Source organism: Kribbella pittospori, assembly GCF_004331465.1.
GTDB classification, from domain to species: domain Bacteria; phylum Actinomycetota; class Actinomycetes; order Propionibacteriales; family Kribbellaceae; genus Kribbella; species Kribbella pittospori.
On the sequence record NZ_SJKB01000001.1, the window covers coordinates 970801 to 1086143 of the forward strand.

General features: G+C 68.5%; 109 protein-coding genes and 1 riboswitch (2 of these 110 only partly in view). Of the genes, 79 read left to right on the forward strand and 30 right to left on the reverse strand.

The features are described from left to right. Positions 1-54, reverse strand: the 5' end (the start) of a protein-coding gene (locus tag E0H73_RS04440) for an SGNH/GDSL hydrolase family protein (protein ID WP_131351569.1). 951 nt of this gene lie to the left of the window's left edge; 54 of the gene's 1005 nt are visible here — the first part of the coding sequence; it begins with the start codon at positions 52-54; the stop codon falls past the left edge of the window. Between the two features lie 121 nt (positions 55-175). Here E0H73_RS04440 and E0H73_RS04445 point away from each other — a divergent pair, with 121 nt between their 5' ends. The 16 genes from E0H73_RS04445 (at position 176) to E0H73_RS04520 (ending at position 20525) form a co-directional block, all read left to right on the forward strand. Continuing rightward, complete coding sequence (locus E0H73_RS04445) at positions 176-1138, forward strand: bifunctional riboflavin kinase/FAD synthetase (protein ID WP_131351572.1); 963 nt, start codon at positions 176-178, stop codon at positions 1136-1138. A gap of 116 nt (positions 1139-1254) precedes the next feature. After that, on the forward strand, positions 1255-1527 hold the full coding sequence (rpsO, locus tag E0H73_RS04450; RefSeq protein WP_131351575.1) for a 30S ribosomal protein S15: 273 nt from the start codon (positions 1255-1257) through the stop codon (positions 1525-1527). 271 nt (positions 1528-1798) lie between these two features. Continuing rightward, complete coding sequence (locus E0H73_RS04455) at positions 1799-4024, forward strand: polyribonucleotide nucleotidyltransferase (RefSeq protein WP_131352528.1); 2226 nt, start codon at positions 1799-1801, stop codon at positions 4022-4024. After that, positions 4021-5334 (forward strand): M16 family metallopeptidase, encoded by a 1314-nt coding sequence (locus E0H73_RS04460; RefSeq protein WP_131351578.1) that lies wholly within the window; start codon positions 4021-4023, stop codon positions 5332-5334. Before E0H73_RS04455 ends, E0H73_RS04460 begins: the two co-directional genes overlap by 4 nt. Positions 5335-5396: 62 nt before the next feature. Then, positions 5397-6782 carry an FAD-binding oxidoreductase gene (locus E0H73_RS04465; RefSeq protein WP_131351581.1) on the forward strand — a complete coding sequence of 462 codons (1386 nt, stop codon included), beginning with the start codon at positions 5397-5399 and terminating at the stop codon, positions 6780-6782. Positions 6783-6925: 143 nt separating this feature from the next. Beyond that, on the forward strand, positions 6926-8638 hold the full coding sequence (locus tag E0H73_RS04470; RefSeq protein ID WP_131351584.1) for an ATP-binding cassette domain-containing protein: 1713 nt from the start codon (positions 6926-6928) through the stop codon (positions 8636-8638). 254 nt (positions 8639-8892) lie between these two features. After that, the gene (locus tag E0H73_RS04475; RefSeq protein WP_131352529.1) at positions 8893-10500 is read left to right on the forward strand and encodes a peptide ABC transporter substrate-binding protein; all 1608 of its coding nucleotides are present in this window, start codon (positions 8893-8895) and stop codon (positions 10498-10500) included. Beyond that, positions 10497-11423 carry an ABC transporter permease gene (locus tag E0H73_RS04480; RefSeq protein ID WP_131351586.1) on the forward strand — a complete coding sequence of 309 codons (927 nt, stop codon included), beginning with the start codon at positions 10497-10499 and terminating at the stop codon, positions 11421-11423. Before E0H73_RS04475 ends, E0H73_RS04480 begins: the two co-directional genes overlap by 4 nt. Continuing rightward, positions 11416-12309 carry an ABC transporter permease gene (locus E0H73_RS04485; RefSeq protein ID WP_131351589.1) on the forward strand — a complete coding sequence of 298 codons (894 nt, stop codon included), beginning with the start codon at positions 11416-11418 and terminating at the stop codon, positions 12307-12309. The genes E0H73_RS04480 and E0H73_RS04485 overlap by 8 nt, the downstream gene beginning before the upstream one ends. Beyond that, positions 12306-13307, forward strand: coding sequence for an ABC transporter ATP-binding protein (locus E0H73_RS04490; RefSeq protein WP_131351592.1), 1002 nt, complete (start codon positions 12306-12308; stop codon positions 13305-13307). The genes E0H73_RS04485 and E0H73_RS04490 overlap by 4 nt, the downstream gene beginning before the upstream one ends. Beyond that, positions 13307-14311: an ABC transporter ATP-binding protein gene (locus E0H73_RS04495; protein WP_131351595.1), complete on the forward strand. Its 1005-nt coding sequence runs from the start codon at positions 13307-13309 to the stop codon at positions 14309-14311. The genes E0H73_RS04490 and E0H73_RS04495 overlap by 1 nt, the downstream gene beginning before the upstream one ends. Further along, entirely contained in the window at positions 14311-14748 is a 438-nt protein-coding gene (locus tag E0H73_RS04500; RefSeq protein ID WP_131351598.1) for a GNAT family N-acetyltransferase, read from the forward strand. Before E0H73_RS04495 ends, E0H73_RS04500 begins: the two co-directional genes overlap by 1 nt. Positions 14749-14772: 24 nt before the next feature. Continuing rightward, positions 14773-16614, forward strand: a complete 1842-nt coding sequence (locus E0H73_RS04505; protein ID WP_131351601.1) for a hypothetical protein — start codon at positions 14773-14775, stop codon at positions 16612-16614. A 62-nt stretch (positions 16615-16676) separates the two neighbouring features. Then, positions 16677-17423 carry a 4-hydroxy-tetrahydrodipicolinate reductase gene (gene dapB / locus E0H73_RS04510; RefSeq protein ID WP_131351604.1) on the forward strand — a complete coding sequence of 249 codons (747 nt, stop codon included), beginning with the start codon at positions 16677-16679 and terminating at the stop codon, positions 17421-17423. Next, positions 17424-17879, forward strand: a complete 456-nt coding sequence (locus tag E0H73_RS04515) for a tetratricopeptide repeat protein (protein WP_131351607.1) — start codon at positions 17424-17426, stop codon at positions 17877-17879. Between the two features lie 132 nt (positions 17880-18011). Continuing rightward, on the forward strand, positions 18012-20525 hold the full coding sequence (locus E0H73_RS04520) for an ATP-binding protein (protein ID WP_238163798.1): 2514 nt from the start codon (positions 18012-18014) through the stop codon (positions 20523-20525). A 465-nt stretch (positions 20526-20990) separates the two neighbouring features. On the opposite strand, the gene E0H73_RS04525 is transcribed toward E0H73_RS04520, so the two are convergent. Next, entirely contained in the window at positions 20991-22721 is a 1731-nt protein-coding gene (locus E0H73_RS04525) for an alpha/beta hydrolase (RefSeq protein WP_131351614.1), read from the reverse strand. Positions 22722-22883: 162 nt separating this feature from the next. Between E0H73_RS04525 and E0H73_RS04530 the strand changes: the two genes are divergently transcribed. Beyond that, on the forward strand, positions 22884-23453 hold the full coding sequence (locus tag E0H73_RS04530; RefSeq protein ID WP_131351617.1) for a DinB family protein: 570 nt from the start codon (positions 22884-22886) through the stop codon (positions 23451-23453). Positions 23454-23456: 3 nt separating this feature from the next. On the opposite strand, the gene E0H73_RS04535 is transcribed toward E0H73_RS04530, so the two are convergent. Further along, positions 23457-24062, reverse strand: a complete 606-nt coding sequence (locus E0H73_RS04535; protein ID WP_131351620.1) for a GNAT family N-acetyltransferase — start codon at positions 24060-24062, stop codon at positions 23457-23459. A 66-nt stretch (positions 24063-24128) separates the two neighbouring features. Next, complete coding sequence (locus E0H73_RS04540) at positions 24129-25319, reverse strand: DUF418 domain-containing protein (protein WP_238163799.1); 1191 nt, start codon at positions 25317-25319, stop codon at positions 24129-24131. A 187-nt stretch (positions 25320-25506) separates the two neighbouring features. On the opposite strand from E0H73_RS04540, the gene paaA reads away from it, so the two are divergent. Genes paaA through paaE form a run of 5 tightly spaced genes read left to right on the forward strand, consistent with a single transcriptional unit; the run spans position 25507 to position 28994 of the window. Continuing rightward, a complete protein-coding gene (gene paaA / locus E0H73_RS04545) occupies positions 25507-26424 on the forward strand; it encodes a 1,2-phenylacetyl-CoA epoxidase subunit PaaA (protein WP_238163800.1) in 918 nt (305 codons plus the stop codon). Continuing rightward, complete coding sequence (gene paaB / locus E0H73_RS04550) at positions 26421-26699, forward strand: 1,2-phenylacetyl-CoA epoxidase subunit PaaB (protein WP_131351625.1); 279 nt, start codon at positions 26421-26423, stop codon at positions 26697-26699. The genes paaA and paaB overlap by 4 nt, the downstream gene beginning before the upstream one ends. After that, positions 26696-27436: a 1,2-phenylacetyl-CoA epoxidase subunit PaaC gene (paaC, locus tag E0H73_RS04555; protein WP_131351627.1), complete on the forward strand. Its 741-nt coding sequence runs from the start codon at positions 26696-26698 to the stop codon at positions 27434-27436. Before paaB ends, paaC begins: the two co-directional genes overlap by 4 nt. After that, complete coding sequence (paaD, locus tag E0H73_RS04560; RefSeq protein ID WP_131351630.1) at positions 27430-27909, forward strand: 1,2-phenylacetyl-CoA epoxidase subunit PaaD; 480 nt, start codon at positions 27430-27432, stop codon at positions 27907-27909. Before paaC ends, paaD begins: the two co-directional genes overlap by 7 nt. Further along, complete coding sequence (gene paaE, locus E0H73_RS04565) at positions 27909-28994, forward strand: 1,2-phenylacetyl-CoA epoxidase subunit PaaE (RefSeq protein WP_131351633.1); 1086 nt, start codon at positions 27909-27911, stop codon at positions 28992-28994. The genes paaD and paaE overlap by 1 nt, the downstream gene beginning before the upstream one ends. 314 nt (positions 28995-29308) lie before the next feature. On the opposite strand, the gene argG is transcribed toward paaE, so the two are convergent. Continuing rightward, complete coding sequence (gene argG, locus E0H73_RS04570) at positions 29309-30742, reverse strand: argininosuccinate synthase (RefSeq protein ID WP_131351636.1); 1434 nt, start codon at positions 30740-30742, stop codon at positions 29309-29311. Between the two features lie 126 nt (positions 30743-30868). Between argG and E0H73_RS04575 the strand changes: the two genes are divergently transcribed. The 4 genes from E0H73_RS04575 to E0H73_RS04590 all read left to right on the forward strand — a co-directional run bounded on the left by E0H73_RS04575 (position 30869) and on the right by E0H73_RS04590 (position 35521). Next, positions 30869-31660: a metal-dependent hydrolase gene (locus tag E0H73_RS04575; protein WP_131351639.1), complete on the forward strand. Its 792-nt coding sequence runs from the start codon at positions 30869-30871 to the stop codon at positions 31658-31660. A 199-nt stretch (positions 31661-31859) separates the two neighbouring features. After that, positions 31860-32774 carry a 4-hydroxy-tetrahydrodipicolinate synthase gene (gene dapA, locus E0H73_RS04580; RefSeq protein ID WP_131351642.1) on the forward strand — a complete coding sequence of 305 codons (915 nt, stop codon included), beginning with the start codon at positions 31860-31862 and terminating at the stop codon, positions 32772-32774. Continuing rightward, positions 32771-34465, forward strand: coding sequence for a ribonuclease J (locus tag E0H73_RS04585; RefSeq protein WP_131351645.1), 1695 nt, complete (start codon positions 32771-32773; stop codon positions 34463-34465). The genes dapA and E0H73_RS04585 overlap by 4 nt, the downstream gene beginning before the upstream one ends. Positions 34466-34489: 24 nt before the next feature. Next, a complete protein-coding gene (locus E0H73_RS04590) occupies positions 34490-35521 on the forward strand; it encodes a LacI family DNA-binding transcriptional regulator (RefSeq protein WP_238163801.1) in 1032 nt (343 codons plus the stop codon). Here the strand turns inward: E0H73_RS04590 and E0H73_RS04595 are convergent. Both E0H73_RS04595 and E0H73_RS04600 read right to left on the reverse strand, forming a co-directional pair. After that, positions 35495-36409 (reverse strand): fatty acid desaturase family protein, encoded by a 915-nt coding sequence (locus tag E0H73_RS04595; RefSeq protein ID WP_131351648.1) that lies wholly within the window; start codon positions 36407-36409, stop codon positions 35495-35497. The two genes, E0H73_RS04590 and E0H73_RS04595, sit on opposite strands and share 27 nt — an antisense overlap. A 61-nt stretch (positions 36410-36470) precedes the next feature. Next, on the reverse strand, positions 36471-37538 hold the full coding sequence (locus E0H73_RS04600) for a fatty acid desaturase family protein (protein ID WP_131351651.1): 1068 nt from the start codon (positions 37536-37538) through the stop codon (positions 36471-36473). A 195-nt stretch (positions 37539-37733) separates the two neighbouring features. On the opposite strand from E0H73_RS04600, the gene E0H73_RS04605 reads away from it, so the two are divergent. The 5 genes from E0H73_RS04605 (at position 37734) to E0H73_RS04625 (ending at position 44836) form a co-directional block, all read left to right on the forward strand. Next, positions 37734-39260: an alkaline phosphatase D family protein gene (locus tag E0H73_RS04605; RefSeq protein ID WP_131351654.1), complete on the forward strand. Its 1527-nt coding sequence runs from the start codon at positions 37734-37736 to the stop codon at positions 39258-39260. A gap of 117 nt (positions 39261-39377) precedes the next feature. Continuing rightward, entirely contained in the window at positions 39378-41435 is a 2058-nt protein-coding gene (locus tag E0H73_RS04610) for a prolyl oligopeptidase family serine peptidase (protein WP_131351657.1), read from the forward strand. Between the two features lie 86 nt (positions 41436-41521). Beyond that, positions 41522-42502: an alpha/beta hydrolase gene (locus E0H73_RS04615; RefSeq protein WP_131351660.1), complete on the forward strand. Its 981-nt coding sequence runs from the start codon at positions 41522-41524 to the stop codon at positions 42500-42502. 112 nt (positions 42503-42614) lie between these two features. Next, positions 42615-44480: an ATP-binding protein gene (locus E0H73_RS04620; protein ID WP_131351663.1), complete on the forward strand. Its 1866-nt coding sequence runs from the start codon at positions 42615-42617 to the stop codon at positions 44478-44480. Then, the gene (locus E0H73_RS04625) at positions 44471-44836 is read left to right on the forward strand and encodes a helix-turn-helix domain-containing protein (protein WP_165555482.1); all 366 of its coding nucleotides are present in this window, start codon (positions 44471-44473) and stop codon (positions 44834-44836) included. The genes E0H73_RS04620 and E0H73_RS04625 overlap by 10 nt, the downstream gene beginning before the upstream one ends. Before the next feature lie 13 nt (positions 44837-44849). Here E0H73_RS04625 and E0H73_RS04630 read toward each other — a convergent pair whose 3' ends face one another. Then, complete coding sequence (locus tag E0H73_RS04630) at positions 44850-46214, reverse strand: aminotransferase class V-fold PLP-dependent enzyme (RefSeq protein WP_131351669.1); 1365 nt, start codon at positions 46212-46214, stop codon at positions 44850-44852. 16 nt (positions 46215-46230) lie between these two features. Continuing rightward, positions 46231-46344: riboswitch (SAM riboswitch) on the reverse strand. A gap of 143 nt (positions 46345-46487) precedes the next feature. On the opposite strand from E0H73_RS04630, the gene E0H73_RS04635 reads away from it, so the two are divergent. The 11 genes from E0H73_RS04635 to E0H73_RS04685 all read left to right on the forward strand — a co-directional run bounded on the left by E0H73_RS04635 (position 46488) and on the right by E0H73_RS04685 (position 58510). Next, on the forward strand, positions 46488-47207 hold the full coding sequence (locus E0H73_RS04635; protein WP_131351672.1) for a hypothetical protein: 720 nt from the start codon (positions 46488-46490) through the stop codon (positions 47205-47207). A gap of 5 nt (positions 47208-47212) precedes the next feature. Then, positions 47213-47737: a DinB family protein gene (locus E0H73_RS04640; RefSeq protein WP_131351675.1), complete on the forward strand. Its 525-nt coding sequence runs from the start codon at positions 47213-47215 to the stop codon at positions 47735-47737. A 73-nt stretch (positions 47738-47810) separates the two neighbouring features. After that, on the forward strand, positions 47811-49901 hold the full coding sequence (locus E0H73_RS04645) for a DUF6351 family protein (RefSeq protein WP_131351678.1): 2091 nt from the start codon (positions 47811-47813) through the stop codon (positions 49899-49901). A 26-nt stretch (positions 49902-49927) separates the two neighbouring features. Beyond that, positions 49928-50716 carry a DUF4184 family protein gene (locus E0H73_RS04650; RefSeq protein ID WP_165555483.1) on the forward strand — a complete coding sequence of 263 codons (789 nt, stop codon included), beginning with the start codon at positions 49928-49930 and terminating at the stop codon, positions 50714-50716. A 271-nt stretch (positions 50717-50987) separates the two neighbouring features. Further along, positions 50988-53417 carry an FtsK/SpoIIIE family DNA translocase gene (locus tag E0H73_RS04655; protein ID WP_131352532.1) on the forward strand — a complete coding sequence of 810 codons (2430 nt, stop codon included), beginning with the start codon at positions 50988-50990 and terminating at the stop codon, positions 53415-53417. A gap of 1 nt (position 53418) precedes the next feature. Next, positions 53419-53985 carry a hypothetical protein gene (locus E0H73_RS04660; RefSeq protein WP_131351683.1) on the forward strand — a complete coding sequence of 189 codons (567 nt, stop codon included), beginning with the start codon at positions 53419-53421 and terminating at the stop codon, positions 53983-53985. Positions 53986-54100: 115 nt separating this feature from the next. Next, a complete protein-coding gene (locus tag E0H73_RS04665) occupies positions 54101-54853 on the forward strand; it encodes a helix-turn-helix domain-containing protein (protein WP_131351686.1) in 753 nt (250 codons plus the stop codon). A 277-nt stretch (positions 54854-55130) separates the two neighbouring features. Then, entirely contained in the window at positions 55131-56837 is a 1707-nt protein-coding gene (locus E0H73_RS04670) for a MiaB/RimO family radical SAM methylthiotransferase (protein WP_131351689.1), read from the forward strand. Continuing rightward, positions 56834-57451: a CDP-diacylglycerol--glycerol-3-phosphate 3-phosphatidyltransferase gene (gene pgsA, locus E0H73_RS04675; protein WP_131351692.1), complete on the forward strand. Its 618-nt coding sequence runs from the start codon at positions 56834-56836 to the stop codon at positions 57449-57451. Before E0H73_RS04670 ends, pgsA begins: the two co-directional genes overlap by 4 nt. A 71-nt stretch (positions 57452-57522) precedes the next feature. Continuing rightward, positions 57523-58056, forward strand: coding sequence for a CinA family protein (locus E0H73_RS04680; protein WP_131351695.1), 534 nt, complete (start codon positions 57523-57525; stop codon positions 58054-58056). Between the two features lie 163 nt (positions 58057-58219). After that, positions 58220-58510: a helix-turn-helix domain-containing protein gene (locus E0H73_RS04685; protein WP_131351698.1), complete on the forward strand. Its 291-nt coding sequence runs from the start codon at positions 58220-58222 to the stop codon at positions 58508-58510. Positions 58511-58530: 20 nt separating this feature from the next. Here the strand turns inward: E0H73_RS04685 and E0H73_RS04690 are convergent, their stop codons facing one another. The 3 genes from E0H73_RS04690 to E0H73_RS04700 all read right to left on the reverse strand — a co-directional run bounded on the left by E0H73_RS04690 (position 58531) and on the right by E0H73_RS04700 (position 64491). Beyond that, a complete protein-coding gene (locus E0H73_RS04690) occupies positions 58531-58977 on the reverse strand; it encodes a DUF4262 domain-containing protein (RefSeq protein ID WP_131351701.1) in 447 nt (148 codons plus the stop codon). Between the two features lie 84 nt (positions 58978-59061). Continuing rightward, positions 59062-59868, reverse strand: coding sequence for an Fpg/Nei family DNA glycosylase (locus E0H73_RS04695; protein WP_131351704.1), 807 nt, complete (start codon positions 59866-59868; stop codon positions 59062-59064). Between the two features lie 3 nt (positions 59869-59871). Further along, positions 59872-64491, reverse strand: coding sequence for an ATP-dependent helicase (locus E0H73_RS04700; protein WP_131351707.1), 4620 nt, complete (start codon positions 64489-64491; stop codon positions 59872-59874). 88 nt (positions 64492-64579) lie between these two features. Here E0H73_RS04700 and E0H73_RS04705 point away from each other — a divergent pair, with 88 nt between their 5' ends. Further along, positions 64580-65701 carry an LppM family (lipo)protein gene (locus tag E0H73_RS04705; RefSeq protein ID WP_131351710.1) on the forward strand — a complete coding sequence of 374 codons (1122 nt, stop codon included), beginning with the start codon at positions 64580-64582 and terminating at the stop codon, positions 65699-65701. Further along, positions 65698-65892 (forward strand): DUF3046 domain-containing protein, encoded by a 195-nt coding sequence (locus E0H73_RS04710; protein ID WP_131351713.1) that lies wholly within the window; start codon positions 65698-65700, stop codon positions 65890-65892. The genes E0H73_RS04705 and E0H73_RS04710 overlap by 4 nt, the downstream gene beginning before the upstream one ends. Before the next feature lie 3 nt (positions 65893-65895). On the opposite strand, the gene E0H73_RS04715 is transcribed toward E0H73_RS04710, so the two are convergent. The 3 genes from E0H73_RS04715 to E0H73_RS04725 all read right to left on the reverse strand — a co-directional run bounded on the left by E0H73_RS04715 (position 65896) and on the right by E0H73_RS04725 (position 69553). Then, a complete protein-coding gene (locus E0H73_RS04715; protein ID WP_131351715.1) occupies positions 65896-68010 on the reverse strand; it encodes an MMPL family transporter in 2115 nt (704 codons plus the stop codon). 111 nt (positions 68011-68121) lie between these two features. Then, positions 68122-68685: a GrpB family protein gene (locus E0H73_RS04720; RefSeq protein WP_131351717.1), complete on the reverse strand. Its 564-nt coding sequence runs from the start codon at positions 68683-68685 to the stop codon at positions 68122-68124. A gap of 76 nt (positions 68686-68761) precedes the next feature. Beyond that, positions 68762-69553 (reverse strand): hypothetical protein, encoded by a 792-nt coding sequence (locus E0H73_RS04725; RefSeq protein WP_131351720.1) that lies wholly within the window; start codon positions 69551-69553, stop codon positions 68762-68764. A gap of 250 nt (positions 69554-69803) precedes the next feature. Here E0H73_RS04725 and recA point away from each other — a divergent pair, with 250 nt between their 5' ends. From recA to rny, 7 genes are all read left to right on the forward strand, one after another. Next, on the forward strand, positions 69804-70880 hold the full coding sequence (recA, locus tag E0H73_RS04730) for a recombinase RecA (protein ID WP_131351723.1): 1077 nt from the start codon (positions 69804-69806) through the stop codon (positions 70878-70880). A gap of 1357 nt (positions 70881-72237) precedes the next feature. After that, positions 72238-72732, forward strand: a complete 495-nt coding sequence (locus E0H73_RS04735; protein ID WP_238163069.1) for a regulatory protein RecX — start codon at positions 72238-72240, stop codon at positions 72730-72732. Between the two features lie 170 nt (positions 72733-72902). Then, complete coding sequence (locus tag E0H73_RS45740) at positions 72903-73061, forward strand: hypothetical protein (RefSeq protein WP_165555484.1); 159 nt, start codon at positions 72903-72905, stop codon at positions 73059-73061. Between the two features lie 136 nt (positions 73062-73197). Then, positions 73198-73596: an MmcQ/YjbR family DNA-binding protein gene (locus E0H73_RS04740; RefSeq protein WP_131351726.1), complete on the forward strand. Its 399-nt coding sequence runs from the start codon at positions 73198-73200 to the stop codon at positions 73594-73596. A 174-nt stretch (positions 73597-73770) separates the two neighbouring features. Further along, positions 73771-74250, forward strand: a complete 480-nt coding sequence (locus E0H73_RS04745; RefSeq protein ID WP_131351729.1) for an antitoxin — start codon at positions 73771-73773, stop codon at positions 74248-74250. Between the two features lie 423 nt (positions 74251-74673). Next, entirely contained in the window at positions 74674-74883 is a 210-nt protein-coding gene (locus tag E0H73_RS04750) for a hypothetical protein (protein WP_131351732.1), read from the forward strand. Between the two features lie 505 nt (positions 74884-75388). Further along, positions 75389-77080, forward strand: coding sequence for a ribonuclease Y (rny, locus tag E0H73_RS04755; RefSeq protein WP_238163802.1), 1692 nt, complete (start codon positions 75389-75391; stop codon positions 77078-77080). Here rny and E0H73_RS04760 read toward each other — a convergent pair whose 3' ends face one another. Beyond that, entirely contained in the window at positions 77081-77452 is a 372-nt protein-coding gene (locus E0H73_RS04760; protein ID WP_238163803.1) for a nuclear transport factor 2 family protein, read from the reverse strand. Between the two features lie 45 nt (positions 77453-77497). On the opposite strand from E0H73_RS04760, the gene E0H73_RS04765 reads away from it, so the two are divergent. Continuing rightward, the gene (locus tag E0H73_RS04765) at positions 77498-77989 is read left to right on the forward strand and encodes a GNAT family N-acetyltransferase (RefSeq protein WP_131351738.1); all 492 of its coding nucleotides are present in this window, start codon (positions 77498-77500) and stop codon (positions 77987-77989) included. Between the two features lie 58 nt (positions 77990-78047). Here the strand turns inward: E0H73_RS04765 and E0H73_RS04770 are convergent, their stop codons facing one another. From E0H73_RS04770 to E0H73_RS04795, 6 genes are all read right to left on the reverse strand, one after another. Continuing rightward, on the reverse strand, positions 78048-78974 hold the full coding sequence (locus tag E0H73_RS04770) for a neutral zinc metallopeptidase (RefSeq protein ID WP_131351741.1): 927 nt from the start codon (positions 78972-78974) through the stop codon (positions 78048-78050). A 26-nt stretch (positions 78975-79000) separates the two neighbouring features. Then, positions 79001-79312, reverse strand: a complete 312-nt coding sequence (locus E0H73_RS04775; protein WP_202867195.1) for a DUF6458 family protein — start codon at positions 79310-79312, stop codon at positions 79001-79003. 83 nt (positions 79313-79395) lie between these two features. Then, positions 79396-80559, reverse strand: coding sequence for an acyl-CoA dehydrogenase family protein (locus tag E0H73_RS04780; protein WP_131351744.1), 1164 nt, complete (start codon positions 80557-80559; stop codon positions 79396-79398). Positions 80560-80612: 53 nt separating this feature from the next. Continuing rightward, positions 80613-80840 carry an NUDIX hydrolase gene (locus E0H73_RS04785; RefSeq protein WP_131351747.1) on the reverse strand — a complete coding sequence of 76 codons (228 nt, stop codon included), beginning with the start codon at positions 80838-80840 and terminating at the stop codon, positions 80613-80615. Between the two features lie 111 nt (positions 80841-80951). Beyond that, positions 80952-81527 (reverse strand): DUF1707 SHOCT-like domain-containing protein, encoded by a 576-nt coding sequence (locus E0H73_RS04790; protein ID WP_131351750.1) that lies wholly within the window; start codon positions 81525-81527, stop codon positions 80952-80954. A gap of 38 nt (positions 81528-81565) precedes the next feature. Then, positions 81566-82288: a type 1 glutamine amidotransferase gene (locus tag E0H73_RS04795; RefSeq protein ID WP_131351755.1), complete on the reverse strand. Its 723-nt coding sequence runs from the start codon at positions 82286-82288 to the stop codon at positions 81566-81568. Positions 82289-82377: 89 nt separating this feature from the next. Here E0H73_RS04795 and E0H73_RS47895 point away from each other — a divergent pair, with 89 nt between their 5' ends. The 7 genes from E0H73_RS47895 (at position 82378) to E0H73_RS04830 (ending at position 88284) form a co-directional block, all read left to right on the forward strand. Then, positions 82378-83232, forward strand: a complete 855-nt coding sequence (locus tag E0H73_RS47895) for an FHA domain-containing protein (protein ID WP_131351758.1) — start codon at positions 82378-82380, stop codon at positions 83230-83232. Positions 83233-83278: 46 nt separating this feature from the next. Then, positions 83279-84490 carry a 1-deoxy-D-xylulose-5-phosphate reductoisomerase gene (gene dxr, locus E0H73_RS04805; RefSeq protein ID WP_131351761.1) on the forward strand — a complete coding sequence of 404 codons (1212 nt, stop codon included), beginning with the start codon at positions 83279-83281 and terminating at the stop codon, positions 84488-84490. After that, positions 84487-85797, forward strand: a complete 1311-nt coding sequence (locus tag E0H73_RS04810; protein WP_131351764.1) for a M50 family metallopeptidase — start codon at positions 84487-84489, stop codon at positions 85795-85797. Before dxr ends, E0H73_RS04810 begins: the two co-directional genes overlap by 4 nt. A 24-nt stretch (positions 85798-85821) precedes the next feature. Next, complete coding sequence (gene ispG, locus E0H73_RS04815; protein ID WP_131351767.1) at positions 85822-86973, forward strand: flavodoxin-dependent (E)-4-hydroxy-3-methylbut-2-enyl-diphosphate synthase; 1152 nt, start codon at positions 85822-85824, stop codon at positions 86971-86973. An 87-nt stretch (positions 86974-87060) separates the two neighbouring features. Continuing rightward, entirely contained in the window at positions 87061-87315 is a 255-nt protein-coding gene (locus tag E0H73_RS04820; protein ID WP_131351769.1) for a DUF2191 domain-containing protein, read from the forward strand. Next, complete coding sequence (locus tag E0H73_RS04825; RefSeq protein ID WP_131351772.1) at positions 87312-87734, forward strand: PIN domain nuclease; 423 nt, start codon at positions 87312-87314, stop codon at positions 87732-87734. The genes E0H73_RS04820 and E0H73_RS04825 overlap by 4 nt, the downstream gene beginning before the upstream one ends. 61 nt (positions 87735-87795) lie before the next feature. After that, a complete protein-coding gene (locus E0H73_RS04830) occupies positions 87796-88284 on the forward strand; it encodes a nucleosidase (protein ID WP_238163852.1) in 489 nt (162 codons plus the stop codon). On the opposite strand, the gene E0H73_RS04835 is transcribed toward E0H73_RS04830, so the two are convergent. Then, complete coding sequence (locus tag E0H73_RS04835; RefSeq protein WP_131351777.1) at positions 88265-88771, reverse strand: NUDIX domain-containing protein; 507 nt, start codon at positions 88769-88771, stop codon at positions 88265-88267. The two genes, E0H73_RS04830 and E0H73_RS04835, sit on opposite strands and share 20 nt — an antisense overlap. Positions 88772-88836: 65 nt before the next feature. Here E0H73_RS04835 and E0H73_RS04840 point away from each other — a divergent pair, with 65 nt between their 5' ends. Together E0H73_RS04840 and trxA are read left to right on the forward strand one after the other, a co-directional pair. After that, positions 88837-89205 (forward strand): MerR family transcriptional regulator, encoded by a 369-nt coding sequence (locus E0H73_RS04840; protein WP_131351780.1) that lies wholly within the window; start codon positions 88837-88839, stop codon positions 89203-89205. Further along, positions 89202-89549: a thioredoxin gene (gene trxA / locus E0H73_RS04845; protein WP_131351782.1), complete on the forward strand. Its 348-nt coding sequence runs from the start codon at positions 89202-89204 to the stop codon at positions 89547-89549. The genes E0H73_RS04840 and trxA overlap by 4 nt, the downstream gene beginning before the upstream one ends. Here trxA and E0H73_RS04850 read toward each other — a convergent pair. Beyond that, positions 89534-89899, reverse strand: coding sequence for a VOC family protein (locus E0H73_RS04850; RefSeq protein WP_131351785.1), 366 nt, complete (start codon positions 89897-89899; stop codon positions 89534-89536). The two genes, trxA and E0H73_RS04850, sit on opposite strands and share 16 nt — an antisense overlap. A 52-nt stretch (positions 89900-89951) precedes the next feature. Between E0H73_RS04850 and E0H73_RS04855 the strand changes: the two genes are divergently transcribed. The 9 genes from E0H73_RS04855 (at position 89952) to E0H73_RS04895 (ending at position 98696) form a co-directional block, all read left to right on the forward strand. Next, positions 89952-90116 (forward strand): ribbon-helix-helix domain-containing protein, encoded by a 165-nt coding sequence (locus tag E0H73_RS04855; protein ID WP_131351787.1) that lies wholly within the window; start codon positions 89952-89954, stop codon positions 90114-90116. Continuing rightward, entirely contained in the window at positions 90113-90760 is a 648-nt protein-coding gene (locus tag E0H73_RS04860; RefSeq protein ID WP_131351789.1) for a VOC family protein, read from the forward strand. Before E0H73_RS04855 ends, E0H73_RS04860 begins: the two co-directional genes overlap by 4 nt. Beyond that, entirely contained in the window at positions 90757-91239 is a 483-nt protein-coding gene (locus E0H73_RS04865; RefSeq protein WP_131351791.1) for a GNAT family N-acetyltransferase, read from the forward strand. Before E0H73_RS04860 ends, E0H73_RS04865 begins: the two co-directional genes overlap by 4 nt. Positions 91240-91257: 18 nt before the next feature. Continuing rightward, positions 91258-92514, forward strand: coding sequence for an MFS transporter (locus E0H73_RS04870; RefSeq protein ID WP_131351793.1), 1257 nt, complete (start codon positions 91258-91260; stop codon positions 92512-92514). Between the two features lie 59 nt (positions 92515-92573). Further along, positions 92574-93398: a GNAT family N-acetyltransferase gene (locus E0H73_RS04875; protein WP_131351795.1), complete on the forward strand. Its 825-nt coding sequence runs from the start codon at positions 92574-92576 to the stop codon at positions 93396-93398. Positions 93399-93488: 90 nt separating this feature from the next. Then, positions 93489-94799 (forward strand): M14 family zinc carboxypeptidase, encoded by a 1311-nt coding sequence (locus tag E0H73_RS04880; protein ID WP_165555485.1) that lies wholly within the window; start codon positions 93489-93491, stop codon positions 94797-94799. A 183-nt stretch (positions 94800-94982) separates the two neighbouring features. Beyond that, positions 94983-96746 (forward strand): proline--tRNA ligase, encoded by a 1764-nt coding sequence (locus E0H73_RS04885; protein WP_131351798.1) that lies wholly within the window; start codon positions 94983-94985, stop codon positions 96744-96746. 55 nt (positions 96747-96801) lie between these two features. Then, a complete protein-coding gene (locus E0H73_RS04890) occupies positions 96802-97221 on the forward strand; it encodes an HIT family protein (protein ID WP_131351801.1) in 420 nt (139 codons plus the stop codon). Between the two features lie 107 nt (positions 97222-97328). Continuing rightward, positions 97329-98696: an FAD-binding oxidoreductase gene (locus E0H73_RS04895; protein ID WP_131351804.1), complete on the forward strand. Its 1368-nt coding sequence runs from the start codon at positions 97329-97331 to the stop codon at positions 98694-98696. Here the strand turns inward: E0H73_RS04895 and E0H73_RS04900 are convergent. From E0H73_RS04900 to E0H73_RS04910, 3 genes are read right to left on the reverse strand one after another with little or no spacing between them, the layout of a single operon-like run. Next, positions 98686-99924, reverse strand: a complete 1239-nt coding sequence (locus E0H73_RS04900; RefSeq protein WP_131351807.1) for an RNA polymerase sigma factor — start codon at positions 99922-99924, stop codon at positions 98686-98688. The two genes, E0H73_RS04895 and E0H73_RS04900, sit on opposite strands and share 11 nt — an antisense overlap. Then, on the reverse strand, positions 99921-100313 hold the full coding sequence (locus E0H73_RS04905; protein ID WP_131351809.1) for a YciI family protein: 393 nt from the start codon (positions 100311-100313) through the stop codon (positions 99921-99923). Before E0H73_RS04905 ends, E0H73_RS04900 begins: the two co-directional genes overlap by 4 nt. A gap of 25 nt (positions 100314-100338) precedes the next feature. Then, positions 100339-101136: a DUF126 domain-containing protein gene (locus E0H73_RS04910; RefSeq protein WP_131351812.1), complete on the reverse strand. Its 798-nt coding sequence runs from the start codon at positions 101134-101136 to the stop codon at positions 100339-100341. Positions 101137-101254: 118 nt separating this feature from the next. Between E0H73_RS04910 and E0H73_RS04915 the strand changes: the two genes are divergently transcribed. Further along, on the forward strand, positions 101255-102031 hold the full coding sequence (locus E0H73_RS04915) for a sulfite exporter TauE/SafE family protein (protein ID WP_131351815.1): 777 nt from the start codon (positions 101255-101257) through the stop codon (positions 102029-102031). Positions 102032-102039: 8 nt separating this feature from the next. Here the strand turns inward: E0H73_RS04915 and E0H73_RS04920 are convergent, their stop codons facing one another. Then, on the reverse strand, positions 102040-102528 hold the full coding sequence (locus E0H73_RS04920) for a GAF domain-containing protein (RefSeq protein ID WP_131351818.1): 489 nt from the start codon (positions 102526-102528) through the stop codon (positions 102040-102042). Positions 102529-102593: 65 nt separating this feature from the next. Between E0H73_RS04920 and E0H73_RS04925 the strand changes: the two genes are divergently transcribed. Beyond that, a complete protein-coding gene (locus E0H73_RS04925) occupies positions 102594-103361 on the forward strand; it encodes a class I SAM-dependent methyltransferase (RefSeq protein ID WP_131351821.1) in 768 nt (255 codons plus the stop codon). Here E0H73_RS04925 and E0H73_RS04930 read toward each other — a convergent pair. After that, positions 103339-104454 carry a cytochrome P450 gene (locus tag E0H73_RS04930; RefSeq protein ID WP_131351824.1) on the reverse strand — a complete coding sequence of 372 codons (1116 nt, stop codon included), beginning with the start codon at positions 104452-104454 and terminating at the stop codon, positions 103339-103341. The genes E0H73_RS04925 and E0H73_RS04930 overlap by 23 nt on opposite strands. A gap of 122 nt (positions 104455-104576) precedes the next feature. On the opposite strand from E0H73_RS04930, the gene priA reads away from it, so the two are divergent. From priA to E0H73_RS04965, 7 genes are read left to right on the forward strand one after another with little or no spacing between them, the layout of a single operon-like run. Next, positions 104577-105314, forward strand: coding sequence for a bifunctional 1-(5-phosphoribosyl)-5-((5-phosphoribosylamino)methylideneamino)imidazole-4-carboxamide isomerase/phosphoribosylanthranilate isomerase PriA (gene priA / locus E0H73_RS04935; RefSeq protein ID WP_131351827.1), 738 nt, complete (start codon positions 104577-104579; stop codon positions 105312-105314). Then, a complete protein-coding gene (locus tag E0H73_RS04940; RefSeq protein ID WP_131351830.1) occupies positions 105311-107602 on the forward strand; it encodes an HAD-IB family hydrolase in 2292 nt (763 codons plus the stop codon). The genes priA and E0H73_RS04940 overlap by 4 nt, the downstream gene beginning before the upstream one ends. Next, positions 107599-108795: a zinc-dependent alcohol dehydrogenase gene (locus tag E0H73_RS04945; RefSeq protein ID WP_131351833.1), complete on the forward strand. Its 1197-nt coding sequence runs from the start codon at positions 107599-107601 to the stop codon at positions 108793-108795. The genes E0H73_RS04940 and E0H73_RS04945 overlap by 4 nt, the downstream gene beginning before the upstream one ends. Before the next feature lie 42 nt (positions 108796-108837). After that, the gene (gene larAH / locus E0H73_RS04950; protein ID WP_131351836.1) at positions 108838-110418 is read left to right on the forward strand and encodes an NPN-dependent hydroxyacid isomerase, LarAH14/15/16 family; all 1581 of its coding nucleotides are present in this window, start codon (positions 108838-108840) and stop codon (positions 110416-110418) included. After that, positions 110418-111350, forward strand: a complete 933-nt coding sequence (locus E0H73_RS04955) for a lysophospholipid acyltransferase family protein (RefSeq protein ID WP_131351839.1) — start codon at positions 110418-110420, stop codon at positions 111348-111350. The genes larAH and E0H73_RS04955 overlap by 1 nt, the downstream gene beginning before the upstream one ends. 28 nt (positions 111351-111378) lie before the next feature. Continuing rightward, positions 111379-112140, forward strand: coding sequence for an imidazole glycerol phosphate synthase subunit HisF (gene hisF / locus E0H73_RS04960; protein WP_131351842.1), 762 nt, complete (start codon positions 111379-111381; stop codon positions 112138-112140). Further along, positions 112137-112616 carry a MarR family winged helix-turn-helix transcriptional regulator gene (locus E0H73_RS04965; RefSeq protein WP_238163804.1) on the forward strand — a complete coding sequence of 160 codons (480 nt, stop codon included), beginning with the start codon at positions 112137-112139 and terminating at the stop codon, positions 112614-112616. Before hisF ends, E0H73_RS04965 begins: the two co-directional genes overlap by 4 nt. Positions 112617-112657: 41 nt before the next feature. On the opposite strand, the gene E0H73_RS04970 is transcribed toward E0H73_RS04965, so the two are convergent. Further along, positions 112658-114154: a right-handed parallel beta-helix repeat-containing protein gene (locus tag E0H73_RS04970; RefSeq protein WP_131351845.1), complete on the reverse strand. Its 1497-nt coding sequence runs from the start codon at positions 114152-114154 to the stop codon at positions 112658-112660. A 20-nt stretch (positions 114155-114174) separates the two neighbouring features. Beyond that, positions 114175-115343: the 3' portion of an O-antigen ligase family protein gene (locus tag E0H73_RS04975; RefSeq protein ID WP_131351848.1), read on the reverse strand. The gene runs 214 nt beyond the window's last position; only the last 1169 of its 1383 coding nucleotides appear in the window; its start codon lies off the right edge, out of view — the gene reads right to left on this strand; the stop codon is at positions 114175-114177.

Below are 115343 nucleotides of genomic sequence, written 5' to 3' on the forward strand. Positions count from 1 at the left end.
CGCGGCGACCAGAACCAGCGACGCGCAGGCGGCGACCAGGCGGCGTAGCTTCACAGGACCCTCCCCAGGCTCGGCAGTGCGGCGGCCCCACCCTAAGTTGAGTCACCGCCTGATCACAAGGGGTGATCGCGGACCTGCCGCACGGAACGCGCTCGGGACATGGAATCCTGCTGTCATGCGTGTCTGGCACGGTTTGGACGAGGTGGGTGCGGATTTCGGCCCGTCGGTCGTCACCATCGGCAACTTCGACGGCGTGCACCGGGGTCACCAGGAGGTGCTCGCGCATGCCAAGGCGCGGGCGGCCGAGCTGGGCGGACTACCGGTGGTCGCGCTCACCTTCGACCCGCACCCGATGATGGTGCTGCGGCCGGATCGGGCGCCGCTGATGCTCAGCGAGCCCGAGGAGCGGGCCGCGCTGCTGGGCAAGCACGGCGCCGACGCCGTGCTGATCCTCCCGTTCAACAAGGAGGTGTCCAGCTGGCCGCCGGAGGAGTTCATCGAGCGGGTGCTGGTTCGCACGCTGCACGCCAAGGCGGTCGTGGTCGGGGAGAACTTCCGGTTCGGTCACAAGGCGGCCGGGCACGTGGACACGCTCGTTGCCGCCGGTGCCGAGGCCGGTTTCCAGGTGGAGGGTCTGAGCCTGGCCGGCGGCGAGCAGCCCTGGTCGTCGACGTACACGCGGGAGCGGATCGCCGAGGGTGACGTGGAGGCGGCGGCCGAGGCGCTCGGGCGCCCGCTGCGCGTCACCGGCGTGGTCGTCGAGGGCGACAAGCGCGGTCGCGAGCTGGGCTACCCGACGGCGAACATCCCCGCCGACCCGCGGGCCGCGGTCCCGCTGGACGGTGTGTACGCCGGGTGGCTGACCGTCCTCGAGCCCGCTCCCGGAGCTCCGGCGTACGACGAACCGCTGCCGGCGGCGATCAGCGTCGGCAGCAACCCGACGTTCGACGGTGTGGACCGGCGGGTGGAGTCCTACGTCCTCGACCGGGACGATCTGGAGCTGTACGGCGCCCGGATCGCCGTGGATTTCGTGGCCCGGCTACGCGGCAGCCAGATCCGGTTCGACTCGATCGACGAGCTCCTCGTGCAGATGAAGGCCGATGTCGACGGCGCGCGCCGGATCCTTACCTCGAATTAGGGTGACGCGTCCACGGACTGATACGCTGGCTGCTGCCGTCTGAACGGCCGCGGACAGAGAGTGCTCGGGTGAAGAATGCCCCGGTGCGCCGCGCAACGGAAATCGAGAGGAACTCTGTGTCATCTGTTGATGCTGCAACGAAGAAGAAGATCATCGGTGAGTACGCCCTGACCGAGGGTGACACCGGGTCTCCTGAGGTCCAGGTCGCGCTGCTGACGCACCGCATCGCCGACCTGACCGAGCACCTGAAGGAGCACAAGCACGACCACCACAGCCGTCGTGGCCTGCTGCTGCTCGTCGGCCAGCGCCGCCGGCTGCTGAACTACCTGGCGAAGAAGGACATCAACCGCTACCGGTCCCTGATCGAGCGGCTCGGCCTTCGCCGATGACCTCGCGAGGAGCGGCCCCCGAGTCCCGGGTGGCCGCTCCTGGCGTATTCGTGCCCAGGCACGAGCTCAACAACTGAATAACAGCAAGAAAGACGAACGAGGCGACGCGAAGCGCGTGGCGGGAGGACGACCGGTCCTCGGTAGTGGCTTTCGGGAGAACTCACAGTTCACCCGCGGGCCTCGATCGAAGACCGGCACCCCGGTAGCTCGCGCCTCGCTGTCGTCCACAGTGAGAGAGGGGTATCCCGTGACGGGATCCACCGGTACGCCCATGGAGGGCACCGAATTCGCCGAGGCCGTGCTGGACAACGGCAGCTTCGGCACCCGCACCATCCGCTTCGAGACGGGCCGTCTGGCCCAGCAGGCCGCCGGCTCCGCCGCCGCCTACCTCGACGGCGACACGATGGTGCTGTCGGCCACCACGGCCAGCAAGAAGCCCAAGGACCAGTTCGACTTCTTCCCGCTGACGGTCGACTGCGAAGAGCGGATGTACTCCGTCGGCCGCATCCCCGGCTCGTTCTTCCGCCGGGAGGGCCGTCCGTCCGAGGAGGCCATCCTGACCTGCCGGCTGATCGACCGCCCGCTGCGGCCGTCGTTCGTGTCCGGTCTGCGCAACGAGATCCAGGTCGTCATCACGGTCCTGGCGCTCAACCCGGACAAGCTGTACGACGTTCTCGCGATCAACGCCGCGTCGATGTCGACCCAGATCGCGGGATTGCCGTTCTCCGGCCCGATCGGCGGCGTCCGCGTCGCCCTGATCGACGGCCAGTGGGTGGCTTTCCCGACCCACACCGAGCTCGAGGACGCGGTCTTCGACATGGTGGTCGCGGGCCGGGTCACCGAGAGCGGTGACGTCGCGATCATGATGGTCGAGGCCGAGTCGACCCCGGGCACCTTCGAGAAGGTCGCCGCCGGAGTCCAGGCGCCGACCGAGGAGATCGTCGCCGCGGGCCTGGAGGCCTCCAAGGGCTTCATCAAGACCCTGGTCGAGGCGCAGGCCGACCTGGCCGCGCGGTCCGCGAAGCCGACCGGTGAGTTCCCGATCTTCCCGGACTACGCCGACGACGCGTTCGCGGCGGTCGAGGCCGCCGCCTCCGAGGAGCTGGCGCAGGCGCTGACCATCGCCGGCAAGCACGAGCGCGAGTCCGCCACCGACGCGGTCAAGGCCGCCACGGTGGACAAGCTGGCCGCCGACTTCGAGGGCCGCGAGAAGGAGCTGTCCGCAGCCTTCCGGTCGCTGACCAAGAAGCTGGTCCGGCAGCGCGTGCTGAAGGACAAGGTCCGCATCGACGGCCGCGGGCTGGCCGACATCCGGCCGCTCAAGGCGCAGGTGCGGGTGCTGCCGCGAGTCCACGGTTCGGCGCTGTTCGAGCGCGGCGAGACCCAGATCATGGGTGTCACCACGCTGAACATGCTCCGGATGGAGCAGCAGCTGGACACGCTGTCCCCGGAGACCCGCAAGCGCTACATGCACAACTACAACTTCCCGCCGTACTCGACCGGTGAGACCGGCCGGGTGGGTTCGCCCAAGCGCCGCGAGATCGGTCACGGCGCGCTGGCCGAGCGGGCCTTGGTGCCCGTGCTGCCGTCCCGCGAGGACTTCCCGTACGCGCTGCGCCAGGTCTCCGAGGCGCTCGGCTCGAACGGGTCCACCTCGATGGGTTCGGTCTGCGCCTCCACGCTGTCGCTGCTGTCGGCCGGTGTGCCGCTGAAGGCCCCGGTCGCCGGTATCGCGATGGGTCTGATCTCCGGTGAGGTCGACGGCGAGACGCAGTACGTCGCGCTGACCGACATCCTCGGCGCCGAGGACGCGTTCGGCGACATGGACTTCAAGGTCGCCGGCACGAAGGACTTCGTCACCGCCCTGCAGCTGGACACCAAGCTGGACGGCATCCCGGCCAGCGTGCTCGCGGGTGCGCTGACCCAGGCCAAGGACGCGCGGCTGACGATCCTGGACGTGATGGCCAAGGCCATCGACGCGCCGGGTGAGATGAGCGAGTTCGCGCCGCGGGTCATCTCGGTCAAGGTCCCGGTCGACAAGATCGGAGAGGTCATCGGCCCGAAGGGCAAGATGATCAACCAGATCACCGAGGACACCGGCGCCGACATCTCGATCGAGGACGACGGCACCGTCTACATCGGCGCGACCGACGGTCCGTCGGCCGAGGCGGCCCGGGCCGCGATCAACGCGATCGCGAACCCGACCATGCCGGAGAAGGGTGAGCGCTACCTGGGCACGGTCGTGAAGACGACCAACTTCGGTGCGTTCATCAGCCTGCTGCCGGGCAAGGACGGCCTGCTGCACATCAGCAAGCTGCGTGGCCTGGCCGGTGGCAAGCGGGTCGAGGCGGTCGAGGACGTGCTCTCGGTCGGCCAGAAGCTGCAGGTCGAGATCGCAGAGATCGACGACCGCGGCAAGCTCTCCCTGATCCCCGTTCTCGAAGAGGACGAGAAGAAGGGCGAGGAGAAGAAGGCAGAGGCCGAGTCCGCCGAGTGACCCGAGCGATCACCAGCACACTGCTGAGCCCGGAGGCGGGCGGTCCGGTGAAACGGACCGTCCTGCCCTCCGGGCTTCGTGTGCTGTCCCAGTCCGTGCCGGGCTTCCGCTCGGTCACTTTCGGCGTCTGGGTCGGCGTCGGCTCCCGGGACGAACCGGAGCAGTTGGCCGGCGCGACGCACTTCCTCGAACACCTGCTGTTCAAGGGCACCGAGCGTCGCGACGCGCTGGAGATCTCCGCCGCGATCGACGCGGTCGGCGGCGAGATGAACGCGTTCACCGGCAAGGAGTACACCTGCTACTACGCGCGGGTGCTCGACTCCGATCTCCCGCTCGCCGTCGATGTCATCTGCGACATGATCACCTCCGCCACGCTGACGAGTGCGGACGTGGAGAGTGAGCGCGACGTCATCGACGAAGAGATCGCGATGCACGCCGACGAGACGTCGGACCACATCCACGACCTCTTCGCCGAGCAACTGTGGGGCAGGTCGCCACTCGGCCGCTCGATCACCGGGACGCCGGAGTCCGTCGCCGGACTGTCCCGCCAGCAGGTGGTGGGCTGGTACCGCCGCCGCTACAAGCCGGCCAACATCGTCGTCTCGGTCGCCGGCAACGTCGACCACGCGGACGTCGTTCGCCTTGTCCGCAAGGCGTTCGAGCGCCACTGGGTCACCACCGAGGCCGAGCCGGCTCCGGTCCGCCGTGCCGTCGCCCAGCAGGCACCGACGTACGGCGGGGTGCGCGTGCACCACCGTGACGTCGAGCAGGCGCACCTGGTGCTCGGGATGCCGGGCCTGGTCCGCAGCGATTCACGCCGGTACGTCGCCGGCGTACTGCACGGGATCGTCGGCGGCGGCATGTCGTCGCGGCTGTTCCAGGAGGTCCGGGAGAAGCGCGGTCTGGCCTATTCGGTCTTCACATTCGGCTCGGCGTACGCGGACTCCGGGATGGTCGGGGTGTACGCCGGATGCCTGCCGAAGAAGGCCACCGAGGTGCTCGACGTGGTCCGGTCCGAGCTGCAGGCGATTGCCAGCGGCAACATTACGCCGGACGAACTGCTCCGCGGCAAAGGGCAGATGCGCGGCTCGGTCGTGATGGGCCTGGAGGACACCGGCGCCAAGATGACCCGGATCGCCAAGGCCGAGCTCGTGTACGGCGAACTGCCCACTGTCGACGAGATCCTGCACCGGATCGACTCCGTCACCCTCGACGACGTGTCCGCACTCGCCGCCGAGCTGTACGCCGGCACCCCCGCCCTCACCGTGATGGGCCCGTTCGACGAGGACAGCACGGCCTTCACGGTCTGAGGTTTCCCCTCGACAGCCCCGCGGCGCAAGGGCAGACTGACGAGCTGGGAGGGGGTCCCAGCATGACCACGACAACTACATCGGCAACACAAGCATTGGCCGGCGACTTCCGCGGTGACCTGGTGTCTCCGGGCGATCCGTCGTACGACGAGCAGCGGAAAGTCTGGAACGGATCGATCGATCGACGGCCCGCACTCATCGCCCGCTGCACCGGAGCCGCCGACATCCGGGCCGCGCTGGCGGTCGCTCGCCGGACCGGCCTGCAGGTGGCGGTCCGCGGCGGCGGCCACAGCTTCCCGGGTCACTCGACCTGCGACGGCGGCATCCTGATCGATCTCGCGCGGATGAAGGGGATCCGGGTCGATCCGGTGCGCCGTACCGCGCGTGCGCAGGCAGGTGTCCTGCTCGGCGAGCTGGACCGCGAGACACAGGCCTTCGGTCTGGCCACACCGTCCGGCATCGTCACGCACACCGGGGTCGCCGGACTCACGCTCGGCGGCGGGATCGGCTGGCTGATGCGGAAGTACGGGCTGAGCATCGACAACCTGATCTCGGCCGACGTGATCACCGCCGAGGGCGAGCTGGTGACCGCGAGTGAAGACGCCAACGGCGATCTGTTCTGGGGGATCCGGGGTGGCGGCGGGAACTTCGGCATCGTCACCGAGTTCGAGTTCCGGCTGCATCCGGTCGGGCCGATCATCTACGGCGGCCCGATCATGTGGCCGATGGAGAAGTCGCCGGACCTGATGCGGTTCTACCGCGACTGGATCACCGGCGTACCCGACGACCTCACCACCGCGGTGATGCATCGGTGGATCCCGCCGCTGCCGTCGATTCCGGCCGAACTGCACGGGCGCCCGGTGGTGGTCGTGCTCGCCTGCTACGCCGGTTCGGTCGAGGACGGCGAGCGCGTCGTGGCGCCGCTCAAGGCGTTCGCACCGCCGCTGCTGGACATGTGCGTGCCGAAGCCGTACGTCGATCTGCAGGCGATGTTCGACCCGAGCTTCCCGCACGGCCGGTGGTACTACATGCGGTCCTCGGACGTCGGCACGCTGTCCGACGACGTGATCGACATCGCCGCCGCGCGCGGGATGGCGATCAACTCGCCGTACACGTCGTACCCGATCTTCCAGCTCGGCGGCGCCATCTCCGGGGTGAGCCCGGACAGTACTGCGTTCGGCGCGCGATCGAGCGGACACACGTTCAACTTCGTCGGCGTGACGCTCGGTCCGGACGGATTCGAGGAGCAGCGGCAGTGGGTCCGCGACTCCTGGAAGGCACTCGAGCCGCATCAGTCCGGGGTGTACGTCAACTTCCTCAGCGACGAGGGCACCGACCGGATCCGGTCCGCGTACGGCGCGACGACGTACGACCGGCTGAAGGACCTCAAACAGAAGTACGACCCGGGCAACCTCTTCCACCTGAACCAGAACATCAGGCCCCATTGACGCGATAGTCTTCGAGCTGTTGTGTCGCGTCACCACGTGATCTGCCTCTGGATCCCTCGCTGAACGGGATCGCAAGCACTTGACGGCCCGACGTGCCGCACCGCGCTGGATCGACCCAGCGCGGTTTGGCCTGCCGTCTGCGAATGAGGATCACCGTGCTGACTCCGCTGTGGGATGCGTTCCGTACCGCCCGCGAATCCCTGTCCGACGCCGTCCGGGTCGCTCCGGGCTGGCTGCTCTTCTACTCGACCCTTGTCCTCGGCCAAGCCGTCCTTCCGGGCGCCCAGGTCGTCCTGCTGCGCCGGCTGATCGAGGGCCTGGACCGAGGTCACGCCTGGGTGCCGTTGATCGGGCTCACGGTGGTGGTGGGCCTGATGTATCCGCTCGCGCAGGTGGCGACCGGCTGTGGCCAGCGGATGATGCTGCGGCTGAGGTTGCACTACCGCGCCGAGCTCGCCCAGGTCGCCGCCCGGCTGAGCCCGAGCCGCCTGGCCCGCCCTGACGTGACGACGGATCTGGAAGCCGCCCAGTCGGCGACGTGGCCGATGGCGGACGTGCCCGGGCGACCGGTCCAGGTGCTGGGCGCGGGCGTGACCTCGGTCGTGCTGTGCGCGGCGATCTGGTCGATCAATCCGTGGTCCGGAGGACTCGTCCTCGCCGCGCTCGTGCCGACCGTGGTCGCGTTCACTGCGATCGCGCGGATGGAGTCCGCGAAATGGCCGAAGGTTGCGGAGAAGGACCGGGTCGCCGGGTATGCCACCGAACAGCTCATCCAGCAGCGTCCTGCGACCGAGCTGGCCGCGCTCGGCTCCGGCGTCAAGGTCGCGCGGCTGGTCGCCGAACGCCGGGCCGGCGCGACCCGGATCCAGGACGGGATGATCGGCATGGCCATGACGGCGGAGCTCGCGGCTGCCGTCGCGACGGTTCTGCTGTTCGGCGGTGCGTTGGTCGCCCTGGTGCTCGGCGGGGCGACCGGGGGAGCGGCTGCCGCGGCCGTTGCCGGAACCATCTCCGGACTGAACGCGATCCGGTTGTGCGGCTACGCGTTCGGCACGATCGTCACGGCCGCGCCGCAGGCCCGGATCTATCGCCGGTTCGTCCGGAGTGCTCCCGAGCGAGAGCCGCAGCTCGTCGTACTGCGTGTCGAGTCTGTTGCCCTGGACAACGTCACCTTCCGCTATCCGGGCGCGCCGGAGCCGGCCTTGCGGGACGTGTGTATCGAGGCACGGCGTGGTGAGCTCGTCGCGCTGGTCGGCGTGAACGGGGCGGGCAAGTCGACCGCGGTCAATCTCCTCGTCGGCAGCCTGGCGCCGGATGCCGGGCGGGTGCTGATCGACGGGAAGGACGCTGCGGAGCTGAGCGAGAGCGAGCGGCTCGGGCACTTCGGGCTGCTCGTGCAGGAGTTCGGCCGGTTCGAGTTCACGCTCCGCGATGCCGTCGCCCTTGGCTCGCCGGAGCCGGTGACCGACGACGAGATCCGGGCCGCGCTGGCGGGCACCTTCGCGGCGGACGTTCCGCTCTGCACACAGTTGGGCCAGCAGTGGGGCGGCACCGGAATCTCCGGCGGGCAGTGGCAGCGGCTCGCGCTGGCCCGGATCCGGCTGCGGAACGCCGGCGTCTGGATCCTGGACGAGCCCACGTCCGCCATCGACGCCGAGGCGGAGCGCGAGATCTTCGCCGAACTGCGGCGTACCAAGGACACCCGGATCACGATCGTGGTCTCGCACCGCGCCTGGACCCTTCGCGAGATGGACCGCATCTACGTCATCGACGCCGGCTCGGTGGTCCAGTGCGGGACGTATCCGGAGCTGATGGCGCAGCCGGACGGTCGGTTCACGCGGCTCTTCGCGGACTGACCGCGCAATTGTGTGCAACGGAGAGTTTGGCTGAGATCTGACGTGACGTCTGATGACTCGGCGCGCTTATCGGATTAAGGTAGCCCGGGCCTGCCCATGTGATCGCTGGTCGTCTGAGGTCTTGGGAAAGTAACGCCTGCGTTACGCGCCGCCGCTTTGCGCCTGACAACGTTGACATGCGCAGTTTCGACCAGAGAGCATGACGCTTGATCCGCCCGCCTAGCGGCCCTCCCGCCGAGGAAGTTGGTTTGACCGTGCGACGTCTGACTGGGGTTGTGGGGGTAGCTGTCAGCCTTGCGCTGGCGCTGTCCTCCTGTGGTGACGGGAACAGCAGCAATGGCAGCGGTTCCGGCGACAAGAGCGAGATCATCGCGATCGCCGCCGACCCGCTGGATTACATCAACCCGCTGAACGAGAACGGCAGCCCGGGGATCCAGGTCGCGATGGCGGTGTTCGCGCCGCTGGTGACCACGGACCCGAACACCGGCAAGCTGCAGAACGTGATGGCTGACTCGATCACGCCGGACAAGACCAGCCAGACCTGGACGATCAAGCTGAAGCCCGGGAACACCTTCCAGAACGGCCAGGCGCTGACCGCCAAGGACTACGTCGACAGCTGGAACATGACCGCGCAGGGCTCGAACGCCTGGAAGAACAACGGCTTCTTCTCCAAGGTCGACGGGTACGACGCGCTGAACCCGCCGACCCCGGACGGCGCCACTCCGAAGCCGACCTCGGTGAAGACGCTGAGCGGACTCAAGCAGGTCGACGATCTGACCTTCACGGTCAAGCTCAAGGTGCCCTTCTCGCAGTTCGGGCTGACCCTGCAGTACCTCGGCCTGGCGCCGCTGCCGGAGGAGGTCCGCAAGAACCCGGACGCCTACAAGCGCAAGCCGATCGGCAACGGCCCGTACAAGCTGGCGGCCGACTGGAACGCCGGTGACGACATCAAGCTGGCCAAGTGGGACGGCTACAAGGGCCCGAACGCGCCCGAGGCGCAGTCCATCACCTACCGGTTCATCGCGAACGCGGACACGGCGTACAACGAGTTCCTGGCCGGCAACGTGGACTTCGTCGACGTGCCCCCGACCAAGGTGAAGACCTTCAAGAGCGACGCCCCCGACGGCTGGGTCACGGCGGTCAGCTCCGGCGCCAACTACCTGGTGATCCCGGCCTGGGACGCGCGGTACAAGAACCCGAAGCTGCGGCATGCGTTCTCGATGGCGATCGACCGGAAGGCGTTCGCCGACCTGGTCGGGCTGTCCGACCCGGCCAAGGGCCTGATCGCGCCGGACATCGACGGCTACCGCGACAACGCCTGCAAGTACTGCGACTACGACCCGGCCAAGGCCAAGCAGTTGCTCCAGGAGGCCGGTGGATTCTCCGACCCGGTCATGATCAGTTACAACACCACGTCGGCGACCGGCCAGATCTTCGCCGAGGCGATCGGCAACATGCTGCGGCAGAACCTCGGCCTGACCGTGAAGTACGCCGGCAAGGCGGGCTCGGAGATCACCACGCTGGCCGACACCCGCAAGCTGGACGGCCTGCGGTTCGGCGGCTGGGGTCACGACTACCCGTCGATCGAGGACTACCTGACGCCGATGTTCAAGTCCAACGGCGACGCGAACTTCGCCGGCTACAACAACCCGGCGCTGGACGCCGTGCTGGCCAAGGGTGACGCCGAACCGGACCAGGAGAAGGCGATCAAGATCTACCAGCAGGCCGAGGACATCGCGCTCGAGGACATGCCGCTGATCCCGCTGTACACCAAGTCGAACGCGTACCTGCACTCGGCCAAGATCGAGCCGAGGGTGTCGAAGTACGTCGGGGTGTCGGCGCTCTACGCGACGTTCAAGTGATCCGGTTCATCCTGCGCCGCATCCTGGCGGCGATTCCGATCGGCCTGATCGTCACGCTGGGGGTCTTCGCGCTCGTCTTCGCGATGCCCGGGGACCCCCTGCGGGAGCTGGCCGGCGACAAGCCGATCCCGGCCGCTGTCCTGGCGGCCAAGCGGGCGCAGTACCACCTCGACGATCCGTTCATCGTCCAGTACCTGCTGAGCATGAAGGACATGTTCACCGGCCACTTCGGTACGACGTTCGCCGGTGCGGACATCGCCGACCAGTTGCGGCTTCGGATTCCGGTCACGCTGAAGCTGGCCACGCTGGGCCTGGTCTTCCAGTGGATCGCGGGCCTGCTGTTCGGCCTGTACGCCGGCTTCAAGCGCAACGGCGTGATGGACCGGTTGTTGCTACTGGCAACACTCGTCGTACTCGCGGTGCCCGGTCTGGTGCTGTACTTCACCGGGCAGTACCTGTTCGGCGTCGAGCTGAAGTGGCTGCCGGTCTCCGGCACCCGCGACGGCTGGCCGATGTCGTACCTGCTGCCGGCGATCTGCATCGGCATCACCGGGTTCGCCGGGCTGGCCCGGCTGACCCGGACGTCGATCGTCGACACCGCGAACTCCGACTTCGTCAAGACCGCTCGGGCCAAGGGTCTCGGCGAGCAGCGGATTCTCTGGCGGCACGTGCTGCCGAACGCACTGCTGCCGGTGGTGACGCTGATGGGCATCGACTTCGCCGGGATCTTCGCCGGCGCGGTGCTGGCGGAGAGCATCTTCAACCTGCCTGGGCTCGGCCAGTTCATGTTCCAGGCGATCAAGCTGAAGGAGGGCGGTGTGGTGGTGCTGTTGTCCACGCTGGCGTTCCTGATGTTCATCCTGATCAACCTGGCCGTCGACGTCATCTACGGCGCGATCGATCCGAGGGTGCGCAATGTCTGAGACCTCGCAGGTCTTCGGGGCCGAGACGCAGGACCTCGAAGGCCGGACCCTGTCGAACACCCAACTACTCCGGGCGTTGCTGCGCAAACCGCAGTTCGTCATCTGCCTGGTGCTGGTGCTGACGTTCTTCCTGATGGCCGCGGTACCGCGGTTGTTCACCTCGGTCGACCCGCACTTCTGCGCGCTCGCCAAGAGCGCGCACAGCCGCGAGCCGGGGCACCCGTTCGGCTTCGACATCCAGGGCTGCGACTACTTCGCGAACGTGATCTACGGTGCCCGGCCGTCGGTGCTGGTCAGCCTGGTCGCAGGGATCGGCGGGTTCGTGGTGGCCGGCATCCTGGGCCTGCTGGCCGGCTACTTCCCGGGGCTGGTGGACACCGCGATCTCGCGGGTCGCGGACGTGCTGTTCGCACTGCCCGGCCTGATCGCACTGATCGTGATCCTGAACTCGGTGCCGAACCGCAGCATCTGGATCATCGTCGCGATCATCCTGGTGACCGGGTGGCCGCAGGGGATGCGGGTGATGCGCTCCACGGTGTTCTCGGTCCGCAATCGTGAGTACGTGCTGGCGGCCCGATCGGTCGGGGTTCCACCGCTGCGGATCCTGCGCAAACACGTGTTCCCGAACGCGATGGCACCGCTGCTCGCGATGACCACGCTCGGCATCGGCGGCCTGATCGGGCTGGAGGCCGTGCTGACCTTCCTCGGCGTCGGCCTGCAACCGCCGTCGATCTCCTGGGGATCGCAGTTCGGCGTGGCCGCGTCGTACCGGGAATCCCCGCACCTGTTCCTCTGGCCGGCGTTGTTCATCTCGACGATGACGATCTCGTTCATGATCATCGGCGATTCGATCCGCGACGCCCTGGACCCGAAGTTGCTGAGATGACGACACCTGGTGAAGTACTGCTGAAGGTCGACGACCTGACCGTGGAGTTCGACACCCCACACGGCTCGGTCCGGGCCGTGGACGGAGTGTCCTGGCAAGTCAGGGCAGGGGAGACGCTGGCGATCCTGGGGGAGTCGGGGTCGGGCAAGAGCGTCTCGACCCAGGCGCTGACCGGGATCCTGGAGATGCCGCCGGGCCGGATCGTCTCGGGTACGGCGGAGTACCGCGGCGCCGACCTGATCGCGATGACCGTGAAGGAACGCCGCAAGATCGTCGGCGACCGGATCACGATGGTGTTCCAGGACTCGCTGTCGGCGCTCAACCCGGTGCAGTCGGTCGGGACCCAGATCGCCGAGTGCTACCGGGTGCACCGCGGCCTGTCGAAGAAGGACGCGCTGAAGCGAGCGGCCGAGATGCTCGATCAGGTGCGGATCCCGGCCGCGGCGCGACGGGTGCGCGACTACCCGCACGAGTTCTCCGGCGGCATGCGGCAGCGGGTGATGCTGGCGATGGCGCTCGCGCTGGATCCCGACGTACTGATCGCGGACGAGCCGACGACGGCGCTCGACGTGACCGTCCAGGCGCAGATCCTCGAGTTGATCGCGGACCTGCAGGCCGAGCGGGACATGGGCGTCGTGCTGATCACGCACGACCTCGGTGTGGTGTCGGACGTCGCTGACAACGTGGTGGTGATGTACGCCGGCCATGTCGTCGAGCGGGCCTCGACTGCGGAAGCGCTGGACCATCCCGTGCATCCGTACACCGAAGGTCTGCTCGGCTCGATGCCGTCGGCGGACCTGAAGGGCCAGGAACTGCCGACGATTCCCGGTACGCCGCCCTCGCTGGGGGCGATCCCGTCCGGGTGTGCGTTCCGGACCCGGTGCCCGATGGCGATCGACGACTGTGCCAAGGAGGTCCCGCCGTTGCTCACCGTCGCACCAGGACGGGACGCCGCGTGCATCCTTCGTACGTCCATCTCCGAGCGGGAGGCGGTCTGATGGCCGAAGAGTTGCTGGTGGCAACGGAACTGGTGAAGCACTACGACATCAGCCCGGCGCTGTCCTTCGGCGCCAAGACGCTGGTCCGGGCTGTCGACGGCGTGGATCTGACGCTGCGTAAGGGCGAGTCGCTCGGCATCGTCGGTGAATCCGGCTGTGGCAAGTCGACTCTGGTTCGGCTGCTCGCCGCCCTGGAGAAGCCGACCTCGGGCCAGATCGAGTACAACGGTGTCGACGTCAGCAGACTGCGCGGCCGGGAACTGCGCCGGTGGCGCCAGAACGTACAGGTGGTGTTCCAGGATCCGTACTCGAGCCTGAACCCGCGGATGCGCGTCGGTGAGATCGTGGCCGAGCCGCTGGAGGTTCACCCGGATGTCTCGAAGGGCATCGACATCCGCGCCCGGGTCCGCGAGTTGCTCGACCTGGTCGGCCTGCGGGCCGAGGACGAGTCGAAGTTCCCGCACCAGTTCTCCGGCGGGCAGCGGCAGCGGATCGGGATCGCGCGGGCGATCGCGCTCAACCCGGACGTGCTGCTGTGCGATGAGCCGGTGTCCGCACTGGACCTGTCGGTGCAGGCGCAGGTGGTGAACCTACTGATGCGGCTGCAGCGTGAGCTCGGTCTCAGCATCATCTTCGTCGCCCACGACCTGTCAGTAGTCCGGCACGTGTCGGACCGGGTCGCGGTCATGTACCTGGGCCGTGTTGCCGAGTTGGGCGAGCACCAGCAGGTGTACGACGTACCGGCGCATCCGTACACGCAGGCACTGCTGTCCGCGGAGCCCGGACTGGCTCGGCAGGGCCGCCAGCGCATCGTCCTGGCCGGCGATCCGCCGTCTCCGGTCCTGCCTCCGTCGGGCTGCCGTTTCCACACTCGCTGTCTCCGCGCGGAGTCACGCTGTAGCACTGAGGAACCGCAACTGCGGGAACTCACCTCGGGGCAGACTGTCGCCTGCCACTTCGCCGAGGACGCCCAGACCGCCTACGCCTCCGCGGCCTCGGTCTGATGCTGATCGATCCCCGGCCGTCGGACGATCCCGCGCTCACCTTGCTGCTGGATCTCGCCCTGAAGGAGCTGTTCACCCGCTACCCGGACAGCCCCTCGACCCATTGGGTCGATCCGGCCACGAGCTTCCTCGTCGCGCTGGAAGACGGTGACGGGCTCGGCTGCATCGGGCTGATGCCGGTGCAGGACGGAGTCGGCGAGATCAAGCGGATGTTCGTGCACGAGGCCCACCGTGGCCGCGGGATCGCCCGGCGACTGGTGGCGTCGGTCGAGGCAGTAGCGAGGCACCGGGGTGCGACGTCGCTCCGCCTCGCGACTGGCACTCGCCAGCCGGAGGCGGTCGCTCTGTACGAATCGCTCGGTTACCAGGCGACATCGCCGTACGGGAAGTACGTTCACGATCCGCTGGCGCGGTGCTACGCGAAACTCCTTACCTGACCGCGATGGCCTAGGGTGGCCGCCGTGAGGGCAAGGACGAGCGACCCGACGGGTGCGCTGGATCGGCGGTCGGTGGTGCTCGCCGGGGTGGTCGTGGTGGCGGGAGCGTTGGCCGCGTGGTGGATCCTGACCGCGGTCCGGGCCGCCAACGAGGGGTTCGACATCACCGATGAGGGCTACTACCTGCTGTCATATCGGTGGTGGGCCCAGAATCCGCTGGCGCTGACCGGGGTGCAGTACCTGTACGGGCCAGTGTTCCAGTTCCTCGGGTACGACATCGTCAGCCTCAGGCTGTTCCGGTTGGTGACGCTGATCCTGGTCCACCTGCTGTTCGGCTACAGCTTCATGCGCTGGTTGCGCGGTCGCCGGCCGGATGCGGCGCCGACGAAGCTGTGGGAACTGGCCGGGATGGCCGTCATCCTCGCGGCGGGTGGGGTGTCCTACGCCTGGCTGCCGCAGTCGCCCGGCTACAACGACGTGATCCTGCTCGGCGCGCTCGCGCTGGTGTCGTGCGTGCTGTGGATGGCGACCGCGGTCGACCGTGGCAAGCCGGTGCCGTTCTGGGTGCTGATGATCGCCGGTGTGGTGATCGGGGCGATGCTGCTGGCGAAGTGGACGTCGGCCGTGGTGATCGGCCTGGCCGTGATCGCCGCACTCGTCGTGCTCGCCGGGCAGGGCGTGAAGGCCGTTGCCCGAGGCATCGGTTTCGCGATCGCCGGTCTCGCACTCACCGCGCTCGTCGTGCAACTGTTCGTGATCAAGCTGAACGTCGCGGTGCCCGGGATCATGACCGTGAACAGGTTCATCGCGGGAACGTCGTACTCGCCGACCGAGCTGTTGCACATGTACTGGTCCACCGCCGTAGACCTTCTCGGACAGACTCTCCGCGACCACTGGCCCCTCCTGGTCGCCGGCGTGGTTGCGGTCTTCGCTCGCAGGCGGTGGCTCCAGGTCGTCGCCGCGGTCCTCGCCGTGGCCGCCTTGGCCTTCTCGGTACGTCGGGTTGTCGTCGGCGACGCCGCGATCGGCGGCTCGGCGCACGTGTTCGACTATCCGGTGACCCTGCTGGCCGCCGTACTAGTGGCACTGGTGGTTGCCGTGGCGGCCTTGATCGCCGGGAGCCTGCAGCTGACGAGCCCGTCGGCGCTGGGCCGTGAGAACGCCCGCGCGTGGGTTGTGCTTGGGCTGCTCGCGGTCTTGCCGATGGTGCAGGCGTTCGGGACGAACAACCCGCTCTACGTCATCGGGTTCAACGCGTTCGCCGCCTGGGCCGCGGTGATGATCGCAGTGGTGACCGGGATCTCGGTGGTTCCGATCACCGCACGGCTGCTCGTCGGGCTCGTCACGGTCGCGTCACTCGTCGCCGTCGCGTCGCTCTCGTACACCGGCCTGTTCCAATACCCGTACCGGTCGAAGGGCCACGCCGATCTGACCGTGGCGGCGACCATGCCGCCGCTGAAGGGCCTGTATCTCGACGAGACCGCGGCCCAGAACTACACCGCGCTCGAGGCTCCACTGAAGCCGTACCTGAAACCTGCCGGGCGCCCGATGCTGGCGTTCGACAAGATGGCCGGCCTGGTCCTGATGCTGGGCGGCAAGCCGGTCGGCGAGGCGTGGGTCGCGCCGAAGGAACGACCGCGGACGGCCGCCGGCATCGAGGAGGTCTGCCAGAAGGGCCAGCCCTGGAGCCCGGGCCGGCCGCCGATCATCATCCTCAACCGCCGCATCTCCGACGTCGAGATCACCGCGCTGCATGCGTGCCTGCTGGACTTCCGGGCCGACTACGAACTGCTCGCGCCGGCCAAGGACACCATGGGTCTGCAGGTCTACGTCCCGCGCCGCGAGCGCGCCGTCAAGACACCCTGACCGGCTCACCGGGGCCGGATGAGATCCTGTTGCCCTTCGACCACACAGCTGAGAGGGTGCGGATGATCAAGGTCGGTGTACTGGGGGCCAAGGGCAAGATGGGCGCTCAGACGTGCCTCGCGGTGGAGGAGGCCGAGGACTGCGAGCTGGTCGCGCGGCTCGACCTGGGCGACGAGCTCGAGCAGCTGACCGCGGCCGGCGCCGAGGTGGTGGTCGACTTCACCCGGCCCGAGGTGGTGATGGACAACCTGGCCTGGTGCATCTCGCACGGCGTCAACGCGGTTGTCGGCACCACCGGTTTCGACGACGAGCGGCTCGCGACGTTGCGCGGACTGCTCGAGAAGAACCCGGGGACCGGCGTACTGATCGCGCCGAACTTCTCCATCGGCGCTGTGCTGATGATGCAGTTCGCCGCCAAGGCCGCGCGGTACTACGAGTCCGTCGAGATCATCGAGTTGCACCATCCGGACAAGGTCGACGCTCCTTCGGGGACGGCACGACGTACCGCCGAGCTGATCGGTGCTGCACGACGCGAGGCCAACGCCGGGCCGATTCCGGACGCGACCACGACCTCGCTGGACGGTGCGCGGGGTGCGGATGTTGATGGGATCCGGGTGCACGGGATCAGGCTGCGTGGACTGGTCGCGCACCAGGAGGTTCTGTTCGGCGACACGGGCGAGACGCTGACGATCCGGCACGACTCGATGGCGCGGGTCTCGTTCATGGCCGGCGTACTGCTCGGTGTCCGGCGGATCGGTGGTACGCCCGGGCTGACCGTGGGCCTCGAACACTTCATGGACCTTGATTAGGTGACCGCCAAGCGTGCGGCGATCGTGATCGCGGCGGTCTTCGTCGCGTACGCCGCTCTGCTCGGTTGGCGCGGGGTGTTGCTGATCGGAACCGGCGACCCGATCGCGGTCGGGCTCGGGATCGCGGTACTGGTGATCCCGGTGCTCGGTGCCTTCCTGGTCTGGCGGGAGCTGCAGTTCGGACGCCGTACCGAGGTCTTGGCGCGGGAACTCGAGGCGGCCGGCGGGTTGCCGGTCGACGACCTGCCACGCCGGCCGTCCGGGCGGATCGACCGGGCGGCCGCGGATGAGGCGTTCGAGAAGTACAAGGCTGAGGCAGAGGCAGCGCCGGGGGACTGGCGGGTGTGGTTCCGATTGGCGACGGCGTACGACGCGGCAGGTGATCGCAGGCGCGCCCGAGCCACCATGCGGACCGCGATCGCACACCATGACGGGCATGAAAGGCGGGTGAACTGACCCGGGAGTTACCTGGGAGTTGGCTGTGAAGAACACCGCGGTAACTGACAACGTGGTGTGGAACGGGATACTTTCAGAGGGAAGTGCGTGGCAACCGCCACGTACAGGTCGGAGACTGGGTGGAGCCGTCCTGTGCCATCAGACGGGTCTCGCCGCGGCTCGGACGACATGCAGAGCGCAGGGTTCGGCGGTTTGCTGCGACGGCATCGGCGTGAGGCCGGGCTGTCCCAGGAGGGACTGGCCGAGCGCGCCGGTCTGAGTGTCGATGCGATCGCGGCCTTGGAGCGGGGACGTCGGCGTGCGCCGCGAGCACATACCTTGCGGCTGCTCGCGGATGCGCTGCGGCTCGAGGATCCCGAGCGCGCGCAACTCACCGCAGCCGCACGCCGCGACACCGAGTCGCCCCGCGGGCCGATGCGTCAGCCGCCCGCGCCGCCGAACAACCTGATCGGCCGCACCACCGAAATGACCGCAACCAAACGTTTGCTGGACCAGCGCATCACTCGTCTGCTGACGCTGACCGGCCCAGGTGGAGTGGGCAAGACCCGGCTGACCGCAGCCCTGGCGAACGAGTTGACGGACAGCTTCCAGGACGGCGTCTGCTGGGTTCCGCTGGCAACACTGACCGATCCGGCGGCTGTCGTTCCGGCGATCACCGCGTCTGCCGGACTGCACCAGATGGACGGCAGCCGGCCGGTGGAGGAGATCGCCGAGCAGATCGGCCGCAGTCACCTGCTGCTGGTCTTCGACAACTGCTCGCATGTCGTCGCGATGGTCGGCCAGGTCTGCGCCGTGCTGCTCGAGAGCTGCCCGAATCTGTCGATCCTCGCGTCCAGCCGGGAGTTGCTGCGAGTTCCCGGCGAGAGCGTGTACGTCGTACCTGCATTGTCACTGCCGCACGACGCGGACCACATCGAGTCTTCCGCGGCAGTTCGGTTGTTCGTCGAGCGTGCCGTCGCGCGAGGCTACGACCCGGACGGCGAACTCGACCAGGTCGCCCGAGTGGTCCGCCGGCTGGAGGGCATGCCGCTGGCCATCGAACTCGCCGCGGCCCGGACGAACGTGATGACCATCGAGGAACTGGCCGCCGAGTTGGAGACCTCGTTCGGCATCCTTGCCGGTGGCTCACGGACAGCATCGCCGCGGCAGCAGTCGATGCGCGGCGCGATCGAGTGGAGCCATGATCTGCTCTCGCCGACCGAGCGCGAGGTGTTCGCCCGGCTGTCGGTGTTCGTCGGAGGCTGGACGTTGAGTGCCGCCGCGAGGGTCATGTCGGGTCAGGCCACGCCGGGTCCGCAGGAGCGCGGCGAGGCACTCGACCTGACCGGACGCCTGGTGGACAAGTCGCTGATCCGCGTGATCCGGCGGCGCAACGTCGCGCGGTACTACATGCTCGCGGTGATCCGTGAGTTCGCCGCCGATCGGCTCGCCGCCGACGGCGTGGTCGAGGAAGCCAAGCAGCGGCACGCGCACTTCTACGTCGCCCTGGCCGAGGAGTCGGAAGGGCAGTTGCGCGGTCCGAACCAGGAGGTGTGGCTCGAACGGCTCGACGCCGAGCTGGGCAATCTGCGCGCCGCCATGGCCTGGTCCTTGCACACCGGCTCGATCCACGAAGCGCTGCGGCTGTCCGGTGCGCTGTGGACGTTCTGCTACCTGCGCGGCCACTACTCCGAGGGCAGTCAATGGCTGGAGCGTGCGCTGAGCCTTGCGGACAACGTGCCGGCCTCCGAGCTCGACGGAATGGGCCCGTACTGTGCCAAGGCGAATCTGGGCGCCGGCATGCTCGCGTTCCTGCAGTGCGAGTACGACACCGCGACAATCCGGCTCGAGACCGCACTGACGCAATACAAGGGTCTCGACGACACGGCTGGTACGGCGCTGGTGATGCAGCGGCTCGGCGGAGTCGCGCGGGAGCGTGGTGACTACGAGGCCGCGGAGGACCTGCACTGCCAGAGCTACGACCTGTACGAGAGCCTCGGCGACCGGTCGGGGATGGCGTGGGCGCACAACCACCTCGGGTTCGTGGCGTGGCTGCGCGGCGATCTGGACATCGGCGCTCGGCGATGCCAACGGGCGCGGGACAGCTTCCGGATGCTGGGCGATGGTGAAGGGCAGGCGTGGTCACTGATCAGTCTGGGGACCATCGCGCAGTACCGCGGCGACCTGACCGTGGCCGAGGACCTGCTGCAGGAGAGTCTGGCGCTGTCGCAGCGGCTCGGATACCGCGAAGGGGTCGCCTGGTCGCTGAACCAGCTCGGCATCATCGAACGGCGCCGTGGTGTGACCGAGCGCGCGGTGCATCTCCTGGACGAGAGTCTGGCTGAGCATCGCGACCTGGGTGATCGGTGGCGGTCGGCCAGTGTGCTCGAGGAGCTCGCGGCCGTCGCCCAGCAGCGGGGGAGGAGCGAGTACGCCGCCTTCCTCCTCGGTGCTGCGGACGGGGTGCGGGAAGTGATCGGCGCACCGATTCCGGAGATCGAGAAACCCGACTACCAGGCGACCCGGACGTCGATCGAGGAGTCGCTGGAGCGGCGGGCCTTCCGGACCGCGTGGTCGGCCGGGCGGGCCGCACCACTCGCCGCGGTCGAGGACGGGTATCCGCCGCCGGGATCGACCTCCAGCCCGGACCACAGCGGCCGGCTCTGACTCTCAGCCGCCTGACTCTGAGCCGGCAAAACGAACCGATCAGCAGTCCACCAGGTCTGCTGATCGGAAGGTTGCCTCGCGGAGCACCACGACCTGGGGGATCGACGGTACCCCGCGAGGGATCTGGGAGCGCGGGATACGGACCCGACCGGCTGTGTCTCTGTCTGACCCCCCAGGCAGTCCCCCCACCTCACAGCCGGCCGAAGCCGTGTGGCGAATGTCCGTGCCGTCGAGCCCTCCCGGTCGACGCCCCGTTCCTCCGCGCTGACTCAAGGTTGTCGAAATCACGCTGCGTCGCACAGGGACGGAACCCTGACATCGCCCTGACAAATATGTCCTGACAACGAAAGTCCCGGCCGGATTTCGCCGACGGTGACCGGGAACTGCCCGTGGGTAAGGGAAATCCGCCGGAATTCCGCGCATTTCTTTGTCCCATCGGGCAACACTCAAATGCTGGTCCGGATCTCAGGACAGATATCCGGAGACCGCTTTCGTGAATCCCGCGATCCGGCGCAGCGGCGCGTTGTCGCCGTACTCCGGCTGTCCGGCGCCGGTCTCGTCGCCAGGGGCCGGCATCGACGGTGCCGGGATGCCGTGGCCGGCGCAGGTGACGTCCTTGGCCGGTGCCTTGCCGGTGGTGAGGAACGTGTTGACGATCTTGTCGGCGCACGCGTTCACGCCGCCGTACACGCCGTGGTCGCCTTCGTGGGTGACGGTGACGAGACGCGAGCCGGCGTACCTCTGGTGGGCTGAGACGGCGAGCTCGTAACCGGTCGCCGGGTCGTGGGTCGACTGCACCATCAGCGTTGTGGGCAAGCCTTTGCCGGTTGGTTGCGGCATGGTCAGGTTCGGGCGGTTCCAGAAGAAGCACGGGTTCTGGTTCATCGTCCAGCCGACCAACGGGTAGTGCGGGCCGAGTCGCGCGGCCAGTTGATCGCCGTACTCGCGACCTTGCGGCCAGGAGGTGTCGTTGCACGTGACTGCCGTGAAGGTCGCGTCCTCGGCGTCGTCCTCGCCGACGACGCGGCCCATCGGTGGCAGGCCGACGGTTCCGCGGGCGGCGCGACGTACCAGCTCGTGCTGGCGGGTCAGAGAGAGTGCGTCGACCTGGTTCTGTGCGGCGCGTGGACCGCCCTTTGCCTGAGCCACGGAAAGGTCGCGCAGAAATGCCAGATCGATTGCCAACGAATAGAAATCAATCTTTGTATACATGTCCCCGGAGACGATCTGGTCCAGGGTGTTCTGGTCGTAACTGATCTTCACCGTGCCGTCCAGGAACTCCTCGACCGCCGGCTGCTTTTTCAGATCCCGCCGAAGGTGTTCATAGGTCCGCAGTACCGCGCCGGCCGAGGTGCCCAGGTGCAGCTTGGAGTCGTACTTCGCGGCCCAGGTCGCGAAGTCCTCGCGGAACCGGCGCTCGAAGGCCTGCGGCTGAGCGGAGAACGTGTCCAGCCACGGCCTGGTGAAGTCGGTGTTCGAGTCCAGCACGAACCGGCCGACGTGCTCGGGGAAGTAGGTCTGGTAGTACGCGCCCATCCAGGTCCCGCCGGAGTACCCGACGAAGTCGATCTTGTCGAAGCCGAGCAGTTGCCGGATCAGATCGAGGTCCTGCACGGTCTGCGCGGTGTTCACGTACGGCAGGAGGCCGCGCGACTGCCGGTCGCAGTACGGCTGGCTGAGCTGCGACGCCTCGGCGACCAGGGCGAGGTTGGAAGGGTCTCGGTCGCGAGCGTCCATCGTGTAGCCGGGCGCGCCCTGGCACGTGACGTTGGTGCTGTCGCCGGTGCCGCGCGGGTCGAAGCCGACGGCGAGGAAGTCCTTCTGCAGCGGCGCCTGACTGGCCAGGTACGGCGCCATGCCGAGGCCGGCGCCACCCGGACCGCCCGGGTTGCCGAACACGACCCGGCTCGGCTTGCCCTTCGCCGGTGCGACCTTGCTGACGGCGAGTTGGATGTCGTTGCCCGCGTACTGGTTCGCCCAGTCGCGCGGCGCGGTGATCTTCGCGCAGTACGTCCGCAGCGACGGCTCGCCGCACTGCTTCCAGGCCGGTCTCTGCTTCAGATACTTGTTGGCCACGGGATGCGGCCGGTCGACCGCCGTCGTCGCTTCGGTCGAGGCAGTCGCCCCCGATCCTGGGACGACGAGAACGGCGGCAGCGGAAATCCCCAGACCGACGGCCAGGGCGAGGTACTTCATGGAAACTCCAGCGAATGGCCTTGCGTAATCGGACTGTCGCAATCTGTCATGCCTGCCGTTCACGGTCGAGCACCACCCCCGGCCGGTCGCGGATCCGCGAGGTGCTAAGGGACTGTCGGTGCGGGCTTCTAGGGTTCTGCCCACGAGAGACGAGGAGTCGTGATGGCCGGTTGTGGTGACCTACTGATCGGACAGCTGGAGTTCTACTGGGACGTCCACCTCTGGCCGCGATTGCAGGGGTTGACCGACGAGGAGTACCTCTGGGAGCCGGTGGACGGGATGTGGTCCGTGCGGCCGGGCGAGGACGGGCAGACGGTTTACGAGCTGGCAGATCCGGTGCCGGATCCGCCGCCACTGACCACGATCGCCTGGCGGATGGTGCACATCGGGGTCGGGTGCTTCGCGATCCGCGTGAACGCGTTCTTCGAGGACGGTCCGGACGACGCCGACATGTTCGACCCGCGGCACATCCCGGCCGAGATCCCCGCGACCGCGGCGGACGGTCTGGAGTTCCTACGGCATTGGTACGGGCGCTGGCACGACTCGATCCGAAGTCTCGACAAGGACGCGTTGTGGAGCCCGCTCGGCCCGAAGGGCGCGTACTTCGCCGACGACCCGATGCTCGGCCTGATTACCCACATCAACCGCGAGGTCATGCACCACGGCGCCGAGATCTCCCTACTCCGCGACCTCTACCGCGCCCAGGTAGGAAGCCACCATGCCCGCGTTTGACGCTCAGTCGGTCGGGCCGGGGTCGGTGTGGAGGCGGATCTGCTTGATGCGGACCGACTCGTCGCCGTAGAGGTCGAGTTCGCGATGGGCGCCGTCGGGGGCCCAGCCGGCCTCGGTGTAGAAGGCGCGCAGGACGTCGTCGGTGGAGTTGACCCAGACCGTGACGCGGCTGAAGCCGTCGGCGCGGATGGTGTCGACGACCGCGTTCAACAGCCGGGAGCCGTGGCCGGTGCGGGTCGCGTCCGGCTGGACGGCGAGCTCGGCGATCAATGCATCGCGCTGCGGGTCGGCGTCCGGGTCGTCCGACGGTGTGATCGCGGCGAAGCCGACCAGCGTCCGGCCGGCCAGCGCGACCATGACCCGGTTGCGGGCCTCACCCGGCGCGAGGAGTGCGCCCCGCCACTGAGCGGCGAACTGCGCGGGGTTGAGGTCGGCCAGCACATCGGCCGGCAGCAGACCGGCGTACGACGCACGCCACGCGGCGACCTGGATCTCGCCGATCTCGTTGGCCTCGGCCGGAAGGGCCAGCCGCACACTCGTCTCCGCCACCGGGCTCTCACCGGACAGCTCCGACAGGTTGGCGGGTTCCGGTACGCCGAAGTCACTCATATCCACAATCCTCCCAAGACAGTGTTGCCGGCCGGACACCAGGTCCGGCCGGCAACAGGTGAGGGGTCAGTACACGAGTCGCCGCAGCAACGTCTCCGCCGGTCCGCGGTAGGACCGCTTCGTCATCGCGTAGGCACCGAGCACCGACACGATCCACACCGCGACCGCGCACCCGAAGGCCGTGTACGCCGTGCCGCCGAAGCGGTGACCGAGGTCCAACGTGAAGGGGGCCAGCAGCACCATCCACGAGACCGACTGGAACAGGTAGCCCGACAGCGACCGCTGACCCAGCGAGGAGATCGCCCGGACCGGCAGCGACAGCGTGGTGATGCGCGAGACCAGCAGGCCGAACAGAGCGACGTACCCGGGACCGCCGAACATGCCGCTGACGTGGGAGAGGTTGCTCATGGCGTCGACCGCGGCCTCGTCGACGTGCAGCCAGCCGGCGCCGACCAGAGCGAGCGGAAGGCCACCGAGGATCGTGAAGCCCATGCAGACGGCGGCGACACGGGTCAGCAGGGTGCGGTGCGCGGCCGGGTTCTCCAGGATCTGCTTGCGAGCGGCCCAGATGCCCAGCCACACGACGATGATGAATCCGACCACGCTGGCGGTGTGCAGCGGGTACTCGTGCAGCCGGTCGACCAGGCCGGCGCCGTACGACGCCGCGGCCAGCGACGGGTTCGGCTCGTTGGTCAGCGCGTGCGCCGGGCCGGAGCTGTTCAGTACGGCGATGACGGCCTGGGCCGCGGTGGTCAACACGTAGAGGCCCTCGAAGACCCAGATGCCGATGACGATCCGGTGGAACTTGTCACCGCGGTTGAGCAGGAACAGCGTGCAGATGATCCCGACGATGCCGTACGCGCCGAGGAAGTCGCCGAAGTACAGCAGTGCCGCGTGCACCAGGCCGAAGACGATCAGCCACAGGTTGCGCTTCAGCAGGATTCGCCGGACGGCGCCGGTGGTCGCGCCGGACGAGCGCTGGCGGCGGGCGAGTTGGACGAGGCCGTAGCCGAACATCACCGCGAACACCGGGTAGGCCCGGGCGTCCACGAAGGTGAGCTTGACGAAGTTCAGCAGCCGCTCGAGGCCGTGCGGCGCGCTTTCCACACCGGGCTGGCCGGCGAAGGCGAAGTTGGCGGCGTTGGCGAGCCCGATCAGCAGCAGCATCGCACCGCGGATCAGGTCGGGCGCGAGGGCGCGCTCCTTGCCGGAGACCGGTCCGCGGTGATCGACGGCCGGGAGAGTCTGCGTAGTCACGGGGACACCCTTTCGAGAAACTGTTTAGTCCTTGAGCTGTTACTCGAAATCCTCGCCTGCCGCGGCGGCCGTACCCAGCGCGTTGTCACCACTACCTGGGGTGGACCTACCACCACTCCCGTCCGACTTTGTGACACTTCTCGTTGATCTAGCCAGAAAGTGTCACATCTCGGCTATGCTGACCGGCATGGACAGCTTCCAGGCGACCATCGACGCCGACGGCCGGATCGAGCCGCGGGACGCGATGCCGGAGGGGTACCGCAAGACCCTGATCCGGCAGATCGCGCAGCACGCGCACTCCGAGATCATCGGCATGCAGCCGGAGGGCAACTGGATCAGCCGCGCGCCGTCGCTGCGCCGCAAGGCGATCCTGATGGCCAAGGTCCAGGACGAGGCCGGCCACGGCCTCTACCTGTACGCCGCCGCCGAGACGCTCGGCGTGGACCGGGCCGACCTGCTCGACCTGCTGCACAGCGGGAAGCAGAAGTACTCCAGCATCTTCAACTACCCGACCCTGACCTGGGCCGACATCGGCGCGATCGGCTGGCTCGTCGACGGTGCCGCGATCGTCAACCAGGTGCCGCTGTGCCGCTGCTCCTACGGGCCGTACGCGCGGGCGATGGTGCGGGTCTGCAAGGAGGAGTCGTTCCACCAGCGGCAGGGATTCGAGATCCTGCACACGCTGTGCAACGGCACTGATGGGCAGAAGGCGATGGCCCAGGACGCGCTCGACCGCTGGTGGTGGCCGTCGCTGATGATGTTCGGGCCGCCGGACTCCGCGTCGACGCACTCGGAGCAGTCGATGGCGTGGGGGATCAAGCGGCACAGCAACGACGAACTGCGCCAGCGCTTCGTGGACATGACCGTTCCGCAGGCCGACGTACTGGGGATTCGCGTGCCTGACGACGGACTGTCGTACGACGAGGAGTCGGGGCACTACCGCTTCACCGAGCCGGACTACACCGAGTTGTACGACGTGGTGAAGGGCAACGGTCCGTGCAACGAGCAGCGGCTAGCGCATCGGGTCAAGGCGCACGAGGACGGCGCCTGGGTCCGTGAGGCCGCGGCGGCGTACGCGGCCAAGAAGGCGGTGGCCGCCGCATGATCGAGCCACTGTGGGAAGTTTTCGTCAGGTCTCGGCGCGGGCTGTCGCACACGCATGTCGGCAGCCTGCACGCGCCGGACGCAACGATGGCGCTGCGAAACGCGCGCGACGTCTACACCCGCCGCCAGGAGGGCGTGTCGATCTGGGTGGTGCGCGCCGCCGACATCACCGCGTCCAGCCCGGACGAGAAGGACGAGTTCTTCGATCCGGCCGGCGACAAGGTCTACCGGCACCCGACCTTCTACCAGGTCCCGGAAGGCGTCGAGCATCTGTGAACGACCTCTTCGTCTACACGCTCCGGCTCGGCGACGACGCGCTGATCTCCGCCCAGCGCACCGCCGAGTGGATCGCGGCCGCGCCGCAGCTCGAGGAGGACGTTGCCCTCGGCAACATCGGGCTGGACCAGCTCGGTCAGGCCCGGTCACTGCTGCAGTACGCCGGTGCGGTCGAGGGTGCCGGTCGTTCGGAGGACGATCTCGCGTACCTCCGGGACGAGCGCGACTTCCTCAACCTGCAGTTGTGCGAGCTGCCGAACGGCGACTTCGCGCACGCGATGGCGCGGTTGCTGTACTTCGCGACGTACCAGCAGCTGCTGTACGACGAGCTGCGGGGCTGCGACGACGAGCAGTTGGCCGGTGTGGCCGGCAAGGCGGTCAAGGAGGTCGCGTACCACGTCGACCACGCGACCCAGTGGGTGCTGCGCCTCGGCGACGGCACTGAGGAGAGCCATCGGCGGATGGAGTTGGCGCTGGACGCGCTCTGGCCTTACACCGCTGAGATGTTCGAGTCCGACGAGCTCGTACGACGTCTCGCGGTCGCAGTGGATCCGTCGACGTTGCAGGACGAGTGGACGCGTCGGGTAATGGCGGTGATCGACGAATCGACGTGCGGCCGGCCATCGGCGTCGTACCAGCACAGTGGGGGCCGTCAGGGTCGGCACACCGAGCACTTGGGGTATCTGCTCGCTGAGCTGCAGCATGTGGCTCGGTCGTATCCGGGGGCGACATGGTGACCGACACCGCGATCCTCGAAGCCGTCGGTGAGGTCGCGGACCCGGAGGTGCCGGTGCTGACGATCGCGGATCTTGGTGTGTTGCGTGGTGTGCGGCACGAGGGTCATGAGGTCGTCGTCACGATCACCCCGACGTATTCCGGTTGCCCGGCGATGGATCTGATCCGGCACGAGGTGGAGCTCACGCTTCAGGCGCTGCAGGTGGACGGACGGGTCGAGACCGTCCTGTCGCCTGCTTGGACTACGGACTGGATGAGTGAGGCCGGGAAGGCGAAGCTGACCGAGTACGGGATCGCTCCGCCGACCGGGCGTCGGGCCGTTGGCGGTCCGGTGATGTTGAGTCTGACTGTGCGGTGTCCGTTGTGTGGTTCGCCGGACACGACGGAGTTGAGTCATTTCGGGTCGACCTCGTGCAAGTCGCTGTGGCGGTGCAACTCGTGCCGCGAACCCTTCGATCACTTCAAGGCGTTGTGATGACGACGACTGTGGCCCGTCGGCGGGCCGTCTTCCATCCGTTGAAGGTGGCGGCGATCGAGGCGATCACCGACGACTCGGTGGCGATCACGTTCGAGGTGCCGCCTGAGTTGGCGGAGGAGTACGAGTTCAGCGCGGGTCAGCATCTCACCATCCGTCGTGCTGGTGAGGAGGTACGGCGTAGCTACTCGATCTGCTCGCCGGCCGGATCCGGGGTCTTGCGGATCGGCGTGAAGCGGATCCCGGGTGGGGAGTTCTCGGCGTACGCGGCAAATGGGCTGAAGGTCGGCGATGAGCTCGAGGTGATGACGCCGCTCGGGCGGTTCGGTACGACGCTCGACCCGGCGAACGCGAAGCACTACGCTTTCGTCGCCGCGGGCAGTGGGATCACGCCGGTGCTGTCGCTGGTCGCGACGATCTTGTCGGTCGAATCCTCGTCGCGCGTGACGCTGCTCTACGGCAATCGGACCGCGGGATCGGTGATGTTCGCGGACGAGCTCGCCGACCTCAAGGATCGGTACGCCGAGCGGTTCCACCTGGTGCATGTGTTGTCGCGGGAGTCGACCGAGGTGGAGCTGTTCAGCGGGCGGATCGACGCGGACCGGCTGGGCCGGATGTTCGCGACGATCCTGCCGCTGGGGTCCGTCGACGAGTGGTTCCTGTGCGGTCCGTACGCGATGGTCGTCGGCGCACAGGAGTTGTTGCTGGGGGAGGGCGTGGCCCGCGAACACGTGCACGCCGAGCTCTTCCACGTAGGCGACGAAGCTCCCGCCGCTCCGGTCGACGAAGCGCCCACCGACGAGAACGCGGCCCAGGTAACCGTCATCCTCGACGGCCGCCGCTCGACGTTCACCCTGGCCGAACACTCAAAGGCAGTCCTCGACGCAACCCTCGCCGTACGCTCCGACGCCCCCTTCGCCTGCAAGGGAGGCGTCTGCGGCACCTGCCGCGCCAAGGTCCTCGAGGGTGCCGTCCGCATGGACACCAACTGGGCCCTGGAACCCGACGAACTCCGCGCCGGCTACGTCCTGACCTGCCAATCCCACCCCACCACCCCCGCAGTAACCCTCGACTACGACGCCTGACGCCACGCCCACCCAGCACGCGCCGCACCCACCCCCACCCAGGACACGCCGCGCCCACCCCAGCCCGAGACAAGCCGCACCCACCAGAACCGGCTGGGTGAAACTGCTCCTCGGCCGCAGCGACGGGATCTGAAGCGAGCCTGCTCGGCCGAATGACAGGCAACCGCGCAGTGCAGGATCCACACCGGGGCTGGGTAGGGGAGGCAGGTTCGTGGGGGAGGCCCATCGAATTCCTGGCGGTTGTTACCACGCACTTCGCCTGATAAGGCAGCGACCGGTCTCCCCTGAAGACCGGTCGCTGGCTCGGGGTGGAATCAGTCGGTGCCGGACTCCATGGCGGCGCGGTCCAGCAGTTCGTCTTCTTCGGTGGCTTCGCCTCGGGAGGCGATGGCTTCGGCTCCGCCGGTGGGCATGGCGCCGATGAGGTCGGTGGAGGAGGCAAGGGCCGGGTTCGAGCTGCCGAACATGCCGAGGCCGGCGTACTGCTCGAGCTTGGAGCGGGAGTCGGCGATGTCCAGGTTCCGCATCGTCAGTTGACCGATCCGGTCGACCGGGCCGAAGGCCGAGTCCTCGATCCGCTCCATCGACAGCTTGTCCGGGTGGTAGCTGAGGGCCGGGCCGGTGGTGTCGAGGATCGAGTAGTCCTCGCCCCGCCGGAGCCGCATGGTGACCTCACCGGTGACCGCCGTACCGACCCACCGCTGCAGGGACTCCCGCAGCATCAGCGACTGCGGGTCCAGCCAGCGGCCTTCGTACATCAGCCGCCCGAGCCGCCGGCCCTCGTTGTGGTAGTTCGCCAGCGTGTCCTCGTTGTGGATCGCGCTCACGAGCCGCTCGTACGCCGAGTGCAGCAGCGCCATCCCGGGAGCCTCGTAGATGCCCCGGCTCTTCGCCTCGATCACCCGGTTCTCGATCTGGTCCGACATCCCCAGACCGTGCCGGCCACCGATCGCGTTCGCCTCCAGCACCAGGTCGACCGCCGAGCCGAACTCCTTGCCGTTGATCGTCACCGGCCGGCCCTGCTCGAAGCCGATCGAGACCTCTTCCGGCAGGATCTCCACGTCCGGGTCCCAGTGCTTCACGCCCATGATCGGGTCGACGTTCTCGATCCCGGTGTCGAGGTGCTCCAGCGTCTTCGCCTCGTGGGTGGCGCCCCAGATGTTGGCGTCGGTGGAGTACGCCTTCTCGGTGCTGTCCCGGTACGGCAGCTGGTGCGTGACCAGCCACTCCGACATCTCCTTGCGACCACCCAGCTCGTGCACGAACTGCGCGTCCAGCCACGGCTTGTAGATCCGCAGCTGCGGGTTCGCCAGCAGGCCGTAGCGGTAGAACCGCTCGATGTCGTTGCCCTTGAACGTCGACCCGTCGCCCCAGATCTGAACGTCGTCGTCCAGCATTGCCCGGACCAGCAGCGTGCCGGTCACGGCCCGCCCGATCGGGGTGGTGTTGAAGTACGTGCGCCCGGCCGACCGGATGTGGAACGCACCGCAGGCCAGCGCGGCCAGCCCTTCCTCGACCAGCGCCGCCCGGCAGTCGACCAGGCGGGTGATCTCCGCGCCGTACGCCGTGGCCCGGCCGGGGACCGAGGCGATGTCGGGCTCGTCGTACTGACCGAGGTCGGCGGTGTATGTGCAGGGCACCGCTCCCTTGTCGCGCATCCACGCGACCGCGACGGACGTGTCGAGACCTCCCGAGAACGCGATCCCGACCCGCTCACCAACCGGCAATGACGTAAGCACCTTGGACACAGGAAAAGTATGCACCCCTCTGCATGATTATGCAAAACGGCGTCCCGGGCGAGCCTCCCCGGTGAGTGGGATCCGGATTGAAAGGATGGGCCGTTGCCGGGGTGAGGGAGTGGTGAGGCGCAGGTGATGGGTCGGTCGCATGCCCTGTCGGGGTGGTGCCTGGGACTGGCGGTCGCACCGCTGGTGGGTCTGACGTCGGTGGCGGAGGTGGTCCCGTTCGCGGCGGCTACGGCCGGCTACGCGCTCGTCCCCGACCTCGATCACCCGGGCGCGAGCGCCTCCCGGCTGCTCGGTCCGGTGACAGGACTGGTGTCCACGGTGATCCGTACGTTCTCGGGCCTGCTCTATGACCTCACCAAGGGACCACGGGATGAGGACAGCACCGGGAAGCACCGCCACGCCACGCACACCCTGGCCGCCGCGATCCTGCTCGGCGTACTCGCGGCAAGCCTTGGCGACCGAGGGAAGTGGGCCGTGCTCGCCATCGCCGCGACCGGACTCCTGCTGGCTGCGCACGTACTCGGCGACTGGCTGATCATCGCCGTCCTCGCAGCCGTCGGCTGGTCAGTCCTGGGTACGGCGCTCCCAGGTACGTCAACTGCGGACGCCCTACAGGCCGGCCTGACCGGGATCGGCGGATGGATCGGTGTCGCGGTGGCGCTCGGCATGTTCACGCATTGCCTTGGTGACAGCCTGACCCGGTCGGGTTGCCCGTGGTTGTGGCCGCTGCCGATCCGCGGCGAGACCTGGTACGAGATCCGGCTCCCGCGTCCGCTGCGCTTCCCCACCGGCGGCTGGGTCGAGCGCATCCTCATTGCGCCGTTGCTCCTGGCGGGCGGCGTACTGCTGCTTCCCGGCGCGTTGCAAGCAGTGCAGCGATTCTTCGACGCAACCTCGATCTGGCTGGCCGGTCGATGACGAATTCTCCACGGTCCGCAAGGCCGCAACTACCGAGAGTATTCGCAGAAATTTTTCCGGACTTTTTTGGTCGAAGCTGTAACGACTGCTGGGCCTGGCCCGATAGGACCATTGAGCCTGGTAGCTGCCCGGACCCCCGAGCGGACAGCTATCAGGCCTACTCATTTCTCAGCGGCTTCGGAGCGGTAATCTGAGCCCCATGTCCTCGCCAGATTCTTCTGCCTCGCCGGCGCTGCCCTTCGGCCGCCTGACGACGGCCATGGTCACCCCGTTCCGGCCCGACGGCTCGCTCGATCTCGAGGCCGCGCAGAAGGTGGCCACCTACCTGGTCGACCGCGGCAACGACGCGCTGGTGATCAACGGGACCACCGGCGAGGCGCCCACCACCTCGGACCAGGAGAAGGTCCAGCTGGTGAAGGCGGTGCTCGAGGCGGTCGGTGACCGGGCCAAGGTGGTTGCCGGAGTCGGCACCAACGACACCAGACACACGATCGAGTGTGCGAAGCAGGCCGAGGCCGCGGGGGCCGACGGCCTCCTGGTCGTCACGCCGTACTACAACAAGCCTCCGCAGGACGGGCTGCGCGCGCACTTCACCGCGGTCGCCGACGCCACCGGCCTGCCGAACATGGTCTACGACATCCCCGGCCGGGCCGGCGTCGAGGTGAAGACCGACACGCTGATCGCGCTCGCCGAGCACCCGCGGATCGTCGCGGTGAAGGACGCCAAGGGCGACGTCGCCGGGGCCACCAAGGTGCTGGCGAACACCGATCTGTTCTACTACTGCGGTGCGGACGAGCTGAATCTCGCCTGGCTCGCGATCGGCGCGGTGGGTATCGCCAGCGTCGTCGCGCATGTCGCGAGTGAGCCGTACCGCCAGTTGATCGACGCCGTGGTGGCCGGCGACCTCGCCACCGCACGAGAGATCGACCGACGGGTGGTGCCCGCCGTCGAGGCGATCATGACCAGGACCCAGGGCGCCATCATGGTGAAGGCCGCGCTCAAGCTGGCCGGCGTCATCGAGCACGCGACACTCCGGTCGCCGTTGATTGAGGCGACCGCTGAGCAAGTGGACTGGCTCACCACCGACCTCAAGACGGCAGGACTGATTGCATGAGCCATCCCCACCCAGATCTCGACGCGCCCGGACCTCTGACCCCGGGCGCTTTGCGGGTCATCCCGCTCGGCGGCCTCGGCGAGGTCGGCCGGAACATGACGGTCTTCGAGTACGACGGGAAGCTGCTGGTCGTCGACTGCGGCGTACTGTTCCCGGACGAGAACCAGCCCGGCGTGGACCTGATCCTGCCGGACTTCCAGCCGATCCGGGACCGCCTCGACGACATCGTCGCGGTGGTTCTGACCCACGGCCACGAGGACCACATCGGCGGCTTGCCCTACCTGCTGCGTGAGCGGGGTGACATCCCGGTCATCGGCTCGCAGCTCACGCTCGCGTTGCTGGAGGGCAAGCTCAAGGAACACCGGCACCGCAACGTGCCGCAGCAGACCGTGGTCGAGGGCGAGAAGCTCCAGATCGGCCCGTTCGTCTGCGAGTTCATCGCGGTCAACCACTCGATCCCGGACGCGCTCGCGGTGGCGATCCGGACGCCGGCCGGCATGGTGCTGCACACCGGCGACTTCAAGATGGACCAGTTGCCGCTGGACAACCGGATCACCGACCTGCGGGCGTTCGCGCGGCTCGGCGAGGAGGGCGTGGACCTGTTCTGCGTCGACTCCACCAACTCCGAGGTGCCCGGCTTCACCACGCACGAGCGCGACATCGCGCCGGTGCTGGACCGGGTCTTCACCAACGCGAGGAACCAGCGGATCATCGTCGCCTGCTTCGCCTCGCACGTGCACCGCGTCCAGCAGGTGATGGACGCTGCCGTGAAGCACCGCCGCAAGGTCGCGTACGTCGGCCGCTCGATGGTGCGCAACATGGGTGTGGCCCGTGACCTCGGCTTCCTGAACGTGCCCGGCGACACGCTGATCGACATGCGCGAGCTGGACAACTACCCGCCGGAGCAGGTCGTGCTGGTCTCGACCGGTTCGCAGGGCGAGCCGATGTCGGCGCTGTCGCGGATCGCGGCCAACGACCACCACGTGGTCCAGATCCAGCCGGGGGACACCGTCGTCCTGGCGTCGTCCCTGATCCCGGGCAACGAGAACTCGGTCTACCGGGTGATCAACGGCCTGACCCGGCACGGGGCGAACGTGATCCACAAAGGCAACGCGCTGGTGCACGTGTCCGGTCACGCCAGCGCCGGCGAGCTGCTCTACTGCTACAACATCGTCAAGCCGCGCAACGTGATGCCGGTGCACGGCGAGATCCGGCACCTGCACGCGAACGCCGACCTCGCGATCCAGACCGGCGTACCGCGGGAGAACGTGGTCGTCGTCGAGGACGGCGTGGTGGTCGACCTGATCGACCGCAAGGCCGTCGTGGCCGGCAAGGTCGACTGCGGGTACGTCTTCGTCGACGGCTCGACCGTCGGCGACGTCACCGAGACCTCGCTGAAGGACCGCCGGATCCTCGGCGACGAGGGTTTCATCTCGGTCATCGCCGTGATGGACTCGGTCACCGGCAAACTGACGGCAGGGCCGGAGATCCAGGCGCGCGGGTTCGTGGAGGACGACAGTGTCTTCGACGACCTGAAGCCGCGGATCGAGGCGGAGATCGAGAAGGCGATCGGCGGTGGCGTGGACGACATGTACCAGCTGCAGCAGGTGATCCGGCGGGTGGTCGGCAAGTGGGTCAGCGACACCCACCGCCGCCGCCCGATGATCATCCCGGTCGTCGTGGAGAGCTGAGAACCAGGAAGGGTGGGCCGGCGGTTGAGCATCAGCGGGGTGAACGGCACGGGGCAGCGCCGGCCCACGATGAAGGAGGTCGCGGCCCGGGCGGGCGTCGCGCTGAAGACGGTCTCCCGGGTGGTGAACGAGGAGCCGAACGTCAGCCCGGAGCTGACCGCGAAGGTCCAGGCGGCGATCAAGGAGCTCAACTACACGCCGAACGAGAGCGCCCGGATGCTGCGCCGCGGCAAGACCGGGACGATCGCGGTGGTCATCCGCGACATCGGCGACCCGTTCTTCGCCTCGCTCGGCCGCGCGGTCGAGCTCTGGGCCCGCTCGAGCGGTTCGGTCGTGATGATCGGCCTGACCGACGAGGACCCGGAGCGGGAGCGGGACGTCTGCCTGGAGTTCGTCGCCCGCCGGCCGGACGCGCTGATCATGGCGCCGATCGGGGAGACCCAGGAGTACCTCGCCCCGCACGTCGACGCCGGGATGGCGGTCGTCACGATCGACCGGCCGGCGCACGGGATCGAGGCCGACGCGGTGCTCGCCGACAACGCCGGCGGCATCGACCAGGCGATCGACCACCTGGTCCGGCAGGGCCACCGGCGGATCGCGTACCTCGGTGACGACGAGCGGATCTTCACCGCCCGCGAGCGCGTGGTCGCCTACCGGGCCGCAATGGCCCGGCACCGGATCGACGTGGACGAGGACCTGGTCCATCTGTCCGAGCCCACCACGGAGGGCATCGGCATCACGCTGTCCGCCGTACTGGATCGGACGGAGCCGGCCACGGCGTTGCTGTCGGCAAACAACATGACCACTGCCGAGGTGCTCCGCGGACTGGCCGGCCGGCGGGACAAGGTGGCGTTGGTGTCGTTCGACGACCTCGCGCTCGGCGACCTGCTCAGCCCGGGGCTGACCGCGGTCGCTCAGTCTGCCGACGTGATGGCCCGTACGGCGATCCAGTTGATGACCGAGCGGCTGCCCGAGCCGCACCGGCCGGGCCGGACGGTCCGCGTCCCGGTGAAGCTGACGATCCGCGGCTCAGGCGAGATCCCGCCCACTGGCTGAGCGGAGTTCCGCCGCCAGCGGGCATTGGAACGGGTCGCGTGCTTTGAGTCCGACGTTGTTCAGGTAGTCGACGACGATCCGGTACGACGCGAACAGGCCGACCTCGGTGTACGCGACGCCGTGCAGAGCGCAGTACTCGCGCACAATCGGCTGGACCTGGCGGAGCGTCGGCCGCGGCATGCTCGGGAACAGGTGGTGCTCGATCTGGTAGTTCAGGCCGCCCAGAGCGAAGTCGGTCAGGGTGCCGCCGCGGATGTTGCGCGACATCAGCACCTGGCGGCGCAGGAAGTCGAGCTTCATCCCGGCCGGGACGAGCGGCATGCCCTTGTGGTTCGGCGCGAACGCCGCACCGAGGCAGACGCCGAACACCGCGAGCTGCAGACCGAGGAAGGCGCTGGCCTTGCCCATCGGGAGCAGCAGGTACAGCGCGGCAACGTAGCCGGCGATCCTCGACATCACGACCGCGGCCTCGATCCGGTCCAACCGGTTCGCGTCCCGGCGCAGGAGGTGCCGCACGCTCGACGAGTGCAGGCCGATTCCTTCCAGCGTCAGGAGCGGGAAGAACAGCCAGCCCTGCCGCGCCGCGATCCACCGACCGAGTCGGCCGCGCTTCGCAACGGCGTACGGCGTGAACGCGATCGCATCGAGCTGTACGTCGGGATCCTTGTCCACCTGGTTCGGTGCGGCGTGGTGCCGGGAGTGCTTGTTCCGCCACCAGGTCACGCTCATCCCGGCGATACAGCCGGCCAGGACTCGCGCCGTCCAGTCGTTCCGCGCTGCCGAGTGGAAGATCTGCCGGTGGGCGCTGTCGTGGCTGAGGAACGCGACCTGCACCAGCACGAGTGCCAACGCGCCGGCCAGCAACAGCTGGAGTGCATCATCCGGCATGGCGGCCAAACGGGCATGAAGGCGAGCGCGTGGTCAGGTGTCCGGTTGGCAAAAGGACCGGCTAGCGCATCCGTGCGGCGAGCGGACAGTGGAACGGATCGCGTGCCCTCAGCCCGACATTGTTCAGGTAGTCGACGACGATCCCGTACGACGTGAACAGGCCGACCTCGGTGTACTTCACCCCGTGCAGGTCGCAGTACTCGCGAACGATCGGCTGGACCTGCCGCAGCGTCGGCCGCGGCATGCTCGGGAACAGGTGATGCTCGATCTGGTAGTTGAGCCCGCCGAGCGCGAAGTCCACGATGATCCCGCCCCGGATGTTCCGCGACATCATCACCTGGCGGCGGAGGAAGTCGAGTTTCATCGTCGCCGGGACGAGCGGCATGCCCTTGTGGTTCGGCGCGAACGACCCGCCGAGGCAGATCCCGAACACGGCCAGCTGCAGCCCGAAGAACGCTCCCGCCTTGCCCACCGGCAGCAGGATCAGCAGCACCGCCACCGATCCGGCCAGCCGGGTCAGAACGATCGCTGCTTCGATGCGCTCCAGCTTGGTCGCCGTACGCCGGAACAGGTGGCGCAGGCTGGCGACGTACAGGCTCAGGCCCTCCAGGGTGAGCAGCGGGAAGAACAGCCAGCCCTGCCGCCGGGTCAGCCAGGCGGCCAGACCCTTGCGCTGGGCAAAGGTTTCGGGTGTGAAAGCGAGGACCCCCGGGCCGATGTCCGGGTCGCGGTCGAGCTGGTTCGGCGCGGCGTGGTGGCGGCTGTGCTTGGAGTGCCACCAGCTCGAGCTCATCCCGACCAGTACGGCGGCCAGCAGGCGCGTGGTCCAGTCGTTCCATCGCTTCGAGTCGAAGATCTGCCGATGCGCTCCGTCGTGACTGAGGAATGCGACCTGGGTCAGCACCAGCGCCAGCCCGCCGGCGAGCAGGAGTACGAGCCACGAGTTGCCGAGCAGGCCGACGCCGGCCCAGACAGCCGCGAACGCGAGCGTCACGACGGCGATCCGGATCCAGTAGTAGCGGTGCCGCCGGTTCAGCAGCCCGAGCTCGCGCACCGTGCGGGACAGGTCGGTGTACAGGCTGGTGTACCGCTGCTGCGGATGGTCGTCATCGGCGACGAGTTGTGACATGAGAAACGCCCCACTCCGGGAGTGCATCGACCGCGATGCGCTACCGGGTCTGGGGCAGCGCCACACGTATGGTGGCTGGTACCCCAACGGAACCATGGACGCGGAGCCGGCGCAACCGGTCCGCGTCAGTGTGAGACAGGGCGCTGATCATCCGGGGTTCACCCTGTCGTCACCGGTGCGGAGCAAGCTGGCGGCATGAACTTGAGCCGCCGCCAGCTCTTGGCCGCATCCACCGTCGCCGGCGCCTCCCTGGCTGTGCCAGGGGTGGCTACCGCGGCCCCCAACGTCGTACGTCGTGACCGGCCCGCACTGCCGTCCGGGATCATGTCCGGCGACGTCACCGAGAACTCCGCCATCGTCTGGTCCCGGACCGACCGCCGCGGCCGGCTGGTCGTCGACCTGACCAGCAACGGCCGCTTCGACCGGGCGATCCGGTTGCGTGGCCCGATCACCGGACCCGACGACGATTTCACCGCCCAGCTGCCGCTGAAGGGCCTGCGCCCGGGGCAGCGCTACGACTACCGGATCGCGTTCGAGGACTCCTGGGGCCGCCGCGGCGAGACCCTCGAGGGCGCGTTCGGTACGCCGGGCCGCAACCGCGGACTGTCGTTCGTGTGGACCGGCGACACCGCCGGGCAGGGGTACGGGATCAACCCCGAGATCGGCGGCATGGCGGCGTACAAGGCCATGCACCAGACCCGGCCGGACTTCTTCCTGCACTCCGGCGACAACATCTACGCCGACGGCCCGATCGAGGCCGAGCTGAAGGTTGCCGACGGCACCGTCTGGAAGAACGTGGTGACCGAGGAGGTGTCCAAGGTCGCCGAGACGCTGGCCGAGTACCGCGGCCGGTACAAGTACAACCTGCTCGACGACAACGTCCGGGCGCTGTACGCCGACGTTCCGATCGTGAGCCAGTGGGACGACCACGAGACGCTGAACAACTGGTACCCCGGTGAGATCCTCACCGACGACCGCTACACCGAGAAGCGGGTCGACGTCCTGGCGGCCCGGGCCCGGAAGGCGTTCCTCGAATACTTGCCGATGGTGCACTCGGCCGGCCGGAACCGGATCTACCGCAAGGTGAGCTACGGCCCGCTGCTCGACGTGTTCTGCCTCGACATGCGGACGTACCGCGGTGCGAACCCGACACCCGACACGGTTGGCCCGGTCGCGATGCTCGGTGCCGAGCAGGCCGCGTGGCTGGTCCGCGAGGCGGCCGCGTCGAAGGCGACCTGGAAGGTGATCGCCAGCGACATGCCGCTCGGCCTGCTGGTCCCGGACGGCCCGCTGATCGAGGCCGTCGCGAACGGCGTCAGCGGCGCGCCCGGCGGCCGTGAGCACGAGATCGCCTGGGTGCTGAGCCAGTTCAAGCGGCGCAAGGTCCGCAACACGATCTGGCTCACCGCGGACGTGCACTACGCCGCGGCCCACCACTACGACCCGTCCCGCGCGGCCTACACCGACTTCGACCCGTTCTGGGAGCTCGTGGCCGGCCCGGTCAATGCGGGCACGTTCGGCCCGAACGCACTGGACTCGACGTTCGGCCCGAAGGTCGAGTTCGTGAAGGCGGCCGACTTCCCGAGCCAGTCGCCGGCCGGCGGCAACCAGTTCTTCGGTCACGTCTCGATCGACCCGCGCAGCGGCGTGTTCACCGCGTCCCTGCGCAACCTGTTCGGCACCGTGCTCTGGTCCCAGGACATCAACCCGGCCCGCCACTGAGGGCCTGTCGTACCCACCGGCCTCCGGCGCCTGCGCGGGATGCCGCCCACCGGAGCCGGTGGGTACGACGCTCACGAGCTTCTGCTGAAATCGCACTCGCCGGTTAAGTTGGAGCGCATGACTGCCGCTTACCCCGAGAGCCGTCGCGACGACGTCGTCGACACGCTGCACGGCCACCAGATCGCCGACCCGTACCGCTGGCTGGAGGACCCGGACTCCGCCGACACCCAGGACTGGGTCCGCCGGCAGAACGAGTTCACCCAGGCCGAGTTGTCGACGTACCGGGAGCGGGAGTGGTTCGAGGCCACGATGTCCGCGATCCTGGCCCGGCCGCGAGCCGGCGTACCGGCGAAGAAGGCCGGCTGGTACTTCGCCGGCCGCAACGACGGCACGCAGGCGCAGGATGTCGTGTACGTCGCGGAGTCGCTGGAGGAACTGCTCGCCGGCGGCCGGATCCTGATCGACCCGAACACGCTGTCAGCCGACGGCACCGACTCGCTGGGCTCGTTCACTGTCAGCCCGGACGGCAAGTACTTCGCCTACGGCATCAACGAGAGCGGCAGCGACTGGACGACGTTCCGGCTGCTCGACATCGCCACCGGCACCTCTGTGGACGACGGCGTGACGGAGGCGAAGTTCTGCGAGGCCACCTGGCTTCCGGACAGTTCGGCGTACCTCTATCTGCACTATCCGCCGACCGGCCGGAGCGAGGGCACGGAGACGAAGTCGCTGACCGGTGGTCGGCTGATGCTGCACAAAGTCGGCGATCCGCAGTCGTCGGACGAGCTCGTGCTGAGCTTCCCGGACCAGGACCGCTTCTTCATCACGCCCGAGGTGTCCGAGGACGACCGCTACCTGGTCGTGCACATCAGCGAGGGCACCGATCCGGCGACTCGGCTCTGGGTCTTCCCGATCACGTCGGACGGCCTCGGCGATCCGGTCAAGGTGGTGGACGAGTTCACCGACGAGATCGCGTTCGTGCGGATGTCCGGTGATCAGCTCGTACTGCGGACCGACCGTGATGCGTCTCGTGGTCGCGTGGTGCTCTCCTCGCTGGACGGCACGTTCACCGACCTGATCTCGGAGGGCGAGGCGACCCTGCAGGCAGTCCGCGGTACGGCGGCCGGCCTGACGACGCTCACGCTGGTCGACGCACAGCCGGTGCTGACGCTCTACGCGCTGGACGGCTCCGGTGCGCGCGTTGTCGACGTTCCGGGTGGGGGAGTGGTCGGTCTCAACGCGTCGCCCGAGTACGACGAGATCTTCGTCGGCCTGTCGACCACCACGGATCCCACGCTGTCGTACGTCGTATCGGCTGACTCGGGCTCTGTCCGTGCATTGCCCGAGCTGGTCCGTGGCGGAGGTGGGTTCACTCCGCCGTCGGTCACGGTGACTCGCCGGATCGCGCCGGGCCGCGATGTGCCGTACTTCCTGATCACTCGCTCCGACCTGGACTTCTCGCAGCCGCGGCCGACTCTCATGTGGGGCTACGGCGGCTTCCGCATCCCCGTCCTGGCCGACTACCGGCCGGGTTGGCCGGCGTGGCTCGCCGCCGGCGGAGTGCTGGTCATCGCCAACCTGCGCGGCGGTGGTGAGTACGGCAGCGACTGGCACGACGCGGGGCGGCTGAAGAACAAGCAGAACGTGTTCGACGACTTCATCGCCGTGGCTGAGCACCTGCGCGACACCAACGTGACCACTCCGGAGCAGCTGGCCATTCACGGCCGCAGCAACGGCGGACTGCTCGTCGGTGCGGTCATGGCGCAACGCCCGGACCTCTTCGCGGTCGCCCTCCCGGGCGTGGGTGTCATGGACATGTTGCGCTTCCACCTGTTCACGGTGGGAGCTGCTTGGGCGTCCGACTTCGGTCATCCCGACGACGAGTCGCAGTTCGCGGACCTGCTGGCCTACTCACCGCTCCACAGTCTTCGGGACGGGACGGCGTACCCGGCAACGCTCGTGGTCACCGGTGACCACGACGACCGCGTCGTGCCGTTGCACAGCCACAAGTTCATCGCCACCCTGCAGCACGCCCAGTCCTCGCCCGCACCGATCTTGACCCGAATCGAGGTCAACACCGGCCACGGCTTCGGCAAACCCGCCGCAATGATCGCGTCGGAGTGGGCGGACCTCCTCGCCTTCGCCGCACACCACACCGGACTGCGAGTGGAGTAGCCACTCGGTATTTTGACGGATGCCGGTTCGCGGTGGCCGCTGGTGGACTCGATCCGACCAGCCCCACCGCGAACAGGAGAACTCCGATGACCGAGGCGTACGACGTACCCGATGCCGGCACCGACCTCAGGATCGAGCGACGGGTCCGTGAGTTCCTGACCGAGCTGAACAAGAACCCGGACCCGTTCTGGCTGCTGCCGGGTGAGCAGGTCCGCGCGACCCTCAGCGGTCTGCAGGCGACGGTGCCGGTCGACCTGAGCGGCGTCGACGTGACCGAGCACGACATCGAGGTCGACGGCGTCCGGACGAAGCTGTACATTCAGCGACCGTCCGGCGTCGACGGCCCGCTGCCCGTCGTCCTGTTCCTGCACGGCGGGGTGTGGATCGCCGGCGACTTCGACAACCACCAGCGGCTGACCCGCGACCTGGTCGTCGAGACCGGGTACGCCGTGGTGTTCGTCGAGTACACGCCGATCCCGGACGCGGTCTTCCCGGCCCAGCTGGAGGAGTGCTACGCGGCGCTGCAGTGGGTGGCCCGCGACGGCGCGGCGGCCGGCCTGGACGCGAGCCGGCTGGCGGTCGCCGGGAACAGCGTCGGCGGCAACCTGAGCGCCGCGCTGGCGCTGTACGCCCGTGACCATGCCGGTCCGGAGATCAAGGTCCAGCTGCTGCTCTACCCAGCGACCGACGCGCGGCTCGACACCGAGTCGTACCGCGAGTTCGCCGACGGTCGGTTCCTGCCGCTGGCCTTCATGAAGTTCGGCTGGGACACCTACGCGCCGGACGAGACCACCCGGCACAACCCGTACGCCGCCCCGCTGCAGGCCCGGCCGGATCAGCTGCGCGGGTTGCCGCCGGCGATCATCCACACGTCGGGCAACGACGTACTGCGCGACGAAGGGCAGGCCTACGGTCACAAGCTGGACGAGGCCGGCGTCGATGTGGTCTCGGTGATGTACGTCGGCCAGATCCACGACATGGCGCTGCTGAACCCGATCCACGACCTGCCGTCGACCCGGGCCGAGTTCCGGCACGCCGCGGCGGACCTGGCGCACTACCTCGGCTGACCTCCCGGTCATGTCGTGTTCGCTACGAAGCCGCTCCACGATTGGAGCGGCTTCGTCACATCTGCCTTATCGTCCACTCTGGAAGTACTCCCGGTGGATCGAGAGGTGGTCGATGGGCACGCTGCCGGCCGAGCTGACCAGCTTCGTCGGTCGACGCCAGGAACTGCGCGACATCAGGGCGCTGCTCGCGACCGGGCGCCTGGTCACGCTCACGGGACCGGGCGGCGTCGGCAAGACCCGGCTGGGTCTGCGGACGGCGGCACAGCTGCGCAGGACCTTCCCGGACGGCGTCTGGCTCACCGAACTCGCCGCCGTACGGGATCCGGCCGAGCTGCCGCGGACCATCGGCTCGACCTTGGGGTTGCGCGACGCCGACGACGACCCGATCGCCAGGTTGACCGAGTTCATCGAGGACCGGTCGCTCCTGCTGGTGCTGGACAACTGTGAGCACCTCCACGATTCCTGCGCCGATCTGGTCCGGCGGCTGCTGAAGGCCGCGCCGGGTCTCCGGGTGCTCGCAACCAGCAGACACGTCCTCGGAGTCGACGGCGAACACGTGTACGCCGTTCGCCCGCTGCCGGCCGCGGTCGTCAGCGGCCTGTCCGGCGCCGTCGAACAGGATGCGGTGAAGCTGTTCGCCGATCGCGCCGCCGCGGTGTCCGCGGGCTTCCGGGTGACCGAGGGAAACTGGGCGCAGATCGTCGAGATCGCCCGGCGACTGGACGGCATCCCGCTGGCCGTCGAGCTGGCGGCAGCCTGGATGCGCGTCCTCTCGGTCGACGATCTGCTCGACCGGATGGACACGCTGGCGCCGGGACGACAGCAGATCCTGGACTGGAGCTACGGACTGTGCAGCGACGCGGAGCGGACGTTGTGGGCGCGCCTGTCGGTCTTCATCGGTGGGTTCGACCTCGCGGGCGCGGAGGCTGTCGGGGCCGCGGACCTGTCGGTGCTCTCGGGGCTGGTGGACAAGTCGATCGTGCAGTCCGACGGCGGTCTCGGGACCGGCCGGTTCCAGTTGCTCGAAACGATCCGTGAGTACGGGCTGGAGAAACTACGGTCCGAGGAGGACGTCGTACGGGCGCGGCATCGTGACCACTACCTGCGGCTGGCCGAGCGGTATGGGCGGGACTGGAGCCGTGGGGACGCGCAGGCCGAGGCACATGCACGGACGCGACCGGAGCATGCCAACCTGCGGTCGGCGCTGGAGTTCAGCCTCACCACACCAGGGCAGGAGGCGGTCGGACTGCGACTCGCGGTCGCGCTGCACTACCACTGGCTGTTCTGTGGGCACTCCGCCGAGGGCAGGCGTTGGCTGGAACTCGCCCTCGAGCGGAACCCTGCACCGAGCCGGGACCGGGCGCAGGCGCTGTGGATCGCGGCGTTCGCGCTGAGTCTGATGGGCTATCCGTCCACCATCTATTCCTACGGCCACGAGGCGGAGGCCTGGGCTCGCGAGAACGGTGACGACGAGGTCCTCGCTTACGCGCTGCTCGTCATCGGCGGCTATTGGTTCCTGAGCGGTGAGGTCGAGAAGGCGGAACCGCTGTTCCAGCAGGCGATCGGTCAGCTCGAAGCCCGCGGCGAACCGAGCAGCTTGCTCCTCCAACTCCACGCGTCCGCTGCGCAGGTCCAGACGTGGGAAGGTCATCCCGAGCGCGGACTGGCGCTGGCGCGTCTCGGACTGGAGCAGTGCGACGCCAGTGGAGAGCAGTTTGCTCGGAGCAATCTGCTGTTCGCACGGTCGCTCGCGCAGTGGAGGCTCGGCGCGTACCGAGAGGCTGCCGAGGGACTGACCGAAGCGATCCGGCTCGCTCAGACCTTCAACGACGTACTCGGGGCCGTCACTTGGCTGGAGTTGCTGTGCTGGACCACAGCGGCGATGGGCAGCACGCACGCGCTGCCGAGTTGCTGGGTGTCGCGGACAAGCTCTGGCCGATGGGTGGCGGGCGTCCAATGCTCGGCTGGATGCACATGACGGACGCCCACGACACGTGTGAGCGCGAGGTACTGGACGCGCTCGGACCTGAGCGATACCGGACCGCGTTCGATCGTGGTGCGGCAGCGGCCACGGAGTTCGACGAGGCGATCGCGTTCGCGGTCGGAGTGGAGTCCTCGGACCTCGCGCCCGGTCCGAGTACTCCCGGTCCGCTGAGTGGGCGGGAATACCAGGTGGCCGAGCTGGTCGCGCAGGGGATGACGAACAAGGAGATCGCGGCGCGCCTGGTCATCAGCCGGCGGACTGCCGAGTCCCACGTCGTGCACATTCTGGACAAGCTGGGCTTCAGTTCACGGAGTCAGATCGCGACCTGGCTGGCGACGCATCAGCAGTGAAGGGTCATCCTCGTCACCAGATCCGGGGGGCCTGGAGGTCGCGGGGGTCGGCGACGGGCTGACAGCCGTGGGCGGTGTCCTCGTACTCCGTCCGCGGTCCGCTCGTGGCCAGCGTCCGTACGGCGTTGACGAGACGGTCCACGTGCTCACGCGTCGTACCGAGGCCGAGGCTCGCCCGTACGGCGGTGCCGTGCTCGGGGGAGCCGGCGAGCAGGTGTCCGACGAGGGGATGCGCGCAGAACTTGCCGTCGCGCACACCGATGCCGTACTCCGCGCTCAGGGCCGCCGACACCAGCGTCGAGCTCAGCCCGGCGATCGTGAAGCAGACAGTGCCGACGCGGTCCGCATCCTCAGCGAAGATCGAGTACGTCGTGACGCCGGGGAGCTGAGCGAGACCGGTGCGGAGCCGGGCAAGCAGGCTGCGCTCGTGCTGCTCGATTGCGTCGCGGTGCTTCGTGATTGCGGCGCACGCCGAGGCCAGTGCGATCGCGCCGATGACATTGGGGGAGCCGCCCTCGTGGCGTGCCGGACCGGTAGCCCAGACCACGGCGTCGCCGGTGACTGCGGTCGTGGCGCCGCCGCCGTACAGGTACGGGTCGGCGGCGTCGAACCAGTCCGCGCGGCCGATCAGCGCACCGGCGCCGTACGGGGCGTAGAGCTTGTGGCCGGACAGTGCGACCCAGTCGACGTCCAGCTGCTCGATGTCAACGGCGCGGTGCGGCGCGAGCTGGGCGGCGTCCAGGCAGACCCTGGCTCCGTGAGCCCTGGCGACTGCGGCGATCTCGGCGATCGGGAAGATCTCGCCGGTGACGTTGGACGCGCCGGTGACCACGACCAGCCGTGGGCCTTCCGGGGCGGCCCGGAGCGCGTCCGCGACGTTTGTCACGACCTCGGTCGGGGAGCTCGGCGCGGCGAGGCGGACGGTGCGGTCGGCCGGCCAGGGGAGGAGCGCGGCATGGTGCTCGGACTCGAAGACGATCACCGTCGCGTCCGCGGGCACGACATGGGCGAGCAGGTTGAGAGAGTCGGTGGTCTGCCGGGTGAAGATCACCTGGTCGTCGGCACGGCCGCCGACGAAGGCATGCACCTCGGCGCGAGCCTGCTCGTACCACTGCGTCGTGATGCGGGAGGCGTAGCCGTTGCCGCGGTGCACCGACGCGTACGACGGCAGTGCGGCCTCGACGCTGGCGCGGACCGACTCCAGACACGGCGCACTCGCACCGTGGTCGAAGTTCGCGTAGTCCGTCACCCGGCCGTCGGCCAGTGGGACCAGGAGGTCCGAGCCGACGGTGGCCGGGACGCTGCCGGTGACGAGCCGGGCGACGGTCGGCCGCGGGGTCGTCGTACTGGCAGGCTCGAGGATGGAGAGGATCGACATGGTGCTGCTCCCAGGAAGTCCGCGCTTGCCGAACGGGGTATCCGCACGGCCCGGTCTTCACCCGGGGCACCCCACCGCGGAGGAGGGTTGCCGGCCAGCAAGCCGGGGCTTGACGCTGGCACTCATGACCTGCCGAGAACGGTAACGAACGGGCCACGATCGACGCCAGCCCAAATCTCGTGATGTGAGATTGCCGAGCGCATGTTGAGACACCGGTCCGGACCGCAACCTTCCGCGCCGCTGTTGCGTCCGACCGGGCGGGAGGTGGTGGGGATGTGGTGGAAGAAGAAGGCCAGCTGTCCGGTCCGGAGCGTGGAGCAACTCTGGATCGAGGAGAACCTCGACTGGTTCGTCGCCGAGTTCGGTGACGAGCTCCTGCGCCGGCCGGTGGTGGTTCCCGAGGAGTCGTGGTTCCCGGCCGGGTACAGCGGCTCGGAGGACGACGTACGGGCGGTGTTCCGGAAGCTGTGCGATCACGTGGAGGTGCCGGCGGACCGGGTCCGGCTGGACCTCGAGCCGGATGAGCCAGACGAGCTCGTTGCGAATCTGGGCCTGAACTCCGAGTCGTCAGGGGCGGCCGGGCACTGGCGTCAGCGCGACGGCGCCACCATCGTGACGGTGGACATGAAGCAGGCGCAGCGACCGGTGGCTCTGGTCGCGACCATGGTGCACGAGCTCGGCCACGAGCGGCTTCTGGGCGAGGACCGGATCGATCCGGACCGGCGCGACGGCGAGCCGCTGACCGACCTGTTCACGGTCTTCGTCGGCTTCGGGATCTTCAGCGCCAACGCGTCCTTCGAGTTCTACCGGACCCATACCCACTACGGGACTTCCAAGCTCGGCTACCTGACCGAGGCGATGTACGGGTACGCACTCGCGCGGTACGCCTGGCTGCGCGGTGAGACCGAGCCGGCCTGGGCGGAGCGGCTCGACACCAACCCCCGCGAGTGGATGAAGCAGGGGCTGCGCTTCCTGGAGGCTGGTGTTGGATAGGGGCCATGACGACGGAGTGGACAGCGCCTGACGTAGACCGGCCCGACGGCTCGCTGACCGCGCCGGAACGCGAGTTGCTGCAGGGGTATCTGAACTTCTACCGCACCACGCTGCTGTTCAAGTGCGCCGGTCTGACGCCGGGACAGCTGGCCGAGCGCCCGTCGCCGCCGTCGAACCTCTCGTTGCTCGGACTGATCCGGCATCTGACCAAGGTCGAACGCATCTGGTTCCGCATCCACTTCGCGGACGGAGAACCGGCCGAGCCGCTGTTCGCTCCCGAGCTTGGTAAGGACGCCGATTACGAGCTGATCGATCCGGCCGAGGCGCAGGCGGCGTACGACGGTCTGATCGCGGAGTGGAAGCTGTCCGACGACGCGGCCGCCGGGCGGTCGCTCGACGATCGCTTCACCTTCGGTGGCACCGAGTCGACGCTGCGGATGATCTACATCCACCTGATCGGGGAGTACGCGCGGCACTGCGGTCACGCCGACCTCGTCCGTGAGCAACTGGACGGCACTACCGGCGCGTGAGTGGTCCACTCCAATCTGGAAATCGATTGCCTTGACCCTTCCGGTCTGCATCGCGCTGTGATCGACTCGTCGCATGAAGCGACCGACCGCCCTCGTTCTGCTCCTGATCGCCCTACTCTCCAGCCTGCTCGCGGTGCCCGCGCATGCCGCGGGGATCCGGTTGGAAGTGCTCTCGTCGCCACGGCCGGACATGGTCAGCGACGGCAACGTGTTGGTCGGGGTCCACGGCCCGAACCTCGACCGCGTCACGGTCCGGCTGGACGGGCGCGACGTCACCGACGCCTTCGCCCGGACCGGTGATCACCTGACCGGCCTGGTCGACGGTCTCGTCGATGGCCGCAACACCATCACGGCCGACCGCGAGCGGCTGGTGGTCACGAACCACCCGCGCACCGGCCCGATGCTCGCTGGTCCGCACGAGACGCCCTACGTCTGCGGGACGGCCGACTTCACCACGCTCGCGAAGGTGAAACTCGGGCCACCGACGGATGCGAACTGCTCCGTGCCGACCAGGGTCGACTACCTCTACCGGTCCACGATCGACCGGTCGCTGAAGGTGCTGCCCCCTGATCGGCCCGCGGACCTCGCGACCACGACCACCTCGGACGGCCGGACCGTGCCGTACATCGTCCGCGTCGAGACCGGCGTGATCAACCGGTCCATCTACGAGTACGCCGTACTCCATGACCCGGCGGCAGGCGAGCCGGACGTGCGACACGCGCCGACGGGGTGGAACGGCCGGCTGATCTACACGTTCGGCGGCGGCTGCCCGGGCGGCTGGTACCAGCAGGGCAGCGGGACCGGCGGCATCAACGACGACCTGATGCTCGGTCGCGGGTACGCCGTGGCGTCGTCGAGCCTGAACGTGTTCGGTGTCAACTGCAACGGCGTACTGGCCGCCGAGACGATGTCGATGACGCGGGAGCACATCGCCGAGACCATCGGCGTACCGCGGCAGACTGTCGGTTGGGGCTGCTCGGGTGGGTCGTACCAGGTGTTCCAGATCGCCGACGACTACCCGGGGCTGCTGGACGGGATCGTTGCGTCCTGCGTGTTCCCCGAGGTCGGATTCGCGACCCTGCACACGATCACGGACGCGCTGCTGCTGGACCACTACTTCCAATCCGCGACCGGCTGGACCGACGAGCAGAAGCGGGCCGCGGCGGGCTTCGGCAAGGTCGGCACGATCGCCAACCTGGCCGGCGCCGGCAGGCGGATCGACCCGCGGGTCTATTGCCCTGGGCAACTTCCGGTGGAGCAGCGGTACGACCCGGTGACGAACCCCGGCGGTGCGCGCTGCGACGTCTACGACCACCAGGTGAACGTCTGGGGCAAGGATCCGGCGACCGGCGCGGCCCGGCGTCCGCTGGACAACGTCGGGATCCAATACGGCCTGGATGCTTTGAATTCCGGCAAGATCACCGCGGACCAGTTCCTCGACCTGAACCGGGCGGTCGGCGGCTTCGACACCGACGCGAACTTCGTCCCCGCCCGGACCGTGGCGGATCCGTCCGCGATCAGTACGGCGTACCGGACCGGGCAACTGATCAACGGTGGTGGGGGATTGGCGAGTACGCCGATCATCGACTACCGGCAGTACTGGGACGAACTGCCGAACGGCGACATCCACCTGATCTTCCACTCGTTCTCGCTGCGGGAGCGGCTGCGCAAGGCGAACGGTGATGCCGCCAACCAGGTGATGCTGGTGCAGGCCGGTGACGCTCCTGGTGGATTCAGTACGACGAACCCGGTGCTGGCCGACGCACTGACGGCGCTGGACCACTGGATGGACGCCACGGACACTGACACCCGGCCCGGTTCGCCGCACGCGCGGCTGCTGCGCAACAAGCCGGCGTCGCTCGCAGAGGGGTGTTGGAGCCCGGAGGGCGAGAAGATCGTCGAGACGCAGGTCAACGGCATCGGTACGACTCGGTGCAACACCCTGTATCCGGTGTGGCCGTCCCCGCGGCAGGTGGCCGGGGCATCCGTTGCCAACGACATCATCAAGTGCCGGCTCCAGCCGCTGAAGCCGTCGGACTACAAGGTGCCGTTCAGTCCAGCCCAGTGGGAGTCGCTGCGGCAGGCATTCCCGAACGGTGTCTGCAACTGGAAGGCAGCCGGCCTCGGCCAGCAGCCGCTGGCGGGAAGCTGGCCGACCTTCTGACCTCTGGTCTTCCTAGGCTGCGGGACGTGCCGTTCACGCTCGCGCATCCCGCAGCCATCCTGCCCCTGGTCCGACGTCCATTGGTGGCGTCGGCCCTGGTGGCAGGTGCGGTGGCGCCCGACCTGCTGTACCTCGACCCGATCTACCGCTTCGCCACGCAAGGGATCAACGGCAACTTCACGCTGACCCTCACGCATAAGCTGTCGTCCGCGCTGTGGCTCGACCCTCTCCTGGCTCTGATCTTGCTGGTCGCCTTCACCGTGGTGGTTCAGCGCCCACTGCTCGCGCTCGCGCCGGCTGGTCTGGCTGCTCGTCTGCCCACCCCGTCGTTGCGGGTGCCCTCGACGGCTGTCGTCCTGTGGACGGTCGTGTCGGCGATGATCGGCGCCCTCACGCATGTCCTGTGGGACTCGTTCACCCACTACGACGGCTACTTCGTCCTCCGGTATCACTCGTTCTTCACGGCACAGGTGACTGGCGCATGGGACGTCAACCGCATCCTGCAGTACGTGAGCACCGTCGGGGGCTGCCTGGTCCTCGCCATCTGGCTCTACCGCTGGTACCGCCGGGTTGATCCGCAGTCCGTCGCAGGGGAGGACCACGTCCCGCCGTGGGTCCGGTACGTCGTACTGGCCGCGATGGTGCTCATCGGCCTGGCCGGCGACGTCGTACAGCTGAGCAGGACGGACCTCGTCGGCGAGGCGGTCGCCCGGTCGGTGCTGACGGGAGTCGCCTCCGGATGCTTGGCGGCGCTCGCCTGGTACGTCGTCCTCTGGCACCTCTTCCGGCTCCGGCGCCGCGTGGCCGCGCTGTGACGCTACGGATGGGGCAGCGTGATCGGCGTGTGACACGTGGGACTCGAGAGGTAATCGGGGTAGCCTGCTAGATATGGCGACCCGCACGTCTTCCCCGGCGCGGGCGCAGAAGTCGGCAGCCAAACGGCCGAGTACGGCTCGTTCGGCTGCTGGTGGACGCTCCCGTCCGTCAGGCGCCCAGAAGCGTGGGCAGAGCGCGAAGCGCGGTGGATCCACCGCCGCGCGGACCAGTACGCCCAAAAACGGCGGAGCGGGCCCGTTCGCGGCCGCCATGATCGCTCTCGGCCGCGGTGTCGTGAAGATCTGGATCGGTATCGCGCACCTGCTCGGCAGCATGGTCCGCGGCATCGGCCACGGCGCCCGCGACCTCGACCCCGAGCACCGCCGCGACGGCGCCGGCATGTTCCTGATCGGCCTGGCGGTCGTGGTGGCCGCCGCCATCTGGTGGGATCTCCCGGGCGCGGTCGGGCACGGCATCCGGACTGTCGTCGGCGGCAGCGTCGGCATGCTTGGCTGGGCTGTGCCGTTGCTGCTGCTCTTCGTCGCGGTTCGCACGCTGCGTCACCCGGACCGCAACGGTCCGGCTGGACGCCAGGTGATCGGCTGGACCGCCGTCTCGCTCGGCGTACTCGGCCTGGTCCACATCGCCAACGGCCTGCCCCGCCCGGGCAACCCGGCCGATGCTCCGCTGCAGGACGCCGGCGGCGCGATCGGGTACGTCGTCTCCTCACTGCTCTCGGACCTGCTCACGCAGTACGTCGCTGCGCCGCTCCTGGTCCTGCTCGCGATCTTCGGTGCGCTGGTGATCACCGCGACTCCGGTTTACGCGATCCCGCTCCGCGTCCGCGCGGCGTTCGACGTACTGATGGGGCGTACGGCGCTGCCGGAGGACGCTCCGTCCGTCGCGGCCGCACCGACCGACGACACCGTGCGGCTGACCCGCAAGGAGCGCCGGGCCAAGGCCGCCGCGGACGAGGAGGACGGGGAGCCGACGGTCAAGCCGTACGACTCGCCGGTGCTCGAAGGACGCGAGATCTCCAAGCGCGGCCGAAAGCCGAAGGCGACGCCTGCGCCGGACGAGGACGCGTACGACGTCGACGGCGATGCGGCCGCTGCTGCCGCTGCCGCCGCGACCGGGCCGGTGGTTGCCTCGAGCAAGTCTTCGGACGGGCCGCCCGAGCCGCCGCCGCACACTCCACTGCCGCAGCGCGTGGAGCAGCTCAGTCTGTCCGGCGACATCACCTACACGCTGCCCGACGGCCAGATGCTCAAGCCGGGCTCGGTGCACAAGGCGCGGACCAAGGCGTCCGATCAGGTGGTCGACCGGCTGACCGAGGTCTTCGAGCAGTTCGGCATCGACGCCCAGGTCACCGGCTACACGCGCGGCCCGACAGTCACTCGCTACGAGGTCGAGCTCGGCTCGGCGGTGAAGGTCGAGAAGGTCACTGCGCTGTCGAAGAACATCGCCTACGCGGTGGCCTCGGCCGACGTACGCATCCTCTCGCCGATTCCGGGCAAGTCCGCGATCGGCATCGAGATCCCGAACACCGACAAGGAGATCGTCAGCCTCGGCGACGTGATCCGGTCGGCGACCGCCCGCAACGACCACCACCCGATGGTGGCCGGCCTGGGCAAGGACGTCGAGGGCGGCTTCGTCGTCGCGAACATGGCGAAGATGCCGCACCTTCTGGTTGCGGGTGCCACCGGCTCGGGTAAGTCGTCGTTCGTGAACTCGCTCATCACCTCGGTCCTGATGCGGGCCACCCCGGACGAGGTGCGGATGATCCTGGTCGACCCCAAGCGGGTCGAGCTGAACAACTACGAGGGCATCCCGCACCTGATCACGCCGATCATCACCAACGCGAAGAAGGCCGCCGAGGCGCTGCAGTGGGTCGTCCGCGAGATGGACATGCGGTACGACGACCTGGCCGCGTTCGGGTTCCGGCATGTCGACGACTTCAACAAGGCGGTCCGCACCGGCAAGGTGAAGCCGCCGCCGGGCAGCGAGCGGGTGCTGACGCCGTACCCCTATCTGCTGGTCATCGTCGACGAGCTGGCCGACCTGATGATGGTCGCGCCGCGCGATGTCGAGGACTCGATCGTCCGGATCACCCAGCTGGCCCGTGCGGCCGGCATCCACCTGGTGCTCGCGACCCAGCGGCCGTCGGTGGACGTGGTGACCGGTCTGATCAAGGCGAACGTCCCGTCCCGGCTGGCGTTCGCGACCTCGTCGCTGGCCGACAGCCGGGTCATCCTGGACCAGCCGGGTGCGGAGAAGCTGGTCGGCCAGGGTGACGGCCTGTTCCTGCCGATGGGTGCGAGCAAGCCGATGCGTATCCAGGGCGCCTGGGTGACCGAGTCCGAGATCCGCGGCGTGGTCGAGCACTGCAAGACCCAGCTGGAGCCGACGTACCGCGAGGACGTCACCGCTGTGGCCGGGCCGAGCAAGGACCTGGACGACGAGATCGGCGACGACCTCGACCTGGTCGTGCAGGCGGCCGAGCTGATCGTGTCGACGCAGTTCGGTTCCACGTCGATGCTGCAGCGTAAGCTGCGCGTCGGCTTCGCCAAGGCGGGTCGCCTGATGGACATCCTGGAAAGCCGCGGAGTCGTCGGACCGAGCGAGGGTTCCAAGGCGCGCGACGTACTGGTCAAGCCGGACGATCTAGAGGACTTCATCGCGACCCTGCGAGGAGAGTGACGTGACCGCCGCTAGTGCGCAGCCCCGGACCGATCGCTTCGACGGGGATCCCAAGCCGGTGCCGTTCACCATCCGTTCCTCCCAGAAGGTGCACGGGGGACTGGCCCTCGGCGCGGCCCTGGTCGCGGTGGGCTTCGCCGCATCCGCCTCCACCAGTCCGACCGGCGTACTGCGCTGGATCGCGGCCGCGGCGTTCGCCGTACTTGCCGTGATCTGCGCGCGGGCCTTGACGGTCGGGGACATGCTGGTCGCCGACGACGTGGGGATCCGGTTGCGAATCGGCAACGAATGGATCGGGACCCGGTGGGAGGACATCGACCAGGTGACGGTGCTGAAGCGCCGCCATCCGCTCGACGACGGCCGGATAGCCGTTCATTTACAGGATCCTGGGCCGATCCTCGGCGCGATGCCGAGTTCGAGCCGCAAGAGAACCGATGCGAATCGGCGGTTGACCGGCTCGTCACTCGCGGTACCGTTCGGGTTGACGGCACGCCCGTCGAACGGGGAAGTGATACAGGCACTGCACATGCTGGCGGACGCCAGGTGTCCGGTCACGGAACAACTCTGAGTCTGGCGTGACCCCGTCGCACCAAGGCCGTTGACTTGATGTCGAGGGTCCAAGCCGTCGGCGAGACGACGACGGCCCGAGCAACCAGTCGGGCGATGGAGAGGACGGTGGGGACGTGAGCATCGGCAGCGAGCTCACGGCGGCCCGCGAGCGGGCCGACATGACGATCGAGCAGCTGAGTGCCGCCACCCGGATCAGAACCGGGCTGCTCGTCGCCATGGAGGCCGACGACTTCTCTCGCTGTGGTGGGAATTTCTACGCCCGCGGGCACATCCGCTCGATCGCTCGCGTGGTCAAGGCCGACCCCGCGCCGCTGCTCGCGACCTTCGACGCCGAACACGCCGTCGAGGAGGAGAAGTCTCGCCGCGAGGAACGTGCCGTGGTCAAGCGGCCCTCGCTGCACCCGGCCCGCCCGCGCTGGGCCGTCGTGGTCGGCGCGATCCTGGTCGGCCTGATGGGCTGGGGCATGGTCCGCCTCTTCACACTGCCCAGCGACATCGAGGCCAACGCGTCCAAGTCCGCCAGCACCACGCCGGCCGTGACTACGCCGGTGGTGTCGAAGTCGACGCCCACGCCGAAGGCGACCCCCAAGCCTCCGCCGAAGCCGCCGGCCCCGACTCACGTGAAGCTGGTGCTGACCGCGAAGGGCGATGGCTCATACGTCACATTGCGGAACAGCAAGGGCAAGCGCCTCTTCCAGGGCATGGTCGGTCCCGGTGTGACCCAGACCATCACCAACAAGGGCATCGTCCGAGTCTCCATCGGCGCGCCCGCCAACCTCGTCCTGAGCCTGAACGGCGAGCGCCTGCGAACCACCCTCTACCGCTTCACCGTCAAACCCGACGGCACCATCGTGAAGTCCTCCTGACACCACCAGCCGCGAGCTGCCGCGGCCCGGCGCCACGTGCTCCACAGTTGCCGCGGGCTGACACAGTCCCACCCTCCCTGGCGCCGCGAACGCCTCGACGACATCACCGTCGAGAGCACGGGACCGGCTTGAGTTGTCGCAGGTGCGGTCGGATCCGGTCGCTCGTTCGGTGCCTGTTCTGCCCGGCAGGACTGGCGCGTGCGGTGGGGTGTGCAGGCGGTATGGAAGGTGATGGCTGGTTAGGTGGGGGACTGCGCGGCGAGTCATACTCGTGGGGATGACTACGCCACCCACCACCGTCGCCCTGGTCACGCTGGGCTGTGCCCGCAACGATGTCGACTCCGAGGAACTCGCCGGCCGTCTCGAAGCCGGTGGCTTCCAGCTCGTCGAGGACGCCGCCGACGCGGACACTGTGGTGGTGAACACCTGTGGCTTCGTCGAGGCCGCCAAGAAGGACTCGGTCGACACCCTCCTGGCTGCCGCCGACTACAAGGACTCCGGCCGCACCCAGGCAGTCGTCGCAGTCGGCTGCCTCGCCGAGCGGTACGGCGAACAACTCGCCGACGCACTCCCTGAGACCGACGCGGTCCTCAGCTTCGACGACTACGCGGACATCTCTGATCGCCTCCGCTCCATCCTGTCCGGCACTAAGCACCAGCCCCACGTCCCGCGCGATCGCCGCAAACTCCTCCCGCTGGCCCCGTCCGCCCGAGCCGCCACCACCGGCGTAGCCATCCCCGGCCACGGCGACCACATCCCTGCCGAACTCAAGCCCGTGCGGTCCATCGACTCGGTGGAATCTGACGACGGATCCCAACCACTCAAGGGACGCTTCGTCACGACTGCTCCCGAGGAGTTGACGATCGACGCGCCGGATCTCACGTCGGCGCCGGCGAGCGGGCCTCGGGTCGTGCGTCGCCGGCTGGACGGTGGACCGATGGCTCCGCTGAAGCTGGCGTCCGGGTGCGACCGGCGCTGTGCGTTCTGCGCGATCCCGATGTTCCGCGGCGCTTTCGTCTCCCGCCGTCCGACCGAGGTCCTCGGCGAGGCCCAGTGGCTCGCGGAGAACGGCGTCCGCGAACTGTTCCTGGTCTCCGAGAACTCCACCTCGTACGGCAAGGACCTCGGCGACCTGCGCCTGCTCGAGACCCTGGTCAGCGAGGTCGCGGAGGTCCCGGGGATCGCCCGCGTCCGTGTCTCCTACCTGCAGCCCGCGGAGATGCGCCCGACCCTCATCACCGCAATGACGTCGACGCCGGGCGTCGTCCCGTACTTCGACCTCTCCTTCCAGCACGCCTCCGGCCCGCTGCTTCGCCGCATGCGCCGCTTCGGTGATGCCGAACGCTTCCTGGACCTGATCGCCCAGGTCCGCGCCACGGCGCCGACGGCCGGGATCCGCAGCAACGTGATCGTCGGCTTCCCGGGCGAGACGGAGGAGGACGTCGACATCCTGTGCGACTTCCTCTCCCGCGCCGGCCTCGACGCGATCGGCGTCTTCGGCTACTCCGACGAGGACGGCACCGAGGCCGAGACGTACGACGGCAAGCTCGACGAGGACACCATCGCCGCCCGCCTCGACCGCGTCACCCGCCTCGCCGAGGACCTCACCTCCGCCCGCGCCGAGTCCCGCGTCGGCGAACTCCTCGAAATCCTCCTCGAGTCCGTCGACCCGACCACCGACCAGTCCACCGGCGCCGAAGCCGACGCAGCCACCGGCACCGAAGCCGACGCGGCCACCGGCACCGAAGCCGGCGTCGACGCCGAAACCGGCCTGGCCGACGGACGGTCGGGTGAGGGACGGGCGGCTCATCAGGGCCCCGAGGTGGACGGTTCGACGACGGTGATCGGCCTTCCGGACGGGGTCAACGTCGGTGACATGGTCTCGGCGAAGGTGGTCGGGACGGACGGTGTGGACCTGATCGCAGAGTTTGCGGCACTCGTGAGCCCCCAGGACAGCCGTCCGGCAGCTAACCTGACCGCGTGACCAACCCGCCGAACCCGGCGCCGCGCGCAGCCGGCCACCTTCACGCGCCCAGCGCGTGGAACGTGCCGAACGCGCTCACGGTGTTGCGGCTCGTCCTGGTCCCGCTGTTCGTCTGGCTGCTGCTTCGCGACGGCGGCACCGAAGACGGCAACCGGTTGCTCGCCACCGCCGCGTTCGTGGTGGCGATCGTCACCGACCGCTTCGACGGCGACATCGCCCGCCGGTGGAACCTGGTCACGAACTTCGGCAAGATCGCCGACCCGATCGCGGACAAGGCGCTCACCGGAGCGGCGTTCATCGGCCTGTCCATCCTCGGCGAGCTCCCGTGGTGGGTGACCGTGGTCGTCATGGTCCGCGAGTGGGGCGTCACGGCCCTCCGCTTCTGGGTGATCCGGCACGGTGTGATGCCCGCCAGCCGCGGCGGCAAGCTGAAGACCGTCCTCCAGGCGATCGCTCTCGGCCTCTACCTCCTTCCGTGGCAATCGGTGGCGGTCCTCCACTGGACCGCCGTAGTCGTGATGGCCGCGGCCGTCATCGTGACGATCGTCACCGGCATCGACTACGTAGGCCGAGCCCTCCGCTTGCGAGCCGCGGCAAAACGCCCCCTCCCATGACTTCCTGCGGTCGTCGGCCGGAGCGGTGTGTCGGGTGCGCGATGGCTGGATAGGTGACTGGTGCCGAGCGGATGGAGGGTGCAGTGGCGGACGGCGTCGTAGTTGGTGGGGGAGCGGACGACGAGCTGGGAGAGGCAGTACGGCGGCTGGTCGCGCGGCTGAAGGACCGCGGCGAGACCCTGGCCACTGCTGAATCGTTGACGGGCGGACTGGTCGGCGCAGTGCTGACCGACGTGCCCGGCGTGTCGGCCGTCTACCGGGGCGGTCTGGTCGTCTACGCAACCGAGCTGAAGGCCCAGCTGGCAGGCGTGCCTGAGGACCTGCTGGCGGCTGTGGGGCCAGTTCACCCGGACACGGCCGAAGCCCTGGCCAAGGGCGTACGAGAGCGTCTGGACGCCACCTACGGGCTGGCGACGACCGGTGTGGCCGGGCCCGACCCGCAGGGAGGCATCGAGGCCGGGACTGTGTACGTCGCGGTGGCCGGACCGGGCACTGTGCAGGTGCGGAAGCTTGCGTTGAGCGGTGACCGCGCAACTGTCCGCAGGCGGAGCGTCCAGGCAGTTTTGGAACTCGCGATCGATCTTGTGCCGGAAGATCTCGACTGATCGGTGTGTTGAGACCAGCATGGGGAGAGGTAAGGCAGACTGGCACGGCGCACCGAAGGTGGACATTGCGAGGAGTAGTGACCCAGCAACGGGTACCGTTGGTTCCTACGGTCGAGCTACCGTGCGGGTAGAGACGACCGGACAGGCGGAAGGGAGAAAGCTCATGGTGCTGGTTCGTGGCCTGCTGGGCGACGTACTGCGGCGTAAGCGGCTGCGCCAGGGGCGCACTCTCCGCGAGGTATCCGCCGATGCTCGCGTCAGCCTCGGCTACCTGTCCGAGGTGGAGCGCGGCCAGAAGGAAGCCTCCAGCGAGTTGCTCGCGGCGATCTGCATGGCTCTCGAGGTCCCGCTGTCGACGGTGTTCGCCGAGGTCAGCGAGGACTTGGCCCGCGAAGAGGCCCTGGTCCTGACGCATCCGGCCATCGAGCCCGAGGTCGTTGCCTCCGCCGCCTGACACCACGCTCAGGCACCTCATCACACGCTCCGTCCGGGAGCGACCGGCTGGATCAGGCCGGTCCTGGTCGGCCAGATCAGCTGCAAAGCCGGTATCGGGCCGGCGCCGGGCTCCCTGAACATGCTGTTCGCGGTGAACAGATGCGTCGCCGAGTCGGGAAACCGCAGCAACTCGGCCTGCTCCGGCGGCGGGAAGTACTCCGACAGGTCGTCACCCTCGTCGAACACCGCCCCACCCATCACCGCCCAGGCGAGCGGCTTCACACCCAGATAGGCCCAGCGTGGATCGCTGTCGAACACGATGATCTCCGGATGATCGTGCAGGCTGAGCCCGAGCGAGTAGCCGAACCCGGGATTGCGGTCGCCGTCGCCGTCGACGTACTGCATCGTCCAGCCGTAGGTCTGGATGTTCTGGACCAGTTGCCGCGAGTACTGCTCGTCGGTCAAACCACCGCACCGGTCGCACATCACCTTCTCCTCTCGTTCGAACAGATGTTCGATACGCTGGAGAAGATATCCGTGTTCCGGCCCGTCGCCGGGGTTGTCCACAGGTCAGTTCGCGGGCTCACCTTCCGGCGCGCCGGGCTGGCATACCGGGCACCAGTAGCTGACCCGCTCGCGGGTCGGTTCGCCGATCGACGCCGTCCGAATCTTCGTGCCGCAGCGCCTGCACTGTTTGCCGGCGCGCTCGTGCACCCAAGACCGCCGGCCGGGCCGGTCGATGCCGGTACTCACCTGGGTGCCGTTGCGCAGGTTGGCTTTCATCAGCCGTCGGCTGAGGTCGACGGCAGCGGGGATGTCGACGTCCGAGACTGGTCGCCAAGGGTCGAGACCGAGCAGGAAGCAAACCTCGGAGCGGTAGAAGTTCCCGATCCCGGCCAGGTTCCGCTGGTCCAGGAGTGCCTCGCTGATGGTTCGTGCGGGATCGGCCTCCAGGTTCGCGATCGCCTGGTCGCGGTCGAACGACGGAGACAGCAGATCCGGTCCAAGGTGGCCGACTACGGTGTCTTCGGCGTCCGTCGCCACCAACTCGAGCACCGGCAGACGGTAGCCGACGGCCTTCCATGCGGCGGTCTCCAGCACTGCTCGAATCTGGTGGTCCGGCCCGCCGTGCCAACGCTCGCCAGGCCGATACAGATGCCAGCTCCCGTCCATCCGTAAGTGGCTGTGCACCGTAATCCCGCCGGACACGCGCATCAGCAGGTGCTTGCCGCGCGCAATGACCTCGAGCATGGTCCGGCCGCTCAGATCGGTTGTCGCCAGCGTGGGCACGCGGAAGTCCGTCGCCGTCAGCTCCTGGCCGCTGAGTGCCTGATGCAGCCTTTTGCACGCCCGCCAGACGGTGTCTCCCTCAGGCATGGCTCAGGCCCGTAGCCGCAGGCCCCGCGGCGTCGCATGGAAGCCTGCCTTCGCCAGGGCATCACCGAATGCGGTATGCCGGACCTGCTCGCCGTCGGCCGTCTCCACACTCAGCTTCCCGAGTTGGCCGTCGCGGATCGACAGCGCGAGCGCGTCGACGGCCGGCTGCAGCAGATCGGGGTCTTCAGCGAAACTCAGCACCGTCCGCCCACCACGCTCGACGTACACGATCAGCTGTCCGTCCACCATCACGACCAACGCTCCGGCCTTCCGCCCAGGTCGATGACCGCTCGCACTCTCGCGCTCCGGCCACGGCAGTGCCGCGCCGTAGGGATTCGCCGGGTCGGAAGCCGCCAGTACGACGGCCCGCGCCGACAACTCCTCGTCTCGACGATTGCGCCCCGCACCAACTCGGACAGGACGGATGTCGGCGCTCCCCACCGTGCCAGGCAGCTCGGCCATCGCCCGCAGCCTGTCGACCGCACCGGGCAGCGCGAACTGCGCCGCGCCGAGGCCGGCCACGAAGTACCCACGACGGCACCGCCCGGACTCCTCGAACGCGCTCAGCACCTTGTAGACAGCAGCGAACCCACCCGGCGTCCGCTCGGTGATCACCGATCCCCGCGTGACGATCCCGTACCGATCGAGCAGCGTCTCTGCGGCAGCATGGGCTCGCCGGGTCGCGTCCTCACTCCGCTCCGGCAGTAGCGACCAGCGCCCACCAGCGGTCGGAGGTCCACTGCGGGCCGGCATGGCTGGACGGCCAGGCCGGATCGGACGACCCGGCCGAGCACGAGGCGTCGTACGACGGGTCCGATGACTGCCGCGACCTCCACCAACCAGCGATCGCACCGGCGCGAGTGTGTCGTTGGTCAGATGTCCGGCCCAGACGAGATCCCACAACACGCCGACCAGCGTTTGATCGTCCACCACACCCGACGCTGCGCCGACGACATCGCTCAGCTGACGAAAGAAGAACGCACCGCCACCCGACAACGCGTCAAGCACCGCCTGATGCGTCTCACCCGGCTCGAACGACGGATCCGGATCGGGCAGCGTCAGATCGCAGTTGTCCGCGAGATGCAAGGACACCCACCCGTCGGTCCCCGGCAGCGAACCCGAACCCGCCCACACGACCTCACCGGTCGCCGTCAGCTCATCCAGCATCGACGGCTGATATCCCGGCACCCGCGACGGCAGCACGATCGACTCGAGCGCCGACGCCGGCACAGCACATCCCGCCAGCTGCTCGACCGCTCCGAGGAGTACGTCGTACCCACGCCCACGGCTACTGGTGATGCCCTGCCACGCAGGCAGGAAGCGCGCGAGCGCGGACGGATCGACCGGCTCGACCTCCTTGCGCAACGCCGCCAGCGACCTGCGCCGGAGCAGCCGCAGCACCTCGCTGTCGCACCACTCCAGCGCGATGCCACCAGGCAGGAACTCGCCCTCGACGACGCGCCCGGCCGCGCCCAGCCGACGCAACGCATCGGTGACGACGGCGACGCCGATGCCCAAGTGGGTCGCAAGATCGATGGCCCGGAAAGGCCCGTGCGTCCGCGCGTACCGCGACACCAGATCCCCGAGCGGATCGGCGACCGGCTCTGCATGCGCCTCCGCAACCCCCGGTGGCAGCGGTACGCCGAGCGCGTCGCGCAAACGTGCGACGTCCTCGACCACGGCCCACCGGTGCTCGCCGGCGATCCGAACCCGCACCACCCGGCGAGCGGCCGCCAGCTCAGTCAGCCAGGACTCCGCATCAGCACCGTCCACGCACCGCTGCGATGCCTCGGACAACGACAGTGGGCCGACCATCCGCAGTACGTCGAACAGCCCTTCGCCATCGCGCGCACGGCGATCCTCGGCGAGCCGCTGCAGCTCGGCCTCGGTCCGCAGAACCACCTCGGCGTCGAGCAACTCACGCAGCTCGGTCCGCCCGAGGAGCTCCGCCAGCAGGCTCTGATCCAGCGCGAGCGCGGCCGCACGCTTCTCCGCGAGCGGCGTGTCACCCTCGTACATGAAGGCGCCCACGTAGCCGAACAGCAACGACTTCGCGAACGGCGAGGCCTCGGACGTCTCCACCTCGACCACCGAGATCCGCCGCTCGCTGATCCCGGTCAGCAACTCCTTCAGCGCCGGCAGGTCGTAGACGTCCTGCAGCACCTCGCGCAACGTCTCCAGCACGATCGGGAACGAGCCGTACTTGCTCGCCACACTCAGCAGCTGCGCGGACCGCTGCCGCTGCTGCCACAGGGGCGAACGTCGCCCAGGATTCCGCCGGGGCAGCAGCAATGCCCGCGCAGCGCACTCCCGGAACCGCGCAGAGAACAGCGCCGATCCGCCGACTTCTCCGGTGACCAGATCCTCGATCTCCGCCGGGTCGAACAGCACGAGCTCCGCACCCGGCGGCGCCTCGTCCGTCTCTGGCAGCCGCAGGACGATCCCGTCGTCTCCCGACACCGACTGGGCATCCATCCCGTAGCGCTCACGCAGTCTCGCCGCGATCGCCAGCGCCCACGGCCCGTGCACCTGACCGCCGTACGGCGAATGCACGCAGACTCGCCAGTCGCCGAGCTCGTCGCGGAACCGCTCGACGACCACGGTCACGTCATCAGGCACCCGGCTCGTCGCGTCTCGCTGCTCGGCGAGGTACGACACCAGGTTGTTCGCTGCGTACTCGTCCAGGCCGGCAGCCCGCGCCCGCTCGACCGCCTTGCCCGCCGGGAGGGAGGCCATCTTCCGAATGAACGCACCGGTCGCCTCACCCAACTCGGCCGGACGGCCGACCGCGTCACCCTTCCAGAACGGCAACCGCCCTGGCTGTCCGGGCGCGGGGGAGACCAGCACGCGGTCATGCGTGATGTCCTCGATCCGCCAGCTAGAAGCTCCGAGGGTGAACACGTCGCCCACCCGCGACTCGTACACCATCTCCTCGTCCAGCTCGCCGACGCGATGGTTGGTCGACTCGCCGACCAGGAAGACACCGAACAACCCGCGATCGGGAATCGTCCCACCGCTGGTCACCGCCAGCCGCTGCGCACCCGGCCGGCCGGAGATCTCCCCACTGACCCGGTCGAACACGATCCGCGGCCGCAGCTCGGCGAACTCGTCCGACGGGTACCGGCCCGACAACATGTCGAGGACCCCGTCGTACGCCGATCGTGGCAGCGTTGCGAACGGGGCGCAGCGTCGTACCAGAGCAAAGAGCTCGTCGGCGTCGATCGTGTCCAGCGCGACGATCGAGACGATCTGCTGCGCCAGCACGTCGAGCGGATTGGCCGGGATGTGCAGGCTCTCGATCAGCCCGTCCCGCATCCGCTGCACGACGACGGCCGTGTCGATCAGGTCGCCGCGGAACTTGGGGAACAGCACTCCGCGCGACACCGCCCCCACCTGGTGACCGGCACGGCCGACCCGCTGCAACCCACTGGCCACCGACGGCGGCGCCTCGACCTGGACCACCAGATCGACCGCGCCCATGTCGATGCCGAGCTCGAGACTGCTCGTCGCGACCACACACGGCAGCCGCCCCGACTTCAGGTCAGCCTCGATCAGCTGCCGCTGCTCCTTGCTGACCGAACCGTGGTGCGCCCGCGCGACCAGCGGCGGAGCGGCGAGCGAGGCACCGGACTGGGCCATCACCTGCGCCGGCGAACCGGCTTCGGCAAGCTCCAGCTCGGCTCGCTCGGCGGCGATCTCGTTCAGCCTCGCGGTGAGTCGCTCAGCCAGGCGCCGTGAGTTGGCGAAGACGATCGTGGAGTTGTGCTGATCGATCAGGTCGTAGACCTGCTCCTCGACATGTGGCCAGATGGATGCGTGTTGCGGCGGACCGGCGGCCGATCCGGACGTCTCCAGCTCGGTGCTCGCCAGCTCGGCCATGTCCTCCACCGGCACGACCACACTCAGGTCCCACTGCTTGGCGAACTTCGGCTGGACGACGGTCACCGGCCGCTCCCCGCCGAGGAAGCGCGCCACCTCATCGACTGGGCGCACAGTCGCCGACAAGCCGATGCGCTGCGCAGGTTGGGGCAGCAGTGAGTCCAGCCGCTCCAGTGTGAGCGCCAGATGTGCGCCGCGCTTCGTCCCGGCGACCGCGTGCACCTCGTCGATGATCACCGTCTCCACGCCGCGCAGCGACTCGCGCCCTTGCGACGTCAGCAGCAGGAAGAGCGATTCCGGCGTGGTGATCAGTACGTCGGACGGCCGGGTGGCGAAACGGCGTCGCTCACCGGCCGGTGTGTCTCCGGACCGCACCGCGACCTCGATCTCGAGCGGTGCCTCACCGAGCCGTCGTGCCGTCTCCCGGATCCCGATCAGCGGGGCGCGCAGGTTCCGCTCGACGTCGACCGCGAGGGCCTTCAGCGGCGACACGTAGAGCACCCGGCAGCGCAGTTTGGGGTCATCCGGCGGGGGAGTCGTGGCCAGGCGGTCCAGAGCCCACAGGAAGGCGGCCAAGGTCTTGCCTGAACCCGTCGGGGCGACCACCAGCGCATCCCGGCCCGCGGTGATGGCGTCCCATGCCTCGAGCTGGGCCGGGGTGGCCGCCTCGAAGACATCGCCGAACCACGCCCGGGTCGCGGGCGAGAACCGGCTCAACGCGCTGGTTTTCGTCACGTCGCCCATCTTGCCGGGTCCCGCCGACAGTTTTCACGCCCGCCCGGATCGCCACGGACCGAGAGCAATGTCCGCACCGTCTGGAATGATCGTGGGCATGATCAACCGCGTACGTGCAGCGCTTGTCGTCGTGGCGTGCCTGGTCGCCCTGACCGGATGCGTGAAGCTCGACGCCGACCTCAAGGTCAGCTCGAACGAGACGGTCTCGGGCACGATGGAGATGGGCGTCGACAAGCAACTGGTGGAGTCCAGCGGCCAGTCGCTGGAGAAGATCCGCAGCCGGGTCGAGGACGCCATCAAGGAGCTGACCACCGAGGGCGTCAGCTGCAAGCCGTTCGAGGACGATCAGTACGTCGGTTCCACCTGCCAGTTCGACAGTGTTCCGTTCGAGAAGATGGGCACGTCGACCGGTGAGGGCGTCGGCTTTCGCAAGGTGGGCGACCGGATCATCGTCTCGGTGAAGGACTCCGATCTCGGTCAGGTCCCGTCCGGCACGCAGCCGTCGGTGAACTTCAAGATCACCATGCCGGGCAGGATCCTCGAGCACGACGACGGTGCGTCGATCAGCGGCCGAACGGCGACGTACGACAGCCTGGACAAGCTCGGCAAGGTGTCGCTGACGTCTGAGGCGGGCAGCACCTTCCCACTCTGGTTGATCATCGTGATCGCTGTGCTGCTGTTGCTGGCCGTTGCAGCGGTGGTGTTCTTCGTGCTGCGTGGTCGCAAGAGACAACAGGCATACGCGCAGTACCCGGGGCAGTATCCGGGACAACCGCAGCAGGGGCAGTGGGGTCCGCAGTACGGCGGCCAGCCGGGGCAGTACCCGGGACAGCCTGGGTACGGCGGGCAGGGCGGCTACCCGCCTGGCGGCCAGTACGGCGGTCAGCCGGGACAGCCAGGGCAGTACGGCGGGCAACCGGGTCAGGCGCCGTACCCCGGGCAGGCTGGGCCGCCGCAGTACCCTGGGCAGCCTCAGCAGGGGCCATGGGGTCCGCAAGGGCAGCCGCCGCAGCAGGGCCAGGGCGGCTGGGGGCAGCAGCAGCCCGGTCCGGGCCAGCAACCTGGTCAGGGACAGCCTGGTCCGGGGCAACCTGGTCCGGGACAGCCCGCTCCAGGACAGCGGCCGGCGCCGCCGCCTCAGCAGGGCCGGCCCGGACCGCAGGACGGCTCACAGAGTGGTTGGGGACAGCCACCGAAGGACGACGACGGGCAGGCATGAGACTGACAGAGTTCTGGGCGCGGATGGACCAGCATCTCGGTCCCGCGTACGCACGAACCTGGGCCGAGACGCAGGTCGTCCGCGACCTCGGCGGCCGGACGGTGGTCGAGGCGCTGGCCGACGGCGAGCACGCCAAGACCGTCTGGCGTGCCGTCTGGGCCCACTTGCAGTTGCCGCCCAGCGAACGCTGACGATCAGGTGCTGGTCAGCTCGGGCTCCGGTTCAGGCAGCTCATCGGCAGGCTCCGGATCGCGCTTGTGCGCCAGTTTGCTCGGCCACCACAGGTGCCGGCCGATGTCCAGGTTGAGCGCGGTGACCAGCACCGAGCGGACCACGATGGTGTCGAGCAGGACGCCGAGCGCGACCGCGATGCCGATCTCGGCGAACGCCACCACCGGTAGTGTCGCCAGCACCGCGAACGTCCCCGCCAGCACCAGTCCGGCCGACGTGATCACCCCTCCGGTCGCGGCGACGCCGATGAGCGCGCCACGCCGGGTGCCGTGCACTTTCGACTCCTCATGCACGCGCGTCATCAGGAAGATGTTGTAGTCGATGCCCAAGGCAACCAAGAAGACGAAGACGAACAACGGCAGCGACGTGTCCGCCCCCTCGAACCCGAGCGCGTCGAACACCAGTGCGCTGATCCCCAGCGCCGCGCCGAACGACAGCACGACCGTTGCCACCAGCAACACCGGTGCGAGCAGCGCCCGCAGCAGCAGCGCCAGGATGAGGAACACCACCACGAGCACGATCGGGATGATCACCTTGTTGTCCTGATCGGCTGCTCGCTGGGTATCGAGCAGAATCGCCGCACCACCGCCGGCGCGCGCGTCGGCGCCCGGTACGGCGTGTACGGCGTCCCGGACGCGATCCACGGTGTCCTTCGCGGCCTGACTGTCCACCGCGTCCGTCATGGTGCCCTCGAGGTACGCCAACCCATCGGCCTTCTGCGGTTCCGCCACCGACGCGATGCCTTGGGTCGAGGCCATCGCTGTACGGACCTCTTCTGCCTGAGCCTCGTTGCTGACCACGACCAGCGGGTTGCCCGCACCGGCCGGGAAGTGGGTGGCCAGGATCCTCTCGCCGACCACCGAGTCCGGCGTACCGACGAAGGACTCCTCGTTGGACAGTCCGGTCGGGTCCAGGCGGAGGATGCCGAGGGCCGCGATCCCCAGGACGACGGTCGTCGTGATCCAGGTCAGCCGCGGACGTACGGCGATCCGCCGGCCGATGCGACCCCAGACACTGTTCTCGGTGTGGTCGTCCGAGCCGTACGTCGGACGCAGCGGCCAGAACACCCAGCGTCCACAGATGACGAGCAGAGCGGGTAGCAGAGTCAGCATGGCGATCAGTGCGACGACGATGCCGACTGCCGCAACCGGTCCAAGGCCACGGGTCGAGTTCATCGACGCGAAAAGCAGACAGAGCATGCCTGCGACCACTGTGGAGCCTGAAGCGACGATCGCCGGGCCTGCGCGGTGCAGTGCGAAGGCCATGGCCTCGTGCCGATCCTCGTGCCTTCGGAGCTCTTCCCGATAGCGGGCGACCAGCAAGAGGGCATAGTCCGTCCCAGCACCGAACACCAGAACGGTCAGAATGCCTGCGCTCTGGGCGTTGACGGTCAGGTCCGCCTTGGTGGCGAGGTAGTAGACGACAGCCTGCGCTGCGAAGAGCGCGGTACCTGCCGACACCAGTGGCAGCAACCAGAGCACCGGACTGCGATAAGTCAGCAGCAGGATGATGATCACCACGGCCGCGGCGGAGTACAGGAGTTTGCCGTCGATGCCGGCGAACGCCTCCTGCGAGTCAGCGGCGAATCCGCCCGGTCCGGTGAGGTGGAACGACAGACCATCCGGCCGGTCCGCGGCAACGCGTCTGATGTCGTCCGCGCGTGCGCCGATCGTCTCCCAGCCTCCGGCGCCAGCGTTGATCGGTACGAGGACCTGCAGCGCCTTGCCGTCCTCGGACGGAATCGGCCCGACCACCTCGCGGTCGACGTTCTCGAGTTGCCCGAACTGCGCCAGGTGCTGTGTGACCGCTTGCCGATCGGCCGCGGTGATTCCGGACGATCGCTCGTACACGAGCACTGCCGGGATCTCGTCCGGCGACGAGAACTGCTGCGTCGCCTTCAGAACCTCGGTGGACTCCGCCTTGCCCGGCAGCCACGAGACGGCGTCGTTCTCCTGAGCGCCCGTCAGCTTGCCGGCCGGACTGAATGCGGCGGCCATTGCCACGATCCACAGTCCCAGAACGATCCACTTCGACACCTTGCCGCACGGCAACGCCGCCAGCCGACCCACTCCGCCCACCCGAACCACGCCCCCTATGGAGGGACGCCACGTACCCCCCGAATATCAAGCGTGGTGGCTTTACCGCAACAGGGTCAACGACCCCGGAGTAGTACTGCCCTCACCCTGTGTTCAGGGAGTCCAGCCGGTACGGGCGGCCCACTCCTCGGCAGGCAGGTAGATGAGATCGCAGACCGGGTCCTTCAGATCGGTGTACTCCGCCGTCGACTCGATCGGCAACGCAGCCGCTCGTTTCTTGAACTCCCCATAGGCGCGAGCGGTGTCCGGGTGGTTGCGGAGGTAGTCCCGGAACAGCAGTGCATAGCGCTGGTTGGCTCGACCAGCGACACGGATGTGCAGGTTGACGCGCCGCCGGTACATCGGCTCCACCAGGATTCGCTTGACCCACTGCAGGTCGTCGGTCGGGAGGCCAGGCACCGGGTGGTCGCGTTTCGGCGGGCGGACCTCCCAGTCCGCGGCGGCCATGCGCTCCACCACGTCGTCGAGCTCCGGCTCCGTCCCGACGGTCACCTGCATGTCGATGATGTCCTTGGCGGGCAGCCCCGGTACGGACGTCGATCCGATGTGGTCGATCCGCTGTGCGGTCTCGCCCAGCAGTTCGCTCACCACCCGAGCGGTCTTCTCGTACTGCGCGGGCCAGCTGTCGTCCGGACGCACGATGACGATCCCAGTCATGCCGAGATCATCCCAGGCCGACGTCCCCGCCCCCAGTCCTCGGCGTGCCCAGTCCTCGGTGCGCCTGGTCTTGGGCTCAGACCGGCTTGACCCGGAACGCGCTGGTGGTGAGCAGGTCCGCAGTCCGGTACGCCGCCTTGCGGATGGCCTTGCGCTCGTCGAAGAACCCACCGACCATGCCGACCATCGGCAGCTTGCCGACGAATCTGGCCCCGAGGCTGCCGCGGGGGCGCTCTTCGAACACGTCGCCGAGCCCGCCGAACAGCTTGCTGATCCGCCACACCAGACGGACGCCCTTGCGGAGACCGGCTTCCTCGGACTCGTCCCCGAACCCCAACTGTTTGGCGACGTCCTGGCCGGCCGAGGTCGGGTCGTCGTACTCGAGGACGTCGTCCGGCGTGACCGGCCGGTCGGTGAGTACGCGTGCGATCACCGCCGTACGGTCGGCATGCGCTTCGACGCCGTACTCGCGGCAGACCGCACCGATGACCATGGCCTGGACGGCCGCACCGAGCGTGTCCTTGATCGGGAGCCGATCCGCGGCGGCGCCGCTGATCCGGGGGAGGCCGGCGACGATCGCGGCGAACCCGCCGAGGCGCTCCACCCACCAGTCGCAGCGCTCGGCCAACGGCAGCGTCGGCCACTCGGTGTGACCGGGCACCTTCATCTTCAGCAGCCGGTCGATGGCCAGGATGAGGGCCTTCTCGGCCAGGTTGGGTTGCTCCTGTGCGGAGTACTCGACCAGGAGGCTGCGGATGCCGAACGGGTCCTGGGTGCGGAGCGCGTCGAGCACGGAGTCGATGCCGAACTCGACCCGGCTGAGGGCCAGGACGACGGCTGCGTCGGGGACGTCGGGACGGTCTGCCACGCCCGCAAGGGTAGGGAGTGCGCGGTCCAGGATGGTTGCCCGGGCAGACTTCGGCGTGTCAGTTGCGATTCGAACAGGTGTTCGGGATAGTTTGGTGCCTGAAGGTGCGCCGGACGGCCGAAGTTGTCCACAGATTCGAAGTGGCGACGAAAACTGTCCGACGTGATGGATACCTTCTCTGGCGACACGAGAAGTCCTCCGGGCGGCTGGGAAGCGGCCCCGATTATGAGATGGGTCAGGTGGCAGTCACATGGCTGGTGCAACGGCGAGTGCGGAGCGCGCGGCGAGCGATCGCGAGAAGGCGCTCGCGACTGCGCTGACGCAGATCGAGCGGCAGTGCGGCAAGGGTTCGGTGATGCGCCTCGGGGAGCAGAACAGGCCTCCGATCGAGGTCATCCCGACCGGGTCGATCGCGCTCGACATCGCGCTCGGGATCGGCGGTCTGCCGCGCGGTCGCGTGGTGGAGATCTACGGTCCGGAATCCTCCGGTAAGACGACTGTCGCCCTGCACGCGGTCGCGAACGCTCAGCGCGCCGGCGGGATCGCGGCCTTCATCGACGCCGAGCACGCCCTCGACCCGGAGTACGCGCGGAAGCTGGGCGTCGACACCGACGCGCTGCTGGTCTCGCAGCCCGACTCCGGTGAGCAGGCGCTGGAGATCGCCGACATGCTGGTCCGCTCCGGCGCGATCGACATCGTCGTGATCGACTCGGTGGCCGCGCTGGTGCCGCGGGCCGAGATCGAGGGTGAGATGGGTGACAGCCACGTCGGTCTGCAGGCCCGGCTGATGAGCCAGGCGTTGCGGAAGATGACCGGTGCGGTCAGCGGGACGAACACGACCGCGATCTTCATCAACCAGCTGCGCGAGAAGATCGGCGTCATGTTCGGCTCCCCGGAGACGACGACCGGTGGTAAGGCGCTGAAGTTCTACGCGTCGGTGCGGCTGGACGTACGCCGGATCGAGTCGCTGAAGGACGGCACCGACGTCGTCGGTAACCGGACCCGCGTCAAGGTCGTGAAGAACAAGGTGGCCCCGCCGTTCAAGCAGGCCGAGTTCGACATCATCTACGGCCAGGGCATCAGCCGCGAGGGCAGCCTGCTCGACCTCGGTGTGGATCAGGGCTTCGTCCGCAAGGCCGGTGCCTGGTTCACCTACGAGAGCGACCAGCTCGGCCAGGGCCGGGAGAACGCGCGGAACTTCCTGCGCGACAACCCCGATCTGGCCAACGAGCTGGAGAAGAAGATCAAGGAGAAGATGGGGATCGGCCCGACGCTGGACGCACCGGCCGACGCGGCCGCCACGGCCGAGGTCGATGTCGACTTCTGATCACCCCACCGCGGGAGGCAGCGCTCCTCGGCAGTCCACTGCCGACGAGGCTGCCCCCGCGGCGCTGTCTCTCCCACACGCCGAGCGCCTGGCCCTGGCCCGAGACCTCCTCGCCCGCGGCCCAGCAGCAGCCGGTGGTGCTCCGGCAGCATCCGGCGAAGGCAACGAACCATCCGGTGATGCATCCCGGCCTGCCGACCGCCGTTCTGGCCGAGCCTCCCGTGGTGCAGGCCGTGAGCGCGGCTCCGATACCAGCCGCGCTGACTCGTGGTCGGATCCGTTCGCGGACGACGAGCCGTCGGACTCGACGGCAGACCGGCCGCGCGCAGGCAGGATCAGGCGATCCGCTGGCGCCGACGACCCGTGGGCTGACTCCGAGGCCTCCTCGAGCAGCACCGAGGAGCCGGTGGGTGACAGCACTCGAACCTCAAGTCAGCGTCGCCGGCCCCGGAACTCGAGACGCGGCTCAGATCCGAAGCGCGTCGACCCGTGGGGCGATCTGGACGACACCGTCGTACGAGCATCCGAGGCGAGAAGCGCTGACCGGCAGGCAGAAGCACGAGCCTTCGCCGCCGAGACTCCGGAGCCGAGCCCGACGCGAGACACGACCAAACGCGATCCTGCGTTTGACCAGCCGGAAGTAGCGACCGGTGCGTCAGGCAACGATCACCCGCGGCGCACTCCTGCGCGAGATCAGAGCGCGGCTGCAGTCGATCCCTGGGGCGACTCAGACGATTCCGCTGCTGGTTCAGCTGCCCCCAAACCGCGTCGACGTACAGCGGCCACAACCAGCCAGCCCGCCGGCGAGCGATCACCTGTCGCCCAGACATCAGGCGAACGCCGGTCCGCGGGCGCGTCCACGGAGGCGACAACCTCAGGCGTGAAGGCGAGCGATCGGCCGAGCGACCTGGCGGGTCCTGCGGCAGATCTGTTGAACGCGAGCCCGGATCGACGTCGAACGGTTCCTGCGACGGACCCGAGCGCCGGTGAGCATCGAGCGGTTGCTGCGTCGGACCCGATGGACCCGAGCGCCGGTGAGCATCGAGCGGTTGCTGCGTCGGACCCGATGGATGCGAGCCGTGCTTGGGGTCGAACGGTTCCTGTGGAAGACCCGCTGGAGGTGGGTTTGGCTCGAGGACGCGCGGTTCCTGTGGAGGAGTCGCTGGACGCGGGTGCCGCTCGGGGCCCGGCGGAGCGGGCTTCGGGCGGTGGTGAGTCTTTCGGCGGGAGTCGAGACCGTGGGCGGAGGACGGTTGGGCGGCGGGGTTTTGGCGGGCGGCGGGGGAGTCGGCGGTCGGGGGATGGGCCTGACAGGCCGGGGGATCCTGCGTTGGATGGGGTGGAGGATCCGCAGTCGGTGGCGCGGACGATCTTGCTGGACAAGCTGAGCGGGCAGCCGAGGACTCGGGCTGAGTTGGCGGATCTGTTGGCTGAGCGGGAGATTCCGGAGGATGTGGCGGAGGAGGTGCTGGATCGGTTTACCGAGGTCGGGTTGATCGACGACGCGGCGTTCGCGAACGCGTGGGTTGAGTCTCGGCACCGAGGTCGTGGGCTCGGGAAGCGAGCTCTGGCCCAGGAGCTCCGTCGTCGGGGTGTGGACGATCAGTTGGCGCGGGATGCGCTGGACGAGCTTGATCCCGACCAGGAGGAAGAAACTGCCCGGGCGCTGGTTCGGCGGAAGCTCCCGTCGATGCGTTCGCTCGACAGGCAGGTCGCCATGCGGCGTCTGCTCGGAATGCTGGCCCGCAAGGGCTACCCCGGCGGCCTCGCGATGACAGTCATCAAACAAGAGCTCGCCGCCAGCCACGAGGAACTCCCACTCCTGGACCCCTCCGGCCTGGAACCCGACTGACCCACCGCAGTCCGGGCCAGTCCCAACCCTCTGCTGCCACCGTGAGATCGGACGCCCCTCCGCCACCGTGACTCGCGACGAGCGTCACCGCCGTGCGCCTGAAAGAGCCTCTGCCACCGTCAGTCGGGACGAGCGTCTACCACCGTGAGTCGGGACGAGCGGACCGTGGGGTGGGGCGAGGGGGTGCCGTTGAGGCCGCCGCTCCTTTCGGAGACGGGTTCCGGCTGAACCTGGCGACGTACGAGACCGCGCAGTTCCCGGCTCCGACGTTCCCCGGTGCCGCGCAGGTGGTGCCGCACCACGAGCGTGGCTCCCGCCACCGTCTCTGACGAACAGGCGTGCCCAGGCGAGCGCCCCATCGCCTGGGCACGCCATCGCCTGGTCACGCCATCGTGCGGTGTGCGCGTTCGTGCGGTCGACGCCATCGTGCGGTAGATGCCTGAACGACGTTGTAGCTTGAGGGTCATGGCGACCCTGGAGGACGTGGAGCGGCTGGTCGCGGCACTGCCGGAGACCGTGGAGACGACGAAGTACGGCAATCGCACCTGGGCTGTCGGAGGCCAGGCGTACGCCTGGGAACGGCCTTTCAGCAAGGCGGATCTGCGCCGCTTCGGCGATGAAACCCCGCCGAATGGACCGATTCTCGCGGTCCGGGTGGAGGATCTCGGCGAGAAGGAAGCGGTACTTGCCGCTCGCTCGGCCGACGGATTCTTCACGATCCCGCATTTCAACGGCTATGCCGCCGTACTGATCCAACTGGACGAGGTCCCGGAGACCGTTTTGGGGGAGGCGCTCCTCGACGGTTGGCTGGTCTATGCACCGGCGGCGGTGGCGAAAGCGCACCTCGGCAAGAGCAAGACTTAGCCGCCCGACGCGGTGCCGCCGGAGAGTGAAGGGCGGAATCTGCGGGGATGTGGGCGGCGAGGGGCGTTGACGGGTGCGGTGTGACGGTGTGTTATCCGAAGTGGGGCCGGTGTTTGGTCCGGCCCGTACGCTGGGGATTTTCGTCGATCCGCCCCTGACACCGCGGAGGGTGCAATGAGCGATTTCCAGGAACAGGCGAAGAACTGGCTCCGGAACGTCGTCAAGCAGAACCCGGACAAGATCAAAGCCGGTGTGGACAAGGCCGGCGACCTGATCGACAAACAGACCGGCGGGAAATACGCGGAGAAGGTCGACGCCATGCAGAAGAAGGTCGGCGACTACGTCGACGGCCAGAACTCCGAAGGCGAGGCTGGCGGAGTCCCATCGCCCGGCGGCGGCGTCGACCCCGCGACCACCGGCGAGGCCCCCGAGCCTCCCCGCGACACCACCCAAGCAGGCAGCGACACCACCGAGGCGGCCCGTGACGCGGCCGAGGTGACCGAGGAAGCAGCCGACGCCGGCGTAGTCGGCGGCGACGCGCCAGACCCGTCCACCGAACCCACCAGCTCGGCCGGCTCAACCCCCGAAGGCACCCAACCCGGCAGCACTGTCACCGGCCAAGACTCCAACGACCTCCCCGGCCCGCGCGGCTAACCCAAACCCTCGGCAGTCGTCCTCCCACCGAGGACGGCTGCTGCACGCCTGGCGCGGGCGAGCTCGATGTCAAGGCGACCCGCCGTTCAGCATCGCGGAGAGTAGTCGCACAAACCTAGAGTGTCATCCTGGGGAGGATGGCATGGGTAGAACGCGACGGCGCAGTGGGAGGCGATCGGCGAAGTTCCGCTCGCGGGGTTGGCTCCTCGCAGGCTGCGCCGTGCTCGCGATCTACAACCACAGTTGGCGAACGGCGGTATACCTGGCCGTGTCGTGGGTGGCCTACATCGCATTCCTGCAGTTGGCTACGTGCAGGGTCGAAACGCTGAAGCATCGGCCGTGCAGGTGGCGGGTTCGGGGGATGGTCGCGACCTGCGACTACCACGTCGGCCTCAAGCGCGGCCTGCCCGGTTGGTTCGAGGGATGAGGCTCGCCAGTCTGCCGAGCATGATGTGGCCGCGGGACGACCTCGACGGTCTCGTGGCAGTGAGGGCAGAGCCCCAGCCGAAGGCCGGTCATGCCGTGATTGCGAAGGCGGCTCGGCCACGGTACGAACGGCTGAGCGTACTGATCGGCGTAGGCGGGCTGTTGATCACGGCGGTCGGGGTGATTCGCGACTTCGTCGCCGGCTGAGACGCCAGGACAACCGCGGGATGTGGAGTAGACCACTCGAGGGAGTGGTTTGGGTGGGTGGGGTGTGAGTGTCCTTCTTGACCGGGTGGTGGGGCGCGCTTAGCCTCGGAATCAGTAAGGGATCACTCCACCTGACGGTGGCGGACATAGCACCGGCGGGTCGGTTGATCACCGGTTGACCGGCCGGAGAAAACACGAAACCACGCTCGACCGAGCTGAAGGATGACGACGGCGACTCGTACGCCGTCGATTGGACGGCACCGCGGCGGACGGATCCGGCGGTGACAGCGGCCTGAAGTCTGTTCCTGGGTGACGCACACCCGGAAACGGCGACGGCAGCGGTCACGACCGGCACCGTCAGTGAGCAGTACCGTCACAACGGACGGACCGCGCACCCCGGAAACCCCGGTGGTGCGTTCAGCCGTACCGTCTCCTCGACCGTAGGCGGATCCCTTCGACCGACCACAGTCCCGCCCGGTGCGTGACTCGACGAGGGGAGAAGCCGATGTCACTCGCGGCCATGCCGACAGCGACGTCAGTCGGGCTGACCCTGATCGGACTGCTGATCGCGGGCCTGCTGGCCTGGATCGGCTTCACGCTCTCCCGCCGCAAGGCCGCCGACAACACCGCGGCCACCGCCAACGCCCAACTCGACGCCGCCACCATCGCCGCCGGCGCCAAGTCCGCCGCGGATCTGGTACGCCGCCAGGCCGAGGACGAGGCCGCAGTACTGCGGACCCGCGCGGAGAAGGCCGAGAAACGCGCCGAGGAAATCCGCCGAGCCGCTGAGGATCGCGCTTCCGAGGTACGCCGTGAGGCCGAGCACCGTGCATCCGACGTACGCCGGGAAGCCGAGACCGAGGCACAGTCGATCCGGGACGACCTGCGGGAGCAGCGCCTGGAGATGGAGCGCCGCGACCACCGGTTGACCGAACGTGAGGAACGGCTCGATGAGCAGCACCGTTCGATCGAGGAACGCCAGACCGAGCTGACCGCGCAACTCGCCGAGCTGGACCAGCGCAAGACCGAGATCAGGAACCTCGAAGAGGAACGCCGCCGGATCCTGGAGGGCGTCGCGAACCTCAGCTCCGAGCAGGCGAAGGCGGAGTTGGTGGCGTCGATCGAGGCGGAAGCCAAGCGGCACGCGCACTCGATCGTCCGCGAGATCGAGCGGCAGGCGCTGGACGAGGGCGAGACGAAGGCCCGCAAGATCATCACCGGCGCGGTGCAGCGGCTGGCCTCGGAGCAGACCAGCGAGTCGGTCGTCTCGGTCGTACACCTGCCGAGCGACGACATGAAGGGCCGGATCATCGGCCGCGAGGGCCGCAACATCCGGTCGTTCGAGCAGACCACCGGCGTCAACCTGATCATCGACGACACCCCCGAGGCCGTACTGCTGTCCTGCTTCGATCCGGTACGCCGGGAGACCGCGCGGCTGACCCTGGACTCGCTGGTGCTCGACGGCCGGATCCACCCGAGCCGGATCGAGGAGATCTACGAACGCAGCCGTGGCGAGGTTGCCGAGCTGTGTGAGCGTGCGGCCGAGGACGCGATGGCGGAGGTCGGCATCACCGACCTGCACCCGGAGCTGATCCGGACGATGGGCCTGCTGCGCTACCGCACGTCGTACGGGCAGAACGTGCTGAAGCACCTGATCGAGTCGGCCCACATCGCAGGGATGATGGCGGCCGAGCTCGGGCTGGATCCCAAGCTGTGCAAGCGCGGCGCGTTCCTGCACGACATCGGCAAGGCGCTGACGCACGAGTCCGAGGGCAGTCACGCGATCGTTGGTGCCGAGCTGGCCCGCAAGTACGGCGAGAACGACGACGTCGTGCACTGCATCGAGGCGCACCACAACGAGGTCGAAGTACGCACCGTCGAGGCCGTACTGACCCAGGCCGCGGACGCTGTCAGTGGCGGCCGGCCGGGTGCGCGGCGCGAATCGCTGGAAGCGTACGTGCAGCGGCTCGAGCGGCTCGAGGAGATCGCGATGCACCACGACGGTGTCGAGAAGGTGTTCGCGATGCAGGCCGGCCGGGAGATCCGCGTGATGGTGCTGCCGGACGCGGTCGACGACATCGCCGCGCAGGTGATGGCGCGCGACATCGCCAAGCAGGTCGAGGAGGAGCTGACCTATCCGGGCCAGATCCGCGTCACGGTCGTCCGCGAATCCCGCGCCACCGAGGTCGCCAAGTAGTCACTCGGCGTACTTCGCCCGCCACTCCGGCGGATCGAACGGCGACCCGTAGATCCGGGTCTCGCGCGCGATCCGCCCGTCCGTGAACTCGACGACGTTCGCTACGTAATAGATGTCACCGCCGTAGTCCGATCTGCCCAGTACGACGAAATGGTCGCCCGCCCCGGTGATGCGCAGGATCTGGATCGACGGTGGCGCAGGGTATTCCTGCTGCATCGCCCGCATCTTGTCCCGCCCGACGATGCGCTCGCCGGACTGCGGCATTTCCAGCACGTAGTCCTCGGCGCGCAACTCGTGTTCGGCCTCCGCCGACAGCGCCAACTGGTCGTCGGTCGGCCACAACCGCTCCAGCAACTCACGATTCCGGTCCATGATTTACGGTCGCGACGACCCTTCAATCAGTCTTAAAGTCTGCGAATGGACATCAGACCCGCGACCCCCGGCGATGTCGAACAGCTGATAGCCGGTGTCGCCGAGCATCCGGCCGCGCAGCATCACCTCCGCGCCCGCTGGGACATCCAGGAAAGCGGTGACGGGCTGTTCCTGCTGGCCCATCGCGACGGCGAGATCGTCGGCCAGACGATGCTGCTCAGGGAATCGAAGTACGCAGAGGTCCGCGCCGACGCGGATCCTGCCGAGATCAACGCCCTGAGCGCCGTCGTCTTCAACCAGGGCATCGGTACGGCGATCATCCGTGTGGCCGAGACGATCGCGGGGGAGTGGAACAAATCCGCCATCGGCCTGGCCGTCGGCGCCGACAATCCCAACGCCCGCCGCCTCTACGAACGCCTCGACTACCTCCCCTGGTCAGGCCCACCCGTGGTCGACGAGTGGACCGAGCAGGCGGCCGACGGCACGGTGGTCCGCACCCACGCCGACGAATGCGACTACTTCCTGAAGGCTCTCTGACTGAAGGCCTCTGACTGAAGGCGTCCGACTGAAAGCCTCTGACTGAAGGCTCTCCGAGTCAGGCGATGCTGGCGGCCGAGGCCGTGAAGGTGTTGCAGGCCGAGGGGGACGCGGCGTCGAATCCGCGTCGGGTCCACCGGCTGTGACTCGTGCTGTTGCCGTGGCTCCGGGTGGGGTTCCACTCGTCGCCGCGGTGCCGCACCGTCCACAGCCAGCGCTGCAACCAGGCACCGGTCGCGGGGAAGTAGCGCCGGTCCGCGCCGAGGTAGCTGCCGCTCAGGCAGGACGCCTGGAGCTCCAGGCGGCGGCTCTCGACCAGTCGTGCGGCGGAGCTGCTCATGGCCGTCGACCGGGCGTTCGACGCAGCCGCGATACCGGTCAGCCGCTGGATGTGATGGCCGTACTCATGCGCCACCAGATGCGCCATCGTGGTGCGCGCCCACAGCTGGTTGTCGTTGCGGTAGTTCGCGAGGTCGTAGTTCGCGTCCATCGAGATCACGCCGTCGCAGTACGCCGCCGAGTCGCTCACGCTGCACATCGTCCTGGTCGTGCCGTTGACGACCTCCACGCGCGGGGCCCAGAAGGTGAACCCGGCCTTCCGGATCAGCGGCGCCCACGCCTGGTCGAGGCAGCGGACGAACTCCGTGTAGTACTTGCGCACGTTCGCCACCGTTGTCGGCCGGACGGCCGGCTCCTTGCACCGCGACGCCGGCAGGCGGCCGGCCCGGTACAGCGCGTTGGCCGTCACCGCCCGGTTCTCCGTGGCGAGGGGCGCTGTCGTGGTCCGTACCGTCGTCGGAGTCGATGACCGCAGGGTCGGTGTCGGGCTGAATGAAGGCGTCGGCGTCGGCGTTGGCGGCAGGGTGACCGCCGTGCCCGCCGTCGGCGGATCGTCACGGTCCAGTCGTCGTACGACGAGACCGGCCGCGACCAGTACGACCACCACGGCGCCGACCGCCGCTACCCATCCCCACCGCGCTGTCACGGCGGGAGCTTATCGGTGGCAGCGGATCAGTTGCGGCCGCCGCGGTGGTTCGCCGAGTCCTCGCGCAGGTGCGTCGGGGTGACGTCGATGGGTTGGTCGGCGACGCGGTCCGGCGGGGTGGTGTTGTACTGCTTCTCGACTTCCGGGTCGATCACCACGACGTCATCACGTCCGCGGCGCGGGTTGGCCAGCCGATAGGACAGCCAGATCCCGGCGGCGCCGCCGAGCATGATGATGATCCCCAGGGCGGTGAGGTTCAGAGTGTCGGACGTGTCCCTCACGGCGAACGCGATGATGGCTCCCGCCGCGATGAGCGCGATTCCGGCCCCGATCCTCATACCGGCTCCTTCCTGACCTCCCGAAGTGGTCACGTTGAGTAGCTGATCTCACTCCTGGTACCCGATCAGCCCTCGACCATGCGTCAGCGGAAGGCGGCGTGCCCGGTCAGTGCCTGGCCGATGACGAGTTGGTGGACCTCCGAGGTGCCCTCGTAGGTGAGCACGGACTCGAGGTTGTTGGCGTGCCGCATGATCGGGTACTCGCCGCTGATGCCGTTCGCGGCCAGGATCGTGCGGCACTCGCGGGCGATCGCGATCGCCTCGCGGACGTTGTTGAGCTTGCCGACGCTGACCTGCTCCGGCCGGAGTGTGCCCTTCTCCTTGAGCCGGCCGAGGTGAACGGCGAGCAGGATGCCCTTGTTCAGCTCGACCGCCATGTCGGCGAGCTTGGCCTGGGTCAGTTGGTACGCCGACAGCGGCTTGTCGAAGACGATCCGCTCACCGGCGTACGCGATCGTCGTCTCCAGGCAGTCGCGGGCCGCGCCCATCGCGCCGAAGATGATGCCGAAGCGGGCCTCGTTCAGGCAGCCGAGCGGGCCGGACAGGCCGCGTGCCTCGGGCAACATTGCCGACGCCGGCAGCCGTAGGTCGTCCACCACCAGCTCCGACGTGACCGAGGCCCGCAACGACATCTTCTGCTTGATCTCCGGTGCGGAGAATCCAGGTGTTGCGGTCGGTACGACGAAGCCGCGTACGCCGTCGTCGGTCCGGGCCCACACCACGGCGACGTCGGCCACGGAGCCGTTGGTGATCCACATCTTCGAGCCGTTCAGCACCCAGTCGTCGCCGTCGCGGCGGGCGTTGGTGCGCATGCCCGCCGGGTTGGAGCCGAAGTCGGGCTCGGTCAGGCCGAAGCAGCCGATCGCCTCGCCCGCGGACATCCGGGGGAGCCATTCGTCCTTCTGCTCGTCACTGCCGTACTTCCAGATCGCGTACATGGCCAGCGACCCCTGCACCGACACCAGCGACCGCATCCCAGAGTCCGCCGCCTCGATCTCCAGGCAAGCAAGCCCATAGGCAACGGGTCCGACTCCCGCGCACCCATAGCCAGTCAGATGCATCCCCAGGAACCCGAGCGCTCCCAGCTCCTTCGCCAGCTCCCGCGCCGGAATGCTCGCCGTCTCGAACCACTCCGGCAACGCCGGCCGCAACCGCTCATCCGCAAACCGCCGAGCCGTCGCCCGTACGTCGACCTCCTCCGCCGTCAGCAACGAGTCGACATCCACGAGATCCACCGAAACGCTCATACCCGAACGCTAACCCGTCGGCACTGCGCTGCGGTGGTGTGGAGAGCCACACCTCACTTCACGATCAAGGTCCCGTCGAACGCGTCGAGGTCCGCGAGCGTCTCCTGGTACACCGGCCGAAGCGGCGGCAACTCCGAGAGCGGGAAGAACCGCGCGTCACGGGTCTCGTCGGTCTCGGCGAGCAGCGACCCGCTCCAGCGGTCGACCCGAAACACGACTGAGAACATCTGGTGCTGCCCGCCGTACGCGTTGGTGAACCAGTACTGCGGACCGGTGTACAAAGCGATCGCCGTGGTCGACGATCACCGCGCGCGGACCGGGCGTGATGATCCGCCGGTCACCGACGTGCTTGCGCAGGATGCCGGCGTACGACTCCTCGAAAGGGACCGCTGTCACTTCCGGTACCAGGGCCACCACCAGTGGCGTCTGCGGGGGTGGCGGATGACGATGCTGCCGTGGCGGGCCTGGCCGGTGACGTGCAGGCGTACGCCGCCGGACCTTGGTGGGCCGGCTTTGTTCTTGGCGGAGCTGTGGACCATGTCGACCTGGTCGATGTCGACGCTCCAGCCCTCCGGAATCACCATCACGACCGAGCTGTGCTTGGCGTGCGCGTCGACGTGGATCACCGACCAGTGCACGAGCGCGTCGGTGAAGTCGAGCTTCACCGAGGAGTGCTCCGCGATCGCAGTCATCCGCTCCGGCACGGTCCACGCGCCCTCACGCTTCTGCGCGCTGTGCTTGGCCCGGAGCGTGAGCTCCGCAGCGCTGCCGTGCGCGACCGGCACCAGATCGGCCGTCGCGTTGCGCAACTCCAGTTGGGTCTTCGCGGAGTAGACCTGGGTCAGCCGCTCATCCAGCTCCTGGAAGTCCAGCCGCCCATCGGTGTGTGCTTCCTGGACAACGGCGGCGGCGCGCTCACGATCGTTGTCGGACGCCCGTTGGCCGGGCGACGGCTGCTCCAGACTCATGCCCCCAAAGGTAGCGCCGCTACCGGTCCCTCCGGACGTCAGTCGGCAAGATCCAGGAACCGGCCGAAGACCGTCGACCAGGTCTGGTCCAACTCGGCCTCGTGCTGCTCGGCGCCGGCCACGACGTCCTCGGGCACGAATCCCCACGAGCGCAGGGTTTCCGGGTTCCAGCGCCGTACGCGCTCGGCGGCGACCTCGGGGTGGAACTGCACGCCCCAACTGCGGCCGATCCGGAGCATCTGGTTGGGACAGCGCTCACTGGACATCAGCAGTACGGCGTCAGCCGGCAGCCGGGTGATCTGATCCTGATGGCTCTCGATCGCACGGATGGTCGACGGCAGACCGGCGAGCAGTGGGTCGTCCTCGGCGTCGGGCAGCAACTTCAGTTCGGTGACGCCCTTCTCGGGCAGTCCGTACTTGCCTTGGACCTCACCGCCGAAGGTGTGGGCGATCAGCTGGGCGCCTAGGCAGATGCCGAGCACCGGCGCCTGGTCCCGCTCGGTCGTGCTCCGCAGCAGTTCCCGCTCGGCCTTCAGCCACGGTTTGGCGTCGTCGGCGTCAGGCAGCATCCCGCCGCCGAGCAGGATGAGCGCGGCATGGTCGTCGATGCCTTCGGGAATCGGCTCGCCGTCCCAGGCGCGGACGACGACGGGCGAGAACCCCCGTCCCTCGAGCCAGTCGAGCAACCGGCCCGGACCGCTGCCCGGATCGTTCTCGATGATGAGCACTGTCTTCGTCGGGCGCGTGGCGGGTGCGGACACAAGTCCCAAAGATATGCCACCCGCGGCACACCGGACACCGCCGTACCGGAGTCGTGGTTCCGCGATACTGAGTTGCTGGGGGTGTGCGGATGGAGCCGATCAGTGGGTTCGTGAGGGCCGTGGTGGGTGAAGTGAACTTCACCTTCGGCAAAGGCATGGTGGCTGCGTTCCTGGAGGCGCGCGGCAAGGCACGTGCGTCCGGGGGAGACCGGTCCGTCCAGCCGCAGTTGGACGTGCTCGTCAGAGCGCACGGCCAGTACGAGCCGTTGTTCATCCCGGCCGGCACGGTGCCGGCGGTGGACCGGTTGGCGGGGTTGGAGCAGGCCGAGCCGGCGCCGCAGCTGACTGTCGAGTTCACTCCGGGCGACGGTGGGGCGCAGGCACACCTCACTGCGAACGATCCCGTGCTCGTCACCATCACAGATGTCAGTCATCCGGAGTTCGACGCTGTGGTGTTGACCACGTCGCTCGGCGGGGCGACGTACGCGCGGCTGCCTCCGGGGTACTACCACGTGTCCGCTGTCGTCATCGACGAGTCCGAGGACTTGCTGCTCGGGTACGGCGCTCAGCACAACCTGCACCTTGCGAGTGGCGACGACCTGCTCCTGTCGCTGGCGATTCACACCGAGGGTATGGCGGAGATCGAGGCGGCGCTGGCCGCACCACGGCAGCCGGTGCTGGTCGGTCCGGACGGGGACGCGATGCCGATCCTCGACCTGGTGCTGATCGGCCGCTCGCCGGACTGCGATCTGATCCTCGACCACCCCCAGGTGAGCCGGCACCACGCCGAGCTGCTCCGGATCGACCAGGTCACCTTCGAACTCCGCGACCTCGGCTCAACCAACGGCACCACCGTCAACGGCGTACCAGTCCGCACCATCCACGTCAGCGACGGCGACGAAATCCGCCTAGGCAACTTCCCCCTCCACCTGTACCTGTCTTAGAACCACCACCTCGTCACCTTGTGTGGTCACCTGGGAGGATGGGGGTGTGAATCCGCGATCCGTTGTCATTCTTGGCTCTACTGGTTCTGTGGGGACCCAGGCGCTCGAGTTGATCGGGCGCAATCGTGAGCGGTTCCGGGTGCTCGCGCTCTCGGCCGGCGGGGGCAACGTCGGTCTGCTTGCCGCGCAGGCGCTGGAGTTCGGGGTCGAAGCGGTCGCGGTGGCGAAGGCGACTGTCGCCCAGGACCTGCAGCTCGCGTTCTACGCCGAGGCGCAGCGCCAGGGGTACGCGCAGGGCGAGTTCCGGATCCCGAAGATCATCACCGGCCCGGACGCGTCCAGCGAGCTCGCGGCGATGCCGTGTGACGTGGTCCTCAACGGCATCACCGGCTCGGTCGGACTGCAGCCGACGCTCACGGCGCTCGACGCGGGGACGACGCTCGCACTGGCCAACAAGGAGTCGCTGGTGATCGGCGGGCCGCTGGTCACCCGCCGGGTCAAGCCCGGGCAGATCGTGCCGGTCGACTCCGAGCACAGCGCGATCGCGCAGTGCCTGCGCGGAGGTACGGCCGACGAGGTACGCCGTTTGGTCGTGACAGCGAGCGGCGGTCCGTTCCGCGGCCGGTCGCGGGCCGAGATGGCGGACGTCACCCCGGAGCAGGCGATGAACCACCCGACCTGGGACATGGGTCCGGTGATCACGATCAACTCGGCCAACCTGGTCAACAAGGGCCTGGAGGTGATCGAGGCACACCTGCTGTACGGCCTGCCGATGAGCCGGATCGAGGTGATCGTGCACCCGCAGTCGATCGTGCACTCGATGGTCGAGTTCGTTGACGGCGCGACCATGGTCCAGGCGTCGCCGCCCGACATGCGGTTGCCGATCGCACTCGCGCTCGGCTGGCCCGACCGGATTCCGGACGTCGCGCCCGCCTGTGACTGGACTACGGCGAGTAGCTGGGAGTTCGAGCCGCTGGACGACGAGGCGTTCCCGGCGGTCCAGCTGGCCCGCGAGGCGGGGACCCGCGGCGGCACCGCGCCGGCCGTGCTGAACGCGGCGAACGAGGTCTGTGTCCAGGCGTTCCGGGACGGCCGGCTGCCGTTCCTGGCGATCGTCGACACCGTGGCCCGGGTAGTGACCGAACACGACGTACCCTCGTATGAGGAATTGTCCATCGACGACGTACTCGCCGCGGACGGCTGGGCCCGCGCCCGGGCCCGTGAGCTCACCGGCGTACAGGAGACCACCAAGGCATGACCGCGCTTCTCACTCTCCTCGGCATCGTGCTGTTCGCGGCCGGCATCCTGATCTCGGTCGCACTGCACGAAATGGGCCACATGCTGCCCGCCAAGGCCTTCGGGATGAAGGTCTCGCAGTTCTTCGTCGGCTTCGGCCGGACCGTGTGGTCCACCAAGCGCGGCGAGACGGAGTACGGCCTGAAGCTGATCCCGGCCGGCGGGTTCGTCCGGATCATCGGCATGATGCCGCCCGCCAAGGGTGCGGACCCGACCAAGGTGCGCAAGGCCAACACCGGCCCGATCCAGTCGATGGTCGAGAACGCCCGGACCGCGGACTACGAGACGATCGAGCCCGAGGACAACGGCCGGCTGTTCTACCAGAAGGTGTGGTGGAAGAAGCTGATCGTGATGGCGTCCGGGCCGCTGGTCAACGTGGTGATCGCGTTCGTGCTGTTCGGCGGCCTCTTCATGCTGTACGGCGCCAACGTCGCGCAGACGACCGTGGCCACGGTCACCGACTGTGTGATCCCGGCCTCGCAGGCCTCGACCGACCGCAAGTGCGTCGACACCGACAAGGTGTCGCCGGCCAAGGAGGCCGGGTTCCAGGTCGGCGACAAGATCGTCGCGTTCAACGGCACCGCGATCTCCAGCTGGGACCAGCTGACTCCGCTGATCCGGGCGAACACCGACAAGGCCGCCACCATCGTTGTCGAGCGCAACGGTCAGCAGACCACGCTGGAGACCCACACGATCATCAACCAGGTCCCCGACGAGGCGGGCTCGGACAAGATCGTCTCGGTCGGGTTCCTCGGCGTCTCGCCGGAGATGAAGACCGAGCGGCAGGACTTCGGGTTCGTGGTCACCAAGATGGGCGAGCTGACCGTGGCGACGGTGAAGGCGATCGGGAACTTCCCGGAGAAGCTGGTCGGCGTCGCCAAGGCGATCGGCGGCGGCGAGCGCGACGAGAACAGCCCGATGAGCGTCGTCGGCGCCAGCCGGGTGGCCGGTGAGATCGCGTCGAACCAGTCGCTGACGGCCGGCTCGCGGATCGCGTTCCTGATCTCGCTGCTCGCCTCGCTGAACCTGTTCCTTGCCTTGTTCAACTTCATCCCGCTGCTGCCGCTGGACGGCGGCCACATGATCGGCGCGATCTGGGAGGGCATCCGGCGCGGCTTCGCCAAGCTGTTCGGCCGGCCCGACCCCGGGTACGTCGACGTGGCCAAGCTGCTCCCGATCGCGTACGTCGCGGCCAGTGTGATCGTGGTGATGGGCGTCCTGCTCGTCATCGCCGACATCGTCAACCCGATCCGTCTCTTCAACGGCTGACCCTCACCCAACGGTTAAGGACACATGAGCATCAACCTGGGCATGCCCGCGCTGCCGCCGCCGACCCTTGCCCCGCGCCGCAAGACCCGCCAGATCAAGGTGGGCAAGGTGCTGGTGGGCGGTGACGCGCCGGTGTCGGTGCAGTCGATGACGACGACCCCGACCAACGACGTCAACAAGACGCTGCAGCAGATCGCCGAGCTGACCGCGGCCGGCTGCGACATCGTCCGGGTCGCCTGTCCGCGGCAGGAGGACGCCGACGCGCTGGCGGAGATCGCGCAGCACTCGCAGATCCCGGTCATCGCCGACATCCACTTCCAGCCGGGGTACGTGTTCGCCGCGATCGAGGCGGGCTGTGCGGCGGTCCGGGTGAACCCGGGCAACATCCGCAAGTTCGACGACCAGGTGAAGGAGATCGCGGCCGCCGCGAAGGACCACGGCACGTCACTGCGGATCGGTGTGAACGCGGGCTCACTGGACAAGCGGCTGCTGGAGAAGTACGGCAAGGCCACTCCGGAGGCGCTGGTCGAGTCCGCGGTCTGGGAGGCGTCGCTGTTCGAGGAGCACGACTTCCACGACTTCAAGATCTCGGTCAAGCACAACGACCCGGTCATCATGGTCCGGGCGTACGAACTGCTCGCCGAGCGCGGCGACTGGCCGCTGCACCTCGGCGTGACCGAGGCCGGTCCGGCGTTCCAGGGCACGATCAAGTCGTCGGTCGCGTTCGGTGCGCTGCTGTCCAAGGGCATCGGCGACACGATCCGGGTCTCGCTGTCCGCCCCGCCGGTCGAGGAGGTCAAGGTCGGCCTGCAGATCCTGCAGTCGCTGAACCTGCGCGAGCGCAAGCTCGAGATCGTCTCCTGCCCGTCGTGCGGCCGCGCCCAGGTGGACGTCTACACCCTGGCCGAGCAGGTCACCGCCGGCCTGGAGGGGATGGAGGTCCCGCTCCGCGTCGCGGTCATGGGCTGCGTCGTGAACGGCCCCGGCGAGGCCCGCGAGGCCGACCTCGGCGTCGCCTCCGGCAACGGCAAGGGCCAGATCTTCGTCAAGGGCGAGGTCATCAAGACCGTCCCCGAAGCCGCCATCGTCGAGACCCTGATCGAAGAAGCCATGCGCATAGCCGAAGAAATGGGCGACCCGGTAGAGCCCGGCACCCCCACCGTCACCGCCGGCTGACCGCACCAAGACCAGCAAAGATCTGGTGCAAGACAAGCCCTGATTTTGGTGCCTGCGACCGAGTGATCTTGGTGTACTCTTGGTCGCATGACGCGCATCTCCGTAGACGTGAACGACGAGTGGCTGGACGCCGCTCGGGCTGAACTGGGCACCGACAGCAAAGTTGCGACGATCAACGCGGCCCTGCATGAGTTCGCCGTCCGCCGGCGTGGCCGAGAGATCGCGGAGGTGTTCGCGAGCGCTCCGATGGATTTCTCGCGGTCGGCTGAGGCTTTCGGCTACGGCGGCGGTCGCGACCTCGACGGGCTGGCCGAGCGTGCTCGGGAGGACCGCACCGCATGATGGCTGGAGCCGTGTACCTGGCGGACACCTCGGTCTATGTCCACCAGGCGCGATCAGACGTGGTGTTCCGGAGATTCCAGTCCTTGCTGGTCGAAGGCAGGCTCGCGGCATGTCAGATGACCGCGCTGGAGTATCTGAACAACGCTCCCGACCCCCAGTGGTACGAGCGGCTGTGGGGAGCGGTTCACGGTCAGCGGTGGGTGGACACGACCAGCGAGGCGATGGATCGCGCCCTCGAGGTACATCGTGAGCTCGCGACGAAGAGTCAGCATCGACACTTCCGGCTGCCGGATCTGATCATTGCCGCGACCGCTGAACTGGCGGGGCTCACTGTTTTGCATTACGACGAGGACTACGAGCGGATTGCGAAGATCACTGGGCAGCCGGTGGAGTGGGTTGCGCCGAAGGGATCGCTCTGAGGTGACCGAGTTTGTGGTGGTTAGTGCTGTGGTGGGGGAGGTTCGGTATGTGCCGGCGGGGGTGGACGTGGTGGTGACTGGGGTGGGGAAGACTGCGGCGGCGGTGGCTACCTCGCGGATGTTGGCGGGGCGGGATACGTCGGAGTTGGTGGTGCTGAATGTGGGGACTACGGGAGCTTTGAGGGACGGGCTTTCGGGGGTGTACCTGCCTAGCACGGTGATCAATCACGATCTGAATGCCGACGCGATTCGGGCGATCGGGCTTGATCCGCAGGAGGCGTTGCACGTCGAGGGTGGGGACGGGACGGTGCTGGCGTCGGGGGACGTGTTCGTGACCGACCCGGAGGTGCGGGCGCGGCTGGCTGAGCAGGCGCATCTGGTGGACATGGAGGCGTACGGCGTCGTCTACGCCTGCCGGGAGTACGGCGTACCGGTGCGGGTCGTGAAGCATGTGTCGGACTCGGCCGACGAGGCAGCACTCGACTGGCCGGCGCTCGTGGATGCCAGCGCGAAGGTCCTGGGGGAGTGGGTCAGCGACTACGTGCGCTGAGCCACTCCAGTACGGCGATCTCCCGCACCAGCCACCGCATCACGCCGACCCCGCTGGCCAGCACAGCCCGGTTGGCCGCGAGCGCATCGTCCACCGTGACCCACTCCGGCGTGAGCTCCAGCTCCGCCTCGTACCCCTCAAGATCCTGCCCGCCAGTAGCCGCCCCACCCGTGCATGAGAAGTAGTGCGAGGTCATCCCGAAGACGTCGTACGCCGCCTCGATCGCCGGCACCTCCTCCCGGGTCGTGCCGAGTTCGGTGCCGACAGCAACATCGACGTACCCGCACTCCTCGTGAAACTCCCGCTGCAGGGCATTCGTGAACGACTCGCCCGGTTCCACCCCGCCACCGGGGAACTTGTAGTCGCCGTGGCGGGACGCGAGCAGCAGGAGTTCCGGGCCGCGGAACAGGGCGCCGCGGACCGCCGTGCGTTCGAGCATGCGTCCGCCGGGGGCCAGGTCCGCGGTGCGGAAGGTGCCGAGATGCATGCGGGCTATCCTGGCTTGACCTTGACCCTGGGGGCAAGGTTTAGCGTCGGAGTGAAGGAGGCGGGATGCGGATCAGCGATCTGGCGGCCGAGGCTGGAGTGACGGTCAAGGCGGTGCGGTACTACGAGTCGCAGGGACTGCTCAAACCCCGGCGCGAGGCCAACGGGTACCGGACGTACGAGCCGGACGACGTGGTCGTGGTGCGCGAGGTGAAGGCGTTGCTGAGCCTCGGGCTGACCGCGGAGCAGACGTACCCGTTCATCGAGTGCCTGCGGGCCGGCAACGAACGGGCGGACGTCTGCCCGGCGTCGCTGACGGCGTACCGGACCCGGATCGCGGAAGTGGACCAGCGGATCAGCGAACTCACCGACCTGCGGGCCCGGCTCACCGACCTCCTGTCCGATGCCGAGAACTGGAGGATGAAGCAACTATGACTGACCTGCAAGCGGTCGACGAGGCGACCTTCGACGAGGTCGTACTGCGCTCGGACAAGCCGGTGCTGGTGGACTTCTGGGCACAGTGGTGCCCGCCCTGCCACCAGATCGCCCCGCTGCTGGCCCAGGTCGCGGCCGAACGCGCGGACCAACTCACCGTGGTGAAGCTGAACTCCGACGAGAACCCGGAGATCTCCGCCCGCTACCGCGTGATGGCGTTGCCCACGCTGATGCTGTTCCACCGCGGCGAGGTGATCTGGTCCGTCGTCGGCGCGCGCCCCCGCGCCAAACTGAACAAAGAACTCGACGACGCGCTCGCGCCCTCGGGTCAGTTGAACTTGTAGAGCTCCACCAGTACGCCGTGCGGGCCGGCGACGTACGCGGACGCCGTGCCCCAGTCAGTGTCGACCGGCTCGAGTACGACCTTCCCGCCGCGGCCGCGGATCTCCTCGATGTCGGCCCGCACGTCATCACTGCGGAACTGCAGCAGTGTCCCGCCATGCGCACCGAAGTCGTCGGTCATCGCGCCGGTGTGCAGTGCGATCGTGATCGCGCCGGCCTTCACCTCGGCGTACCCGTCGCCGGCGTTGCCCGAGATCTCCAGGCCGAGCACACCGGAGAAGAAGTCGGCCAGGTCCTGGTTCTTCGCGTTCGTGTCGGAGAGCAGGCCCAGGTGGTCGAAGCTGAGGTTCATCGTCGTACTCCTCCGTTGACTGGTAGCTGTCTAGGATGCTAGCAATATAGCCATGAACGATGACGGCGGCAAGAAGGTGCAGTTCAACGTGTACCTGCCGCCCGCGTTGGTCCGCCGGGTGAAGCACAAGGCGATCGACGAGGCGGCAAGCCTGTCCGCACTGGTGGAGCAGGCCCTGACGGAGTACCTGGACAAGCATGGGGAGGCGCGGGGATGACTGGCGTGGTGATCCGGCCGCTGCGGTTCACGAATGACGTGGACGCGATGCGGGCGTTCCTGGAGACTGTGGGCCTGACGGCCCGGATCGAGTCCGAGCGGGGAGGGTGGGCGGTGATGCTCGCGGGGCAGGGGATGATCGCGCTGCACGACGCCGCCACCAGTTCAACCGGTGGCCGGCCGGGGCAGACGGACCTGGTCTTCGAGGCCGAGGACCTCGACGCGCTGAAGGCGACGCTGGACGATGCCGGGTACGCCGACGTGTCGATCTGGGACGAGGCGTATGGCCGGGTCCTGTCGGCGATCGCCCCGAACGGGACGAAGTTGTGGGTCGACGAGCGTAGCGAGGACCTGTACGGCTACCGGCTCAACGAGACGCCACCGGACGAGCGCTGGAGCGTCACGCCGTACCTGACCGACACGGACCAGGCGGGCTGGACGCAGATCCTCGACCTCCTCGGGACTCGGCAGAAGGTGTACTTCGGCCCAGGGGAGAAGGAGGGCGTGCGGATGGATCTGTCGACGAGCGAGGATCTGGCCGCGGTACTGCGACGGCTGACGGACGCCGGTTATCAGGCGACGCGGACCGGCGACACGCTCGAGGTCGTGGATCCGGACGGGCTGCCGATGGTGGTGCACGGATGATCACGGTCCGACGGGCCGAGGTCGGTGACGTCGAGGCGATCCGGCAGATCGGGCTGGTGACCTGGCCGGTCGCGTACGCCGGTCTGGTGTCGGACGAGTTCATCACCGACGGACTCGCGCAGTGGTGGTCGCCGGAGGCGGTCGAGCGCGGCATCCGCAACGGCATCACCCTGGTCGCGGCCGAAGGCGAGCAGTTGATCGGGATCGTCGGCCTCGGCCGTGAGGGCGACTTCTGGGTGATGTGGAAGCTCTACGTCCTGCCGGACCACCAGGGGAAGGGCGTCGGCAAGGCGCTTCTCGACGCGGCCGTCAAGGCCTTGCCGGAGGGTACGCCGGAACTTGTGCTGGACGTCCTGGTCGGCAACGACAAGGCGATCGGCTTCTACCGGGCCAACGGATTCCGCGAGGCACCGAAGACCCCGGACCGCGATCTCGGCGTCGAACTGATGTGGATGAGCCTTGACCTCCAGACGGCTTGAAGTTGCAGAGTGCCGCGCATGACGACGACGATGCCCGACCGGCTGCGGGACGATCCTGACTTCCGGCGGTACTGGCTCGCCCGGGCGCTATCCATCACCGGGTCGATGGTCACCGCGATCGCATTGCCGGTGCTGGTCTACCGGTTGAGTGGCTCGACGGTCCTCACCGCACTGGTGTCCGCGCTCGAAGCAGCGCCGTACCTGGTGACCGGTCTGTTCGCCGGCGCACTCGCCGACCGGTGGAACCGGCGTCGGGTGATGGTCAACTCCGACCTGGTGAACGCAGTGCTGGTCGGCTCGGTCCCGGTCGCGCATCTGCTCGACGTACTGACTGTGGCGCACGTGCTCGTGGTGGCCTTCCTGGTGCAGAGCGTCTACACGTTCTTCGACGGCGCGAACTTCGGTGCCCTGCCAGTGCTCGTCGGCCGGGCCCGAGTGGCGCAGGCGAACTCGGTGGTCTGGACGGCGTCCAGCCTGATCGAGTTGTTCGTCCCACCCCTGGCCGGTCTGTCGCTGGCGGTGCTGAATCCGGCCAGCCTGCTCACCCTCGACGCACTGAGCTTCGTCGGGTCGGCCCTCGCGGTCCGCGGAATCATCCGGGCGATGTCCGTGCAGCGGGACGGACAGCAGCCGCTGCGGACGCGGGTGGTCCTCGCCGACATCGCCGAAGGATTGCGCTACCTGGTCGGGCACGCCGGAGTGCGGACGATGACGATCGTCGGCAGCCTGCAGTCCTTCGCCGGCGGTGGATTCATGGCACTGATGGTGGTGTGGTGCGACCGGGTTCTGCACGTCGGTACGTCGGGACTGCGGTTCGGACTCGTGTGGGGGACCTGGGGGATCGGCGGACTGATCGCAGCGGTCGGACTGCCCCGGCTGCTGAAGCGGATGTCGCCGGCCGCGATCACGCTCTACGCACTGCCGTTCTCGGCCCTGCTCGGGGTCATCACGCCACTGGCGCCGAGCTGGGAGTTGGCCGCGATCGCACTGCTCGTGTGGGGATCGGCGTACGTGCTGGTCATCGTGAACACAGTCTCGTACCGCCAGCAGGTGACGCCGGAGCACTTGCTGGGCCGGGTCAACACGGCCGCCCGGATGCTGTCGTGGGGTGTGGGCTGGACGTTCGGATCGGTGGTCGGCGGTGTGCTGGGCAACCGCTACGGCATCCGGACCTCCATGGTGGTGATGGGATGCTTCATCTTCGTCGCAGTAGCCGTGGCCTGGACGTCGCCACTGCGCCGGATCGCGGCCGGGCACCAGGAGGCAGTGGCCTGAACCGGCCCGCCGACGCCCCGTTGCATGCTGATCGCAGGATCATCCGCTAGGTTCTGCGCGTGGGCGTACGGGTTCTCGGTCCTCGTGACCTCGCGGCGGCGCGCGCCGTGATCGCTCGCGACCCGGTGGTCAACGTGTTCGTGGACAGCCTGGTGCAGGCGTCCGGACTCGATCCACGGCGCGGTGCCGAGGTCTGGGGGTACGTCGAGAAGGGCGGACTCGAGGCACTGTGCCATGCGGGAGGGAACATGGTGCCGGTGGGCGCGGACGACGCGGCACTGCGCGCGTTCGCGGCGTACGCGTTGCGTCGCGGCCGGAACTGCTTCCAGATCCTCGGACCGGCCCGTGAGGTCGAGCAACTCTGGACGGCGCTCGAGCCGCATTGGGGTCCGGCCCGCGAGGTGCGCGACAACCAGCCGTTCATGGTCATCGAGGACCCGCCGCTGATCGCCCCGGATCCGCTGGTCCGCGCGGTCGAACCGGTCGAGCTGCCGATCCTCTACCCGGCCTGCGTGGCGATGTACACCGAGGAGGTCGGCGTACCGCCGCAGACCGGGCCGGACGGGACGTTCTACCGGTCCCGGGTGGCGGAGCTGATCCGGGCGGGGCGTGCGTTCGCGCGGATCGAGGACGGCCGGGTCGTGTTCAAGGCCGAGGTCGGATCGGTCGGGACCGGCGTGTGCCAGATCCAGGGGGTGTGGGTCGATCCGGAGTTCCGCGGCCGCGGACTGGCCGCGCCGGGCATGGCCGCGGTGGTCGAGCTGGCGCGGCAGATCGCGCCGGTGGTGACGCTGTACGTCAACGCGTTCAACGCGCCGGCCCGGGCCGCGTACGAGCGGGTCGGCTTCCGCACCATCGAGACGTTCGCGACGATCTTGTTCTGATACTGCGTGCTCTCCGTGATAGTGCGGTGACCGCGGGTGGGATTGGCTGAGTCTCTACGCCGCCCCGCCCCGCGGAAGGAATCCCACAGCATGCGAAGGCTTGTCGTTGCCCTGTGCAGCCTTGCCCTGGTCCTGGTCTCGCTGACCAGCGTCTCCGCCGCCGCTCCACCCGATCTCTCGTACTACTCGATGCGCCTGCCCACCGGTCTGACGGTCGCCGACCTGATCAAGGACGGGTACGACGTCACGCATGGCACCCGGCCGACGGTCGTAGCGACTCAGGCCGAGGCCGATCGCTTACGCGCACGAGGCGTCGTACTGGGGAAGACCGGGGACGTGTATCACCCGGTACCGCGGTCCGAGCCCGGGGGAGCGACGTACTACGGCGGCTATCACACGGCCGCCGGACACGAGCAGCACGACGCTGCCGTCGCCGCGGCGCACCCCGACCTGGTGAAGCTGTACGACATCGGCGACTCGTGGCTGAAGGCGCAGGGACAGGGTGGGCACGACATCCAGGCCCTGTGCATCACGAAGCTGGCCGCAAGCGACTGTGCGCTGAACAGCACCGGGAAGAAGCCGAAGTTCGTGCTGCACACGCAGATCCACGCGCGCGAACTGGTGACCGGCGAGACGGCGTACCAATGGATCGACCTGCTGGTCTCGTCATATGGCACGGACCCCGAGATCACCCAGCTGATGGACACCCGTGAGCTGTGGGTCGTGCCGATGGCGAATCCGGACGGCGTCGACGTGGTCGCGTCGAACCCGGACCGGCCGATCCTGCAGCGCAAGAACGTCGACGACAGCGCCGGCGGTTGTCCCGCGTCCGATGCCGGCGTGGACCTGAACCGCAACTCGTCGTTCCAGTGGAACGTCAACGAGGGCGGGCCGTGCGACGAGACGTACCCGGGTGCGAAGGCGCTGTCGGAGCCGGAGACGATGGCGATCCAGGGTCTGCTCGACAAGCTCTTCGCCGACACCAAGGGCGACATCGACGACCCGGCCGCCGCGAGTACGACCGGTGTCTTCCTCACCCTGCACAGCTTCGGCAACGACATCCTGGCGCCGTGGGGCTACACCAACAACGACGCGCCGAACAAGGCCGCTTTGGTTGCCCTGGGCAAGAAGATGGGTGCGCTGACCGGCTATCCGGTGTCGACCGGCGACGGCGGGGTCGGATACTTCGCGCCGGGGGCGACGGACGACTGGTTGTACGGCACCCGTGGCGTCCCGTCGTACACGTTCGAGATCGGGCCGGACGGCGGCTCGTGCGGCGGCTTCCTGCCGGCGTACTCGTGCATGACGTCGATGTTCTGGCCGACGCTGAAACCAGCCTTGCTGTACGCCGCCCAGGCCGCCGCAACGCCATACGGCAAACTCCCGATTACCGTCGGCTAGTCCCGGAGATTTACGACCCGGAGGCCTGATCGAGGGAGCTCCCGCAGGCGACCATCCGGCCCCGGGTGGTCGCCGCCAGCCCCAAACCTGTGGATAACGTGGTGGGAGCACTGTCCCGGGGCGGATATCCTCTGTGACGTCCGTTGTTCCATTCGTCCCTTCGTAGTGCTTTTGGAGACTCCCGTGATTCTGCGTATGTCGTCGATGTTCCTCCGCACCCTTCGCGAGGACCCGGCGGACGCGGAGGTCCCGAGCCACAAGCTGCTCGTCCGCGCCGGGTACATCCGGCGGACCGCGCCCGGCATCTACACCTGGCTCCCGCTGGGGCTGCGAGTGCTGCGCAACGTCGAACGGATCGTGCGCGAGGAGATGGACGCGATCGGCGCCCAGGAGCTGGTGTTCCCGGCGCTGCTGCCCCGCGAGCCCTACGAGGCGACCGGCCGCTGGACCGAGTACGGGCCGAACATCTTCCGGCTGAAGGACCGCAAGGGCGCCGACATGCTGCTCGGGCCGACGCACGAGGAGATGTTCACGCTGGTCGTGAAGGAGCTCTACTCGTCGTACAAGGATCTCCCGCTGTCGATCTACCAGATCCAGAACAAGTACCGCGACGAGGCGCGGCCGCGGGCCGGGGTGCTGCGCGGGCGCGAGTTCGTGATGAAGGACTCCTACTCCTTCGACATCGACGACGACGGTCTCGCCGCGTCGTACGAGCTGCACCGCAAGGCGTACATCAACATCTTCGACCGGCTCGGCTTCGACTACGTGATCGTCAAGGCGATGTCCGGTGCGATGGGCGGATCGCGGTCGGAGGAGTTCCTTGCGATCGCGGAGAACGGCGAGGACACCTTCGTGCGCTCGCCCGGTGGGTACGCCGCCAACGTCGAGGCGGTCGTGGTCCCGCAGGCCGAGGCCGTGGACGCGTCGGCGGTGCCGGCGGCCGAGGTGGTCGACACTCCGGACACGCCCACCATCGACACGCTCGTCGACGCGATGAACGCGAAGCACGCCCGCAGCGACGGCCGGGCCTGGACCGCCGCGGACACGCTGAAGAACGTGCTCGTCATGCTCGTGCACCCCGACGGATCCCGTGAGCCGTTGGCCATCGGCGTGCCCGGCGACCGCGCGATCGACGAGAAGCGGCTCGGCGCGCAACTCGAGCCCGCCGAGGTGGTCGCCTTCGAGGAGTCCGACTTCGAGAAGCACCCCTCGCTGGCGAAGGGCTACATCGGTCCTGGCGTGCTCGGTGCGGAGAACACGTCCGGCATCCGCTACCTGCTCGACCCCCGGATCGCCGAGGGATCGGCGTGGGTGACGGGTGCGGACAAGCCCGGCTTCCACGTCATGGACCTGGTGCACGGCCGCGACTTCACCGCCGACGGCACGATCCAGGCCGCCGAGGTGCGCGACGGTGACCCGGCGCCCGACGGTTCGGGTCCGCTGGAGTCGGCGCGCGGGATCGAGATGGGCCACATCTTCCAGCTCGGCCGCAAGTACGCCGAGGCGCTGGACCTGAAGGTGCTGGACCAGAACGGCAAGCTCGTCACCGTGACGATGGGGTCGTACGGTGTCGGCGTGACCCGCGCGGTGGCCGCTATCGCCGAGGGCAACCACGACGAGCTCGGACTGGTCTGGCCGCGCGAGATCGCTCCCGCCGACGTCCACCTCGTTGCCACCGGCAAGGATTCCGAGGTGTTCACGAAGGCGGCCGAGATCGCCGCCGAGCTGGAGTCCCGCGGTCTGTCGGTGATGTACGACGACCGCGAGAAGGTGTCGCCGGGCGTGAAGTTCAAGGACGCCGAGCTGATCGGCATCCCGACGATCGCCGTGGTGGGCAAGGGTCTCGTGGACGGCACCATCGAGGTCAAGGACCGCCGTACGGGCGAGCGCGCCGACATCCCGGTCGCCGAGGTCGTCGACCACCTGGTCGCCACTGTCCGCAGCTGATCGGTCGCCGGCTTCGCTCCCCAGGAGTGAGGCCGGCGTGCTTCCTGGGGGATCCATGGACGACTCGTGTGTGTTCTGCGGCATCGTGGCCGGCCGGCTGCCGGCGCGGTTCGTGTACCAGGACGAGCACGCCTGCGCGTTCCTGGACATCCGGCCTCTGCGGGCCGGGCACACGCTCGTCGTCCCTCGCCGGCATGTTCCTGATCTGAGCGCCGAGGGCGCCCCCGATGCGATGGCCGCGATCGGGCAGGCTCTGCAAGCGACCACCCGGATTCTCTTGAAGCACCTGCCTGCAGATGGGGTCAGTGTCCTCCAGGCGAACGGTGCGGCGGCGGGCCAGGAGGTCTTCCACCTGCACTTCCACCTCGTGCCCCGGCAGCGCGGCGACCGTCCGCTGAACGACTGGACCGCGGACGACGACGCCCGGCACCACCTCGACGAGCTCCACCTGCAACTCGTCGGCTCCGAGGATTGAGAGTCGCCCGAACATTCTTTGCTGATCGATGTCGAGGAACGAAGGTTCGCTCCGATCCCTGGAGGAGACGCCCACGAGGGGTGTCTGTGATCCACGAGGGGCGAACGATGACGAATACTCCTGCGGTTCGGGTGACGCGCGGGATCGAGACCCTGCGGGCCGCGGTGACCGGCGAAGTCCTGACCGAAGCCGATACCGGCTACCAGACCGCGAATAGCACACTCACCAGACAAGGGCGGCCGGCGGTGGTCGTCCGGTGCGCAAGCGCCGCCGACGCCGCGGCCGCGCTTGAGTACGCCGAGGCCAACGACCTCGCGGTAGCGGTGCGGAGCGGCGGCCACCACATGGCCGGGTTCGGCACCAACGAAGGCGGTGTCGTGATCGACGTCCGGCCGTTGGACGACGTTGTACTCCTGTCGGAGGGACCTGGCGAGAGGGCCACGTTCCGGATCGGCACCGGCGCGACCTGGGGCACGGTCGCGGCGTACCTGGCGAAGACCGGCCACGCGATCTCGTCCGGCGACACGGCCGGCGTCGGAGTCGGCGGGCTGATGGCCGGTGGCGGCATCGGCTGGATGGTACGTCGGCATGGCCTGGCCATCGACAGCGTCCAGTCAGCCGAGGTGGTGACCGCGGACGGTTCGGTCCGCCGTGTTGACGCGACCCACGAGCCGGAGTTGTTCTGGGGCCTGCTCGGCGCGGCCGGGGGTCTCGGCGTGGTGACTTCCTACGACATCAGCGCCGTACATCAGCCGACGGTGCTCTTCGGCAGCCTGCTGTTTCCGTGGACGCAGGCGGATCAGGTGCTGTCCGGCTGGGCGGACCACATGGCCGTCGCACCGGAAGAACTGACGGCGTCGGTCCAACTGCCGCCGACGATGGTCGCGGACCGCCAGGCTCCGATCGCCATCAAGGTGTGCGTCGCCGGCGAGGCGGCCGGGCGTGAGGAGATCCTGGCTCCGTTGCGAAGCCTCGGGACAGTGCTGACCGACACGGTGACGGAGGTGCCGTACGCGCAGGTGCTGGCGGACGAGCCGATGCCTCCGGGCTGGACTCCGCGCAACCGCAACGGGCTGTTCGACGCGTGGTCGCCGGACCTGGGCGAGCGCTTGGCCGACGCCCGACTGCAGTTGCCGGCAATGGCGGTGGAGGTCCGGGCGCTCGGTGGTGAGTTCGGACGGGTCGCTCGTGACGCCAACGCGTTCGCTCATCGCGACGCGCGGTTCATGGTCAACGCCGTACTGATCGGATCGACCGAGCTGCACGGAGACCAGATCGAGGGGTTCGAGGGGCTCTGGAGCGAACTGCTGCCGGAGGGCGCGTATCTGAACTTCCTGTCCGACCCGACGGCGGCCGACCTCGACCTTTGCTACCCGGGACCGCATCGAGCCCGGCTCGCGGCGCTGAAGCAGACGGTCGATCCGGCCGACGTCTTCCGCACCACCCTGACCGTGCCCCCGGCCGTCAGAGGGTGAGGCGGGTGATGCGCTCGCGGAGATAGTTCTGCTCCGCGGTGTTGCGGGTGCGGTCGAGTGCGGCCAGATAGTGCCCACGGGCCAGATCTGGCCGCCCCGCAAGCTCCTGGAGATGTGCGAGCACCGACAGCCGACGGTGGTGGTCACCGAGGTACCGGTCGCCGGCAAGGCCTTCGACGAGGTCGATCCCTGCCTGCGGCCCCTCGGTCATCGCCACCGCGACCGCGGAGCCGAGCGTCACCATCGGGCCTGGATCGACCTCGGCGAGGATCCGGTACAGGCCGGCGATCTGCTCCCAGTCGGTGGTCTCGACGGAGTCGGCCTCACTGTGTACGGCGGCGATCGCCGCCTCGAGCTGATACGGGCCGACAGGTCCCGAGGCCAGCGCCGCCTCGACGAGCGCCGTGCCCTCGGCAATCTCGTCCGCGTGCCAGCGGGAACGGTCCTGCCGGTCGGCCGGGACGAGGTCACCGCCAGAACCGGTCCGGGCGTCACGCCGTGCGTGCGTGAGGATCATCAGTGCCAGCAGGCCAGTCACCTCATCGGCGTCGGGAGCGGCCCGGCGCAGCATGCGCGTGATCCGGAGTGCCTCCGCCGCCAGGTCCAACCGCTGCAGGTCGTCGCCGGCGCTCGCGGTGTGCCCCTCGTTGAAGATCAGGTAGAGCACATGCAGTACGGCGCGCAGACGTTCGTCGTACTCCGGCCCGCTGGGCAGCTCGAAGCGCGCGCCGGAATCCTTGATCGTTCGCTTGGCCCGGCTGATCCGCTGCGCCACGATCGTCTCGCCGACCAGCAGCGCGGCCGCCACCTCGGCCGTGGTCAGGCCGCCGACCGACCGCAGCGTCAACGCAATCTGCGACGCCGGCGTCAGCGCCGGGTGGCAGCACAGCACGAGCAGCCGCAGCGTGTCGTCGGTGTCCTGGACGTGGTCCTCCTCCACCAACGGCGTACGCAGATGGTCGTTGACCTCGCGCTGCCGCCGGGCGTTGTCCCGCCGCCAGCCGTCCATCAGCCGCCGGGTCGCGACGCTGACCAGCCATCCGACCGGTTTCTCCGGTACGCCGTTCGCCCGCCACTGGACGAACGCCTCGAGCAGCGCCTCCTGAACGGCGTCCTCGCACTGGTCGAACGTCCCGTAGCGCCGGAGCAGCGCGGCCAGTGCTTTCGGTGCGCCGGCGCGGATCGCGGACTCGAGGTCTACCTCGGCAGCGTTGTGCGTGGAGCTCACCGCTCCCGGGACAGCGCGGCGAGAGCCTCGTCGTCGAGCTCCCGCACCGGGCGGACCTCGATCGGCAGCAGGGCCGCGAACGGTATGCCGGCCGCGATCTCGAGTGCCCGGTCCATCGACGCGCACTCGACCATGAGCGCTCCGGCGAGGAACTCCTTGGTCTCCAGGAACGGCCGGTCCGAGATCACCGGCGTCCCCGCCGTCACCTTGACTGACTTGGTCTCCGACGGTGGCTCGAGAGCGAGGATCGTCAGGAGTTCCCCGTTCTCCCGCAGCTCACGCACCTGGTCGAGGAGGAAGTCGCGACCCCCGATCAGCTCGAGCCTCTTCTCGGGGCTGAGCCCGTCCAGTGCTTCGGGGTTGTTGTGGATCAGCAGCAAGAACTTCACGCCGCCATTGTCCCGCGCCGACCGGTCACGGCCGTACCCAGACCGTCCAGCGTTCGAGGCGGAGGTAGCCGAGGCGCTGGTACACGGGCTGGCCGTTGTCGGACGCGATCAGTACGGCGGGCTGGTCGTGGTGCTTGGTCGCGGCCCAGGTGATGCCCGCACCGGCGCCACGACCGCGGGCAGCCGGCATCACCGCGACGTTCTCGACGATCGTGACACCCGCGGCACTGTGCGCCGTCGACGTCGCGAGCGGTACCTCGCCGTCATACCCGACCCAGACCGTGGATCCCTCGAGGAACGACGCGTCGTACATGCACCCGGCCCGGACCGGTTGCAGCTCGGGGAGCGGGTAGCCCTCGATCAGCACGCGCTCGGCTTCGGCGAGTCCGGCGGCGTCGGTGACCTGGCGGATGTCGACGTCCGTGGTCGGCGGGATGATCTCGGTCATCGGGAGGTGGACCATCAGCGGCGGGTGGCCGGCGAGGGCGAGGCCGTGCTCGCGCAGGTCGCGGGTGGGCCACGGGCTGACGAACAGGTACGGCACGTTGTTCGGCAGCTCCCGGGCCGCCTCGAGGATCACCTCGGCCGGATCGACCGGCTGCTTCTGGATGACCCAGTTCGTCATCGGGCCGCTGTCGCCGAGGACGCTGCCGGCCCAGCTGTCGCCGTCGTACCAGGGCTTGCCCGCTCGCCGAGCGGCGTCGGTCGCCCACGAAGCGTGCGCGAGCACAGCCTGCCGGACGAGCGAGTCGGCGGGAGCGAGGTCCGGCTCCCAGCCGGTGGCGAGCGCTTCGCCTTCGGGCGGCAGGATCGAGGACGCCATCCGCCTACTCTGGCACCGCCGCAGTGGTTTGTCTCTCACTCCCCGCGGTAAGGGTTGAGCGGCACAACGCCCTTACCTGATCATCGGTCCGTGAAGCTCTTCCGCCCGCGGTGGCGCCGTGCCTGACGTTTCGTTGTGGACCCTGGTCTTCCTGGTGATCGCCGCCTTCTCGGCCGGCTGGATCGACGCGGTGGTCGGGGGCGGTGGACTGCTGCAACTGCCCGCGATGCTGCTCGGCCTGCCGAACGCGTCACCCGCGCAGATCCTGTCGACCAACAAGATCTCGTCGTTGTGCGGTACGGCGACCAGCGCGGTGACGTTCGGCGTGAAGGTGCGGCCCGATCGCCGGACCGTCTTGCCGCTCGCCGTCCTCGCCGGTCTGGGCTCGGCGGCCGGAGCGTTGGTCGCGACGAAGATCCCGATGTCCTGGTTCAAGCCGATCGTGCTGGTGCTGCTGGTCGGCGTCGCCGTCTACACCGCGATGAAGCCGTCACTCGGAGCGCGTACGGCGTTGCGCTTCGACGGCCGCGACCACTACCTCGCGGCGAGCGGCGTCGGCGTACTGATCGGCTTCTACGACGGCGCGGTCGGGCCGGGCACCGGATCGTTCCTGATCTTCGCGCTGGTCGGCTTCCTCGGCTACAACTTCCTCCAGGCCAGCGCCAAGGCCAAGATCGCGAACGTCGCCACGAACCTCGGCGCGATCATCATCTTCGCGCTGCACGGCGCACCGCTGTGGCAACTCGGCCTGATCATGGGCGCCGCGAACATGCTCGGCGGTCTCCTCGGCGCCCGCACCGCGGTCGCCCGCGGCAGTCGCTTCGTCCGCGTGATCTTCCTGGTCGTCGTCGCAGCCCTGATCCTGCGCCTGACGTACGACGTCTTCCTCGGCTGACGACAGCGTCAGTGCTTGCTGAACGTCGGCGCCCAGGGAGCGTCGTCCAAGCCGATGCGATGGATCGCCTTCGCGGCGTGATCGGCCAGGGTCTGCAGGCCGTCGATCTGCTCCGGCGAGGCGTGATAGCGCCGCGACCAGTAGGCGCCAATCGCCGCCACCGGAGTGGGGGAGCCGACCGGGACCATCACGAGGCTGCGGACGAAGGTCGGGGTGTACGCCTCCAGCGGGATGCGTTCGTCGACGGCGATGTCGGGAACGACCGCGATCTCGTCGTGCAGCATCGCCCAGCCGCTGACGCAGGAAGTGATCGGGAAGCGCTGGCCCTTCCACAGCGGCGCGATCGCGTCCTCGTCGGCGTAGAAGCACCGGTCGTGCTCGCGCAGTACGAAGGTCGCACCCTGGGAGCCGCTGCGTCGCCGGGCCTCGAGCCGGACCACATCCCCGACCTCGACGAGAGTCTCGGCCGCGTCGAGATCGGCCATCGGATCCGTCATGGCCTCATTGTGCGACGCCGCCGCTGTCCCGCACCAGCGATCCCCGCAAGGCATAGGGTCGAACCATGGTGGACTACGACGGTCGTTTGAGCAGCGTGTACACCGCCGGGCGCGGGATGTCACCAAGCGAGGTGCAGCGGTGGACCGCCGCCATCGCGGCGTACATGCCGGAGGAGCGGCCGCTGACATTCCTCGACCTGGGTAGCGGGACCGGCCGGCTCTCTCCAGGACTTGCCGACGTGTTCCATGGACCCGTGTACGGCGTGGAGCCGTCGGACCGAATGCGGGAGATCGCCACGGAGACGGCCGCCCACCCGGCCATCACCTACCTCAAGGGCGGCGCGGAGGACATTCCGTTGCCTGAGGCATCGGTTGACGGGGTGCTGATGTTCCTGTCCTTCCACCACTACCGCGACCAGCAGAAGGCGCTCACCGAGGTCCACCGCGTACTCAAGCCCGGGGGAGTGGCGTTCCTGCGCAGCCAGTTCTCCGACCAGATGCCGGATCTGTTCTGGTACGACTACTTCCCGTCCGCCCGCGAGGTCGACGCCGCGATGTACCGGTCCGTCGCCGAGGCCGCGACCATGGCCCGCGCCGCCGGGCTGCTCGCCGCCGACGACCCGGTCTGGGTCAGCACCGAGAACCCTCGTACCCTCCGGGAGAGCTACGAGCGCGTGAGTCTGCGGGCGTTGTCGACGTTCGAGCATCTGCCGCAGGAGGAGCTCGATCCCGGTTTCGAACGCTTCGCAGCCGACGCGGAGCGCGATCCGGACCGGCTGATGCCGGTCTATCCGGCCGCGATGCTCGTGCTCAGGCGTCCCACCACACCTTGACGGCCGACGGCTTGCGGAAGACCAGACCGCGCGGCGGTGGCGATGACGGATCGAGGCGCAGGCCGGGCAGCCGCAGCAGCGCGTCGAGTGCTGTGAGCGCCTCGAGCCGGGTCAGGTGCATGCCCAAGCAGATGTGTGGGCCGCTGGCGAAGGCCAGATGGCGACGGGCGTTGGGACGGCGTACGTCGAACTCGTCGGGCGACGGGAACACGGCAGGATCGCGGCCCGCGCCGGCCAGCGACACCGTGACCAGGTCGCCTCGGCGAATCGGTGCGCCGGCCAGAGTGACGTCGCGGGTGGCGTAGCGGTCGACCACGGCGGCGGCTGGTTCGAGGCGGAGTGACTCCTCCATCGCGTTGGGCAGGAGCGACGGGTCGGCGCGGACGAGGGCGAGTTGGTCGGGGTGGGTCAGCAGATGCCACAGCGCGTTGGTGATCATGCCTTCGGTGGTCTCGATCCCGCCGAACATCAGGACCGCCGCATTCGCGACCACGTCGTCCACGCCGATCCCGGCGCGGGCCGCGGCCGCGATCAGGGAGTCGGTCGACTCGATGCCTGAGGCAACGTGTGCGTGCAGCAGCGCGAATGCCTCGGCACCCTCCGGAGTCACCTGGCGTCCGGCCGAGACGCCCGTGACCGAGTCGGAGATCGCGGCGTACCAGTCCAGCACCGTCGAGGCCGAGGCAGGCGGCAGGCCGAGCGAGTAGGCCACCACCGCTACTGACAACGGGCCGGCCACGGTACGGCGCAGATCCGCAGACGGCGGCTCGAGAACCCCGACCAACTCGTCCACGGTCTGCTGGACGACGTCGGTGAACCGCCGTCGGGTCTCCGCGAGCCCGAACGGTGACTCGAACGGATCCCGATGTGCCTTGTGGGCCGCACCATCCAGGGACAGCATCGATGGCCCCACCACCTGGGCGGTCGAGAACCGTGGATCGTCCACGGTGAACGTGTCCGGATCGCGCATCACCGCCATCGCCAGGTCGCGGCTCGCGACTACCCAACTGTCGAGAGCATCGACCCATCCCACCGGCCGCAGCGCCGCCAGGGCCGGATGTGGATCGGTTTCGAGCTCCTCCAGCGTGACCATTCAGCCACCCTAGATCGATGAAACCAGTAGGTAGACTGGTATTGCTGCGACAGATCGAAATCAAACGACTCAGCGGGGCAGCGGGTTACGAAACTCGAACTAACGCCATCTAGGGTGTGGCCATGTCTGAGAACCTGGTGCTGCTGCCTGCCGTGGATGTGGCAGACGGTCAGGCTGTCCGGCTGGTGCAGGGAGAGGCCGGAAGTGAGACCTCGTACGGCGATCCGCTGGCCGCCGCGATGGCCTGGCAGGACGCCGGAGCGGAGTGGATCCACCTCGTCGACCTGGACGCCGCGTTCGGCCGGGGCAGCAACCGCGAACTGCTCGCCGACGTGACCGGCAAGCTCGATGTTCAGGTCGAGCTGTCCGGCGGGATCCGGGACGACGACTCGCTCGAGGCCGCGCTGGCGACCGGCGCTCGCCGCGTCAACATCGGCACCGCAGCGCTCGAGAACCCGGAGTGGTGCGACCGGATCATCCAGCAGTACGGCGACCGCGTCGCGATCGGCCTCGACGTCCGCGGCCGGACCCTGGCGGCCCGCGGCTGGACCAAAGAAGGCGGCGACCTGTACGAGGTGCTCGAGCGGCTGGAAGCGGCCGGCTGCGAGCGCTACGTGGTCACCGACGTCACCAAGGACGGCATGCTCCAGGGGCCGAACCTGGACCTGTACCGCGACCTGTGCGCACGCACCGCCAAGCCGATCATCGCCTCCGGCGGCGTCTCCAGCCTCGACGACCTGAAGGCGCTGAGCACCCTGGTCGCCGACGGCGTCGAGGGCGTGATCGTGGGCAAGGCCCTGTACGCCGGTGCGTTCACCCTGACCGAGGCACTCGAACTCACGCGTGGAGGCGACCAGTGAGTCTGGCCGACAAGCTCAAGGACAAGAAGGTCCTGGTCACCGGCGTCACCGGATTCGTCGGTGAGGCGCTGCTGCACCGGATCATCGGCGACCTGCCCGGGACCACCGTGGTCGCGATCATCCGCCCGAAGGGGTCGCTCAACGGCACCGACCGGATGGCGCAACTGCTGAAGAAGGACATCTTCAAGCCGTTCTACGGCGAGGGCACCGAGTACGCCGACGCCGAGTCGCTGAGCAGTGCCCGGATCCAGGTGATCGACGGCGACCTGTCCGACGTACCGGAACTGCCGAAGGATCTCGACATCGTCGTGCACTGCGCCGGCGACGTCAGCTTCGACCCGCCGATCCACGAGGCGTTCACGACCAACGTGCTCGGCACCAAGAGCCTGCTCGAGCGGATCGTCGAAACCGGACGGCCGGTCCACTACGTCCACATCTCCACCGCCTACACTGCCGGCCGCCGCCGGGGTGCGATCCCCGAGGCGTCGGTCGAGCACAGCGTCGACTGGCGGGCCGAGGCCGAGGCCGGGATGGCGATGAAGTCCCGGATCGAGGAGCAGTCCCGGTCCGCGCCGATGCTGGCGAAGTTCCGCAAGGACGCCGAGAAGCTGCACCGCCGGGCCGGCCACCTGACCGCCGCGGCCGACACCGAGCGGCGCCGGACCGAGTGGGTCGCGAAGAAGCTGGTCGAGACCGGCACCGAGCGCGCCCGCAGCCTTGGCTGGACCGACTGCTACACGTTCACCAAGGCCCTCGGTGAGCGCGTGGTCGAGGAGTTCTCGAGCAAGCTGCCGACCTCGATCGTCCGGCCGGCCATCATCGAGTCCGCGGTGCAGAGCCCGCACCCGGGCTGGATCGAGGGCTTCAAGATGGCCGAGCCGCTGATCCTGGCCTACGGCCGCGGTGAGCTGCCGGAGTTCCCGGCCAGCCCTGACTCCGTCGTCGAGATCATCCCGGTCGACCACGTCGTCGGCGCGATCTGCGCGGTGATGGCGACCGAGCCCGAGCTGAGCAAGCCGGAGTACTACCACGTCAGCTCCGGCGCCCGGAACCCGCTGACCTTCGAGCAGTTGTACGCCGGCGTCCGGGCGTACTTCTCCAAGCACCCGTTCGACCTCGGTGAGCGTGGCGCGGTCCGGCTGCCGGTCTGGAAGTTCCCCGGCGGCGACTCGGTCGAGAGCATGCTGCGGTACGGCGAGAAGGCCCACAAGATCGCCGACAAGATCATCACGACCGTGCCGCGGAGCGAACGGGTCCGCAAGTACGCGCGCGAGCTGGACGTGCAGAAGCGCCGGCTCGACTTTCTCCGCCGTTACATGGATCTGTACTCCGAGTACGCACAGGCCGAGCTGCAGTTCATCGACGACAACGTGCTGGCCCTGCACAATGCGCTCGAGGGTGACGACCGGGAGAAGTTCTGGTGCGACACCTCGATCGTGGACTGGCAGTACTACCTGCAGGAGCTGCACTGCCCGAGCGTCACCGAGTCGATGCGCCGGCTGGACGTCGTTCGGAAGAAGCGGAACAAGGCGCTGCTGGAGTCGGCCGGCGTACTGAAGAAGGTCGAGCCTTCGCAGGACACCGAGGTGATCGCCGCGTTCGACATGGACGGCACACTGCTGTCGTCGAACGTGATCGAGACCTACCTGTGGATGCGGCTGCCCGAGCTGGACAGCCACCAGCGGGTCGGTGAGATCGGCCAGATGCTGCGCCGGCTGCCGAAGCTGATCTCGGCCGAGCGCAAGGACCGCGGCACGTTCCTCCGCACGATCTACCGCCGCTACGAGGGCGCGGACCTTGAGGAACTGAACCGGATCGTCGACGAGGTCCTCGCCGAGCACGTGCTCGAGCGGCTGAGCGGAGCCGCGGTACGGCGGATCCGCGAGCACCGCGCGGCCGGGCACAAAACGATCCTGATCACCGGCGCGGTCCGGCCGCTGACCCGGCCGCTGGCGCCGCTGTTCGACGAGATCGTCGCCGCCGAACTGGCCGTCGACGACCGCGGCCGCTGCACCGGCTTCCTCTCCGGGCCGCCGCTGGTCGGCGAGTCCCGGGCGGCGTGGCTCAAGCACCGCGCCCGCGGTACGAATATCGACCTGTCCAAGTCCTACGCCTACGCCGACAGCCACTCGGACCTGCCGATGCTGTCGGTCGTCGGCAATCCGGTCGCGGTTTCGCCGGACGTGTCGCTGTTCCGGGCTGCCCGGGCCGCGCGCTGGCAGATCGTCGACTGGAAGACCCCGTCCACTTCGTCCCGGTTGGAGCTGCCAGGGGTGAACGCCCGATGATGCTCGCACTCGAGATGTACCGGTCGCCGGCCAAGTACCTGGCGGCCAAGGCGGTCGGCGGCCGCATTCCCGGCATCCTGACCGGTCCGGCCGCGCCGCTGCGTCTCGTCACCATCAACGAGCCGAAGGCCGAGCGGGAGGGCTGGGCGCGGATCCGCCCGATCCTGTCCGGCATCTGCGGCTCCGACCTCGGCATGGTGACCGGATCCACCAAGCTGTACTTCTCCGCCATGGTGTCGATGCCGTTCGTCCCCGGTCACGAGATCGTCGGCGAACTGCTCGACGACTGCGAGGACCTGCCGAAGGGCACCCGGGTGGTGATGGACAGCGTCCTGACCTGCGCGGCTCGCGGTGTCGAGCCCTGCCAGGGCTGCGCTTCCGGTAACACCAACCGGTGCGACCGGATCACCGTCGGTCACGTGGCGCCTGGTCTGCAGACCGGGTTCTGCCAGGACACCGGCGGTGGCTGGGGCAACGTGATGATCGCGCACCGCAGCCAGCTGTACGCCGTACCCGAGGCACTCACCAACGAGCGCGCAGTGCTGGTCGAGCCGCTCGCCTGCGCCGTGCACACGGCACTGAGGTCCAAGGTTGAGCCCGGCCAGTCGGTCTTGGTGAGTGGCGCAGGTGCGGTCGGCCTGTTCGCGACCCTCGCCCTCCGCGAGCTGACCCAGGCCGGCCGGATCACGGTCGTCGCGAAGCACGCCAAGCAGCGTGAGCTGGCCCGGGCGTTCGGCGCCAGCGACGTGGTCGCTCCCGACGAGGTCTTCCGCGGCGTACGGCGCTCGACCGGTGCGTTCCGGTTGAAGCCGGAGATGGCCAAGGAGTTCCTGCTCGGCGGTGTCGACATCGCCGTGGACGCCGTCGGTAGCAAGGACTCGATCGACACCGTGCTCCGGGTGACCAAGGCCGGCGGCCGGGTGGTGCTGTCCGGCATGCCGTCGACCGGCGCGGACCTGTCGCCGGTGTGGTTCCGCGAGCTGGAGCTGGCCGGCACCTACGCGTCCGCGCGGGAGGAGCCGAACGGCCAGCCCGCGTTCGAGACCGCGCTGGAGCTGGCCGCCAAGGCTCCGCTCGACGGCGTGGTCGGCGCGCGGTACCCGCTCTACCGCTGGCGCGAGGCGATCGACCACGCGCATTCGGCCGGCCGACTCGGCACGGTCAAGGTTGCTTTCGATGTGAGGGCCTCATGAGGGCCGTGACAGCGCTGCACGACGTACGAGAGAGGTTCTGACATGTCTCGGCCAGGGTTTGTGCTTGAGGTGGACGACCGGACTCCGCCCCTGCTCGTCCACAACGGTGAGGGATTCCTGCTGGAGCGGTTCCCGCTCGGTACCCGGGTGGTGTACCCGCCGGAGGCGCTGCCACCGGTGCGGGACGTGGACGAGGCGATCCAGAACGCGCTGCTCAACCCGCTGGAGTCCGAGCCGCTGCCCGAGCTGCTGTTCGCCGGGATGCGACTGACGATCGCCTTCGACGACATCTCGATCCCGCTGCCGCCGATGAAGAAGCCGGACATCCGGCAGCGCATCATCGAGGCGGTGCTGGAGCTGGCCGCGTCCGCCGGCGTGGACGACGTCGAGCTGATCTCGGCGAACGCGCTGCACCGCCGGCTCACCCCGAACGAACTGCGCGACATCGTCGGCGAGCGGGTGTTCCGGTCCTTCTTCCCCGACGGCAAGCTCTACAACTTCGACGCCGAGGACACCGCGAACCTGACCCACCTGGGGCAGACCAAGCACGGCGAGGACGTGGAGATCTCCAAGCGGGCGGCCGAGTCCGACCTGCTCGTCTACGTGAACGTGAACCTGGTGGCGATGGACGGCGGCCACAAGTCGACGTCGATCGGCCTGGCGTCGTACAAGTCGCTGAAGCACCACCACAACAGCCACACGATGATCCACTCGCGGTCCTTCATGGACCACAAGGCCTCGAAGATGCACCACTCGGCCTGGCGGATGGGCGAGATCCTGACCCAGCACGTCAAGGTCTTCCAGATCGAGACGTCGCTGAACAACGACATCTTCGGCGGTCCGCTGGAGTTCCTGCAGAAGCGCGAGTGGGAGTGGTCGATCAAGGACCAGGCCTCGATGCTGGCCACCAAGCGCGCGCTCGCGGCCGCGCCGAGCAAGCTGCGGCACAAGATCTTCACCGACGTCCGGTCGACCTACGGCCTGACCGGGATCCACGCCGGCAAGATCGAGCCGGTGCACGACAAGACGCTCGACAACGTGCACCGGCAGCACCTGGTCGAGGTGCAGGGCCAGTCCGACGTCGCGATCATGGGCGTGCCGTTCATCGGCCCGTACAACGTGAACTCGGTGATGAACCCGATCCTGGCCGCCTGCATGGGGCTGGGCTACTACTTCAACTCCTACCGGGGCAACCCGATCGTCCGCAAGGACGGGGCGGTGATCCTGTACCACCCGGTCGACTACGAGTTCAGCCAGTTGCACCACCCGTCGTACGTCGACTTCTTCGAAGAGGTGCTGTCGGAGTCGACCGACCCGGCCACGATCGAGGCCAAGTTCGAGAAGCAGTACGCCGAGGACCCGTGGTACATCCACCTGTACCGGACGTCGTACGCGTACCACGGCGTGCACCCGTTCTACATGTGGTACTGGATCTCGCATGCCCTGGACCACTGCGGTGACATCGTCTGGGTCGGTGCGAACCGCAAGACGGTCGAGCGGATGGGCTTCCGGTCCGCCTCGACACTGCAGGACGCGCTGGAGATGGTCAGCCACTCGGTCGGCCGGTCGCCCTCGATCACGTACCTGCACAACCCGCCGCACCTGCTCGCGGACGTGCGCTGATGGGCACCAGTCTGGTGAAGTTCAGCCGCGACACCGCGCGCGACGTGAAGGTGGTGGCGCGTGGGTGGCGCTGGGGCCGGCGGCCGCAGGTGCCGCGGTCGGCCGAGCCGTACGTGATCCCGAAGGAGACCTCGGTCTTCCCGACCAAGTGGGCCCGGACGCCGGCTGCGATCGCGGTTCGCGAGGTGCTGCAGAAGGGCGCGCTGAACTCGGTCCTGCGGTTCGAGGTGAACCCGCAGGTGAGCGGTCTCGACTCGCTGCTCAAGCTCAACGGTCCCGCGCTGATCGTGGCGAACCATTCGTCGCACCTGGACACCCCGCTGTTGCTGTGCACGCTGCCGGACGGCATGCGCCGCAAGACCGCGGTCGCCGCTGCGGCCGACTACTTCTTCGACACCTGGTGGCGGGCGACCGCGTCGGCGATCGTGTTCAACACGTTCCCGATCGAGCGCCGCGGCGGCAAGCTCAGCTCGACCCCGGGTGACCTGCTCGCGGACGGCTGGAACGTGGTCGTCTTCCCGGAGGGCACCCGGTCGCCGGACGGCTGGATGGAGCGGTTCCGGATGGGCGCGGCGTACCTGGCCGTCGAGCACGGCGTGCCGGTGATCCCGGTCGGCATCAAGGGTTCGTTCGCCGCCATGCCGCGCGGCCGCGGCTGGCCGGTCCCCGGCCGTCCCTCGGTCGCCGTCCGGTACGGCGATCCGCTCACCCCGGCCGAGGGAGAGAGCGCCCGCGAGTTCGCACCGAAGATTTCAGCGGCGGTCTCGGCCCTCCTCGACGAGGAGTCGACCACCTGGTACGAGGCACGCCGCCGCGTCGCGGCCGGCGCGTCCCCGTCCCAGTCCGGCCCCGACGCCGCCCGCTGGCGCCGGGTCTGGGAGTCCACCGCCCCGATCAAGCCGGCCGGCTCCAAGCGCCGCGCCTGGAAGTAGTTTGGGGCCGACTCGGTACGCTGACCGCGTGACTCTTGCTGTGCGGGTGATCCCCTGTTTGGACGTGGATGGCGGGCGGGTGGTGAAGGGAGTCAACTTCACCGATCTGCGGGACGCGGGGGACCCGGTCGAGATGGCCAAGGTGTACGACGCGGAGGGCGCCGACGAGCTGACCTTCCTCGACATCACGGCGTCCTCGGGTTCGCGGGAGACGACGTACGACGTGGTCGGGCAGACCGCCGAGCAGGTGTTCATACCGCTCACCGTCGGCGGCGGGGTGCGCGAGGCGGCCGATGTGGACCGGCTGCTGCGGGCCGGTGCGGACAAGGTCGGCATCAACACCGGCGCGATCGCTCGGCCGGAGGTGATCCGCGAGATCGCGCACCGCTTCGGCAACCAGGTGCTGGTGCTGTCACTCGACGTACGGCGGGCTGCGGACCAGCCGAGCGGGTTCGAGGTGACCACGCACGGCGGCCGCAAGTCGGCCGGTCTGGATGCGATCGAGTGGGCCAAGCGCGGCGCGGAGCTGGGTGCGGGGGAGATCCTGCTGAACTCGATGGATGCTGACGGCACCAAACAGGGCTTCGACCTGGAGCTGATCCGCGCCGTCCGGGACGTGGTCGACATCCCGCTGATCGCCAGCGGGGGAGCGGGCGCGCCGGAGCACTTCCCGCCCGCGGTCGAGGCCGGTGCGGACGCCGTACTGGCCGCGAGCGTGTTCCACTTCGGCGACTTCCGGATCGCCGACGTCAAGAAGGCGCTGCGCGACGCCGGGATCGTGGTCCGGTGAACGAGGTCGTCGAGTCGCCGCGGACCGAGCAGAGCGAGCGGATGCTCGCGGACATCGAGCAGGAGCTGTCGGCGCTGTTCCGGCGCTCCCGATCGGCGTCGCTGCGGTTGGCGCGCCGGGTGCACCCGGACATGGATGCGGCCGGCTACGCACTGATCTCCCAGATCGAGCTCGGCACGTCCGGTGGTCGCGCAGGCGTACGGGCGTCCGACGTTGCCCAAGCGCTCGGCCTGGACAAGTCAACCGTCAGCCGAGGCATCACCCAGCTGGAGAATCTCGGCCTGATCGAACGCGTCGGCGACCCCGACGACGGCCGCGCCCGGCTGCTTCGCCTGACGGCCACCGGCGCCGACAGCTTCGACGCGATGCGCGCCCAGCGCCAGACCGAGTTCAGAGCCATCCTCGAACGCTGGAATCCCACCGACCTGGCCGACCTCGGCCGCCTCCTCGCCCGCCTCAACGCCGACCTCACCTGACCGCCAGCGCTGCCGACCTCAGCTGACGGCCGACCGGGCGTTCAGCGGCCGCTGCGTTCGGCCCGTCCGCCGTTGTCGTTGCCCGCCACGAGCCACTCGGTCCAGGTCAGGTCGGTGTCGTTCCAGGAGAAGAGCGGTTCGTCCAGCGACGACACGAGGTACGTGTTGTTCTCGAAGCGGATGCCGGCGCCGGTGTACACGGTCGTGTCTCCGATGTCCTGGACCGCACCGGTGGTCTGGCCGGCGGACAATCTGACCCGGTTGTCGTGCACCCAGACGTTCCGGACGACGTGCCGTCCGTACGGCGCCGGCTGTTCGTCCGCACGGCCGCCGCTCTCGATCAGGGCGATGCCGTTGGCGTTGTCACCGAGGGTGTTGCCGGCGACCTCGATGAGCCCTGTTCCGCCCGACGACTGGATCTGGATGCCGGCCTCCCAGGCCCAGCCCTTGTGCCGCCGGCCGTTGCCGGTGATCTCGTTCTCCGTGATGGTCGCGTCGTAGCTCATCTCGTGCTGGATGCCGGCTCCCCAGTTCCCGGTGATCTTGTTGAACGAGTACTCCGTGCGCATGTTGCCGCCGTCGGTCCACAGCCCCGGCCCGTAGTTGTCGTGCACGTAGTTGTGCCGGACCGTGTGCCGGTCGGTGTGCCAGCTCTTGCTCCCGCCCGCCTCCCAGTCCGGGGAGTAGCCGGCCGCGCCGTTGAACGAGATCTCGTTGCCGCTCACCACCGATCCGTTGCCCCAGGCACCGAAACCGAGCTGGCCCTGGTGGTGCACGAGGTTCGCGGTCACGACGGCGCCGTCGGCCAGGCCCAGGCCGACCCCGTGGTTGAGGCGCACCTCGTTGTGCGAGATCCGCCAGTCGGACCCCATCCCGTACGGCGTCGTCCGGCGGGCCTCGACGGCGGCGACCTGGGCCTCGTTGGCGGCCTGCTCGAGCACGAGATTGGCGACCATCACCTTGTCGACCGTCGCTCTGATCAGGCTGGGCGCGACCGCCTGCTCGACCAGGTGGCCTCCGGGATCGTCGCCGATGGTGATCGTGTTCGTGCTGTAGTCGGCATAGACCGTACCGGCGGTCACGGCCGACCTGGACCCGACCCGACGCAGTCGCCGCTTGTCGACGAACACGTCTTCGGCGTACGCACAGGTCGGCACGGATTCCAGGCACTCGCCGTGGTCGCCCGCTTCCTTGGGCAGGAAGCCCGTGGCCGACCAGACTCCGCCGTTCCGCCGCCAGCCGGTCAGCACCTTCGACCCACTGACCACCGCCCCACGACGGCCGATGAGCGCGTCACCCCGCTTCGGCTCCAGCGGTTGCTCCAGCCGGTAGGTGCCGGGGGAGAGGCAGTACGTCGTACCGGCCGCATGCGCGTCGATGACCGATTGGACGTCCTCGGAGGGATGCACCGAGACGCCGGAACAGGATCTCGCAACCGGACCGACGGGCGCAGTGAGTCCGGCGCGGCCGGGCAGAGCGGTGTCGATCGACTCGCCGTCGCAGGAAACCGGCAATGCCGCCAGCAGGCAGATTGCCACGATCCAAGGCGCCCTGGGTCTCACGGGCCTGTCCCGCCACGGAACCACGGCCGGACCGTGGTCACCGCCACCCCGATGCCGAACGCGGTCCACAGCAGTGCCGCCACCTGCGGACCCTCCAACTGCGGATCGAAGAAGCAGGACACGAGTACGGCGGTCGTCACCATCAGCGAGAGCACGCCGACCTGACGTCTGGTGTGCTGCCCTTCGCGGGCCAGCCGCCGGCAGCCGCCGATCATGCGCCAGTACCACCCCACCCACAAGGCGATCCACCACGAGATGCCGACCAGACCCAGCCTGGCCACGATGTGCAGGTGCGAGTTGTGCGGGCTCCGCAGCGAGTCCTTGCCCGCGTCGAGGATGCCGACCTCGCTGGCCAGGTTCTGGCCGAAGCCGGACCCGTCGACGAGATGGCCGTCCGCCACCTGCTTGGCCAGGATCCGCGACCAGAGTTGCTCCCGCCCCTCGACCGTTCCACCCAGGTTGCCGGGTGTCTCCTTCCCACTGAGGCTCGCGACGTTGGAGATCAGCTGGGTGGCCGAGAACTCCCGTCCCTGCAGTCCGCCGAGCGGCACCTTCAGCGACAGCAGTGAGGCCAGTCCCAAGCCGACAGCCATCACGAGTACGACGCGTGCAGCGAGGCCGACGCGGTTGCGGACAAATGCCAGACCGACCGCCCCACCAGCCATCACACCGAGCAGGCCACCGCGATTCTGCGTGGCGGCGAGTGCGACGACGACGAGCGCCATCATGCTCCAGCCCGTGCGGCTGCGCGCGCTGCGCGTCCCGGGCAGGAGCCACATGCACCCGAGCACGAGCAGCGCGGCGATGGCCGAGCTGCCGGCCTTGTGCGACAGCACCGACACAGTCGTGAACGGGACCGTCGGGGCACTGTCCCCGAGTGGATAGAGCACCACGGCGAACGGCAGCCAGAGCAGCAGCCACGGGGTCAACCGGCTCAACCCGTTGATCCACCGGTCGAGGAGCTCCGGGGACCTGGCGAGCGCGGCAATGACGAAGAACGCGAACAGGCAGTAGAACCAGAGCGCGGCATCCCGCACCGCGTCCAGGTGGTACGTCGCGACGCCGGGCACCGTCCGGATCAGGCCCCAGGCGGCGAACGCCACGAGCGGCGCGAGGATGGACTCGTCCCTGATCGGCACCTTGAGGTAGTGGGTGGCCACGACGG

Bases quoted from the DNA above. Each gene is read 5' to 3' on its own strand.
- E0H73_RS04610 (WP_131351657.1), top strand. From the start codon at position 39,378: ATGACTGCCGCTTACCCCGAGAGCCGTCGCGACGACGTCGTCGACACG.
- E0H73_RS04765 (WP_131351738.1), top strand. From the start codon at position 77,498: ATGGACATCAGACCCGCGACCCCCGGCGATGTCGAACAGCTGATAGCC.
- E0H73_RS04695 (WP_131351704.1), bottom strand. From the start codon at position 59,868: ATGCCTGAGGGAGACACCGTCTGGCGGGCGTGCAAAAGGCTGCATCAG.
- E0H73_RS47895 (WP_131351758.1), top strand. From the start codon at position 82,378: ATGGAGCCGATCAGTGGGTTCGTGAGGGCCGTGGTGGGTGAAGTGAAC.
- E0H73_RS04910 (WP_131351812.1), bottom strand. From the start codon at position 101,136: ATGGCGTCCTCGATCCTGCCGCCCGAAGGCGAAGCGCTCGCCACCGGC.
- larAH (WP_131351836.1), top strand. From the start codon at position 108,838: ATGTCTCGGCCAGGGTTTGTGCTTGAGGTGGACGACCGGACTCCGCCC.
- E0H73_RS04630 (WP_131351669.1), bottom strand. From the start codon at position 46,214: ATGTCGATCCTCTCCATCCTCGAGCCTGCCAGTACGACGACCCCGCGG.
- E0H73_RS04615 (WP_131351660.1), top strand. From the start codon at position 41,522: ATGACCGAGGCGTACGACGTACCCGATGCCGGCACCGACCTCAGGATC.
- E0H73_RS04925 (WP_131351821.1), top strand. From the start codon at position 102,594: ATGGTGGACTACGACGGTCGTTTGAGCAGCGTGTACACCGCCGGGCGC.
- E0H73_RS04810 (WP_131351764.1), top strand. From the start codon at position 84,487: ATGACCGCGCTTCTCACTCTCCTCGGCATCGTGCTGTTCGCGGCCGGC.
- E0H73_RS04535 (WP_131351620.1), bottom strand. From the start codon at position 24,062: ATGAGTGACTTCGGCGTACCGGAACCCGCCAACCTGTCGGAGCTGTCC.
- paaB (WP_131351625.1), top strand. From the start codon at position 26,421: ATGATCGAGCCACTGTGGGAAGTTTTCGTCAGGTCTCGGCGCGGGCTG.
- E0H73_RS04495 (WP_131351595.1), top strand. From the start codon at position 13,307: ATGGCCGAAGAGTTGCTGGTGGCAACGGAACTGGTGAAGCACTACGAC.
- dapA (WP_131351642.1), top strand. From the start codon at position 31,860: ATGTCCTCGCCAGATTCTTCTGCCTCGCCGGCGCTGCCCTTCGGCCGC.
- E0H73_RS04850 (WP_131351785.1), bottom strand. From the start codon at position 89,899: ATGAACCTCAGCTTCGACCACCTGGGCCTGCTCTCCGACACGAACGCG.
- E0H73_RS04780 (WP_131351744.1), bottom strand. From the start codon at position 80,559: ATGAGCGTTTCGGTGGATCTCGTGGATGTCGACTCGTTGCTGACGGCG.
- E0H73_RS04530 (WP_131351617.1), top strand. From the start codon at position 22,884: ATGGCCGGTTGTGGTGACCTACTGATCGGACAGCTGGAGTTCTACTGG.
- E0H73_RS04680 (WP_131351695.1), top strand. From the start codon at position 57,523: ATGGAGGGTGCAGTGGCGGACGGCGTCGTAGTTGGTGGGGGAGCGGAC.
- E0H73_RS04490 (WP_131351592.1), top strand. From the start codon at position 12,306: ATGACGACACCTGGTGAAGTACTGCTGAAGGTCGACGACCTGACCGTG.
- E0H73_RS04720 (WP_131351717.1), bottom strand. From the start codon at position 68,685: ATGACTGGGATCGTCATCGTGCGTCCGGACGACAGCTGGCCCGCGCAG.
- E0H73_RS04750 (WP_131351732.1), top strand. From the start codon at position 74,674: ATGAGGCTCGCCAGTCTGCCGAGCATGATGTGGCCGCGGGACGACCTC.
- E0H73_RS04470 (WP_131351584.1), top strand. From the start codon at position 6,926: ATGAGGATCACCGTGCTGACTCCGCTGTGGGATGCGTTCCGTACCGCC.
- priA (WP_131351827.1), top strand. From the start codon at position 104,577: ATGTCTGAGAACCTGGTGCTGCTGCCTGCCGTGGATGTGGCAGACGGT.
- E0H73_RS04465 (WP_131351581.1), top strand. From the start codon at position 5,397: ATGACCACGACAACTACATCGGCAACACAAGCATTGGCCGGCGACTTC.
- E0H73_RS04670 (WP_131351689.1), top strand. From the start codon at position 55,131: ATGACTACGCCACCCACCACCGTCGCCCTGGTCACGCTGGGCTGTGCC.
- E0H73_RS04825 (WP_131351772.1), top strand. From the start codon at position 87,312: ATGATGGCTGGAGCCGTGTACCTGGCGGACACCTCGGTCTATGTCCAC.
- E0H73_RS04835 (WP_131351777.1), bottom strand. From the start codon at position 88,771: ATGCATCTCGGCACCTTCCGCACCGCGGACCTGGCCCCCGGCGGACGC.
- E0H73_RS04445 (WP_131351572.1), top strand. From the start codon at position 176: ATGCGTGTCTGGCACGGTTTGGACGAGGTGGGTGCGGATTTCGGCCCG.
- E0H73_RS04955 (WP_131351839.1), top strand. From the start codon at position 110,418: ATGGGCACCAGTCTGGTGAAGTTCAGCCGCGACACCGCGCGCGACGTG.
- E0H73_RS04930 (WP_131351824.1), bottom strand. From the start codon at position 104,454: ATGGTCACGCTGGAGGAGCTCGAAACCGATCCACATCCGGCCCTGGCG.
- E0H73_RS04820 (WP_131351769.1), top strand. From the start codon at position 87,061: ATGACGCGCATCTCCGTAGACGTGAACGACGAGTGGCTGGACGCCGCT.
- trxA (WP_131351782.1), top strand. From the start codon at position 89,202: ATGACTGACCTGCAAGCGGTCGACGAGGCGACCTTCGACGAGGTCGTA.
- E0H73_RS04945 (WP_131351833.1), top strand. From the start codon at position 107,599: ATGATGCTCGCACTCGAGATGTACCGGTCGCCGGCCAAGTACCTGGCG.
- E0H73_RS04625 (WP_165555482.1), top strand. From the start codon at position 44,471: ATGCACATGACGGACGCCCACGACACGTGTGAGCGCGAGGTACTGGAC.
- E0H73_RS04760 (WP_238163803.1), bottom strand. From the start codon at position 77,452: ATGGACCGGAATCGTGAGTTGCTGGAGCGGTTGTGGCCGACCGACGAC.
- E0H73_RS04685 (WP_131351698.1), top strand. From the start codon at position 58,220: ATGGTGCTGGTTCGTGGCCTGCTGGGCGACGTACTGCGGCGTAAGCGG.
- E0H73_RS04640 (WP_131351675.1), top strand. From the start codon at position 47,213: ATGACGACGGAGTGGACAGCGCCTGACGTAGACCGGCCCGACGGCTCG.
- E0H73_RS04600 (WP_131351651.1), bottom strand. From the start codon at position 37,538: ATGTCACAACTCGTCGCCGATGACGACCATCCGCAGCAGCGGTACACC.
- E0H73_RS04880 (WP_165555485.1), top strand. From the start codon at position 93,489: ATGCGAAGGCTTGTCGTTGCCCTGTGCAGCCTTGCCCTGGTCCTGGTC.
- E0H73_RS04710 (WP_131351713.1), top strand. From the start codon at position 65,698: ATGAGACTGACAGAGTTCTGGGCGCGGATGGACCAGCATCTCGGTCCC.
- E0H73_RS04605 (WP_131351654.1), top strand. From the start codon at position 37,734: ATGAACTTGAGCCGCCGCCAGCTCTTGGCCGCATCCACCGTCGCCGGC.
- E0H73_RS04865 (WP_131351791.1), top strand. From the start codon at position 90,757: ATGATCACGGTCCGACGGGCCGAGGTCGGTGACGTCGAGGCGATCCGG.
- ispG (WP_131351767.1), top strand. From the start codon at position 85,822: ATGAGCATCAACCTGGGCATGCCCGCGCTGCCGCCGCCGACCCTTGCC.
- E0H73_RS04700 (WP_131351707.1), bottom strand. From the start codon at position 64,491: ATGGGCGACGTGACGAAAACCAGCGCGTTGAGCCGGTTCTCGCCCGCG.
- E0H73_RS04620 (WP_131351663.1), top strand. From the start codon at position 42,615: ATGGGCACGCTGCCGGCCGAGCTGACCAGCTTCGTCGGTCGACGCCAG.
- E0H73_RS04855 (WP_131351787.1), top strand. From the start codon at position 89,952: ATGAACGATGACGGCGGCAAGAAGGTGCAGTTCAACGTGTACCTGCCG.
- E0H73_RS04705 (WP_131351710.1), top strand. From the start codon at position 64,580: ATGATCAACCGCGTACGTGCAGCGCTTGTCGTCGTGGCGTGCCTGGTC.
- E0H73_RS04455 (WP_131352528.1), top strand. From the start codon at position 1,799: ATGGAGGGCACCGAATTCGCCGAGGCCGTGCTGGACAACGGCAGCTTC.
- E0H73_RS04740 (WP_131351726.1), top strand. From the start codon at position 73,198: ATGGCGACCCTGGAGGACGTGGAGCGGCTGGTCGCGGCACTGCCGGAG.
- E0H73_RS04790 (WP_131351750.1), bottom strand. From the start codon at position 81,527: ATGAGTCTGGAGCAGCCGTCGCCCGGCCAACGGGCGTCCGACAACGAT.
- rny (WP_238163802.1), top strand. From the start codon at position 75,389: ATGTCACTCGCGGCCATGCCGACAGCGACGTCAGTCGGGCTGACCCTG.
- E0H73_RS04870 (WP_131351793.1), top strand. From the start codon at position 91,258: ATGACGACGACGATGCCCGACCGGCTGCGGGACGATCCTGACTTCCGG.
- paaD (WP_131351630.1), top strand. From the start codon at position 27,430: ATGGTGACCGACACCGCGATCCTCGAAGCCGTCGGTGAGGTCGCGGAC.
- E0H73_RS04500 (WP_131351598.1), top strand. From the start codon at position 14,311: ATGCTGATCGATCCCCGGCCGTCGGACGATCCCGCGCTCACCTTGCTG.
- E0H73_RS04745 (WP_131351729.1), top strand. From the start codon at position 73,771: ATGAGCGATTTCCAGGAACAGGCGAAGAACTGGCTCCGGAACGTCGTC.
- E0H73_RS04585 (WP_131351645.1), top strand. From the start codon at position 32,771: ATGAGCCATCCCCACCCAGATCTCGACGCGCCCGGACCTCTGACCCCG.
- E0H73_RS04525 (WP_131351614.1), bottom strand. From the start codon at position 22,721: ATGAAGTACCTCGCCCTGGCCGTCGGTCTGGGGATTTCCGCTGCCGCC.
- E0H73_RS04895 (WP_131351804.1), top strand. From the start codon at position 97,329: ATGACGAATACTCCTGCGGTTCGGGTGACGCGCGGGATCGAGACCCTG.
- E0H73_RS04920 (WP_131351818.1), bottom strand. From the start codon at position 102,528: ATGACGGATCCGATGGCCGATCTCGACGCGGCCGAGACTCTCGTCGAG.
- E0H73_RS04595 (WP_131351648.1), bottom strand. From the start codon at position 36,409: ATGCCGGATGATGCACTCCAGCTGTTGCTGGCCGGCGCGTTGGCACTC.
- E0H73_RS04645 (WP_131351678.1), top strand. From the start codon at position 47,811: ATGAAGCGACCGACCGCCCTCGTTCTGCTCCTGATCGCCCTACTCTCC.
- E0H73_RS04575 (WP_131351639.1), top strand. From the start codon at position 30,869: ATGGGTCGGTCGCATGCCCTGTCGGGGTGGTGCCTGGGACTGGCGGTC.
- E0H73_RS04485 (WP_131351589.1), top strand. From the start codon at position 11,416: ATGTCTGAGACCTCGCAGGTCTTCGGGGCCGAGACGCAGGACCTCGAA.
- E0H73_RS04690 (WP_131351701.1), bottom strand. From the start codon at position 58,977: ATGTGCGACCGGTGCGGTGGTTTGACCGACGAGCAGTACTCGCGGCAA.
- E0H73_RS04775 (WP_202867195.1), bottom strand. From the start codon at position 79,312: ATGAGGATCGGGGCCGGAATCGCGCTCATCGCGGCGGGAGCCATCATC.
- E0H73_RS04635 (WP_131351672.1), top strand. From the start codon at position 46,488: ATGTGGTGGAAGAAGAAGGCCAGCTGTCCGGTCCGGAGCGTGGAGCAA.
- E0H73_RS04890 (WP_131351801.1), top strand. From the start codon at position 96,802: ATGGACGACTCGTGTGTGTTCTGCGGCATCGTGGCCGGCCGGCTGCCG.
- paaA (WP_238163800.1), top strand. From the start codon at position 25,507: ATGGACAGCTTCCAGGCGACCATCGACGCCGACGGCCGGATCGAGCCG.
- E0H73_RS04655 (WP_131352532.1), top strand. From the start codon at position 50,988: ATGATCGCTCTCGGCCGCGGTGTCGTGAAGATCTGGATCGGTATCGCG.
- E0H73_RS04840 (WP_131351780.1), top strand. From the start codon at position 88,837: ATGCGGATCAGCGATCTGGCGGCCGAGGCTGGAGTGACGGTCAAGGCG.
- dapB (WP_131351604.1), top strand. From the start codon at position 16,677: ATGATCAAGGTCGGTGTACTGGGGGCCAAGGGCAAGATGGGCGCTCAG.
- E0H73_RS04860 (WP_131351789.1), top strand. From the start codon at position 90,113: ATGACTGGCGTGGTGATCCGGCCGCTGCGGTTCACGAATGACGTGGAC.
- recA (WP_131351723.1), top strand. From the start codon at position 69,804: ATGGCTGGTGCAACGGCGAGTGCGGAGCGCGCGGCGAGCGATCGCGAG.
- paaE (WP_131351633.1), top strand. From the start codon at position 27,909: ATGACGACGACTGTGGCCCGTCGGCGGGCCGTCTTCCATCCGTTGAAG.